The sequence below is a fragment of the Pseudomonas sp. G2-4 genome (assembly GCF_030064125.1).
Lineage (GTDB): Bacteria > Pseudomonadota > Gammaproteobacteria > Pseudomonadales > Pseudomonadaceae > Aquipseudomonas.
The window spans coordinates 858,968-974,310 of the sequence record NZ_CP125957.1; the positions used below are offsets into that span (position 1 = coordinate 858,968).

At 60.5% G+C, this 115,343-nt stretch carries 94 protein-coding genes and 3 tRNA genes (1 of these 97 cut by a window edge); 61 read left to right on the forward strand and 36 right to left on the reverse strand.

Going from position 1 to position 115,343, the window contains the following annotated elements; translation table 11 throughout:
- The first annotated feature begins 19 nt into the window (after positions 1–19).
- Positions 20–787: an FCD domain-containing protein gene (locus QNH97_RS03665; RefSeq protein ID WP_283555652.1), complete on the forward strand. Its 768-nt coding sequence runs from the start codon at positions 20–22 to the stop codon at positions 785–787.
- A 190-nt stretch (positions 788–977) separates the two neighbouring features.
- On the opposite strand, the gene smpB is transcribed toward QNH97_RS03665, so the two are convergent.
- Entirely contained in the window at positions 978–1,460 is a 483-nt protein-coding gene (gene smpB, locus QNH97_RS03670) for an SsrA-binding protein SmpB (protein ID WP_042730880.1), read from the reverse strand.
- A gap of 118 nt (positions 1,461–1,578) precedes the next feature.
- Here smpB and QNH97_RS03675 point away from each other — a divergent pair, with 118 nt between their 5' ends.
- From QNH97_RS03675 to QNH97_RS03685, 3 genes are read left to right on the forward strand one after another with little or no spacing between them, the layout of a single operon-like run.
- The gene (locus QNH97_RS03675) at positions 1,579–2,982 is read left to right on the forward strand and encodes a sodium-dependent transporter (RefSeq protein ID WP_283557420.1); all 1,404 of its coding nucleotides are present in this window, start codon (positions 1,579–1,581) and stop codon (positions 2,980–2,982) included.
- A 7-nt stretch (positions 2,983–2,989) separates the two neighbouring features.
- Complete coding sequence (locus QNH97_RS03680; RefSeq protein WP_283555653.1) at positions 2,990–3,433, forward strand: type II toxin-antitoxin system RatA family toxin; 444 nt, start codon at positions 2,990–2,992, stop codon at positions 3,431–3,433.
- Positions 3,430–3,732 carry an RnfH family protein gene (locus tag QNH97_RS03685; protein WP_283555654.1) on the forward strand — a complete coding sequence of 101 codons (303 nt, stop codon included), beginning with the start codon at positions 3,430–3,432 and terminating at the stop codon, positions 3,730–3,732. The genes QNH97_RS03680 and QNH97_RS03685 overlap by 4 nt, the downstream gene beginning before the upstream one ends.
- A 59-nt stretch (positions 3,733–3,791) precedes the next feature.
- On the opposite strand, the gene QNH97_RS03690 is transcribed toward QNH97_RS03685, so the two are convergent.
- Positions 3,792–4,319: an outer membrane protein assembly factor BamE gene (locus tag QNH97_RS03690; protein WP_283555655.1), complete on the reverse strand. Its 528-nt coding sequence runs from the start codon at positions 4,317–4,319 to the stop codon at positions 3,792–3,794.
- A 97-nt stretch (positions 4,320–4,416) separates the two neighbouring features.
- Between QNH97_RS03690 and fur the strand changes: the two genes are divergently transcribed.
- Positions 4,417–4,821 carry a ferric iron uptake transcriptional regulator gene (gene fur / locus QNH97_RS03695; RefSeq protein WP_283555656.1) on the forward strand — a complete coding sequence of 135 codons (405 nt, stop codon included), beginning with the start codon at positions 4,417–4,419 and terminating at the stop codon, positions 4,819–4,821.
- Between the two features lie 76 nt (positions 4,822–4,897).
- Here fur and recN read toward each other — a convergent pair whose 3' ends face one another.
- Complete coding sequence (recN, locus tag QNH97_RS03700) at positions 4,898–6,571, reverse strand: DNA repair protein RecN (RefSeq protein WP_283555657.1); 1,674 nt, start codon at positions 6,569–6,571, stop codon at positions 4,898–4,900.
- Between the two features lie 240 nt (positions 6,572–6,811).
- Between recN and grpE the strand changes: the two genes are divergently transcribed.
- The 8 genes from grpE (at position 6,812) to QNH97_RS03740 (ending at position 17,292) form a co-directional block, all read left to right on the forward strand.
- Complete coding sequence (gene grpE, locus QNH97_RS03705; protein ID WP_025211777.1) at positions 6,812–7,378, forward strand: nucleotide exchange factor GrpE; 567 nt, start codon at positions 6,812–6,814, stop codon at positions 7,376–7,378.
- A gap of 102 nt (positions 7,379–7,480) precedes the next feature.
- Entirely contained in the window at positions 7,481–9,397 is a 1,917-nt protein-coding gene (gene dnaK / locus QNH97_RS03710; protein ID WP_283555658.1) for a molecular chaperone DnaK, read from the forward strand.
- Between the two features lie 322 nt (positions 9,398–9,719).
- Complete coding sequence (gene dnaJ / locus QNH97_RS03715; RefSeq protein ID WP_283555659.1) at positions 9,720–10,844, forward strand: molecular chaperone DnaJ; 1,125 nt, start codon at positions 9,720–9,722, stop codon at positions 10,842–10,844.
- A gap of 9 nt (positions 10,845–10,853) precedes the next feature.
- Positions 10,854–11,660: a 4-hydroxy-tetrahydrodipicolinate reductase gene (gene dapB / locus QNH97_RS03720; RefSeq protein ID WP_283555660.1), complete on the forward strand. Its 807-nt coding sequence runs from the start codon at positions 10,854–10,856 to the stop codon at positions 11,658–11,660.
- A gap of 256 nt (positions 11,661–11,916) precedes the next feature.
- Positions 11,917–13,053, forward strand: a complete 1,137-nt coding sequence (carA, locus tag QNH97_RS03725; RefSeq protein ID WP_283555661.1) for a glutamine-hydrolyzing carbamoyl-phosphate synthase small subunit — start codon at positions 11,917–11,919, stop codon at positions 13,051–13,053.
- A 105-nt stretch (positions 13,054–13,158) separates the two neighbouring features.
- Entirely contained in the window at positions 13,159–16,380 is a 3,222-nt protein-coding gene (gene carB / locus QNH97_RS03730; protein WP_283555662.1) for a carbamoyl-phosphate synthase large subunit, read from the forward strand.
- A 2-nt stretch (positions 16,381–16,382) separates the two neighbouring features.
- Positions 16,383–16,859 (forward strand): transcription elongation factor GreA, encoded by a 477-nt coding sequence (gene greA, locus QNH97_RS03735; protein ID WP_025211783.1) that lies wholly within the window; start codon positions 16,383–16,385, stop codon positions 16,857–16,859.
- A gap of 28 nt (positions 16,860–16,887) precedes the next feature.
- Complete coding sequence (locus tag QNH97_RS03740) at positions 16,888–17,292, forward strand: MFS transporter (protein ID WP_283555663.1); 405 nt, start codon at positions 16,888–16,890, stop codon at positions 17,290–17,292.
- Between the two features lie 10 nt (positions 17,293–17,302).
- Here QNH97_RS03740 and QNH97_RS03745 read toward each other — a convergent pair whose 3' ends face one another.
- The gene (locus tag QNH97_RS03745; RefSeq protein WP_003177852.1) at positions 17,303–17,611 is read right to left on the reverse strand and encodes a YhbY family RNA-binding protein; all 309 of its coding nucleotides are present in this window, start codon (positions 17,609–17,611) and stop codon (positions 17,303–17,305) included.
- 105 nt (positions 17,612–17,716) lie between these two features.
- Between QNH97_RS03745 and rlmE the strand changes: the two genes are divergently transcribed.
- The 16 genes from rlmE (at position 17,717) to QNH97_RS03825 (ending at position 33,246) form a co-directional block, all read left to right on the forward strand.
- Positions 17,717–18,349: a 23S rRNA (uridine(2552)-2'-O)-methyltransferase RlmE gene (rlmE, locus tag QNH97_RS03750; RefSeq protein WP_003177853.1), complete on the forward strand. Its 633-nt coding sequence runs from the start codon at positions 17,717–17,719 to the stop codon at positions 18,347–18,349.
- A 200-nt stretch (positions 18,350–18,549) separates the two neighbouring features.
- Complete coding sequence (gene ftsH / locus QNH97_RS03755; protein ID WP_123342829.1) at positions 18,550–20,460, forward strand: ATP-dependent zinc metalloprotease FtsH; 1,911 nt, start codon at positions 18,550–18,552, stop codon at positions 20,458–20,460.
- Positions 20,461–20,468: 8 nt separating this feature from the next.
- On the forward strand, positions 20,469–21,320 hold the full coding sequence (folP, locus tag QNH97_RS03760) for a dihydropteroate synthase (protein WP_283555664.1): 852 nt from the start codon (positions 20,469–20,471) through the stop codon (positions 21,318–21,320).
- A gap of 16 nt (positions 21,321–21,336) precedes the next feature.
- Entirely contained in the window at positions 21,337–22,674 is a 1,338-nt protein-coding gene (gene glmM, locus QNH97_RS03765; RefSeq protein ID WP_283555665.1) for a phosphoglucosamine mutase, read from the forward strand.
- Between the two features lie 66 nt (positions 22,675–22,740).
- Complete coding sequence (gene tpiA, locus QNH97_RS03770) at positions 22,741–23,496, forward strand: triose-phosphate isomerase (RefSeq protein WP_283555666.1); 756 nt, start codon at positions 22,741–22,743, stop codon at positions 23,494–23,496.
- Between the two features lie 4 nt (positions 23,497–23,500).
- Positions 23,501–23,884, forward strand: a complete 384-nt coding sequence (secG, locus tag QNH97_RS03775; RefSeq protein ID WP_135847947.1) for a preprotein translocase subunit SecG — start codon at positions 23,501–23,503, stop codon at positions 23,882–23,884.
- A 21-nt stretch (positions 23,885–23,905) separates the two neighbouring features.
- Positions 23,906–23,991: transfer RNA gene (locus QNH97_RS03780), tRNA-Leu, on the forward strand.
- A gap of 97 nt (positions 23,992–24,088) precedes the next feature.
- Positions 24,089–24,165 (forward strand) — tRNA-Met (locus QNH97_RS03785).
- Between the two features lie 140 nt (positions 24,166–24,305).
- Entirely contained in the window at positions 24,306–24,764 is a 459-nt protein-coding gene (gene rimP, locus QNH97_RS03790) for a ribosome maturation factor RimP (RefSeq protein ID WP_025211790.1), read from the forward strand.
- 59 nt (positions 24,765–24,823) lie between these two features.
- Entirely contained in the window at positions 24,824–26,305 is a 1,482-nt protein-coding gene (nusA, locus tag QNH97_RS03795) for a transcription termination factor NusA (RefSeq protein ID WP_283555667.1), read from the forward strand.
- Between the two features lie 27 nt (positions 26,306–26,332).
- A complete protein-coding gene (gene infB, locus QNH97_RS03800) occupies positions 26,333–28,855 on the forward strand; it encodes a translation initiation factor IF-2 (protein WP_283555668.1) in 2,523 nt (840 codons plus the stop codon).
- Between the two features lie 159 nt (positions 28,856–29,014).
- Entirely contained in the window at positions 29,015–29,416 is a 402-nt protein-coding gene (gene rbfA, locus QNH97_RS03805; RefSeq protein WP_283555669.1) for a 30S ribosome-binding factor RbfA, read from the forward strand.
- Positions 29,417–29,419: 3 nt separating this feature from the next.
- Positions 29,420–30,337 (forward strand): tRNA pseudouridine(55) synthase TruB, encoded by a 918-nt coding sequence (truB, locus tag QNH97_RS03810; RefSeq protein ID WP_283555670.1) that lies wholly within the window; start codon positions 29,420–29,422, stop codon positions 30,335–30,337.
- A 139-nt stretch (positions 30,338–30,476) separates the two neighbouring features.
- Positions 30,477–30,746 (forward strand): 30S ribosomal protein S15, encoded by a 270-nt coding sequence (gene rpsO / locus QNH97_RS03815; protein WP_003176135.1) that lies wholly within the window; start codon positions 30,477–30,479, stop codon positions 30,744–30,746.
- A 193-nt stretch (positions 30,747–30,939) separates the two neighbouring features.
- A complete protein-coding gene (pnp, locus tag QNH97_RS03820) occupies positions 30,940–33,045 on the forward strand; it encodes a polyribonucleotide nucleotidyltransferase (RefSeq protein WP_283555671.1) in 2,106 nt (701 codons plus the stop codon).
- A 125-nt stretch (positions 33,046–33,170) separates the two neighbouring features.
- Positions 33,171–33,246 (forward strand) — tRNA-Thr (locus QNH97_RS03825).
- An 18-nt stretch (positions 33,247–33,264) separates the two neighbouring features.
- Here the strand turns inward: QNH97_RS03825 and QNH97_RS03830 are convergent.
- Entirely contained in the window at positions 33,265–33,606 is a 342-nt protein-coding gene (locus tag QNH97_RS03830) for a type II toxin-antitoxin system HicB family antitoxin (protein ID WP_283555672.1), read from the reverse strand.
- Positions 33,603–33,854 carry a type II toxin-antitoxin system HicA family toxin gene (locus QNH97_RS03835; RefSeq protein ID WP_283555673.1) on the reverse strand — a complete coding sequence of 84 codons (252 nt, stop codon included), beginning with the start codon at positions 33,852–33,854 and terminating at the stop codon, positions 33,603–33,605. Before QNH97_RS03835 ends, QNH97_RS03830 begins: the two co-directional genes overlap by 4 nt.
- A gap of 360 nt (positions 33,855–34,214) precedes the next feature.
- On the opposite strand from QNH97_RS03835, the gene QNH97_RS03840 reads away from it, so the two are divergent.
- The gene (locus QNH97_RS03840; RefSeq protein ID WP_283555674.1) at positions 34,215–34,520 is read left to right on the forward strand and encodes a DUF6388 family protein; all 306 of its coding nucleotides are present in this window, start codon (positions 34,215–34,217) and stop codon (positions 34,518–34,520) included.
- 39 nt (positions 34,521–34,559) lie between these two features.
- Here the strand turns inward: QNH97_RS03840 and nadC are convergent, their stop codons facing one another.
- Positions 34,560–35,408 carry a carboxylating nicotinate-nucleotide diphosphorylase gene (gene nadC, locus QNH97_RS03845; protein WP_283555675.1) on the reverse strand — a complete coding sequence of 283 codons (849 nt, stop codon included), beginning with the start codon at positions 35,406–35,408 and terminating at the stop codon, positions 34,560–34,562.
- Positions 35,409–35,676: 268 nt separating this feature from the next.
- Between nadC and QNH97_RS03850 the strand changes: the two genes are divergently transcribed.
- The 4 genes from QNH97_RS03850 to QNH97_RS29430 all read left to right on the forward strand — a co-directional run bounded on the left by QNH97_RS03850 (position 35,677) and on the right by QNH97_RS29430 (position 41,685).
- Positions 35,677–37,890, forward strand: coding sequence for a DUF1631 domain-containing protein (locus QNH97_RS03850; protein ID WP_283555676.1), 2,214 nt, complete (start codon positions 35,677–35,679; stop codon positions 37,888–37,890).
- A gap of 64 nt (positions 37,891–37,954) precedes the next feature.
- Positions 37,955–38,515, forward strand: a complete 561-nt coding sequence (ampD, locus tag QNH97_RS03855; protein WP_283555677.1) for a 1,6-anhydro-N-acetylmuramyl-L-alanine amidase AmpD — start codon at positions 37,955–37,957, stop codon at positions 38,513–38,515.
- The gene (ampE, locus tag QNH97_RS03860; protein ID WP_283555678.1) at positions 38,512–39,348 is read left to right on the forward strand and encodes a regulatory signaling modulator protein AmpE; all 837 of its coding nucleotides are present in this window, start codon (positions 38,512–38,514) and stop codon (positions 39,346–39,348) included. Before ampD ends, ampE begins: the two co-directional genes overlap by 4 nt.
- 1,632 nt (positions 39,349–40,980) lie before the next feature.
- Positions 40,981–41,685, forward strand: a complete 705-nt coding sequence (locus QNH97_RS29430) for a methyl-accepting chemotaxis protein (protein ID WP_502944528.1) — start codon at positions 40,981–40,983, stop codon at positions 41,683–41,685.
- Between the two features lie 121 nt (positions 41,686–41,806).
- Here the strand turns inward: QNH97_RS29430 and QNH97_RS03870 are convergent, their stop codons facing one another.
- Both QNH97_RS03870 and cra read right to left on the reverse strand, forming a co-directional pair.
- Positions 41,807–42,583, reverse strand: a complete 777-nt coding sequence (locus tag QNH97_RS03870) for a TatD family hydrolase (protein WP_283555680.1) — start codon at positions 42,581–42,583, stop codon at positions 41,807–41,809.
- A 3-nt stretch (positions 42,584–42,586) separates the two neighbouring features.
- Positions 42,587–43,582, reverse strand: coding sequence for a catabolite repressor/activator (gene cra, locus QNH97_RS03875; RefSeq protein WP_283555681.1), 996 nt, complete (start codon positions 43,580–43,582; stop codon positions 42,587–42,589).
- Between the two features lie 289 nt (positions 43,583–43,871).
- On the opposite strand from cra, the gene ptsP reads away from it, so the two are divergent.
- From ptsP to QNH97_RS03895, 4 genes are all read left to right on the forward strand, one after another.
- Positions 43,872–46,736, forward strand: coding sequence for a phosphoenolpyruvate--protein phosphotransferase (gene ptsP / locus QNH97_RS03880; RefSeq protein WP_283555682.1), 2,865 nt, complete (start codon positions 43,872–43,874; stop codon positions 46,734–46,736).
- Positions 46,736–47,677: a 1-phosphofructokinase gene (gene pfkB, locus QNH97_RS03885; protein ID WP_283555683.1), complete on the forward strand. Its 942-nt coding sequence runs from the start codon at positions 46,736–46,738 to the stop codon at positions 47,675–47,677. The genes ptsP and pfkB overlap by 1 nt, the downstream gene beginning before the upstream one ends.
- A gap of 13 nt (positions 47,678–47,690) precedes the next feature.
- Complete coding sequence (locus tag QNH97_RS03890) at positions 47,691–49,433, forward strand: PTS fructose-like transporter subunit IIB (RefSeq protein WP_283555684.1); 1,743 nt, start codon at positions 47,691–47,693, stop codon at positions 49,431–49,433.
- 317 nt (positions 49,434–49,750) lie between these two features.
- On the forward strand, positions 49,751–51,292 hold the full coding sequence (locus QNH97_RS03895; protein WP_283555685.1) for an alkaline phosphatase D family protein: 1,542 nt from the start codon (positions 49,751–49,753) through the stop codon (positions 51,290–51,292).
- 144 nt (positions 51,293–51,436) lie between these two features.
- Here QNH97_RS03895 and QNH97_RS03900 read toward each other — a convergent pair whose 3' ends face one another.
- The gene (locus tag QNH97_RS03900) at positions 51,437–53,962 is read right to left on the reverse strand and encodes a PepSY domain-containing protein (RefSeq protein ID WP_283555686.1); all 2,526 of its coding nucleotides are present in this window, start codon (positions 53,960–53,962) and stop codon (positions 51,437–51,439) included.
- Positions 53,963–54,406: 444 nt separating this feature from the next.
- Between QNH97_RS03900 and QNH97_RS03905 the strand changes: the two genes are divergently transcribed.
- Together QNH97_RS03905 and QNH97_RS03910 are read left to right on the forward strand one after the other, a co-directional pair.
- Complete coding sequence (locus QNH97_RS03905) at positions 54,407–56,683, forward strand: alpha-xenorhabdolysin family binary toxin subunit A (protein WP_283555687.1); 2,277 nt, start codon at positions 54,407–54,409, stop codon at positions 56,681–56,683.
- A gap of 75 nt (positions 56,684–56,758) precedes the next feature.
- Positions 56,759–57,658 carry a hypothetical protein gene (locus QNH97_RS03910; protein ID WP_283555688.1) on the forward strand — a complete coding sequence of 300 codons (900 nt, stop codon included), beginning with the start codon at positions 56,759–56,761 and terminating at the stop codon, positions 57,656–57,658.
- A 51-nt stretch (positions 57,659–57,709) separates the two neighbouring features.
- On the opposite strand, the gene QNH97_RS03915 is transcribed toward QNH97_RS03910, so the two are convergent.
- The 5 genes from QNH97_RS03915 to QNH97_RS03935 form a co-directional block, all read right to left on the reverse strand.
- Positions 57,710–58,873: a type III PLP-dependent enzyme gene (locus QNH97_RS03915; RefSeq protein WP_283555689.1), complete on the reverse strand. Its 1,164-nt coding sequence runs from the start codon at positions 58,871–58,873 to the stop codon at positions 57,710–57,712.
- Positions 58,874–59,374: 501 nt separating this feature from the next.
- Positions 59,375–60,532, reverse strand: a complete 1,158-nt coding sequence (locus QNH97_RS03920; RefSeq protein ID WP_283555690.1) for an osmoprotectant ABC transporter ATP-binding protein OsmV — start codon at positions 60,530–60,532, stop codon at positions 59,375–59,377.
- Positions 60,529–61,182: an ABC transporter permease gene (locus QNH97_RS03925; protein ID WP_283555691.1), complete on the reverse strand. Its 654-nt coding sequence runs from the start codon at positions 61,180–61,182 to the stop codon at positions 60,529–60,531. The genes QNH97_RS03920 and QNH97_RS03925 overlap by 4 nt, the downstream gene beginning before the upstream one ends.
- 15 nt (positions 61,183–61,197) lie before the next feature.
- Complete coding sequence (locus QNH97_RS03930) at positions 61,198–62,100, reverse strand: glycine betaine ABC transporter substrate-binding protein (RefSeq protein WP_283555692.1); 903 nt, start codon at positions 62,098–62,100, stop codon at positions 61,198–61,200.
- Positions 62,101–62,123: 23 nt separating this feature from the next.
- The gene (locus QNH97_RS03935; protein WP_283555693.1) at positions 62,124–62,840 is read right to left on the reverse strand and encodes an ABC transporter permease; all 717 of its coding nucleotides are present in this window, start codon (positions 62,838–62,840) and stop codon (positions 62,124–62,126) included.
- A 332-nt stretch (positions 62,841–63,172) separates the two neighbouring features.
- On the opposite strand from QNH97_RS03935, the gene QNH97_RS03940 reads away from it, so the two are divergent.
- Positions 63,173–64,756: a peptide chain release factor 3 gene (locus QNH97_RS03940; RefSeq protein ID WP_283555694.1), complete on the forward strand. Its 1,584-nt coding sequence runs from the start codon at positions 63,173–63,175 to the stop codon at positions 64,754–64,756.
- 2,104 nt (positions 64,757–66,860) lie between these two features.
- Positions 66,861–67,112, forward strand: coding sequence for a hypothetical protein (locus tag QNH97_RS03945; protein WP_053118408.1), 252 nt, complete (start codon positions 66,861–66,863; stop codon positions 67,110–67,112).
- 218 nt (positions 67,113–67,330) lie between these two features.
- Here QNH97_RS03945 and QNH97_RS03950 read toward each other — a convergent pair whose 3' ends face one another.
- The 12 genes from QNH97_RS03950 to QNH97_RS04005 all read right to left on the reverse strand — a co-directional run bounded on the left by QNH97_RS03950 (position 67,331) and on the right by QNH97_RS04005 (position 82,440).
- Positions 67,331–68,311, reverse strand: a complete 981-nt coding sequence (locus tag QNH97_RS03950; protein WP_283555695.1) for a peptide ABC transporter ATP-binding protein — start codon at positions 68,309–68,311, stop codon at positions 67,331–67,333.
- The gene (locus QNH97_RS03955) at positions 68,311–69,279 is read right to left on the reverse strand and encodes an ABC transporter ATP-binding protein (protein WP_283555696.1); all 969 of its coding nucleotides are present in this window, start codon (positions 69,277–69,279) and stop codon (positions 68,311–68,313) included. Before QNH97_RS03955 ends, QNH97_RS03950 begins: the two co-directional genes overlap by 1 nt.
- 10 nt (positions 69,280–69,289) lie before the next feature.
- Positions 69,290–70,201, reverse strand: coding sequence for an ABC transporter permease subunit (locus QNH97_RS03960; protein ID WP_283555697.1), 912 nt, complete (start codon positions 70,199–70,201; stop codon positions 69,290–69,292).
- Between the two features lie 10 nt (positions 70,202–70,211).
- Positions 70,212–71,222 carry an ABC transporter permease subunit gene (locus QNH97_RS03965; RefSeq protein WP_283555698.1) on the reverse strand — a complete coding sequence of 337 codons (1,011 nt, stop codon included), beginning with the start codon at positions 71,220–71,222 and terminating at the stop codon, positions 70,212–70,214.
- Positions 71,223–71,296: 74 nt separating this feature from the next.
- On the reverse strand, positions 71,297–72,892 hold the full coding sequence (locus QNH97_RS03970) for an ABC transporter substrate-binding protein (RefSeq protein WP_283555699.1): 1,596 nt from the start codon (positions 72,890–72,892) through the stop codon (positions 71,297–71,299).
- A 76-nt stretch (positions 72,893–72,968) separates the two neighbouring features.
- The gene (locus QNH97_RS03975; protein ID WP_283555700.1) at positions 72,969–74,348 is read right to left on the reverse strand and encodes an OprD family porin; all 1,380 of its coding nucleotides are present in this window, start codon (positions 74,346–74,348) and stop codon (positions 72,969–72,971) included.
- A gap of 168 nt (positions 74,349–74,516) precedes the next feature.
- The gene (locus QNH97_RS03980; protein ID WP_283555701.1) at positions 74,517–76,118 is read right to left on the reverse strand and encodes an ABC transporter substrate-binding protein; all 1,602 of its coding nucleotides are present in this window, start codon (positions 76,116–76,118) and stop codon (positions 74,517–74,519) included.
- 403 nt (positions 76,119–76,521) lie between these two features.
- Positions 76,522–78,147, reverse strand: a complete 1,626-nt coding sequence (locus QNH97_RS03985; protein ID WP_283555702.1) for an ABC transporter substrate-binding protein — start codon at positions 78,145–78,147, stop codon at positions 76,522–76,524.
- Between the two features lie 255 nt (positions 78,148–78,402).
- Entirely contained in the window at positions 78,403–80,004 is a 1,602-nt protein-coding gene (locus QNH97_RS03990) for an ABC transporter substrate-binding protein (RefSeq protein ID WP_283555703.1), read from the reverse strand.
- A gap of 275 nt (positions 80,005–80,279) precedes the next feature.
- Positions 80,280–80,960 (reverse strand): PP2C family protein-serine/threonine phosphatase, encoded by a 681-nt coding sequence (locus QNH97_RS03995; RefSeq protein WP_283555704.1) that lies wholly within the window; start codon positions 80,958–80,960, stop codon positions 80,280–80,282.
- The gene (locus tag QNH97_RS04000) at positions 80,957–81,661 is read right to left on the reverse strand and encodes a hypothetical protein (protein ID WP_283555705.1); all 705 of its coding nucleotides are present in this window, start codon (positions 81,659–81,661) and stop codon (positions 80,957–80,959) included. Before QNH97_RS04000 ends, QNH97_RS03995 begins: the two co-directional genes overlap by 4 nt.
- Positions 81,658–82,440 (reverse strand): MarR family transcriptional regulator, encoded by a 783-nt coding sequence (locus QNH97_RS04005; RefSeq protein ID WP_283557421.1) that lies wholly within the window; start codon positions 82,438–82,440, stop codon positions 81,658–81,660. Before QNH97_RS04005 ends, QNH97_RS04000 begins: the two co-directional genes overlap by 4 nt.
- 619 nt (positions 82,441–83,059) lie before the next feature.
- Here QNH97_RS04005 and QNH97_RS04010 point away from each other — a divergent pair.
- A complete protein-coding gene (locus QNH97_RS04010; protein ID WP_283555706.1) occupies positions 83,060–83,452 on the forward strand; it encodes a DUF6124 family protein in 393 nt (130 codons plus the stop codon).
- Positions 83,453–83,666: 214 nt separating this feature from the next.
- Here QNH97_RS04010 and QNH97_RS04015 read toward each other — a convergent pair whose 3' ends face one another.
- Positions 83,667–84,383, reverse strand: a complete 717-nt coding sequence (locus QNH97_RS04015) for an SIMPL domain-containing protein (RefSeq protein ID WP_283555707.1) — start codon at positions 84,381–84,383, stop codon at positions 83,667–83,669.
- A 353-nt stretch (positions 84,384–84,736) separates the two neighbouring features.
- Here QNH97_RS04015 and QNH97_RS04020 point away from each other — a divergent pair, with 353 nt between their 5' ends.
- From QNH97_RS04020 to QNH97_RS04035, 4 genes are all read left to right on the forward strand, one after another.
- Positions 84,737–85,996: an ATP-binding protein gene (locus QNH97_RS04020; protein WP_283555708.1), complete on the forward strand. Its 1,260-nt coding sequence runs from the start codon at positions 84,737–84,739 to the stop codon at positions 85,994–85,996.
- Positions 85,993–86,553: a response regulator transcription factor gene (locus tag QNH97_RS04025; RefSeq protein WP_003177957.1), complete on the forward strand. Its 561-nt coding sequence runs from the start codon at positions 85,993–85,995 to the stop codon at positions 86,551–86,553. The genes QNH97_RS04020 and QNH97_RS04025 overlap by 4 nt, the downstream gene beginning before the upstream one ends.
- Before the next feature lie 96 nt (positions 86,554–86,649).
- Positions 86,650–88,377, forward strand: a complete 1,728-nt coding sequence (locus tag QNH97_RS04030; RefSeq protein ID WP_283555709.1) for an ABC transporter ATP-binding protein/permease — start codon at positions 86,650–86,652, stop codon at positions 88,375–88,377.
- 276 nt (positions 88,378–88,653) lie between these two features.
- Positions 88,654–89,400: a FadR/GntR family transcriptional regulator gene (locus QNH97_RS04035; RefSeq protein ID WP_283555710.1), complete on the forward strand. Its 747-nt coding sequence runs from the start codon at positions 88,654–88,656 to the stop codon at positions 89,398–89,400.
- 190 nt (positions 89,401–89,590) lie between these two features.
- Here the strand turns inward: QNH97_RS04035 and QNH97_RS04040 are convergent, their stop codons facing one another.
- The gene (locus QNH97_RS04040) at positions 89,591–89,950 is read right to left on the reverse strand and encodes a hypothetical protein (protein ID WP_283555711.1); all 360 of its coding nucleotides are present in this window, start codon (positions 89,948–89,950) and stop codon (positions 89,591–89,593) included.
- Positions 89,951–90,301: 351 nt separating this feature from the next.
- Between QNH97_RS04040 and kdgD the strand changes: the two genes are divergently transcribed.
- From kdgD to QNH97_RS04065, 5 genes are all read left to right on the forward strand, one after another.
- The gene (gene kdgD / locus QNH97_RS04045) at positions 90,302–91,213 is read left to right on the forward strand and encodes a 5-dehydro-4-deoxyglucarate dehydratase (protein ID WP_283555712.1); all 912 of its coding nucleotides are present in this window, start codon (positions 90,302–90,304) and stop codon (positions 91,211–91,213) included.
- Between the two features lie 81 nt (positions 91,214–91,294).
- Complete coding sequence (locus QNH97_RS04050; RefSeq protein WP_283555713.1) at positions 91,295–92,740, forward strand: aldehyde dehydrogenase family protein; 1,446 nt, start codon at positions 91,295–91,297, stop codon at positions 92,738–92,740.
- Between the two features lie 87 nt (positions 92,741–92,827).
- Positions 92,828–94,192: an MFS transporter gene (locus QNH97_RS04055; protein WP_283555714.1), complete on the forward strand. Its 1,365-nt coding sequence runs from the start codon at positions 92,828–92,830 to the stop codon at positions 94,190–94,192.
- Between the two features lie 13 nt (positions 94,193–94,205).
- The gene (gene garD, locus QNH97_RS04060) at positions 94,206–95,759 is read left to right on the forward strand and encodes a galactarate dehydratase (RefSeq protein WP_283555715.1); all 1,554 of its coding nucleotides are present in this window, start codon (positions 94,206–94,208) and stop codon (positions 95,757–95,759) included.
- A 261-nt stretch (positions 95,760–96,020) separates the two neighbouring features.
- Positions 96,021–96,962 carry an AEC family transporter gene (locus QNH97_RS04065; RefSeq protein ID WP_283555716.1) on the forward strand — a complete coding sequence of 314 codons (942 nt, stop codon included), beginning with the start codon at positions 96,021–96,023 and terminating at the stop codon, positions 96,960–96,962.
- A gap of 127 nt (positions 96,963–97,089) precedes the next feature.
- Here QNH97_RS04065 and QNH97_RS04070 read toward each other — a convergent pair whose 3' ends face one another.
- From QNH97_RS04070 to gatC, 6 genes are all read right to left on the reverse strand, one after another.
- On the reverse strand, positions 97,090–97,470 hold the full coding sequence (locus QNH97_RS04070) for a carboxymuconolactone decarboxylase family protein (RefSeq protein WP_003177973.1): 381 nt from the start codon (positions 97,468–97,470) through the stop codon (positions 97,090–97,092).
- Positions 97,467–98,528: a calcium/sodium antiporter gene (locus QNH97_RS04075; protein ID WP_283557422.1), complete on the reverse strand. Its 1,062-nt coding sequence runs from the start codon at positions 98,526–98,528 to the stop codon at positions 97,467–97,469. The genes QNH97_RS04070 and QNH97_RS04075 overlap by 4 nt, the downstream gene beginning before the upstream one ends.
- Positions 98,529–98,577: 49 nt before the next feature.
- A complete protein-coding gene (locus QNH97_RS04080; RefSeq protein ID WP_283555717.1) occupies positions 98,578–98,955 on the reverse strand; it encodes a septal ring lytic transglycosylase RlpA family protein in 378 nt (125 codons plus the stop codon).
- Positions 98,956–99,140: 185 nt separating this feature from the next.
- Positions 99,141–100,586: an Asp-tRNA(Asn)/Glu-tRNA(Gln) amidotransferase subunit GatB gene (gene gatB / locus QNH97_RS04085; RefSeq protein WP_060739170.1), complete on the reverse strand. Its 1,446-nt coding sequence runs from the start codon at positions 100,584–100,586 to the stop codon at positions 99,141–99,143.
- A gap of 10 nt (positions 100,587–100,596) precedes the next feature.
- Positions 100,597–102,048, reverse strand: a complete 1,452-nt coding sequence (gene gatA, locus QNH97_RS04090; protein WP_283555718.1) for an Asp-tRNA(Asn)/Glu-tRNA(Gln) amidotransferase subunit GatA — start codon at positions 102,046–102,048, stop codon at positions 100,597–100,599.
- 16 nt (positions 102,049–102,064) lie between these two features.
- Entirely contained in the window at positions 102,065–102,352 is a 288-nt protein-coding gene (gene gatC / locus QNH97_RS04095; RefSeq protein WP_003197816.1) for an Asp-tRNA(Asn)/Glu-tRNA(Gln) amidotransferase subunit GatC, read from the reverse strand.
- A gap of 214 nt (positions 102,353–102,566) precedes the next feature.
- Between gatC and mreB the strand changes: the two genes are divergently transcribed.
- The 8 genes from mreB (at position 102,567) to tldD (ending at position 113,971) form a co-directional block, all read left to right on the forward strand.
- Positions 102,567–103,604 carry a rod shape-determining protein MreB gene (gene mreB, locus QNH97_RS04100; protein WP_002555108.1) on the forward strand — a complete coding sequence of 346 codons (1,038 nt, stop codon included), beginning with the start codon at positions 102,567–102,569 and terminating at the stop codon, positions 103,602–103,604.
- A gap of 189 nt (positions 103,605–103,793) precedes the next feature.
- Positions 103,794–104,879 carry a rod shape-determining protein MreC gene (gene mreC, locus QNH97_RS04105; protein ID WP_502944529.1) on the forward strand — a complete coding sequence of 362 codons (1,086 nt, stop codon included), beginning with the start codon at positions 103,794–103,796 and terminating at the stop codon, positions 104,877–104,879.
- Positions 104,876–105,364, forward strand: coding sequence for a rod shape-determining protein MreD (gene mreD / locus QNH97_RS04110; protein ID WP_003197820.1), 489 nt, complete (start codon positions 104,876–104,878; stop codon positions 105,362–105,364). The genes mreC and mreD overlap by 4 nt, the downstream gene beginning before the upstream one ends.
- Positions 105,365–105,547: 183 nt before the next feature.
- A complete protein-coding gene (locus tag QNH97_RS04115) occupies positions 105,548–106,144 on the forward strand; it encodes a Maf family protein (RefSeq protein WP_283555719.1) in 597 nt (198 codons plus the stop codon).
- A gap of 56 nt (positions 106,145–106,200) precedes the next feature.
- Positions 106,201–107,658: a ribonuclease G gene (gene rng, locus QNH97_RS04120; protein ID WP_283555720.1), complete on the forward strand. Its 1,458-nt coding sequence runs from the start codon at positions 106,201–106,203 to the stop codon at positions 107,656–107,658.
- Positions 107,659–107,718: 60 nt separating this feature from the next.
- The gene (locus QNH97_RS04125; RefSeq protein WP_283555721.1) at positions 107,719–111,522 is read left to right on the forward strand and encodes a YhdP family protein; all 3,804 of its coding nucleotides are present in this window, start codon (positions 107,719–107,721) and stop codon (positions 111,520–111,522) included.
- A gap of 137 nt (positions 111,523–111,659) precedes the next feature.
- Positions 111,660–112,523, forward strand: coding sequence for a carbon-nitrogen hydrolase family protein (locus QNH97_RS04130; protein WP_283555722.1), 864 nt, complete (start codon positions 111,660–111,662; stop codon positions 112,521–112,523).
- Between the two features lie 5 nt (positions 112,524–112,528).
- Positions 112,529–113,971: a metalloprotease TldD gene (gene tldD, locus QNH97_RS04135; protein ID WP_283555723.1), complete on the forward strand. Its 1,443-nt coding sequence runs from the start codon at positions 112,529–112,531 to the stop codon at positions 113,969–113,971.
- A gap of 147 nt (positions 113,972–114,118) precedes the next feature.
- On the opposite strand, the gene yjgA is transcribed toward tldD, so the two are convergent.
- Positions 114,119–114,643, reverse strand: coding sequence for a ribosome biogenesis factor YjgA (gene yjgA / locus QNH97_RS04140; RefSeq protein ID WP_283555724.1), 525 nt, complete (start codon positions 114,641–114,643; stop codon positions 114,119–114,121).
- A 152-nt stretch (positions 114,644–114,795) separates the two neighbouring features.
- Between yjgA and pmbA the strand changes: the two genes are divergently transcribed.
- Positions 114,796–115,343: the 5' end (the start) of a metalloprotease PmbA gene (gene pmbA / locus QNH97_RS04145; protein WP_283555725.1), read on the forward strand. 799 nt of this gene lie beyond the right edge of the window; 548 of the gene's 1,347 nt are visible here — the first part of the coding sequence; its start codon is at positions 114,796–114,798; its stop codon lies beyond the right edge, outside the window.

Genomic DNA, 115,343 nt, shown 5'->3' on the forward strand with positions numbered 1-115,343 from the left:
GATCGTGGAGAATCGAGTTATGGGGTTTGATCAGATTCGTCAGCGCCGTTTGTCTGACGATATTGTCGAGCGGCTTGAAGGAATGATCCTTGAGGGCACCTTGAAGTCTGGCGAACGGCTGCCGGCCGAGCGGACCCTGGCCGAACAGTTCGGCGTGTCACGCCCTTCGTTGCGCGAGGCGATCCAGAAACTGGCCGCCAAGGGCTTGCTCGTCAGTCGTCAGGGCGGCGGTAACTATGTCGTGGAGTCATTGGGCTCGACGTTCAGCGATCCGCTGCTGCAACTGCTGGAAAGCAACCCCGAAGCGCAACGTGACTTGCTGGAGTTCCGCCACACCCTGGAGGCTTCCTGCGCCTATTACGCGGCACAACGGGCCACGGATGTGGATCGCGAGCGGCTGACGGCGGCGTTCGAAGAGCTGCAGGATTGTTATTCGCGCCACGAAGAGGTGAGTCGGGCGGAGGAGGGCGCGGCGGATGCCCGGTTTCATCTGGCGATCGCCGAGGCCAGTCATAACGCGGTGCTGCTGCACACTATTCGTGGGTTGTTCGACCTGCTCAAGCGCAACGTGGTGACCAACATCGGCGGCATGTACAAGCAGCGCAGTGAAACCCGCGACATGCTGATCAGCCAGCATCGGGAGTTGTACCAGGCCATTATGGGCGGGCACGCCGAGCAGGCACGGGAAGTATCCAGCCGACATATTCTGTATGTGCAGGAAGTGTTGGAAGAGGTGCGTCAGGAAGTGCAGCGGGTGGCGCGGGCGGAGCGGCGCAAGGGGATGTAGTGCTCGGACCCTGTGGGAGCGAGCTTGCTCGCGAAAGCGGCCTGTCTGACACATCAATGCTGGATGTGTCGCCGTCATCGCGAGCAAGCTCGCTCCCACACTGGATCATTGTCGTGCACATATTCTGTGTTCGCAAAAGATCCAATGTGGGAGCGAGCTTGCTCGCGATAGCGCTCTCAAGGCGGAAGAATCAGTCTTCCTTGCCCTTGTTGCGCACCGCACGTTGCAGTTCGCGACCGGCATCGCGTTCGCGTTCGGTATCGCGCTTGTCGTATTCCTTCTTGCCTTTGCCCAGTGCAATCTCGCACTTGATCAAGTGCTTGCTCCAGTACAGCGATGTACAGACGCAGGTGTAGCCCTTCTGTTGCACGGAGGCGAAGAGCTTTTCCAGTTCGCGCTTGTTGAGCAGCAGCTTGCGCGAGCGCACCGGGTCGGCAATCACGTGGGTACTGGCGGTGGTCAGCGGCGTGATATGGCTGCCCAGCAACCAGGCTTCGCCGTCCTTGAGCAGCACATAGCTGTCGACCAGTTGCGCCTTGCCGGCACGCAAGCTTTTTACTTCCCAGCCGGCCAGGACCATGCCAGCCTCGAAACGTTGTTCGATGAAGTAGTCGTGTCGCGCCTTTTTATTTTGCGCGATGGTCCCTGTGGGGTGTTTCTTCTGTTTAGCCATAGGGGCGGCATTATAGGCAGTTGCGCGCGTGTCGGCTACGGTGAAGCTGCATGCTTGAGCGCGTTGAATGAATCCCGGACAATGCGGCCTCTTTTTCGAACGCTTGGGCGTGATCACGATGGCGACAGACAAGGTTTCTGTCCACGGCAGTTGGGCTAGCCGCTGGGTCTTTATATTTGCTGCAACCGGTTCAGCGGTGGGGTTGGGCAGTATTTGGAAGTTTCCGTACATGGTTGGCGTCTACGGTGGCGGCGCCTTCGTGCTGATGTTCCTGGCATGCATCGCGCTCATCGGCGCACCCGTGATGCTGGCCGAAACCCTGATCGGTCGTCGTGCCCGGCAGAGTCCGGCCAATGCCTTGAAAGTGCTGGCAGTGGCGGCGGGACACTCGCCCAAGTGGTCGTGGGGCGCGTTCGCCGGGATGATCACGGCGCTGCTGATCCTGTCTTTCTATAGCGTGGTCGGCGGCTGGTCGCTGGACTACATCATCGACATGGGGCGTGGGGATTTTCAGGGCGCTACGCCTGACCAGGTGGGCGCCTATTTCGGCGACGTGATCTCCGATCCCTGGAGACTGACCCTCTGGCACACGATTTTCATGGTGCTCTCCGCCGTGGTGATTGCCCGTGGCGTGGTTGCCGGGCTCGAGCGCAGCCTGCGGATCATGATGCCGTTGCTGTTCGTGATGATCCTGGTGCTGCTGGGGTACAGCATGACCACCGGGCATTTCATGGAGGGCGTGCATTTCATGTTCGACTTCAAACCGGAGAAAGTCCTCGACGGCTTGCTGCCGGCCATGGGGCATGCGTTTTTCTCCCTGAGCGTCGGGGTCGGCTCGATCATGATCTACGGCGCCTATATGCCCAAGAGCGCGTCCCTGACCCGGACCGTTGTGGGTGTTGCGTTGCTGGATACCTTCGTGTCGCTGTTGGCCGGTCTGGCATTGTTTCCGATTGTGTTTGCCGCCGGCCTGAATCCCAGCGAAGGGCCGGGGCTGATGTTTGTCAGCCTGCCCTTTGCCTTCAGCAGCATGGCGTTCGGCCAAGTGATGGGCGTGGTGTTTTTTGTCCTGGTGGCTATCGCGGCCTGGAGTTCGGCCATTTCCTTGTTGGAACCCATGGTGGCTTACCTGGTTGAGCGGAGCCGTCTCAGTCGCGCCTGGGTGACCTTTTGGCTGGCCTTTACGTGCTGGTTTGTCGGTCTGGGTACGGTGTTTTCTTTCAATATATGGAAGCAGGCGAAGTTTTTCGTGAACGAAGACGGGCTGTTCCGTCTCTACCAGTGGGGAGCAACCGGAGGGCTGGATTTCTTCGGCGTGATTGATTTCTTCACGTCACGGATCATGCTGCCGCTGGGTGGTTTGTGTTTCGTGGTGTTTGCGGGATGGATCATGGGGCGTGAAGCGGTGCGTGATGAATTGTCGCTGCGCAGCCCTGTATTGTTCGCCTTGAGCCTGTTCTTGATGCGCTATGTGGCGCCCATCGGCATTCTCGTAGTGTTTGCCACCCAGCTGTGGAAGTGACGCTTACATGACGACACATATTCAACGCTCGGCCTTGCTGCCCTACCCGGCGCAGGCGCTGTATGACCTGGTCAATGATGTGGCGAGTTATCCGCAATTCCTGCCTTGGTGCTCTTCTGCCGAGGTGCTTGAGAGTTCCGAGACCCACATGCGTGCCAGCCTTCACATCGCCAAGGGCGGGTTGAGCCAGCGCTTCGTCACTCGCAATACCCTGGTGCCGGGGCAGTCCATCGAAATGAACCTGGAAGAGGGGCCTTTCAACCAGCTCCATGGCGTCTGGGTATTCAAACCGCTGGGTGAGAAAGCCTGCAAGATCAGCCTGGATCTGTCATTCGACTACGCCGGCCCGCTGGTGCGAGCCACGCTGGGGCCGTTGTTCAATCAGGCGGCCAATACCCTGGTCGATGCGTTTTGCCAGCGCGCCAAGCAGAATGCCGAGCTCAAGCGTTGATTGATGTAGAAGTGGTGTATGCCTCTGTCGAACGCCAAGTCTTGCGCTCATTTAAAGTGCAGGAGGGCACGAGTGTTCGTGCGGCGCTGCTGGCATCGGGTATTGCTGATGCGTTTCCGGAGCTGGACCTGGCGACTTGCCCGGTCGGGATTTTTGGCAAGGTGGTTGCCGACCCGGATCGCCAGGTGGTGCAGGCGGCTGACCGGCTGGAGATTTATCGACCGTTACTGGCTGATCCGAAAGAAATTCGTCGCCTGCGTGCGGCCAAGGCCGCCCAAGCGCGTCAATCGGAACAATAACCCGATCTGGATCGCAGGCATTAAAAAACCCGGCATGCCGGGTTTTTTATTGTCGCCGTTTATTGCGGCGAGGTATCCAGAGGTTCTGGTGTCGGGACAGGTACGGTCTCGACTTTGTCCACATCCTTCTGGATCTGGTCCAGCAACGAACCTGGCTTGACCGGTTTTTCCGGTTTTGGCTGCTCGGTATTCTGGGCCGGGTCGGTGACGGTCGTGCCGCTGTCCTTGCCCATGATGGCTTCATCGCGGCTCACGCCAGGCATGAAATCGCCCGACAGGCTGACGAGTTGGTCATCGGGGCTAAAGATAACGCTGATGCGTTCCTGCTGGCGCTCACCGCCGCCTGGCTGCAAGCTGTACAGATAATCCCAGCGATCGGCATGGAACGTGTCGGTCAGCAGGGGGTTACCCATGATAAACCGTACTTGCCGACGGGTCATTCCCGGGCGTAACTGGTCTATCATGTCCTGCGTGACGACATTGCCCTGCTGGATGTCGATTTTGTAAACCCCGGGGAATGAACAACCGGCGAGTGCGAGCAGTCCCACAAAGGTGAAACTGGTTAGCAAGAGCTTGGTGTTTTGCATCGGTGGGCGACTTCCACTATCTTGGCTGGGACAACGTAAACGCCGATCATACCCGCATTAAGAGAAGCTGCGAAGCAGCATCGCGAGAAAGCTGACCATGGTTGAAAATAGCGAACTACGCAAAGCCGGCCTCAAAGTGACCCTTCCACGGGTCAAGATTCTACAAATGCTCGATTCTGCTGAGCAACGCCACATGAGTGCCGAAGATGTCTACAAGGCACTTATGGAAGCTGGCGAGGACGTTGGTCTGGCCACGGTTTACCGTGTCCTGACTCAATTCGAGGCAGCAGGTCTTGTGGCTCGTCACAATTTCGATGGCGGTCATGCAGTCTTTGAATTGGCTGACGGGGAACACCACGATCACATGGTGGACGTGGAAAGCCGTGAGGTCATCGAATTCATCAGTCCGGAAATCGAAGCGCTGCAAAAAGAAATTGCTGAAAAGAATGGCTTCGAGCTGATCGATCACCATCTCGTTTTGCATGTACGCAAGAAGAAGTAAGCACGTCGCGTGAGCCAAAAGCTCTCGAAACGAAAGAAGGCGACCCCAGGGTCGCCTTCTTGCTATGCGGCGTTTGTCAGGCTTTCGCTGCAACAACCATTTTTTTCGCGTGGGCCAGGGATTCCTTGGTGAGGTCGATCCCCCCCAGCATCCGCGCTACTTCCTCCACGCGCTCGTTTTTGTTGAGTTTGGACACCGTCGTGCGTGTAGCTTCCTGGTCGCGCACTTTGTGCACGAATAGATGCTGGTGTCCCTGCGCGGCGACCTGGGGCAGGTGAGTGACCGTCAGCACCTGGCCACGCTCCCCCAGCCGACGTAGTAACTGGCCGACAATTTCCGCCGTTGGTCCACCAATGCCCACGTCCACTTCGTCGAATACCAGCGTAGGTACGCGCGAGGTCTGCGCCGTAATGACCTGGATGGCCAGGCTGATCCGTGACAGTTCACCGCCGGACGCAACTTTTGCCAGTGCCTTGAGTGGTTGCCCGGGGTTGGCGCTGACCAGCAACTCCACCTGCTCCATGCCGTTGGGCTGAAGTTCGTCGCCGGCGTTGGGGCGCAATTCGATGGTGAAGCGACCGCCCGGCATGCCCAGCCGCTGGATTTCCTGTTCCACGGCGCTGGCCAGGCCAGTCGCGGCATGACGACGCAGTTCGCTGAGCTCGTTGGCTTTTTCCTGGTAGTGGCGGGCGTAGGAGGCCAGTTCGTCCCCCAGGCGCTCGATGGATTCATCGTTGGCGTTCAGGGTTTCCAGTTCTTCCAGCAAGCGTTGCTGGAGTTCGGCGACATCGGTTGGTTGGACACGGTGCTTGCGTGCCAGCGTATAGATAGTGTCCAGGCGCTCTTCCAGGTATTGCAGGCGTGCCGGGTCGGCGTCGAAATGATCAAGGAAGCGGTTCAGTTCCCCGACGGCTTCTTCGACCTGGATCTGTGCGCTCGTCAGCAGGTTGGTCGCTTCGCTGAGGGCACCCACCGAATTGTTGACGCTGGAGAGTCGGTTCAGGCTTGTCGTCAGTGCGTTGAGCACGTTGCCCGAATCGTTCTCGCTGCATTGCTCGACCACTTGTCGGCAGATGCCCAGCAGGGTTTCGGCATTGGTCAGGTTCTTGTGTTCCTGTTCCAGCTCTTCCAGTTCATTTTCACCCAGGGCCAGATTCTCCAGTTCTTCGAGCTGATAGCTCAGTAACTGATGGCGGGCTCGCTGCTCATCACCGGAATTGGAGAGTCGATCCAATTCCTGGCGGGTCTGGCGCCAGCGTTGGGCGGCTAGCTGAACCTGGCGGGCCAGATCGGTGGCGCCGGCGTATTCATCGAGCAGGCGGCGATGGGTATCGGTCTTGAGCAGGGACTGGTGTTCATGCTGACTGTGGATGTCGATCAGCAGTTCGCCAAGGGCCTTGAGGTCGCCCAAGGGGCAGGGCGTTCCGTTGATATAACCCCGGGAGCGGCCTTCGGCGGTGATGACGCGGCGCAGGATGCACAGGCCGTCGGTGTCCAGGTCGCGTTCGGCCAGCCAGATGCTGGCCTCGGGGATGTCGACCAGGTCGAAGGTCGCCAGGATGTCGGCCTTGTCCGCTCCGGGACGCACCACGCCACTGTCGGCGCGATCGCCGAGCGTCAGGCCCAGGGCGTCGAGCATGATGGATTTGCCGGCACCGGTTTCACCGGTGATCACGCTCATGCCTCGATCAAGTTCGAGGTCGAGGTGTTCGACGATGGCGTAGTTATGTACGGACAGGTGCACCAGCATAAGGCCGCTCCCAGGCTTTAGGTCTGGTTATTTATACAGTGTTTTGTTTCGGGCTGACAATGCCTTCGCTTAGCTCGATTTGCTTGAATGGATGAGTTTCTTAGCGCTGCCTGGAATGGAATGCAGCTGTTTTTTGTAAGGTTAATTCGTCGGACGGCCCTTGAAGCTTAAAAACCCGGCCCCATATACCGGGGCAGAAGCGCGAGTTGAGCTCGCGGACGAAGTTGAAAGGAGAAATCTATGGCTGACGAACAGACGCAGGATACGCAAAATCTAGACGCCAATCAGGCTCCCCAGGATTCGGGTGACGACCTGGCGGCACGTGTACAAGTGCTCGAGGAGCAGCTGGCCGGTGCGCAGGATCAGGCGTTGCGTGTAGCAGCCGACCTGCAGAATGTCCGCCGTCGCGCCGAGCAGGATGTAGAAAAGGCTCATAAATTCGCCCTGGAGCGTTTTGCCAGCGACCTGCTGCCGATCATCGACAGCCTGGAGCGCGGCCTGGAACTGTCCAATCCGGACGACGAAAACATTCGCCCGATGCGTGAAGGCATCGAGCTGACCCTGAAAATGTTCCAGGACACCCTCAAGCGCTATCAGCTCGAAGCCATTGATCCACATGGCGAGCCCTTCAATGCCGAGCACCATCAGGCCATGGCGATGCAGGAAAGCGCAGACGTCGAGCCCAACAGTGTCTTGAAGGTTTTCCAGAAGGGCTACCTGCTCAATGGTCGCCTGTTGCGCCCGGCCATGGTTGTGGTCAGCAAGACGCCGGCACCGGTATCGCCTTCTATTGATGAGCAGGCTTGAAATCGGTCGAAACGGCCCCCATTAAGAAGTCAAGCGTTTAAGTGCTACCGCAGTTAGCCACCACTGCTGCGGCAACAAAATCCAAGTTCCGGGAGAGTTAACATGGGCAAGATTATCGGTATCGACCTGGGGACCACCAACTCGTGCGTCTCCGTGCTGGAAAACGGCAAGGCCAAAGTGATTGAAAACGCCGAAGGCGCGCGCACCACGCCGTCGATCATTGCGTACGCCAACGATGGCGAAATCCTGGTCGGCCAGTCGGCCAAGCGTCAGGCAGTGACCAATCCGCATAACACCCTGTACGCGGTGAAGCGTCTGATCGGTCGCAAGTTCGACGAAGAAGTCGTTCAGAAAGACATCAAGATGGTGCCTTACAAAATCGCCAAGGCTGACAACGGCGACGCTTGGGTTGAAGTGAACGGCCAGAAAATGGCGCCACCACAGATCTCGGCTGAAATCCTGAAGAAAATGAAGAAAACCGCCGAAGACTATCTCGGCGAGGCGGTGACTGAAGCGGTCATCACCGTTCCTGCATACTTCAACGACAGCCAGCGCCAGGCAACCAAAGACGCCGGCCGCATCGCGGGCCTGGACGTAAAACGTATCATCAACGAACCGACCGCAGCCGCTCTGGCCTACGGTATGGACAAGGCCAAGGGCGATCACACCGTGATCGTTTATGACCTGGGTGGCGGTACCTTCGACGTCTCTGTGATCGAGATCGCTGAAGTCGATGGTGAGCACCAGTTCGAAGTGCTGGCGACCAACGGCGACACCTTCCTCGGTGGTGAAGACTTTGACATCCGCCTGATCGACTACCTCGTCGATGAGTTCAAGAAAGAAAGCGGCATGAACCTCAAGGGTGACCCGCTGGCCATGCAGCGCCTGAAAGAAGCCGCTGAAAAAGCCAAGATCGAGCTGTCCTCGAGCCAGTCGACCGACGTGAACCTGCCGTACATCACTGCAGACGCCACCGGTCCGAAGCACCTGAACGTGAAAATCTCCCGCGCCAAGCTTGAAGCGCTGGTGGAAGACCTGGTTCAGCGCACCATCGAGCCATGCCGCATCGCGATGAAAGATGCCGGTATCGACGTTGGCGCGATCAACGACGTGATCCTGGTCGGCGGTCAGACCCGTATGCCGCTGGTCCAGAAGCTGGTGACCGATTTCTTCGGTAAAGAAGCGCGTAAAGATGTGAACCCGGACGAAGCCGTTGCCATGGGTGCTGCCATCCAGGGCGCCGTTCTGGCCGGTGACGTGAAGGACGTTCTGCTGCTCGACGTCAGCCCGCTGACCCTGGGTATCGAAACCATGGGTGGCGTGATGACTGCGCTGATCGAGAAAAACACCACGATTCCTACCAAGAAATCCCAAGTGTTCTCGACCGCCGATGACAACCAGGGCGCCGTGACCATTCACGTGCTGCAAGGCGAGCGTAAGCAAGCGACCCAGAACAAATCCCTGGGCAAGTTCGACCTGGCCGAGATTCCACCAGCTCCACGTGGCGTGCCACAAATCGAAGTGACCTTCGACATCGACGCCAACGGCATCCTGCACGTCGGCGCGAAAGACAAGGCCACCGGCAAGACTCAGTCGATCGTGATCAAGGCCAACTCCGGTCTGTCCGAGGAAGAAATTCAGCAGATGGTTCGCGATGCTGAAGTCAACGCCGAAGAAGACCGCAAGTTCGAAGAGCTGGCCAGCGCCCGCAACCAAGGCGATGCCCTGGTGCACTCGACTCGCAAGATGATCGCTGATGCTGGCGAGAAAGTGACTGCGGAAGAGAAGACTGCCATCGAAGCGGCCGTAGTTGCCCTGGAAGCTGCCGTTAAAGGCGACGACAAGGCGGCCATCGAGGCCAAGATCGAAGAGCTGTCCAAGGTCTCCGCGCCAGTGGCTCAGAAGATGTATGCCGAACAGGCTCAGCCCGCTGAAGGCGCAGCTGCCCAAGGCGAATCGGCCGAAAAAGCCGACGATGTCGTGGATGCCGAGTTCGAAGAAGTGAAAGACCACAAGTAATCGCTTGTTGGTCGGCCGGTTGACTGCACTTGTGCGGTGGCTGGTAGGATGTCGCCGCGCGGGAGCTTGCTCCCGCGTTGGCGTGTCTGGAGCCAATGAATTTTTACAGCATGCGACAACGCTCGGATGCTGGCGGTGTGATCGGGAATGCTCCTGCTTTCCGAACGACGGACACTGCGTTTTGGCCGGGGCCCTGGCTGAAAAACTTAAGACCAGGATCGTTGAATTGACGTGAGTTGGGTCCGGGCCTGTATTGGGGCTCAACGAGTTTGGCAAGGTTCAGGAGAGGTTTGCCGGACGTCCTATAAGAGTGCAAAGACTAATGGCAAAGCGTGACTATTACGAAGTATTGGGTGTGGAGCGGGGGGCCAGCGAGGCGGACCTGAAAAAGGCCTATCGTCGCCTGGCGATGAAGCACCACCCGGACCGTAATCCCGACGATAAAGCGTCGGAAGAAATGTTCAAGGAGGCCAATGAGGCCTACGAAGTACTGTCCGATTCGAGCAAGCGCGCGGCGTACGACCAGTATGGTCATGCCGGTGTCGACCCAAGCATGGGCGGCGGCGGTGCCGGTTTTGGCGGTCAGAATTTCTCCGATATTTTCGGCGATGTGTTCAGCGATTTCTTCGGCGGTGGTCGCGGCGGTGCCCGTGGTGGTGCCCAGCGTGGCAGCGACTTGCGCTACACGCTGGAGTTGAACCTGGAAGAGGCGGTGCGCGGTACCACCGTCAATATCCGCGTTCCAACACTGGTCAATTGCAAGCCGTGCGATGGCTCGGGCGCCAAGAAGGGTTCCTCGCCTGTCACGTGCCCAACCTGCGGCGGTATCGGTCAGGTCCGCATGCAGCAGGGCTTCTTCTCGGTGCAGCAGACCTGCCCGCGTTGCCATGGCCAAGGCAAGATCATTTCCGATCCGTGCGACTCCTGCCACGGTGAAGGGCGTGTCGAAGAGTACAAGACGCTTTCGGTGAAGGTGCCGGCCGGTGTCGATACCGGTGACCGCATTCGCCTGTCCGGCGAAGGCGAGGCGGGTGCCCAGGGCGGCCCGACCGGCGACCTGTACGTCGTCATCAATGTGCGCGAGCACGCAATTTTCCAGCGCGACGGCAAGCACCTGTTCTGCGAAGTGCCAATCAGTTTTGTCGATGCAGCCTTGGGTGGCGAGCTTGAAATTCCGACCCTCGACGGTCGCGTCAAGCTGAAAATTCCTGAGGGTACGCAGACCGGCAAGCAGTTCCGGATTCGCGGCAAGGGTGTTGCGCCAGTGCGTGGCGGTGGTGCAGGCGACTTGATGTGTCGGGTGGCGGTGGAGACTCCGGTGAATCTAGGCCGACGCCAGCGTGAGTTGCTGGAAGAATTCCGCAGCTCGCTGGCGGATGACAACAGTCATTCCCCGAAAACCACCGGTTGGTTCGAAGGCGTGAAGCGCTTCTTCGGCGATCTGTAAGGAGCTCGCATGCGACGTATAGCTGTGATGGGCGCTGCGGGGCGCATGGGCAAGACGTTGGTCGAGGCGGTGCAGCAGCGCTCGCCGCTCTCCGGCCTGACGGCGGCCATTGTGCGGCCCGACAGTACTTTGGTCGGCGCTGACGCCGGCGAGCTGGCATCGTTGGGGCGTATCGGCGTGCCGATGTCCGGCGGCCTGGAAAAAGTGCTCGATGAGTTTGATGTCCTGATCGACTTCACGCTGCCGGAAGTGATGCTCAAGAACCTTGTCATTTGTCGCAAGCACGGCAAGGCCATGGTTATCGGCACCACAGGCCTGGACGCTGCGCAAAAGCAGTTGCTGGCCGAAGCTGGCAAAGACATTCCGATCGTGTTCGCGGCGAACTTCAGCGTGGGTGTCAATCTGTCACTGAAGCTGCTGGACATGGCGGCCCGGGTCCTGGGTGACGATGCGGATATCGAAATCATCGAGGCACATCACCGCCACAAGATCGACGCGCCTTCGGGAACGGCCTTGCGCATGGGTGAAGTGATTGCCGATGCGTTGGGTCGTGACCTGCAGGAAGTGGCCGTGTACGGACGCCAGGGGCATACCGGTGCCCGTGAGCGCGACACCATTGGTTTCGCCACGGTGCGCGGTGGTGACGTGGTGGGTGATCACACCGTGCTGTTCGCCACTGAAGGCGAGCGCCTGGAGATCACGCACAAGGCGTCCAGCCGGATGACTTTTGCCAAGGGTGCCGTACGTGCCGCGCTGTGGCTGGACGGCCGCGAGCCTGGTTTGTACGACATGCAGGACGTTCTCGACCTGCGCTGATGTCATTGGACGCGGGGTTCAGGTTATACTGAGCCCCCGTTTTACACCGCTTCGCGACGGCCTGTCGCATTCCCCTGCCTTTAAGGCTCATTAGCGGTGGACCAAAAAAGCCTTTTTCTGTAAGCTACAGCTTTAGTGTGTCCACTAAAAGCGCGCAGAATAATTCAGTGAAGAAGCGGGGTGACGTGTCCATACGTCACTCCGCTTTTTTACAACCTGCGATCGCCCTTTCAGGCTTTATTTACGGGAGGTCTTCTTGACTAAGCCAGCCATACTCGCCCTTGCTGATGGCAGCATTTTTCGCGGCGAAGCCATTGGAGCCGACGGTCAGACCGTTGGTGAGGTGGTGTTTAACACCGCAATGACCGGCTATCAGGAAATTCTTACCGATCCTTCCTACGCCCAGCAAATCGTTACCCTGACTTACCCGCACATCGGCAACACCGGCACCACGCCGGAAGATGCCGAGTCTGATCGTGTCTGGTCCGCCGGCCTGGTCATCCGTGACCTGCCGCTGGTAGCGAGCAACTGGCGTAACACGATGTCCCTGTCCGACTACCTGAAAGCCAACAATGTCGTGGCGATCGCAGGTATCGACACCCGTCGCCTGACCCGCATCCTGCGGGAAAAAGGCGCGCAGAACGGCTGCATCATGGCCGGCGACAACATTTCCGAAGAAGCCGCCATCGCCGCTGCCCAAGGCTTTCCTGGCCTCAAGGGCATGGACCTGGCGAAAGTCGTCAGCACCAAGAAGCCGTACGAGTGGCGCTCCACGGTCTGGGACCTGAAGACCGACAGTCACGCGACGATCGAAGCCTCCGAGCTGCCGTACCACGTGGTTGCGTATGACTACGGCGTCAAGCTGAATATCCTGCGCATGCTGGTGGCGCGTGGTTGCCGCGTGACCGTGGTGCCGGCGCAAACCCCGGCCGCCGATGTCCTGGCCCTCAAGCCCGACGGCGTGTTTCTGTCCAACGGCCCTGGCGACCCTGAGCCTTGCGACTACGCGATCCAGGCGATCAAGGACGTGCTGGAAACCGAGATCCCGGTGTTCGGCATCTGCCTCGGCCATCAGTTGCTGGCCCTCGCTTCGGGCGCCAAGACCCTGAAAATGGGCCACGGCCACCACGGTGCCAACCACCCGGTGCAGGACCTGGACACCGGCGTGGTGATGATCACTAGCCAGAACCACGGTTTTGCGGTGGATGAAGCAACCCTGCCGGCCAACGTGCGTGCGATCCATAAATCGTTGTTCGACGGCACGCTGCAAGGCATCGAGCGTACCGACAAGAGCGCGTTCAGCTTCCAGGGCCACCCTGAAGCGAGCCCGGGCCCGAACGACGTGGCGCCGCTGTTCGATCGCTTCATCAATGAGATGGCCAAGCGACGTTGACCGCGTGAAGCCCGAGGGCGGCCCCGAGCGTGGCGGCCCCCTTGGGCGCTTCAAAGATTGTTCGACGGCCTAGCCGACTGACCTGCGGATTTGAGTGACAAACCCATGCCAAAACGTACAGACATAAAAAGCATCCTGATTCTCGGCGCTGGCCCGATCGTGATCGGCCAGGCCTGCGAATTCGACTACTCCGGCGCCCAGGCCTGTAAAGCCCTGCGCGAAGAGGGTTACCGCGTCATCCTGGTGAACTCCAACCCGGCCACCATCATGACCGATCCGTCCATGGCCGACGCCACCTACATCGAGCCGATCAAGTGGCAGACCGTCGCCAAGATCATCGAGAAGGAGCGCCCGGACGCACTGCTGCCGACCATGGGTGGCCAGACCGCGCTGAACTGCGCATTGGACCTGGAGCGCGAAGGTGTCCTGGAGAAGTTCGGTGTGGAAATGATCGGCGCCAATGCCGACACCATCGACAAGGCCGAAGACCGCTCGCGCTTCGACAAGGCGATGAAGTCCATCGGCCTGGACTGCCCTCGCTCGGGCATCGCCCACAGCATGGAAGAGGCCAATGCGGTTCTGGAGCGCTTGGGCTTCCCGTGCATCATCCGTCCGTCCTTTACCATGGGCGGCACCGGTGGTGGCATCGCCTACAACCGTGAAGAGTTCGAAGAAATCTGCGCCCGTGGCCTGGACTTGTCGCCAACCAAGGAACTGCTGATCGACGAATCCCTGATCGGCTGGAAAGAATACGAAATGGAAGTTGTCCGCGACAAAAAGGACAACTGCATCATCGTCTGCTCCATTGAGAACTTCGACCCGATGGGCGTGCACACCGGTGACTCCATCACCGTTGCGCCGGCCCAGACCCTGACCGACAAGGAATACCAGATCCTGCGTAACGCCTCCCTGGCGGTACTGCGCGAGATCGGCGTGGAAACCGGCGGCTCCAACGTCCAGTTCGGCATCTGCCCGAACACCGGTCGCATGGTGGTCATCGAGATGAACCCGCGGGTATCCCGTTCCTCGGCCCTGGCCTCGAAAGCCACCGGTTTCCCGATTGCCAAGGTCGCGGCCAAGCTGGCCGTGGGCTACACCCTGGACGAACTGTCGAACGACATCACCGGCGGCAAGACCCCGGCGTCCTTCGAGCCGTCCATCGACTATGTCGTCACCAAGCTGCCACGTTTTGCCTTCGAGAAATTCGCCAAGGCCGACGCCCGCCTGACCACTCAGATGAAGTCGGTCGGTGAAGTAATGGCCATCGGCCGGACCTTCCAGGAATCCCTGCAGAAAGCCCTTCGCGGCCTGGAAGTGGGTGTCTGCGGTCTTGATCCGAAGCTGGACCTGAACGATCCGGAAAGCATGGGTGTGCTCAAGCGCGAGCTGACCGTGCCGGGTGCCGAGCGTATCTGGTACGTGGCTGATGCCTTCCGTGCCGGCATGACCGTCGAACAGATCTTCAGCATGAACATGATCGACCCTTGGTTCCTCGTACAGATCGAAGATCTGATCAAGGAAGAAGAGAAGGTCAAGACCCTGGGCATGTCCAGCATCGATCACGACGCGATGTTCCGCCTCAAGCGCAAGGGTTTCTCCGACATGCGCCTGGCCAAGTTGCTGGGTGTGACCGAGAAGAGCCTGCGGGCCCATCGCCACAAGCTGGAAGTGTTCCCGGTCTACAAGCGCGTCGACACCTGCGCGGCCGAGTTCGCCACCGACACCGCTTACCTGTACTCCACGTACGAAGAAGAATGCGAAGCCGCGCCATCGACCCGGGACAAGATCATGATCCTGGGCGGCGGTCCTAACCGCATCGGCCAGGGTATCGAGTTCGACTACTGCTGCGTGCACGCGGCATTGGCCCTGCGCGAAGACGGGTACGAGACCATCATGGTCAACTGCAACCCGGAAACCGTGTCCACCGACTACGACACCTCCGATCGCCTGTATTTCGAACCGGTGACCCTGGAAGACGTGCTGGAAATCGTCCGCGTCGAGAAGCCTAAAGGCGTGATCGTCCAGTACGGTGGCCAGACGCCTCTGAAGCTGGCTCGCGCCCTTGAAGCGGCTGGCGTGCCGATCATCGGTACCAGCCCGGATGCGATCGACCGTGCCGAAGACCGTGAGCGTTTCCAGCAGATGGTCGAGCGTCTGAATCTGCGTCAGCCACCCAACGCCACCGTGCGCAGCGAAGACGAAGCGATTCGTGCCGCGGCCAAGATCGGCTACCCGCTGGTGGTTCGTCCGTCCTATGTACTGGGCGGTCGTGCAATGGAAATCGTCTATCAAGAAGACGAGCTCAAGCGCTACCTGCGCGAAGCGGTCCAGGTGTCCAACGACAGTCCAGTGCTGCTGGATCATTTCCTCAACTGCGCCATCGAAATGGACGTGGATGCTGTCAGCGACGGCAAGGATGTTGTCATTGGCGCGATCATGCAGCACATCGAGCAGGCCGGCGTTCACTCTGGTGACTCCGCCTGTTCGCTGCCGCCTTACTCGTTGCCGGCCCACATCCAGGACGAGATGCGCGAGCAGGTCAAGAAAATGGCCCTGGAACTGGGCGTCATTGGCCTGATGAACGTGCAACTGGCCCTGCAGGGCGAGGACATCTACGTCATCGAAGTCAACCCGCGTGCGTCCCGGACTGTACCGTTCGTGTCCAAGTGCATCGGTGTTTCCCTGGCGATGATCGCTGCACGGGTCATGGCTGGCAAAACCCTGAAAGAGCTGAACTTCACCAAGGAAATCATTCCGAACTTCTACAGTGTGAAAGAGGCGGTGTTCCCGTTCGCCAAATTCCCTGGCGTGGACCCGATACTTGGTCCGGAAATGAAGTCCACCGGTGAGGTGATGGGTGTCGGCGATACCTTCGGCGAAGCCTTCGCCAAGGCCCAGATGGGCGCCAGCGAGGTCCTGCCGACAGGCGGTACGGCGTTCATCAGTGTCCGTGATGACGACAAGCCACTGGTTGCAGGCGTGGCCCGTGATCTGATCAACTTGGGCTTTGACGTGGTCGCCACGGCCGGTACCGCCAAGTTGATCGAAGCGGCAGGCCTGAAAGTGCGCCGCGTGAACAAGGTGACCGAGGGACGTCCGCACGTGGTCGACATGATCAAGAATGACGAAGTCACGCTGATCATCAACACCACCGAAGGTCGCCAGTCGATCGCCGATTCCTATTCCATTCGTCGCAATGCGCTGCAGCACAAAATCTACTGCACCACGACCATTGCTGCAGGCGAAGCGATCTGCGAAGCGCTCAAGTTCGGTCCCGAGAAGACCGTGCGTCGCTTGCAGGATCTACATGCAGGATTGAAGGCATGAGCATAACCAAATACCCGATGACTGTTCAGGGCGCGAAAGCCCTGGAAGAAGAACACGCTCACCTGACCAAGGTCGTTCGTCCAAAGCTCAGCCAGGACATCGGTACGGCCCGGGAGTTGGGTGATCTGAAGGAAAACGCCGAATATCACGCTGCTCGCGAGCAGCAGGGTATGGTCGAGGCGCGTATCCGTGACATCGAAGGCCGCATGCAGAATGCGGTCGTCATTGATGTCACGACGATTCCGCACACCGGCAAGGTGATCTTTGGCACTACCGTGGAAATCGCCAACGTCGAGACCGATGAAAGCGTCACTTACCAGATCGTTGGCGAGGACGAGGCAGACATCAAGCTCGGCAAGATCTCCGTTGGTTCGCCTATCGCTCGCGCCTTGATTGCCAAGGAAGAGGGTGATGTGGTGGTTGTGAAGACGCCGAGTGGCGTCATCGAGTATGAGATTGTCGAAGTCCGTCATATCTGAACGAAGGCGCCCGCTACGAGCCGGCGCCATGATTTGGCAGCTCACCCAGATGTTGTGGGTGGGCGGTCTTTGGTTGTTGCACTTCGGTCTGCTGCCGGTGCTGGGTCGAATCGGCCTGGCACCGCTGCTCATCGATGAAATCGTAGGCATGCTGACGGCGCTGCTGGTGGGTTTTTCCGCAGTGTGCGTAGTGTTTCAGGCTTTGGTGCTGGTTCAGGCCGAGGGCCTTGCCAGTCTATGGCGTGACATGCGTGGGCAGTTGCTGCTCATGTCGCTGTACGCGTGTGGGATGTTTTTTGCGGTGCGTCTCGGTTGGCCGGAAGCGAACCAGTGGCAGGTATTCAGTTACCTGGTGCTGGGTTTTTCCGGATTGGTGCTGGTGATGCAGCCGGTCCCCGGATGGGGTGGCAGGGTGCGCGAAGCACACCCTTGACCCTTTGGTGTCACTTGAAGCGGTGAACGTTCGACAGTTGCTTGTTGACGCTGAAATTCTTGCGATAAATCAGCGCCATCTTGCCGATGACCTGTACCAGGTCGGCCTTGCCGGTCTTGCACAGTTCAGCAACGGCAGCCAGGCGGGCTTCGCGGTCGAGGATGTTGAGCTTGATCTTGATCAGCTCGTGATCGCCCAATGCGCGTTCCAGTTCGGCGAGTACGCCTTCAGTCAAACCGTTGTCAGCCACAGTCAAAACCGGTTTCAGATGGTGGCCAATGGATTTGTATTGTTTCTTCTGCTCTTGAGTGAGCGGCATAATCTGACCCCTGCGTCTGATCTTGTAAAAAGCGGCGGCCAGTTTACCCGAGCGAGTCCGGGACCGCCCACTTAATCACGACCCGTTTTATTTTTGAGGTGGCCCGTGGCCCGTTCCAAGACAAGTCTTAAATGGCTGCAAGAGCATTTCAACGACCCATTCGTGAAAATGGCGCAAAAAGACGGGTATCGTTCCCGTGCCAGCTACAAGCTGCTGGAGATTCAGGAAAGAGACCGTTTGATCCGTCCAGGCATGAGCGTGATCGACTTGGGCGCCGCCCCGGGTGGCTGGTCCCAAGTGACCAGTCGTCTGATTGGTGGGCAAGGCACACTGATCGCTTCCGATATCCTGGAAATGGACAGCATTCCGGATGTGACCTTCATTCAGGGCGACTTTACCGAGGACGCCGTACTGGCGCAGATCCTTGAAGCGGTTGGAAAAAACGAGGTGGACCTTGTGATTTCCGATATGGCCCCCAATATGAGTGGATTGGCATCTGTTGATATGCCGCGATCGATGTTCCTGTGCGAGTTGGCACTGGATCTTGCGACTCGGGTGTTGAAGCCAGGTGGTGATTTTTTGATCAAGGTCTTCCAGGGTGAAGGCTTCGACGAATACCACAAGAGCGTGCGCAAGCAGTTCGAGAAGGTCACGACGCGCAAGCCGAAATCATCGCGTGATCGCTCCCGTGAGCAGTACCTGCTGGGCCGTGGTTTCCGTGGTCGCAGTGAGGAATAAGAGGTTTTTCGACCGGGGCGATAGGTTTTTCGTATTTCGTCCCGTGAGCATTAGCGAATAATGTGTAGAAAGTGTTTCACAAAGGGTTACAGACGGCGCCTGCCAGAGTCGTAGGTAATGTAGTAAGTTAGGCCGGTGAATATCATGCGAAGCGCGCGCCAGTAGCGGAGCTTGCTTCAGAGGGTAGTTAATTGAACGATATGGCAAAGAATCTGATCCTGTGGTTGATCATCGCTGCTGTCCTTGTGACCGTGATGAACAACTTCTCCAGCCCTAACGAGCCGCAGACCCTCAACTATTCCGACTTCATCCAGCAGGTCAAGGATGGCAAGGTCGAGCGCGTAGCCGTCGACGGCTATGTCATTACCGGCAAGCGCACCGATGGCGATAGCTTCAAGACCATTCGTCCGGCGATCCAGGACAACGGCCTGATCGGCGACCTGGTGGACAATCATGTCGTGGTCGAAGGCAAGCAGCCTGAGCAGCAAAGCATCTGGACCCAGCTCCTGGTCGCCAGCTTCCCGATCCTGGTGATCATCGCGGTGTTCATGTTCTTCATGCGCCAGATGCAGGGCGGCGCGGGCGGCAAGGGCGGACCGATGAGCTTCGGTAAAAGCAAGGCCCGGCTGCTTTCTGAAGACCAGGTAAAAACTACCCTGGCCGACGTCGCGGGTTGCGATGAAGCCAAGGAAGAAGTCGGTGAACTGGTCGAATTCCTGCGCGATCCGGGCAAGTTCCAGCGCCTGGGTGGCCGCATTCCTCGCGGCGTGTTGATGGTAGGCCCGCCGGGTACCGGTAAAACCTTGTTGGCCAAGGCGATTGCCGGCGAAGCGAAGGTACCGTTCTTCACGATTTCCGGTTCCGACTTCGTTGAAATGTTCGTCGGCGTGGGTGCCAGCCGTGTTCGTGACATGTTCGAACAGGCCAAGAAGCACGCGCCATGCATCATCTTCATCGACGAGATTGACGCCGTTGGTCGCCATCGTGGCGCGGGCATGGGTGGCGGTCACGACGAGCGCGAACAGACCCTCAACCAGTTGCTGGTCGAGATGGACGGTTTCGAAATGAATGACGGCATCATTGTGATCGCCGCCACCAACCGTCCGGACGTGCTCGACCCTGCCCTGTTGCGTCCTGGTCGTTTCGACCGCCAGGTTGTGGTTGGGCTCCCGGATATTCGTGGTCGTGAGCAGATCCTCAAGGTCCACATGCGCAAAGTGCCAATGGGTGACGACGTCGCTCCGGCCGTGATTGCCCGTGGTACGCCGGGTTTTTCCGGCGCCGACCTGGCAAACCTGGTCAACGAAGCGTCGCTGTTCGCCGCTCGTACCGGCAAGCGCGTCGTGGAAATGAAGGAATTCGAACTGGCCAAGGACAAGATCATGATGGGCGCGGAGCGCAAATCCATGGTCATGTCGGAGAAAGAAAAGCAGAACACGGCGTACCACGAGGCGGGTCATGCGATCGTCGGTCGCGTAGTGCCTGAGCATGATCCTGTCTACAAAGTCTCGATCATCCCGCGTGGTCGTGCCTTGGGTGTGACCATGTTCCTGCCGGAAGAGGATCGCTACAGCCTGTCCAAGCGTGCGTTGATCAGCCAGATCTGCTCGCTGTACGGCGGCCGTATTGCCGAAGAAATGACGCTGGGCTTCGACGGTGTAACCACCGGCGCATCCAACGACATCATGCGTGCCAGCCAGATTGCCCGGAACATGGTCACCAAGTGGGGCCTGTCCGAGAAGCTGGGTCCGCTGATGTACGCCGAAGAAGAGGGAGAGGTGTTCCTGGGTCGTGGCGGTGGTGGTCAGCATGCCAGTTTCTCTGGTGAGACGGCCAAGCTGATCGACTCTGAAGTGCGCAGCATCATCGACCAATGCTACGGCACTGCTCGGCAGATCCTCACGGACAACCGTGACAAGCTCGATGCCATGGCCGATGCCTTGATGAAGTACGAAACCATTGATGCCGAGCAGATCGACGACATCATGGCGGGCCGTGTGCCTCGCGAACCTCGCGACTGGTCTGGTGGCACCGGTACCTCGGGTACGCCTCCGGCAGTACAGGGCGAGCGCCCCGAAACACCGATCGGCGGTCCGGCTGCTGACGTTTAAGGCTTGAAATGACTTCTGTTCAGTCCTCAACCCGGTTGCCTTGCGGCAACCGGGTTCTTGATTTGGCCCATACGCATGTCATGGGCATTCTCAATGTCACTCCCGATTCTTTTTCCGATGGCGGTCGGTTCAGCCAGCTCGATGCTGCGCTGCGACATGCCGAAGCGATGGTGGCGGCCGGTGCGACGCTGATCGATGTGGGTGGCGAATCGACCCGTCCGGGCGCGCGAGCGGTCTCGCCTACCGAAGAGCTGGAACGAGTCGCGCCGATTGTCGAGCGCATACACCGCGAACTTGATGTCATTATCTCAGTCGATACGTCCACGCCGGCGGTCATGCGTGAGACTGCGCGACTGGGCGCCGGCTTGATCAACGATGTGCGATCCTTGCAGCGCGACGGTGCCCTGGATGCCGCGGCGGCCACTGGGTTGCCGGTTTGCCTGATGCATATGCTCGGCGAGCCCGGCACCATGCAGAACGAGCCGCGCTATCAAGATGTGACCAGGGAAGTCGGTGAGTTTCTGGCGGGGCGTTTAAATCAGTGCGTGGCCGCAGGTATTCCCGTCGAACGGATTATTCTTGATCCCGGGTTTGGCTTCGCCAAGACGCTGGCTCACAATCTGAGCCTGTTCAAGCACATGGACGCCTTGCACGCCCTGGGACGGCCCCTGTTGGTCGGGGTTTCGCGAAAGAGCATGATAGGCAATGCCTTGGGTCGTCCGGTGGGAGAGCGCCTGTATGGTGGTCTTGCCCTCGCTGCCTTGGCCATCGCAAAAGGTGCGCGCATATTGCGGGTACATGATGTGGCCGAAACAATGGATGTTGTGCGGATGATCGCAGCAGTGGATTCAGCCGAATAAGAATGATGGAGCACTTATGAGCAAGAAATATTTTGGTACCGACGGTATTCGTGGTCGGGTCGGTACATACCCCATTACCCCTGATTTCATGCTCAAGCTCGGCTGGGCGGCCGGGATGGCGTTCCGCAAGATGGGCGCCTGCAAGGTGCTGGTTGGCAAGGACACGCGGATTTCCGGTTATATGTTCGAGTCGGCTCTGGAGGCTGGCCTGACTTCGGCGGGGGCCGATGTGATGCTGCTGGGGCCGATGCCGACGCCTGCCATCGCGTACCTGACGCGTACGTTCCAGGCGCAGGCGGGTATCGTGATCAGTGCCTCGCACAACCCTCATGATGACAACGGCATCAAGTTCTTCTCCGGCCAGGGCACCAAGCTGCCGGATGAAATCGAGCTGATGATCGAAGAGCTGCTGGATGCGCCGATGACGGTGGTTGAGTCGAGCAAGATCGGTAAAGTGTCGCGGATCAACGATGCGTCGGGTCGCTACATCGAGTTCTGCAAAGGCAGCGTGCCGACGGGTACCAGTTTTTCGGGCCTGAAAATCGTCGTCGATTGTGCTCATGGTGCAACCTATAAAGTCGCGCCGAGCGTATTTCGCGAGTTGGGAGCCGAAGTGGTCGTGCTCTCCGCCCAGCCGAACGGGCTGAACATCAACCACAACTGTGGTTCCACCCATACCGAGGCGTTGCAGGCTGCGGTGCTGGCGGAACAGGCTGACCTGGGGATCGCTTTCGATGGTGACGGTGATCGGGTCCTGATGGTCGATCACACCGGTACCGTCGTCGATGGTGATGAGTTGCTGTTCATCATCGCTCGTGATCTGCGTGCTCGCGGCAAGCTGCAGGGTGGCGTGGTCGGTACGTTAATGAGCAATCTCGGCCTCGAGCTGGCCCTGGCTGACCTGGACATCCCGTTTGTGCGGGCCAATGTGGGCGACCGCTATGTGATCTCGGAGCTGCTGGAGCGCAATTGGGTGATCGGTGGCGAAAACTCGGGTCATATCGTGTGCTTCGACCATACCACCACCGGTGATGCAATTATCGCCGCCCTGCAAGTGTTGATGGCGCTCAAGGCGCGCAATGAAGGGCTTGCCCAGTCTCGCCAAGCATTGCGCAAATGCCCGCAGGTGTTGATCAATGTGCGTTTCGGTGGCGGTGCGAATCCTATCGAGCATGCGACGGTCCAGCAGGCCAGCGAGCGTGTGACACAGGCAATGGCGGGGCGAGGGCGCGTGCTATTGCGCAAGTCCGGCACTGAGCCTTTGGTGCGCGTCATGGTCGAAGGCGAGGATGAAGCGCAAGTTCGCGGTTATGCCGAAGAGCTGGCAAAACTGGTTACTGAAGTTTCTGCCTGAATTCGGCTTGCCAGTCATGAATCGGTTGGGTAACATCTGCGCCCACTTTGACCGACGAGGTACAGCATGCGTCGCCCTATGGTAGCTGGTAACTGGAAGATGCACGGTACCCGCGCCAGCGTCGCTGAGCTGATCAAGGGCCTTCGTCACCTGGCCTTGTCAAGCGGTGTTGATGTCGCGGTATTCCCGCCTTGCTTGTATATCAATCAAGTGGTTGATGGCTTGAAGGGCAAGTCGATTTCGGTCGGCGCGCAGAACTCTGCGGTGGAGTCCATGCAAGGTGCGTTGACCGGTGAGATTGCGCCGAGTCAGTTGGTGGATGCAGGTTGTTCCCTTGTCCTGGTTGGGCATTCCGAACGTCGCCTGATCATGGGTGAGCAGGACAAGGCGCTGATTCGCAAATTTGCTGCGGCTCAGGCCTGTGGTCTGATTCCGGTGCTGTGTGTAGGGGAAACCCAAGAGCAGCGCGAGGCTGGAAAGACCCTTGAAGTTGTCGGGCGTCAGCTCGGCAGCATCATCGAAGACTTGGGTGTCGGTGCTTTTGCAAAGGCAGTCATTGCTTACGAGCCGGTCTGGGCCATTGGCACCGGGCTGACTGCTTCGCCGCAACAAGCGCAGGATGTGCACGCCGCCATCCGCGCGCAGTTGGCGGCAGAGAATTCTGAAGTGGCACGAGGTGTGCGGCTTCTATACGGCGGCAGCGTGAAGGCGGCCAATGCGGTCGAACTGTTCGGCATGCCGGATATCGATGGGGGGCTCATTGGTGGAGCGTCCCTGAATGCAGATGAGTTCGGTGCGATCTGTCGCGCCGCGGGAAACTGAAAAAATGCTGGAAACAGTCGTAGTCGTTTTTCATCTGCTGGGCGCACTGGGTGTAGTTGCTCTCGTATTGCTGCAGCAGGGTAAAGGTGCGGATGCTGGTGCGTCTTTCGGTGCAGGTGCTTCAAATACTGTATTCGGAAGCCAAGGTTCCTCTACCTTTCTTAGTAAGTTTACTGCTATACTCGCCGCCGGTTTCTTCATAACCAGCTTGGGGTTAGGTTACTTTGCTAAAGAGAAAGCTCAAGAGCTGACTCAAGTAGGTTTGCCAAACCCAGCGGTGTTGGAAGCGCCAAAGCAACAACCGGCTTCTGATGATGTCCCGGTGCTTCAAGAGCAAAAGTCGGCCAATCCGGCGACTGACGTGCCTCCAGCTCAAGAGCAGAAGTAAGAAGGTTTCAAACGCTGTATTGCCGAGGTGGTGGAATTGGTAGACACGCAACCTTGAGGTGGTTGTGCCCATAGGGTGTAGGGGTTCGAGTCCCCTTCTCGGTACCAATTATCAGGAGAGCCCGCGATTGCGGGCTTTCTTGTAGGTGGAAGGGTTACATTGACCCTGTAAAGGATCGGTCGTATACTTCCGCCCCAGCTTTGTCGCGGGATGGAGCAGTCTGGTAGCTCGTCGGGCTCATAACCCGAAGGTCGTCGGTTCAAATCCGGCTCCCGCAACCAGTTTCAGGGGCCCCTTCCAAGGGGCTTTTTGTTAGCTGGACACTTTATAACGCCGCTGTTCGACGGCGTTTCAGGGATGGGCGATTCGCCCATTTTTTTTTATTTGCACAGCATGCACAAACATGCACGAGGGGGTTCAGGTGTCGAGCAAGCTAGAACAGTTGCAGGCCTTGTTGGCCCCGGTGGTCGTGGCCCTTGGCTATGAATGCTGGGGTATTGAGTTTTCGGCTCAAGGTCGCCACTCACTGTTGCGCGTTTATATCGATAAGGAAGGCGGCGTGTTGGTGGATGATTGCGCCATCGTCAGCCGTCAGATCAGCGGTGTACTGGATGTCGAAGATCCAATCACCTCCGAATACACCCTTGAAGTTTCCTCGCCTGGCATGGAACGCCCTCTGTTCACCCTTGAACAGTTCGCTTCGTTTGCCGGTGAACAAGTGAAAATCAAGCTGCGCTCGCCCTTCGAAGGCCGACGCAACTTTCAAGGCCTTCTGCGCGGTGTAGAAGAGCAGGACGTCGTGGTGCAGGTAGAAGACCATGAGTTCCTGTTGCCGATCGATATGATCGACAAGGCCAACATTATTCCCAGTTTTGACTGATACGTGCCAGATACTGCGGATCCCGCGGATCCAATGGCTTGCGAAAGGCGAGGCGTACGATGAGCAAAGAAGTACTGCTGGTTGTTGAGTCGGTATCCAATGAAAAGGGCGTACCGGCTAACGTTATTTTTGAAGCGCTGGAGTTGGCCCTGGCCACTGCCACTAAAAAGCGGTTTGAAGACGAAGTTGATTTGCGTGTGGAAATTAATCGCCACACCGGTGCCTATGAGACTTTCCGTCGCTGGACGGTGGTCGAGGAAGCCGACCTGGACGATCCGGCTATCGAAACCTGGCCGAGCAAGGTTGCAGAAACGCATCCTGGCGCCCAGGTCGGTGATGTAGTCGAAGAAAAGATCGAGTCCATCGAGTTCGGTCGCATCGCTGCACAGACTGCCAAGCAGGTCATTGTGCAAAAAGTTCGCGAAGCCGAGCGTGCACAAGTCGTTGACGCCTATCGCGAGCGCCTGGGGGAAATCATCTCCGGCACCGTGAAAAAAGTTACCCGCGACAACGTGATCGTCGACCTGGGCAACAACGCCGAAGCGTTGCTGGCCCGTGAAGACATCATTTCTCGCGAAACTTTCCGGGTTGGCGTGCGCCTGCGCGCGCTGCTCAAGGAAATCCGCACCGAGAACCGCGGCCCGCAGCTGATCCTGTCGCGTACTGCGCCGGAAATGCTGATCGAGTTGTTCCGCATCGAAGTGCCGGAAATTGCTGAAGGCCTGATCGAAGTAATGGCTGCCTCCCGTGATCCGGGTTCGCGTGCCAAGATCGCGGTCCGCTCCAAGGACAAACGCATCGACCCGCAAGGTGCCTGTATCGGCATGCGTGGTTCGCGTGTCCAGGCCGTATCCGGCGAGTTGGGCGGCGAGCGCGTGGACATCGTCCTGTGGGACGACAACCCGGCTCAGTTCGTGATCAATGCCATGTCGCCTGCTGAAGTGGCGGCAATTATCGTTGACGAAGATGCCCATGCCATGGACATCGCCGTTGGCGCAGACAATCTCGCTCAGGCCATCGGTCGCGGTGGTCAGAACGTGCGTCTGGCCAGCCAGTTGACCGGCTGGACCCTGAACGTGATGACCGAATCGGACATCCAGGCTAAGCAGCAAGCTGAAACCGGCGACATCCTGCGCAACTTCATCGACGAGCTTGAAGTCGATGAAGAGCTGGCACAGGTGCTGGTGGATGAAGGCTTTACCAGCCTGGAAGAGATTGCCTACGTACCGGTGGAAGAGATGCTCAACATCGACGGCTTTGACGAGGAAATCGTCAACGAGCTTCGCGCTCGGGCCAAGGATCGTTTGTTGACCAAAGCTATCGCTACTGAGGAAAAGCTGGCAGACGCCCATCCGGCCGAAGACCTGCTCTCGCTTGAGGGCATGGACAAGGATTTGGCGATGGAACTGGCGGTGCGCGGCGTAATTACCCGCGAAGACCTGGCCGAGCAGTCTATTGACGATCTGCTCGACATCGACGGCATTGACGATGATCGTGCCGGCAAGTTGATCATGGCCGCCCGAGCCCACTGGTTCGAGTAATTAGGCGCGGCCTGAGGAGAGAAGTGCATGACGCAAGTCACGGTGAAACAACTGGCCGATGAGGTCAAAACACCGGTAGAGCGCCTGTTGCAGCAGATGCGTGAGGCAGGTCTGCCGCACACCGCCGCCGAGGAACATGTGACCGACAGTGAGAAGCAGTCCCTGCTGACTCACTTGAAGAGCAGTCACAAGGCGAAAGTGGAAGAACCGCGCAAGATCACTCTGCAGCGTAAAACCACCAGCACCCTGCGTGTTGCCGGTAGCAAAAGCATCAGCGTTGAAGTACGCAAGAAAAAAGTCTTCGTACAGCGCAGCCCGGAAGAAATCGAAGCCGAGCGCAAACGCGAACTGGAAGAACGTCGCGCAGTAGAAAATGCTGCTCGTCAAAAGGCTGAAGAAGAAGCCAAGCGTCGCGCCGAAGAAGAAGCGCGTCGCCAGCCTGCTGCTGCGCAGTCCGCTCCGGCCGAAGCCGTTGCGGCGCCGGCTGCAGTTGCCGAGCCTGTGCGTGAAAGCGCGCCGGTCGTGGCGCCAGCGCCAGCACCAGCGGCTGATGCTCGCAAGCGCGATGAACAGCGTCGTCCGGACAAACCGCGTGCCGACGACAACCGTCGTGGCAGCGGCGATGGCGAGCGCAAAAACGCTCCTCATCGTGCCTCGGTCAAGGAAAAGGCGCCGGCACCACGCGTCGCGCCACGTACCACCGACGAAGAAAGCGATAGCTTCCGTCGCGGCGGTCGCGGCAAGGCCAAGCTGAAGAAACGCAACGCCCACGGTTTCCAGAGCCCGACCGGCCCTGTCGTGCGTGAAGTGAAGATCGGCGAGACCATCACTGTGGGCGATCTGGCCCAGCAGATGTCGGTCAAGGCTGCTGAAATCATCAAGTTCATGTTCAAGCTGGGTACGCCGGCCACCATCAACCAGGTACTGGATCAGGAAACTGCCCAACTGGTTGCTGAAGAGCTGGGCCACAAAGTGACCCTGGTCAGCGACACGGCCCTGGAAGATTCCCTGGCCGAGTCCCTGAAGTTTGAAGGTGAGGCGGTTTCCCGTGCGCCGGTCGTGACCGTAATGGGCCACGTTGACCACGGTAAAACCTCCCTGCTCGACTATATCCGTCGTGCGAAGGTTGCGGCAGGCGAGGCTGGCGGTATTACCCAGCACATCGGCGCCTACCATGTTGAAACCGAACGCGGCATGGTCACCTTCCTCGACACCCCTGGCCACGCCGCGTTTACCGCAATGCGTGCCCGTGGTGCCAAGGCGACCGACATCGTGATCCTGGTGGTTGCAGCGGACGACGGCGTAATGCCGCAGACCGTTGAAGCCGTTCAGCACGCCAAGGCTGCCGGTGTTCCGCTGGTTGTTGCAGTGAACAAAATCGACAAGCCCGGCGCCGATCTCGATCGTATCCGCAGCGAACTGTCGGTTCACGGCGTGACTTCGGAAGAGTGGGGCGGCGACACCCCGTTCGTATCGGTTTCGGCGAAAGTCGGTACCGGCGTGGACGAGTTGCTCGAAGCTGTTCTGCTGCAAGCTGAAGTTCTCGAGCTGAAAGCGACACCATCGGCTCCTGGTCGTGGCGTCGTGGTTGAATCGCGTCTCGACAAAGGTCGTGGCCCGGTTGCTACCGTTCTGGTTCAAGACGGTACCTTGCGTCAAGGCGACATGGTGCTGGTCGGTTCGAACTATGGCCGCGTTCGCGCCATGCTGGACGAGAACGGCAAGCCAATCAAAGAAGCCGGTCCTTCCATCCCTGTCGAGATCCTCGGCCTGGACGGCACTCCGGATGCTGGCGACGAGATGAGCGTTGTGGCTGACGAGAAGAAAGCCCGTGAAGTGGCTCTGTTCCGTCAAGGCAAGTTCCGCGAAGTCAAACTGGCTCGCGCTCACGCCGGCAAGCTGGAAAACATCTTCGAGAACATGGGTCAGGAAGAGAAGAAGACGCTCAACATCGTCCTCAAATCCGACGTCCGTGGTTCGTTGGAAGCGTTGAACGGCGCCTTGAACGGCCTGGGTAACGACGAAGTGCAAGTGCGTGTGGTCGGTGGCGGTGTCGGTGGTATCACCGAGTCCGACGCCAACCTGGCACTGGCCTCCAACGCTGTACTGTTCGGCTTCAACGTGCGTGCCGATGCTGGCGCTCGCAAGATCGTCGAGCAGGAAGGCCTGGATATGCGTTACTACAACGTGATCTACGACATCATCGAAGACGTCAAGAAAGCCCTGACCGGTATGCTGGGCAGCGATGTTCGCGAGAACATCCTGGGTACCGCCGAGGTGCGTGACGTGTTCCGTTCGCCGAAGTTTGGCGCGATCGCCGGTTGCATGGTGATCGAAGGTGTCGTTCACCGTAACCGTCCAATCCGTGTACTGCGTGAAGACATCGTTATCTTCGAAGGCGAGCTGGAATCCCTGCGCCGCTTCAAGGATGACGCTTCGGAAGTACGTGCCGGCATGGAATGCGGTATTGGCGTCAAGAGCTACAACGACGTCAAGGTCGGCGACAAGATCGAAGTCTTCGAGAAGGTCCAGGTTGCTCGCAGCCTCTGACTCGCGCACTTCAAGAGCCACACCGGGCAGCCGCATGAACATGCGCTGCCTCGCGGGTGGACTCTAAACGCAACGCCCGGTCTGGCTTTTGTCAGGCCGGGCGTTTGCCGCTTTCAGACCTCACGGGTTTGACCGTGGGGCAGTAACAGGTAACAAGACATGGCAAAAGAATACAGCCGTACCCAACGAATCGGTGATCAGATGCAGCGCGAGCTGGCCCAACTGATCCGCCGCGAAGTCAAAGACCCGCGCGTCGGCCTGGTCACCATTACCGCAGTGGAAGTCAGCCGTGACGTCGGTCATGCGAAGATTTTCATCACCGTGATGGGCCAGGACAGCGCCGAAGAAATCGCCCAAAGCATCAAGGTGCTCAACTCCGCTGCCGGGTTCCTGCGCATGCAGTTGGCCCGGGAAATGAAGTTGCGCAGCGTCCCACAGTTGCACTTCCACTACGACGAAAGCGTCGTGCGGGGTGCGCACCTGTCGGCGTTGATCGAGCGTGCCGTTGCTGAAGACAGTCAGCACCCGGTTGCTGCTGAACCTGAAGACGCCAAGGAGTAATCGGTGGCTCAGGTCAAACGTATCCGCCGTAACGTCAGCGGCATCATCCTGCTCGACAAGCCGTTGGGGTTCACCTCCAACGCGGCGTTGCAGAAGGTTCGCTGGCTGCTCAATGCTGAAAAGGCCGGCCACACGGGTAGCCTCGATCCGTTGGCCACCGGCGTATTGCCGTTGTGCTTCGGCGAAGCGACCAAGTTCTCTCAATACCTGCTCGATTCCGACAAGGGTTATGAAACCCTGGCGCAACTGGGCAAGACCACCACCACGGCGGACGCCGAAGGTGAGGTTCTGCTGGAGCGTCCAGTGACCGTTGGTCAGGCGGATGTCGAGGCCGTATTGCCGCATTTTCGGGGGAAAATCAGCCAGATACCGCCGATGTACTCCGCCCTCAAGCGTGATGGCCAGCCGTTGTACAAGCTGGCCCGTGCAGGCGAAGTAGTGGAGCGTGAACCGCGTTCTGTTACTATTGCGCGCTTGGAATTGCTGGCCTTTGACGGTAATACTGCACGGCTCGCCGTGGATTGCAGCAAAGGCACCTATATCCGCACCCTGGTGGAGGATATCGGTGAGCAACTCGGCTGTGGCGCGTACGTGGCTGAATTGCGACGGACCCAGGCCGGGCCTTTCACGTTGGCCCAGACGGTCACGCTGGAAGAGCTCGAAGCGGTACATGCCGAAGGCGGCAACGAAGCGGTCGACCGTTTCCTGATGCCATCGGACAGCGGGTTGCTGGATTGGCCGCTGTTGCAGTTCTCGGAACACAGCGCGTTCTACTGGCTCAACGGCCAGCCGGTACGCGCCCCGGATGCGCCGAAGTTCGGCATGGTACGGGTACAGGATCACAATGGTCGCTTCATCGGTATCGGTGAAGTGAGCGAAGACGGGCGGATCGCGCCGCGTCGACTGATTCGGTCAGAATGACCGGAACCGGCCTGTGTAATAGCGGGCTGGCGAGTGTGGCTGTTAACAGGCACGGTCACTACTCATTTATAGATACAGGGATTTGTCCCTGGCCTGTTGAAACCGCCCCTGGGTGGTTTCCTGATAAAAGGATTGCCTCATGGCTCTCGACGTTCAAGAAAAAGCACAAATCGTAGCTGACTACCAGCAAGCTGTTGGTGACACTGGTTCGCCAGAAGTGCAAGTTGCACTGCTGACCCACAACATCAACAAGTTGCAAGGTCACTTCAAGGCCAACGGTAAAGATCACCACTCCCGTCGTGGTCTGATCCGCATGGTAAACCAGCGCCGTAAGCTGCTGGACTACCTGAAAGGCAAGGATCTGGGTCGCTATCAGGCTCTGATCGGTCGCCTGGGTCTGCGTCGCTAATCAGCGATTGCGCTAGAGGTTGGTTGTTTGCCGTGTGCCGGTGGGATTCCCGCTGGCCATGGCAGGCTTCCAGCCTCAAGTTTTATCTGGATACACGTTTTACCCTGGACGAGGGTTGGGCCGACTCCCGACATTGCCCAAGAATTTCGCAAGAAAACAAGTTCCCCAAGAGCCACAAAGAAGGTAGGACACCGTGAACCCGGTAATCAAAAAATTCCAATTCGGTCAGTCGACCGTTACCCTCGAGACTGGCCGTATCGCCCGTCAGGCCTCCGGCGCAGTGCTGGTCACCGTTGACGACGACGTCAGCGTATTGGTGACCGTTGTCGGTGCCAAGCAAGCCGATCCAGGCAAGGGCTTCTTCCCTCTGTCTGTTCACTACCAGGAAAAGACTTACGCTGCCGGTAAGATCCCTGGCGGTTTCTTCAAGCGCGAAGGCCGTCCTTCCGAGAAAGAAACCCTGACTTCCCGACTGATCGACCGTCCGATCCGTCCGCTGTTCCCAGAAGGCTTCATGAACGAAGTGCAGGTTGTCTGCACCGTCGTCTCCACCAGCAAGAAAACCGATCCGGACATCGCTGCGATGATCGGTACCTCGGCTGCGCTGGCCATCTCCGGCATTCCTTTCGATGGCCCGATCGGCGCCGCCCGCGTCGCGTTCCACGAAAGCACCGGCTACCTGCTGAACCCGACTTACGAACAACAGAAAGCTTCGAGCCTGGACATGGTCGTTGCCGGCACTTCGGAAGCCGTGTTGATGGTTGAATCGGAAGCCAAAGAGCTCACCGAAGACCAGATGCTGGGCGCGGTACTGTTTGCTCACGACGAGTTCCAGGTTGTGATCAACGCTGTTAAAGAACTGGCCGCCGAAGCTGCCAAGCCGACCTGGACCTGGGCTCCACAGCCAGAAGCCACGGCGCTGCTGGGCGCTATCCGTGCCGAGTTCGGCGACGCGATCTCCCAGGCTTACACCATCACCATCAAGGCCGACCGTTACGCTCGTCTGGGCGAACTGAAAGACCAGGTGGTTGCCAAGCTGTCCGGCGAAGAAGGCCAACCGACTTCCGCTGAAGTCAAAGCTGCTTTCGGCGAAATCGAATACCGCACCGTTCGCGAAAACATCGTTAACGGCAAGCCACGTATCGACGGCCGCGACACCAAGACCGTACGTCCGCTGAACATCGAAGTTGGCGTTCTGCCGAAGACCCACGGTTCGGCTCTGTTCACGCGTGGCGAAACCCAGGCCCTGGTCGTTGCCACACTGGGCACCGCCCGTGACGCGCAGCTGCTGGACACCCTGGAAGGCGAAAAGAAAGACCCGTTCATGCTGCACTACAACTTCCCTCCGTTCTCGGTGGGCGAGTGTGGTCGCATGGGTGGCGCCGGTCGCCGCGAAATCGGTCACGGCCGTCTGGCCCGTCGTTCGGTCCAGGCCATGCTGCCAGCCGCTGACGTGTTCCCGTACACCATTCGTGTGGTATCGGAAATCACCGAGTCCAACGGCTCGAGCTCCATGGCTTCGGTCTGCGGCGCTTCCCTGGCCCTGATGGACGCCGGTGTGCCGATGAAGGCCCCGGTTGCCGGTATCGCCATGGGTCTGGTGAAAGAAGGCGAGAAATTCGCCGTCCTGACCGACATCCTGGGTGACGAAGACCACCTGGGCGACATGGACTTCAAAGTGGCCGGTACCGCCAAGGGCGTGACCGCACTGCAGATGGACATCAAGATCAAGGGCATCACCGAAGAGATCATGGAAATCGCCCTGGGCCAAGCCCTGGAAGCGCGCCTGAACATCCTCGGCCAGATGAACCAGATCATTGGTCAGTCCCGTACCGAGCTGTCGGAAAATGCTCCGACCATGATCGCGATGAAAATCGACACCGACAAAATCCGTGATGTCATCGGTAAAGGTGGCGCGACCATCCGTGCAATCTGTGAAGAAACCAAGGCTTCGATCGACATCGAAGACGACGGCTCGATCAAGATCTTCGGCGAAACCAAGGAAGCGGCAGAAGCAGCACGCCAGCGCGTCCTGGGCATCACTGCCGAAGCCGAGATCGGCAAGATCTACGTCGGCAAGGTTGAGCGCATCGTCGACTTCGGCGCCTTCGTCAACATCCTGCCAGGCAAGGACGGTCTGGTGCACATCTCCATGCTGAGCGATGCTCGCGTCGAGAAAGTGACTGACATCCTCAAAGAAGGCCAGGAAGTGGAAGTGCTGGTACTGGACGTGGACAACCGCGGCCGTATCAAGCTGTCCATCAAGGACGTAGCAGCAGCCAAGGCATCGGGCGTTTAATCACCCCCTCGCTTAGCCGCTGAACAAGCAAACGCCCCGACTGGTTCGGGGCGTTTTGCTGTGTGGCAAATATCCCTGGGTCACGGGTTGCCTGGCCCCAGGGGACGATGCTAGGTTTAGCCACCGCCCGTGTAGCTCAGTCGGTAGAGCAGCGCACTCGTAACGCGAAGGTCGCAGGTTCGATTCCTGTCTCGGGCACCAGAGTTCTACGTCTACCTTTTACGCGTGATGTTGTAAGTATTCGTTCAGTGCTTGGCGAGTCAGATCGTTTAACGACACATTTTGTCGAGTAGCAGCCAAAGCTGCCGCTAAATGCAGGTCGTGGCCGATACGCACATTGAATGATCCTTTGCAGGGAATTTCTGGCTTCTGTCCGAGTTGCTGGCAGGTCTGTAGATAATCATCTATTGCTTCTCGAAAAGCCTCTTCGAGCTCAGCCACTGTTTGCCCCTCATAGCTCACCAACGCCCGAATGAATAAGAGCTTTCCGAACAGGCATTTGTCCTCGGTGCTTGCTTCAATTGAACCGACATAGCCCTTGTATTGCAGTTGGGCGCTCATGGAATCAGGCCTCCTGTTTTCAATTGCTCAATGATCTGGCGTCTTATATACGCTTTGAGCTCATTACCCGGATGGGGCTTGTGCAAGTTGATCATTGCACTTGGGTTCCCATTGTCGAATTTGACCCGACTACCCGATCCCTCCAAGTGGGAGTAACCCAGGCGACAAAGCAGGGTGACAAGCTCCGACCAAGTGAAGGTGCTTTGTCCGTTGAGTAGCTTCGCCAGGAGCTTTTCATTTTTTGACATGAATGCCTTTAATTGCGACTGAATATAGTTGCATGCGTCTGGACGGTCAATGAGCGGGCCTCAACCCACTGAGTCTGAGTGCTGAGGTAATGGAATATTTATAAGGGGTGAATCCCCTCGCATGGAAACGAGAAACTGTAACCAGGCACATACCCCATTTCCCCCATTCGATTCCGGTTGTTGCACTGGCTTGCGTCTCTGTTAGGATTCCTTGGCCCAAGAAATGAACACCTTTGTTTTCAGATGATCCCCGAATGGTTCTGAAGGCCAGATAAACCGGGCTTTTAAACGGTTTTTTGCGTCAGAGAGATCCTTGATGATCCAGATCCATCTTCCATTCCCCAGATCAGCGAGAACGCCATGACCGTTAAAGAATTGACCCAGGAAGCCAGGCACGAAGAAGCGCTGAAAAAATACGTACTGGATGCGCCCCAGTTGCTGGAAGAGATCAAGGACTTGCCCGCCGACGATCAGAAAGACCAGATCCAGTGGGCGTTCGAGGACGAGGCCGAGGCCCAGGGGCTGCAGCCTTGGGAACTGACGCTCAAGTACACCAGCACGCCTGAAGAATTCGAGGAGCAGCGCCTGGCGTTGCACAAGGAAGCGGCCGAGGTGTTGGGTGTGGAGTGGGATGAGTACTGCGAGATGAATAATCTGGTGGTCTGAGAAAAACGCCAGCCTTCTTGAGGCTGGCGTTTTTTGTTGTCAGAGGCTCAACCGCATCGACAGATCCACCGCTTTCACATCCTTGGTCATCGCCCCGATCGAGATGTAGTCCACCCCGGTCTCGGCAATCGGACGCAACGTGCTTTCGTTGATCCCGCCGCTGGCCTCCAGCTTCGCCTTGCCGCCATTGAGGCGGACGGCTTCACGCATGTCGTCCAGGCTCAGTTCGTCGAGCATGATGATGTCGGCGTTGGCCGCTAGCGCTTCTTTCAACTCCTCCAGGCTTTCCACTTCGATTTCCACCGGCTTGCCCGGCGCGATTTTGTGGGCGGCAGCAATGGCCTGGGCGACGCCGCCGCAGGCAGCAATGTGGTTTTCCTTGATCAGGAACGCATCGTAGAGGCCGATGCGATGGTTATGGCACCCACCGCAGGTGACGGCGTACTTCTGGGCCAGGCGCAGCCCGGGCAGGGTCTTGCGGGTGTCCAGCAGCTTGACCTGGGTATCGACGACAAAGTCGGCCAGGTAGCGCGCGCGCGTGGCAACGCCCGAGAGCATTTGCAGGAAGTTCAGCGCGCTGCGTTCGCCGGTCAGCAGTGAGCGGGCCGGACCTTCTAGGTGGAACAACGCCTGATCGGGGTTCACCCGGTCACCGTCGCGCACTTGCCAATGCACCGCGACACGTGGGTCCAGTTGCCGGAACACGGCATCGACCCAGGCGGTGCCGCTGATGGTCGCGGCTTCGCGGGTAATGATGGTGGCCTTTGCCAGGCGTTCGGCGGGGATCAGTTGCGCGGTGATGTCGCCGCTGCCGATGTCTTCGAGCAACGCACGGCGCACGTTGGCTTCGATTTCGGCGGTCAGATCGGCGAGACGTAGGTTCGGCATAACGGGCTCCACAAACAAAGTGGCCCGATTATAGGGCCAGGCCGCGAGCGAACCCAAGGCGCCGGATGCCTGCCACGGGCATTGGAACCTGCATTTGGTCGCATCCTCGCAACATTTCCTCGATTAACCGGTCACTTAATGCGAAGTATTCGAGCTGGGTCACAGAGTACTGCTGGTACGACGGGATTCTTTACCAGATAATCCGCCTTTCGATTGACGTCATAGCTTTGACGTCGCGAGCCGAAGAATGCCGTTTCAGGAGGCCAGGATGCACAACGACGGGAATGTAGTGCCTTTGCACAAGGTTTCTACCGATCAGGCGAATCCTTCGCCGCTCGCCCGCCTGCCTGTGATTCTGCTGCAGGTTCGCGACAAGGCTGCGCAGCAGTTGCGCTTTGGCTTGCAAGGGCTGTTCGATAACGCCGACGACACCCTGTTCGAAATGGCTGACCGGGCGCGCAACGATGTCGAGCAGAACCTGTTCTTCGAAGCCATGCGGGATCTGCGCCTGAAACGCAAAAGTATTGAGCGTGGTTTTATCGAGCAGTTTTTCGAGGCGTTTTTCAGTCTCGCCCAATACGACCTGACGCAAGCGACCTTGACGCCCGTCCTGGCGCCGGGGGCCCAGGCTCAGCCGACGCATGACGACCTGGAGCGCCACTTGGCGGTTGAGGCCATGGTCACCCGGGTACTCGGTCGTGATGGCGTGTCCCTCGATCAACTGACGGCCCGCCTCGGCGCGTTGCTGGACCGGCCATTGGCGAATCAGCAGAACCCCCTGAGCCCCGCGCGGCTGTGTGAGAATTTTCTACAGGCCGGGCGCAACCTGGGGGTGGGGATCAAGGTCAAGCTGATCCTGCTCAAACTCTTCGAGCGCTATGTGCTCAGCGAGTGCGACCAGCTCTATACCGAGGCCAATCAGTTGCTGGCGGCCACGGGTATCTTGCCGGACCTCAAGGTCCAGCTTTCTCGACGTGCGTCAGATCGTATCGATGAAAGCCCGACGCCCACGGTCGAGCGCGCGACCAGACCGAAGGCTGCGGAGGTCGATGACAGCGTGCAGGAGGTGTTCGCTGCGCTGCAGAAGTTGTTGCTGCAGGTCCGTGGCAGTGTGGCGCCTACGCTGGAGGCCAGCGCTGCAGCCCAGCCGATCTCGACCCGTGACCTGCTGCGGTTGCTCTCCCACCTGCAACAATACGTTCCCGCGCCCACCGTCCATGACGAGTTCGACCTGCGTAGCCAGCTCGAGCAACTGCTGACCCGGGTCAGTGTCAGGAGCGGCAAGTCCCGGGTGGTCGAAGGCGCCGACGAAGATGTCATTAATCTGATCTCGATGATGTTCGAATTCATCCTCGACGACCATAACCTGCCGGACTCCCTCAAGGCCCTGATCGGCCGCCTGCAAATCCCGATGCTCAAGGTCGCGGTGCAGGACAAGAGCTTCTTCAGCCGCGGCAATCATCCGGCCCGACGGCTGCTCAATGAGATCGCTGCGGCGGCCATGGGCTGGGGCGATTGCGACGATTATCAGCGCGACAGCCTTTATTTGCGCATCGAACAAGTGGTGCAGCGCTTGTTGAATGACTTCGTCGATGACCCGGCGATTTTCGCCGAACTGCTCGCCGACTTCCTGGCCTTCACCAGTGACGAGCGGCGCCGCAGTGAATTGCTCGAACAGCGCATTCGTGACGCTGAAGAAGGACGGGCCAAGGCCGAGCTGGCGCGCCTGCGAGTCGAAGGCGCGTTGAACCAGGTCATGTTGGGCAAGGTGTTGCCGCAAGCCGTAGTGGAGTTCGTGCAACAGGCCTGGAGCCAGGTGTTGTTGTTGACCTGTTTCAAGCACGGCAAGTATTCAGCCGAGTGGCAGGCCGATGTATCAACCCTGGAACAACTGATCTGGAGCGTCCAGCATCATGACGAACCCGACGCGGGCCTACGATTATTGGAGATCGTGCCAGAGCTGCTGAAGGCCTTGCGCGAAGGCCTGAACCGTTCGGCGTTCGACCCGTTTGCCACCAGCGAGTTTTTCAGCGAGCTGGAAGCCTTGCATGTTCGAGCCCTTGAGCAGGTAGGTCAGGCAACGGACCCGGTTCAGTCGCTCCATTCGCCGGTCATGGTCCAGGTGCGGGAAAAAATTGTCCTGCGCACCGCCCAGCATGCCCAGGCTGATAACGCCGAGGTGCGCTTGCCGGCCGATGACGTGGGCCTGATGCAGGTCGACCAATTGCGCCTGGGCAGCTGGGTTGAGTTCCAGGAGGACGATGACAACAGCCTGCGTTGCAAACTCGCGGCGATCATCGAGGCCACCGGCAAGTACATCTTCGTCAACCGCACCGGCCTGAAAGTGCAGGAGCACAGCCGCACCAGCCTGGCCCTGGAGTTTCGCCGGGGCGCGGTGCGTCTGTTGGACGATACCCTGCTGTTCGACCGGGCACTGGAGTCGGTGCTGGGCAATCTGCGTCAGCTCAATCGCGCCAAGTGATCGCGCAGCCCGGCCCGATCACGGCATACTGGCGGCATTCACGGTCGTCTTCCAAGGAACCTGTATGCAGCTGGACTCCGCGAGTGGTTGGTGCGATGGCGTGCGTCATTGCCCATCGCCCAACTTCAATGCGCGCCCCGAGGGCGAGATTTCCCTGCTGGTGATCCACAACATCAGCCTGCCGCCGGCACAGTTCGCCACGGGCAAGGTGCAGGAGTTCTTCCAGAATCGTCTGGATGTCACGGAACATCCCTATTTTGCGGGTATCGCCGATTTGCGCGTCTCTGCGCATTTTCTGATCGAGCGTGACGGCGCCGTCACCCAGTTTGTCTCCTGTCTGGATCGCGCCTGGCATGCGGGCGTCTCGTGCTTCGAGGGACGGGAAACGTGTAACGATTTTTCCATAGGCATCGAGCTTGAGGGCACCGATGATCTGCCTTTCGCCGACGCACAATATACCGCGTTGGTGGAGCTGACCCGCCAGTTGCAGGCGGCGTTCAGGGCGATCACCGTGCAGCGTATCTGTGGGCACAGCGACATCGCTCCGGGGCGCAAGACCGATCCGGGACCGGCATTCGACTGGGCACGCTATCGCGCGGCCCTGATAGAAGGGGAAGGACAATGAGTTTTCTGGTGTTGCTGCTGGCGGTCTGGATCGAGAAGTTCTCGGCCTTGCGCCAGCGGGTCCAGCGCGACGGCGGATGGTTGCGCGAACTGAACAAGCTCGAGATGAACCCTCGTTGGGTCAAGCGGCCCTGGCTGGTACTGATTGTGATGGTCCTGCTGCCTGTGGCCCTGTTGGCGTTGCTGCTGTGGGTGCTGGAGCCGGTGGCCTATGGTTTGCTGGCGTTGCCGGTGCATCTGCTGGTGGTGATTTACAGCTTGGGACGTGGGGATCTGCTGGCGAACCTGGGTCCATTTCGCGATGCGTGGCGGCGGGAAGACCTGCAAGCGGCGGCCCATGTGGCCAAGCGTGATCTGGACATTGAAGCCGATGACGGCGAGAAGTTGCTGGAGCGGGTCCAGGGACATCTGCTGTGGCAGGCCTACCAGAGTTTTTTTGCGGTGATTTTCTGGTACTTCCTGCTGGGCCCGGTCGCGGCCCTGAGCTATCGCCTGCTGGCACTGGCCGCGGAGCACAGCCAGAACCCCGGCGTGGCCGAGCGCGCTGCGCAAATGCGCCATGCTTTCGACTGGGTGCCGGTGCGGCTACTGGCGGCGAGCTTCGCCCTGGTGGGCAATTTCGTCGCGGTCAGCCGGGTCATGTTGCATGAGCTATTGAACTGGAACATCAGCGCCGCCACTCTCATCGACAAGGTCGGCCTGGTGGCCGGCGAGATTCCCGCGCCTGTGGCCGGGCCGGATGGCATCAACAGCCTGGATCGGCTTTGGGAATTGCTGCTGCGTTCGGCGGTGCTGTGGTATGCCGGGTTTGCGTTGTGGACGGTGCTGGCCTGATAGGAACAACACAACTCTCCAGGTAAACGGTGCCTCCTGTGGCGAGGGAGCTTGCTCCCGCTCGGTTGCGCAGCAACCGCAAGCCTGGGCGAGGGATTTTCCTGAAGGCACTCGGGGGCCTGCTTCGCAGGCCAGCGGGAGCAAGCTCCCTCGCCACAGGGACCGAGTCATGAGCGGGCTCGTTAACCTTAAGTTACAAATCTCCCCGCCGATTTAGGCTATACAGGAACAGCGCGCCAATAGTGGCTTTCTGCTGTCTCTGTGCGCCTGTCTATAAAAATAAGAACACTACCGGGAGACTTCCTTGTGAAGAGTTTGCTCTGGCCCGCCGTCGCGCTGATGAACCGCCTGAGCTTCGGCATGAAGTTCAGCCTGATCAGCGTGTTGTTCCTGCTACCGATGCTAGTGACCAATTTCTTTCTGGTGCGCGAGTCCTATCGAGAGTTCCAAGGCACCCAGGTGGAGCTGCAAAGCCTCGACCTGCTGGGCAGCAGCCTGACCCTGCGTCGGGACCTGGAAACCTTGAACAACCTGGTGCAAATAAACGCCAGCCTCGGTCAGTCCGGCAAGGCCGGTGACGTGGAGGCGAAGATCGGCACCTTGGAACAGCAGGTGCTTGCGCGTTTGCAGGGCATGAGCGCCATGGCCGTCGAGGCCGAGCAGGTCAGCGCCTTCGATGCCAAGCGCGACGAAATGATTGCCGCGTTCAAGGCGCAGCAGGCGGAAAGCTCCCTACTAAGCAAGAGTGCCTTGATCGGCAAGCTGCTCAATAACGCGCAGATGTTCAGCCAGATTATCGCGAGCCAGGCGGGCCTGAGCCGCGACAACCAGGGTGACATCCGTCAGCTCAGCGAGTTGATCATCGGCATGACCCCCAAGGTCACCCAGATCCTCGGCGAAGGCCGCGCACTGGGCGCTTCGTCGTTGGGGCTGGGCTTTCTCAATTCGGCCTCGAGTACCCGGTTCGACGAATTGCTGGCGCAGATCGAAAAGCTTCAGGGTGAATATGACGTGAAATTGCAGGATGCCCTGGGCTCCAGCAAGGCGGCCGGGCAAGCCCTTGCCACTCAGGCCGACGGCAGCAAGGGCAGCCTCAAGAAGGCCTCGGATCTGATCGAGGAACAGGTGGTGATGGCTGACACCCTCGATGCGCCATGGCCGGCGTTCTATGACCAGGTCAGCGGCCTGATGGAACAGACTTACCGGCTGAATGAGTCGACCCAGGGCTTCTTGGGTGTCCAGCTGCAGCAGCGCTTGGAACAGAACCGCAGCCACATGGTGCTGCAAGCCGTGGCGCTGGCCGTAGTGTTCCTGCTGATTTTTTATCTGTACGCCGGCTTCTACGCGTCGACCCGCACCACGCTCCAGCACCTGGGCCAGATGATGGACAAGGTGGCCGCCGGCGATATGACGGTCAATTTCGTGGCCCGCAGCAAGGACGAGCTGGGCGAGTTGGGTGAAGTGTTCAACGGCACCGTAAAGAAGATCCATGACCTGATCGAACAGGTCGGCCGAACGGTTGCCGAAGTCGAACGCCAGGCCGGGCAGGTGGAAACGGTCTCGGCCCAGAGTAACCAGGCTGTCGCCGGGCAGCGCAGCCAGATCGAACTGGTGGCCACGGCGATGAACCAAATGTCGGCGACGGCCCAGGAAGTCGCCCGCAGTGCCGCTGCCGCCGTCAGTAGCGCTCACAGCGTCAATGACGAAACCCTCAGCGGGCGTGGGCTGGTGGAGTCCCAGCAGGGCAGCATCGCCCGGTTGGCGAGCGAGATCGATCAGTCGGTGCAGGTGATCAATCAATTGGCAATCGACAGCCAGGCCATCAGCCGTGTGCTGGATGTGATCAAAAGCATCGCCGAGCAGACTAACTTGCTGGCCCTCAACGCCGCCATCGAAGCGGCCCGGGCCGGCGAGCAGGGGCGCGGTTTTGCGGTGGTGGCCGACGAAGTGCGGACCCTGGCCAAGCGGACCCAACAATCGACCGAAGAGATCGAGGCGATGATCACCCACCTGCACAGTGGTGTGGGCGCCGCCGTCAAGGCCATGGGCACCAGCCATGAGATGGCCAGCGGCACCGTCGGTCAGTCGGAAAAAGTCCAGCAGGCGCTGGAAAATATCCTCGGCGCCGTCGGCATGATCGTCGACCAGAACCAGCAGATCGCCGCCGCTGTGGAGCAGCAGACCGCCGTGGCCCACGACATCGACCAGAACATCGTCGAGATCAACCGTGCCGGCGAACGCACCGCCGAAGGTGCGTACCAGACCGAAAACGCCAGCCGCGAACTGTCTGCCCAGGTGGTGCAGCTCAAGCAGTTGATCAATGCGTTTCGGGTGTGATCGTTATGTCCGTCACGAATCTAATGTGGGAGCGAGCCTGCTCGCGATAGCGGTGTATCAGTCGACAAATGGGTGGTCTGACACACTGCAATCGCGAGCAAGCTCGCTCCCACAGGTTTCTTTACCAGCCGAATAATCCGCGGGCGTTGGCTGTGCTGGCCTCGGCCAGTTTGTGCGGGCTGATACCCATGATTTCGGCTAATGCATCACAGATCGCCGGTAGATGCGCCGGACTGTTGCGCTGCCCCGGAAACATCGCCGGGGCCATGTCCGGTGAGTCGGTTTCCAGCACCACCGCTTCCAGTGGCAGCTTCGCCAGCACCCTGTGCATCCGCAGGGCCTGGGGCCAGGTCGCGGCGCCGCCGAGGCCGAGCTTGAAACCGAGCTTGATGTATTCGCGGGCCTCTTCAAGGCTGCCGGCGAACGCATGGATGATCCCCGTGCGTTTCAGGCCGAAGCGCTTGAGGGTCGCGATCACGGCAGCATGGCTGCGGCGCACGTGGATCAGTGCCGGCAGTTCGAACTCCGCCGCCAGCTGCAGTTGCGCCTCGAACAGCGCTTGCTGGCGCTCACGGTCGAGGGTTTCGATGTAGTAGTCGAGACCGATTTCCCCCACTGCACACAGTTGCCGATGTCCGGCCAGGCGGGCCAGCCATTCGCGTAGTTGCGCCAGGTCTTCGGGGCAATGCTGATCGAGATACACCGGATGCAGGCCCAGGGCAGCGTGCAGGTCCGGGTCGCTTTGCACCAGATCCCAGACCCGCTGCCAGTTGTCCCGATACACCCCCAGCACCACCATCTGCCGGACGCCCAAGGCGCGACTGTCGGCCAGTAGGGCCGGACGGTCCGTGTCGAAGTCCGGGAAGTCCAAGTGGGTGTGGGTGTCGATCAACTCCATGGGTCAGCCTTGGTGAATGCGCTGCTTGAACGTTCGTGCGATGGCCTGCACGCCAGGTTGGTAGTCATCGTTTTCGATGGCCGCCAGCGCCAGTTCCAGTGCTTTGTCGGCGATCAGCTGATGCTGCTGGGACATGGCGTTGACCGGAAGCGGCAGGAAATCCAGCAACTGCGTGTCACCGAACGTGCCCAGGCGCAGCGGGCGCGATTTGAGCGGGAAATCGTGCAGGGCATCGAACACCCCTTGCAGCAGGACATAGGAGGTCGTGATCAGCGCATCGGGTAGGTGCCCCAGGCGTGCGAGCATTTCATCCATCAATTGGCGGCCACATTCACGGCTGAACGATTCGCCGTGCTCGATCAGCACCTGGCCTTCGAAGCCGGCCAGCGCTTCGTTGAAACCGGCGGTCCGTTCCTGGCTGATGCTCAACTCGGGGCGGGCGCTGATCAGTGCGATTTGCCGAGGATGGGTTTCCAGCAGGCTGCGGGTCAGCTGCAGGCTGGCCTGACGGTCGTCGCTGATCACCGAGCAGAAATGCGCAGGCTCCATCACCCGGTCGATGGCGATGATCGGAATGCCCTTGGCCTGCAACTCGCGGTAACTGTTGTCCCCGGTCGGCAGGCAACTGGCAACGATCAGCGCATCGCAGCGGCGGGCGCGGAACAGCTGCAGCAGTTGCCGCTCGCTGTCGGGCGCATCGTCGGAACTGGCGATCAGCAACTGATAGCCCCGCGCTCGGGCACCTTGTTCCAGCAGCTTGGCGATGCGCGCGTAACTGGGGTTTTCCAGGTCCGGCAGGATGAACCCCAAGGTACGCGTGTGCCGGCTGCGCAGCCCGGCGGCCTGGGGGTTGGGCGTGAAGCCATGTTCCTTGACCACCGCTCGCACCCGTTCGACGGTGGCGCTGCTGATGCGTTGCTGTTCGGCCTTGCCATTGATGACGTAGCTGGCGGTGGTCACGGACACACCGGCCAACTGGGCAATATCACTGAGTTTCAACCCGGTTTTCCTTGTTTTTTCGAGTTAGCCCCGACAATAAGGGCCATCCTACCCGATTCAAGCTGACGGTCACCGTCCAAGCGCTTACGACAAGTTGCACTTCAAGGATGAGAGATTATCGAGTAACGTGCCAATCTTTCTAGATTAAACGTTTCAGCAAGCGTATTTTCAAGGTTAGCAGGATTTTTTGGCCCGTCTGCCGCGATAGCGCCAAAAGCCGTCCTGTCACGCTAGGCTGATTCATTCAAAACAATACCTGGCGCCAACCGGACGCCAAAAAGGAGAAAGCATGCTCGAGCTCACTCTAGAGCAGATATCCATGGCTCAAACCGCTGTGGATAAAGACGCTGCGCTGCAACTGCTCGCTGACAAACTGGTGGCCGATGGCTTGGTAGCTGACGGCTACTTGGCTGGCTTGCAGGCCCGCGAAGCCCAGGGCTCGACCTTTCTTGGCCAAGGTATTGCCATCCCCCACGGCACGCCGCAAACCCGCGACCTGGTTTACTCCACCGGCGTGCGCTTGCTGCAATTCCCGGAAGGTGTGGACTGGGGCGACGGACAGATCGTTTACCTGGCCATCGGCATCGCGGCCAAGTCCGACGAACACCTGCGCCTGCTGCAACTGCTGACCCGCGCCCTCGGCGAGACTGACCTGGGCCAGGCTCTGCGCCGTGCCGGCTCTGCCGAAGCCTTATTGAAGCTGCTGCAAGGCGCGCCGCAGGAACTGGCCCTGGATGCGCAGATGATCGGCCTCGGCGTGTCGGCTGACGACTTTGAAGAATTGGTGTGGCGCGGTGCCCGGCTGCTGCGCCAGGCTGATTGTGTGAGTAACGGCTTTGCTGGCGTTCTGCAGCAAGTCGAGGCGCTGCCCTTGGGCGATGGCCTGTGGTGGCTGCACAGCGAACAGACCGTCAAGCGCCCGGGCCTGGCCTTCGTCACCCCGGACAAGCCCATCCGCTACCTTGGCCAGCCCTTGAGCGGTCTGTTCTGCCTCGCCAGCCTTGGCGAGGCCCACCAGAGTTTGCTGGAAAGGCTCTGCGCGCTGCTGATCGAGGGCCGCGGCCATGAACTGGGTCGCGCCACCAGCAGCCGCAAGGTTCTGGAAGTGCTCGGCGGCGAACTGCCTGCCGACTGGCCCAGCGCGCGCATCGGCCTGGCCAACGCCCATGGCTTGCATGCGCGGCCGGCGAAGATCCTCGCGCAGTTGGCGAAAAGTTTCGAAGGCGAGATCCGCGTGCGCATCGTCGACGGCCAGGACAGCGCCGTGTCGGTCAAGAGCCTGAGCAAGTTGCTGAGCCTGGGCGCCCGGCGTGGACAGGTCCTGGAGTTCATTGCCGAGCCGAGCATTGCCAACGACGCGTTGCCGGCGCTGCTGGCGGCCATCGAAGAAGGCCTTGGCGAAGAAGTCGAACCGTTGCCACCACCGAGTACGCCGCGAGAACCGGCGATGGCTGAAGTCGCCACCGTCATGCTGGCGCCTGAATCCGGCAGCCTGATCCAGGCCGTCGCCGCAGCGCCGGGCATTGCCATCGGCCCGGCGCACATTCAGGTGCAGCAGGCCATCGACTATCCGCTGCGCGGCGAGTCGGCGGCCATCGAGCGCGAGCGCCTGCAAAACGCCTTGAACCAGGTGCGCCGCGATATCGAAGGGCTGGTGGAACGCGCCAAGGCCAAGGCCATCCGCGAAATCTTCATCACCCACCAGGAAATGCTCGACGACCCGGAGCTGACTGACGAAGTCGACACCCGTTTGAAGCTGGGGGAGAGTGCGCAAGCGGCGTGGATGGGCGTGATCGAAGCCGCGGCGAAAGAACAGGAAGCCTTGCAGGATGCACTGCTCGCCGAACGTGCGGCCGACCTGCGGGACGTCGGCCGGCGGGTGCTGGCGCAGCTGTGCGGCGTCGAGACCCTGAGCGAACCCGATCAACCCTACATCCTGGTGATGGACGAAGTCGGTCCGTCCGACGTGGCCCGCCTGGACCCAGCCAGGGTGGCGGGGATTCTGACCGCGCGCGGCGGTGCCACCGCCCACAGCGCCATCGTCGCCCGGGCCTTGGGCATCCCGGCGCTGGTGGGCGCCGGTGCGGCGGTATTGCTGCTGGCGCCGGGCACATCCTTGCTGCTGGACGGCCAGCGCGGTCGCCTGCACGTGGACCCCGATGCCGCCACTCTGCAACGGGCCACTGAAGAACGCGACACTCGCGAGCAGCGCCTCAAGGTCGCCGCCGAACAGCGCCATCAACCGGCCTTGACCCGTGACGGTCACGCTGTGGAAGTGTTTGCCAACATCGGCGAAAGCGCTGGTGTCACCAGCGCGGTGGAGCAGGGCGCCGAAGGCATCGGCCTGTTGCGCACCGAATTGATTTTCATGGCCCACACCCAAGCGCCGGACGAAGCGACCCAGGAAGCCGAATACCGCAAGGTGCTCGATGGCCTGGGCGGTCGGCCGCTGGTGGTGCGCACTTTGGATGTCGGCGGCGACAAACCGCTACCGTATTGGCCGATCGCGAAAGAAGAAAACCCATTCCTCGGCGTGCGGGGCATTCGCCTGACGTTGCAACGTCCGCAGATCATGGAAGCGCAGTTGCGTGCCCTGTTGCGTTCGGCCGACAACCGGCCGTTGCGGATCATGTTCCCGATGGTCGGCAGCGTCGATGAGTGGCGCCAGGCCCGGGCCATGACCGAGCGCCTGCGCCTGGAAATCCCGGTGGCGGACCTGCAACTGGGGATCATGATCGAAGTGCCGTCCGCCGCGTTGCTCGCGCCTGTGCTGGCCAAGGAAGTCGATTTCTTCAGCGTCGGCACCAACGACCTGACGCAATACACCCTGGCCATCGACCGTGGTCACCCGACCCTTTCGGCCCAGGCCGATGGCTTGCACCCGGCCGTGTTGCAACTGATCGATATCACCGTGCGTGCCGCCCATGCCCATGGCAAGTGGGTCGGCGTGTGCGGTGAGCTGGCGGCCGACCCGCTGGCGGTGCCGGTGCTGGTGGGCTTGGGTGTAGACGAGCTGAGCGTCTCGGCCCGCAGCATTGCCGAGGTCAAGGCGCGGGTCCGCGAACTGAGCCTTGCACAGGTACAAACCCTGGCCCAAGAGGCTTTGGCCGTGGGCAGCGCCGATGACGTGCGCGCATTAGTGGAGGCGCTGTAATGGCGAAGATTCTTACCCTGACCCTCAACCCGGCGCTCGACCTCACGGTGGAACTGGCGCGCCTGGAACCGGGGCAGGTCAACCGCAGTGACGACATGCACACCCATGCCGCCGGCAAAGGCGTGAACGTGGCCCAGGTGCTGGCTGACCTCGGCCACACGCTGACGGTCAGTGGCTTTCTTGGCGAAGACAACGCCCAGGTGTTTGAGACGCTGTTCACCCAGCGCGGCTTTGTCGATGCCTTTATCCGCGTGCCCGGGGAAACCCGCAGCAACATCAAGCTGGCCGAGCAGGACGGACGTATCACCGACCTCAACGGTCCGGGTCCAGTGGTCGACGCAGCCGCGCAGCAGGCATTACTGGAGCGACTGGAGCAAGTCGCCCCCGGTCACGACGTCGTGGTGGTGGCAGGCAGCTTGCCCCGAGGCGTCAGCCCACAGTGGTTGCAGGGGTTGATCACGCGCTTGAAAAAGCTCGGCCTGAATGTCGCCCTCGACACCAGCGGTGAAGCCTTGCGCGTCGCGTTGGCGGCGGGGCCGTGGCTGATCAAGCCGAACACCGAAGAGCTGGCCGATGCGCTGGGCTGTGAGGTGGTGGGTGAGTTGGCCGAGGCGCAAGCCGCGCAGCGCTTGCATGCCCAGGGCATCGAACATGTGGTGATCTCCCACGGTGCCGACGGCGTGAACTGGTTCAGCGTCGGCACGGCGCTGCATGCCTCGCCGCCCAAGGTCAGCGTCGCCAGCACCGTGGGTGCCGGTGATTCGCTGCTGGCCGGCATGCTTCACGGCCTGCTTGGCGCCGACACGCCGGAGCAGACCCTGCGCACCGCCACGGCCATTGCGGCCATGGCGGTCACGCAGATCGGTTTTGGCATCCACGACACCGCGTTGCTGGCGTCGCTTGAACAGGGCGTGCGCGTGCGCCCCCTGACAGAACAATAAGAGGGTTCGCAAGATGAAATTAGCCATTGTGACGGCCTGCCCGAACGGCATGGTCACCAGTGTGTTGTGCGCCCGCCTGCTGGACGCGGCGGCGCAGCGCCAAGGTTGGAGCACCAGTGTCGAAGTCCATGACGCGGCCCATCCAGAACGCCAGTTGTCGGCGGCGACCCTGGAAGCGGCCGAGTGGGTCTTGCTGGTTGCCAGCGGCCCGGTGGATATGTCGCGGTTCGTCGGCAAGCGTCTGTTCCGCAGCACCCCGGCCCAGGCCCTGCAAGACGTCGATTCGGTGCTGCGTCGCGGTGCCGAAGAGGCCAAGGTGTTTGCCGAGTCGGATGTGCTGGAAGAGGCGCCAGCGGTATCGGCTGAGCGCGCCCCGCGCCTGGTCGCCATCACCGCTTGCCCGACCGGCGTTGCCCATACCTTCATGGCCGCCGAGGCGTTGCAGCAAGCGGCGAAGAAGCTCGGTTACGACCTGCAAGTGGAAACCCAGGGCTCGGTGGGCGCACGCAATCCGTTGAGCCCCGAGGCCATCGCCGAGGCGGACGTGGTGCTGCTGGCGACCGACATCGAAGTCGCCACCGAGCGTTTCGCCGGCAAGAAAATCTACCGTTGCGGCACGGGCATCGCCTTGAAGCAGGCTGAAGCGACGCTGAACAAGGCCTTGGTCGAAGGCCGCCAGGAAAGCGCGTCGAGCGGCGCCAGTGCCTCGGCCAAGTCGGAGAAGACCGGCGCCTACAAGCACCTGCTGACGGGCGTGTCGTTCATGTTGCCGATGGTGGTGGCCGGTGGTTTGATGATCGCCTTGTCGTTCGTGTTTGGTATCGAGGCCTTCAAGGAGCCTGGAACCCTGGCGGCCGCGCTGATGCAGATCGGCGGCGAGACCGCGTTCAAATTGATGGTGCCGTTGCTGGCCGGTTACATCGCCTATTCCATCGCCGACCGTCCGGGCCTGGCGCCGGGGATGATTGGCGGGATGCTCGCGAGCACCTTGGGCGCCGGCTTCATTGGCGGGATCATCGCCGGTTTCCTGGCCGGTTACGCGGCCAAGGCGATCAACCGCTACGCGCGCTTGCCCCAGAGCCTGGAAGCGCTCAAGCCGATCCTGATCATCCCGCTGTTGGCGAGCCTGTTCACCGGCCTGGTGATGATCTATATCGTCGGCAAACCGGTGGCGGGCATGCTCGAAGCCTTGACCCACTTCCTCGACAGCATGGGCACCACCAACGCGATTCTGCTGGGCGTGCTGCTGGGGGCGATGATGTGCGTCGACCTCGGCGGACCGATCAACAAGGCCGCCTATGCATTTTCGGTGGGGCTGCTGGCCTCGCAGAGTTATGCACCGATGGCCGCGGCCATGGCCGCCGGCATGGTGCCGCCGATTGGCTTGGGCATCGCCACCTTCATCGCCCGCCGCAAATTCGCCCAGACCGAACGTGAGGCCGGTAAAGCCGCGCTGGTGCTGGGGCTGTGCTTCATCTCCGAAGGCGCGATTCCGTTCGCCGCCAAGGACCCGCTGCGGGTGATCCCGGCCAGCATCGCTGGCGGCGCACTGACCGGTGCACTGTCGATGTACTTCGGCTGCAAACTCATGGCCCCCCACGGTGGGTTGTTCGTGATGCTGATCCCCAACGCCATCAACCATGCGCTGTTGTACTTGCTGGCGATCGTGGCGGGGAGCCTGCTGACGGCGGTGGCGTATGCGTTGCTCAAGCGGCCGGAGGTGGTGGAGATGGCGTTGGAGCCGGCGAAGGCCTGATGACTTCTTTGAAGCAGTGAAATCCCCCTGTGGGAGTAATGCTGTTCACTTAAGAAAAATGATGGACCTGTGGCGAGGGAGCTTGCTCCCGCTCGGCTGCGAAGCAGTCGTAAACCGGCGGGTGCGGTGTGTCTGACGCTCCGCATTTGGCAGCTTTTAGGGCCGCTTCGCGGCCCAGCGGGAGCAAGCTCCCTCGCCACGGGGTTGTCGATGGCCTTAAGTGAGCATCATTACCTGTGGGAGCGGGGGTGTTCATAAGACCTGTCACACCCACTTCACACCGCCATGCTTAAGTTTCCCCATTTGGAGGAAACACCATGAGCGAATTCGACCTGGGCCGTCGCCGTGTGATGCAAGCCGTGGGCGCAGGGTTGTTGTTGCCGGGGCTGGCGCCGGCGGTGATGGCGTCGGTCAAGGATCGCCCGGTGCTCACCGACGGCGTGCAGTCGGGCGACTTGCAGGGCGACCGGGCGATGATCTGGAGCCGCAGCGACCGTCCGGCGCGGATGGTGGTGGAGTGGGACACCCGCAGCAAATTCACCAATCCCCGACGTTTCGTCTCGCCCATGGCCGACGCTCGCAGCGATTTCACCGCCCGGGTCGAACTCACCGGCCTGCCGCCCGACCAGGCGATTTTCTACCGCGTGTTTTTCGAAGATGCCCGCAGTGGTGTCGCCAGTGAACCCTGGTTCGGCCATCTGCGCAGCGTGCCGCAGCTCAAGCGCAACATTCGTTTTGTCTGGAGCGGCGACACCGTCGGCCAAGGCTTTGGCATCAACCCGGACATCGGCGGCATGCGCATCTATGAAGCCATGCGCTTGCGCCTGCCGGATTTTTTCATTCACAGCGGTGACACCATTTATGCCGACGGCCCGGTGCCGGCGCAAATCACCACCGAAGGTGGACGCGTCTGGCGCAACCTCACCACCGAAGCCAAGAGCAAGGTCGCCGAGACCCTGGACGAGTATCGCGGCAACTACCGCTATAACCTGATGGATGAAAACGTGCGTCGCTTCAACGCCGAAGTGCCGCAGATCTGGCAATGGGACGACCATGAGGTGGTCAATAACTGGTCACCGGGCAAGCAACTGGACGAGCGTTACCAGAGCAAGGACATCCACAGCCTGATGGGGCGTGCGCGGCAGGCCTGGCTGGAATACGCGCCGATGCGCTTGCAGAAGGCCGACGACGGCGGGCGGATCTATCGCAAACTCAGTTACGGGCCGATGCTGGACGTGTTCGTGCTCGACATGCGCAGCTACCGTGAAGCCAACGATGCCAACCTGGGCGGGGCCAAACCCTTTCTTGGTCGCGCGCAGTTGGATTGGCTCAAGGGCGAATTGAAGCAGTCCCGGGCCCAGTGGAAAGTCATTGCCGCCGACATGCCCATCGGCCTGGGCGTGCCCGACGGCGAGGTCAGCCCCGGCGTGCCGCGCTGGGAAGCGGTCGCCAACGGTGAGCCCGGCCCGGCCCAGGGACGTGAACTGGAAATCGCCGAATTGCTCGGCTACCTGCGCACGCATCAGGTGCGCAACTACGTCTGGCTCACCGCCGATGTCCACTACTGCGCCGCCCATCACTATCATCCGGAGCAGGCCGCGTTCCAGGATTTCGAACCGTTCTGGGAGTTTGTCGCCGGGCCGCTGAACGCCGGCAGCTTCGGCCCCAATCCACTGGACAAGACCTTCGGCCCTGAGGTGGTGTTCCAGAAAGCGCCGCCGGCCCAGAACACCTCGCCGTTTGCCGGGTATCAGTTCTTTGGCGAGGTGAACATCGACGGGCAGAACGGGGAGATGAGCGTGGTGTTGCGGGATCTGGAAGGTGTGGCGGTGTTTGAGAAGAGGTTGCAGCCGGTTTGAAGCTAAGCCGCGCGACGACCCCCTGTGGGAGCGAGCTTGCTCGCGATGGCGGTGTATCAGTCAACACATGGCTGACTGGAAAACCGTCATCGCGAGCAAGCTCGCTCCCACAGGAGATGGCGTGTTACTTGGGGGTAGGGCCCCTCAGTAAACATCCCGCCGATACCGCCCCAGCTCGATCAGCCGTTCCACTTCCTCGCGGCCCAGCACCAGGTTGAGCACGTGATCCACCCCTGATGCCATACCCTGCAAGCTGCCGCAGACATAGATCACCGCGCCATCGGCCATCCATTGCTTGAGCAGCGCGGCCGACTCCAGCAGGCGGTCCTGGACGTAGATTTTCTTTTCCTGATCCCGGGAGAACGCCAGGTCCAGGCGTTCCAGATCGCCGGAGGTCACCCATTCCTGCAACTCGTCGCGGCAGTGGAAATCGTGTTCACGGTTGCGTTCGCCAAACAGCAGCCAGTTGCGTTGCATGCCCTCGACAACACGTGCCTTGAGCAGGCTGCGCAGGCCGGCCAGGCCGGTGCCGTTGCCCAGCAGAATCATCGGCACGCCCTGGGGCGGCAGATGGAAACCGCTGTTGCGGCGTACCCGCAGGCTGATGGCGCCGCCCAGGGGGGCGTGTGCGGTGAGCCAGCCGGAACCGATGCCCAGGTTGCCGTCGGCGTGGCGTTCCTGGCGCACGATCAGTTCCAGCACGCCGTCGGCCGGGATCGAGGCAATGGAATATTCGCGCATCGCCAGTGGCGCCAGCGCATCCACCAATGCCTGGGCGTGCAGGCCGACCAGATGGGCGCGGTTTTCCGGCAGGTGCCGGGTGGCCAGGGCCTGGTTGAGGCTTTGGGACAAGCCGTCGACGTGCACGCGAGCGTTGCCGGAGAGGCCGAGGCCATCGAGAAAATGTTCAATGGCCCATAGGTCATTGCGTGGCAGGACCTCCACCAGGTCACCGGCCAGCCAACTGCTTGGGCCGGGCGCTGTGAGGCCCAGCAAGTACACACCCGAACCGCTGCTGTCGGGGTTGAGCAGGGTGCGCTGGCTGAGTGTCCAGTGCTCGAAGCTCGGCGCTTGCCAGATATCCACTGGCGCCTGTCCGGTCAGCTCGGCCAGTTGTTGTTGCCAGTGACGCAAGGCATAGGGGTCGCCACTGTCGACTTCCACCGGGGCGAACAGGGTCTTGCCGCCGTGCTCCGCCAGCCAGGCATGCAGGCGCCGGGCGAAGCCGCAGAAATTTTCATACTGGCGGTCACCCAGGCCCAACACCGCATATTGCAGGCGCTCCAGGCTGAGGGCGCGGCCCAGCACTTTGCGCTCGAATCCCCGGGCGCTGTCCGGCCCTTCGCCGTCGCCAAAGGTGCTGACGACAAACAACGCGTGGGTGGAGTTGCTCAGGTCCTGCTCGCTGACCCCGGCCAGTGGCTGGACCTTCACCGGCAAGCCAGCGGCCTGGAGCTGGCCGGCGGTCTGCCAGGCCAGTTGCTCGGCGAAACCACTCTGGCTGGCGAAACCGATCAGCCAGGCCGGTGCATCGTTCGGGTTGTCGGCGAGGTGCTGGCGTGCCTGCTTGACCTGGCGCTTCTTGCGGCGCCGGTCCAGGTACAGCAACCAGCCGGTGATGAAGAACAGAGGCATGGCCAGCGCGGCGACCGTGACCAGGATCCGCCCGACCAGACCGAAGTAACTGCCGACATGCAGGGCATAGATGCTGGTCAGCAATTGCGCCTTGAGACTCTTGTCGCTGTAACGGCTGTGCTGGCTGACGACCCCGGTGACCGGGTCGAGAAGGAGCTGGTTCAGCGCCCGGTCGTGAGGCGAGTCCTTGAGCATGTAAAACACCGTGGCGGGCTGCCCCGCCACCGGCGGCATGCGCACGTTATAGGAGATCAGCCCCGGACCGGCGGCGCTGTAGATGCTGCTCCACATCGCCCGGTAATCAGCCCCGGGCGGTGGGCCGCTCGGCGCCGGGCCGCGATTGCGCACTCGTTCATCCTTGGGCGAATCGGAGAGCAGGCGGGTGACGCCTTTGTTGTACCACTCGTAGGACCAGGTCAACCCGGTCAGCGCCGCCAGCAGATAGAACACCAGGCACCAGGTGCCCGCCACCGAGTGCAGGTCCCAATTGAAACTGCGGCCTTTTTTCGCCCAATCGAGGGTCAGCCAGGCGCGCCAGTTTTTCCATTGGCGCGGCCAGCGCAGATACAGCCCGGACAGGCAGAAAAACACCAGGATCAACGTGCAGGCACCGGTGATCTGCCGGCCTACCTCGTCCAGCGCCAGGATGCGGTGCAACTTGAGCGTCAGGCCGAAGACGTCCTGGCCCACCACCTCGCCCATGAACTGAGCGTTGTAGGGATTGAAATAGCGCATGGCCCCGCGTTTTTCCCCAGGTGGGGCGGCGAAGATTACCCGCGCGGCGTTGCCGCTGTCGGTCTCGACCCAGAGCATAGCGACGGTTTTACCCGAGGCGGCCTCGATCTGTTCCACCAGCTCGGCAGGCGGCAGGACCCCGGCCGGTTGTTTTTCGACCATCAGCACCTGCGGGTTCAAGGCCCGGAGGATCTCGTCCTGGAACGACACCGCAGCACCGGTAATGCCCATAAACGCCAGGACCAGCCCGGCACTGATGCCGAAAAACCAGTGCAACTGGAACAGGGTTTTCTTCAACACGTCACTCGCCTTCACTCATTACAGTTCATCAAGGCGTGCATTATGCCGTGTGTTATCGAGAAGCATTCATAAACACGCGTAAAAGCCGATCATTTGCATGCGAGGGCTGAGCAGGGCGTTGCTGAGAAGGCTTGTCGTGGTGCGTTGGGTGCCGGAGGTTTCTTTGGTTCGCAGCGTGAGCATGTCTCGAGCCCCAGCGGTTCTTGAAATGGACAATAGGCTTCACGCTTGGGCCTCCTGTTTCATTTCTATTTATTGATAAAAGTCTGTCTTTGGTCCCAAGAATAAGCCCGGCGTTGAGTTCGTATCATCCTCTAATGTTTGCTTTGTTTTCGACCTTTGACTTCGTTTAAGTCGATGGCCTAGTGTTCGGACGGCTGTACTTCCATAGTTGGCGAGTCCCTAGCACTCGCTGTCGGCAGACATATAATTAAAGGATTAATTATGAACACTCATGCAGTCTGGAATGAGGCACTTGAAGACGCCTCGACTGAAGATATCATTCGCTTTGCACAACTGGCGCCCAAGACATTGTCCAATGCTTCGACGCCAGCGCAGGAAGGCGAGTCTCGTGGCACAGGATTATTGCTGACCAAGAAACAGATCATTGACCTGAGGAAATATGAAGCGGCCGCGCTGGCCCTGCCCTATACCCCGGGGGATGTTAGGGATTACCTGAGTTTCGGTGACGATGCCGGCGGTGGCGCGGGCCTGCGGCATGAAGATTTCCTGAGGACATTCCGTGCCACCCGCCAACATGCGCAACGCTGGTCGCCCCTGCGCGAATCGATCATGTTGACCGGCAGCCAACTGAAACTTTTTGCAGCGAGCATGACCCTATACGGCAGGGCCATGGATGAGATCTATCAGGAAGTCCAGCCTACCCGGGAACTCGACAAGTATAATATCCAGACACTGGAGCAGTTAAGGAAGCTGGAGCTGGAACTGGGGAAGAAGTTTCCCGGTATTGAGCTGGCGCCGGACATTGTCAGTGATGTTGGTTATTACCTGGACCAGATTCTCCAAAGGGTCGAGGATAACTACAAACGCGTAAAATCCATCAAGGATGAGCTGGATCTGTTTGGTTATGACCTTCGTCAATACATTCTTCCCGATATAAAACTGCGCCTGAGTTTGATTGGCGGTACGGCGCTGCCCATCGAAATCGAGATGCTCAAGCTCGAGGTCGATGATCGTGCGTTACGCATTAAGGAGAAAAACGACGAGTACGCCAAGGCGGTGGAAAAATCGTTGGGCGCTGCGGCCGGGATGAACCTGATCGGCCTGGCATTGGCGATTTACCTGGGGGTGGAAGCCGAGGGTATCCGGGCCGAAAGGTACCGCCTGTACCAGGAGCAGGAAGCGGCGATTGAAGCCCTCAGGAGCAAAAACCAGACCCTCGGTTCCTTGAGTCGCGTCCAGCACGATCTGCAAGGGCTTGAGCTGGTGGCGATCGATGCCGATATCGCGACGCAGAACCTGATGCACGTGTGGAACGTCATGCACCTCTACATCACGACCTCCCAGGAAGCGATTGCCAACATTCATGACGCCCTGACCCTGAGGCGATTCATCCTGATATTCAGGCAAGTGGCCCATCCCTGGACGCAGATCGCACACGATGCCGACGCATTGATTGCTGTCTTCAAGGAAGCGGACCGGGACTACGAGCGTATTTATGGCATCCGGACTCGCGCTGCGCTCACCCTCGCTCCCTTCGCATTGCGCAACGATTACCCGAAGGTCGATCTCAAGGTCATGGCCGACAGCAACAGGCGGATGAGAGACGGTGCGGTCCAGGCTCGCGCGTTGTTCATCCAATGGAATTACCTGCCGCAATTGCAGGCGCGCTTCGATGACCTGGTGCTCAGCGTGGGCAAGAGCAGCGACGTGCTGAGCGAGTCTGCGTTAAGCACGAAGATGGCTCTCGAGGGGCGGATCCGGAGCCTGCAGGAACTGGAGAAAGAACTGGCGAACGCGTTCGATGAACGGGGTATCGAGGAGATCAAGTCTGATCGTGCTGAAGTCCTGGCAGGCATGAGCCGATGGGCGGAGCAGGCCACCCGGCGGCTCAGCGATCAGTTGTCGGGCATTCACGATGTTTTCGATCGACGCCTGAGCCTGGGTTTCATCGACGACTTCGAAAAGCAGCAGCAAGCCGTCGAGGCAACCCTCGGGCAATTGCAGAGCGAGCGGGTCGACCGCCAAAACGAACGCGCCCAGGTCAGCGAGGCCATCGGGTTGCTCAGCAAGGGCGGTATCGAAGCGATCGGCAGCGATCTGGTACTGACCCTGGAGCAGGTGACGAAGCTCGGTATCGCTCCGCCTGAAGTCCAGTTGGTCATGCAGGCCATCGAGCAGCTCAAGAAGACCCTGGTACAGGTCGGCGAAGGGCTTCGGTTCCTGGATCTGGTGCGCGAGCGAGACAAGCGGGTCGAGAAAATCCAGGCGCTGAGTCGCGACATCGATGCGCAAAGCCACGAACTCATGGCACTCAAGGGCAAGGCCCGGTTCATCCGGGTCATTCACGGCATTGACGATGAGCGCCGCCGCTATGTGGGTGAGTATCAGGGCGCGGTGTCGGGTTACCGAGCGTTCGCCAGGTTGATGGACGCTAACGCGTACGTCGAAGAAAACGAGCGTAGCGCCGATTTCATCAAGCATGCCCGGCAGTTCATTGCATTTCTGACGCCGCTGTCCTTGCGTCTGGCGATTGCCTGAGTTGCACGGGCTGTGACCCATGGAGAAGCGGCTGCCGGGCTTTGACCGACAGTCGCCCGCTAGGAGCGATTGAGCATGTTCGACTTCCTGCTGGATGAGAAGAATTTTGCTTCCTTGAAAGAGTACATCGATTTTTTGAACGGTCTGCCGGACGCCCTGACGGAGATCGAGCAGTTTTCGGATATTTTTCGGCGTTCGGGGCACTTACTGCTGACGCCACCGGATGGACAGGCACTGACCCGGGCGGCAACTGCCAATAAAAACAATTGGACGGCGATTGTCGGGGTTGTGCCGTCCCTGGGCGCGATGGGCCGTCAGTTGGTGGGGCAAACGTCCATCTTTGTCCGGGAGTTCGAGCAGGTGGCCCGGGAGGCGCCGAATCGCCAGTTGCTCGGCAACCTTGACCCGTCGCGTTTCACACCGGTCAATTTCGGTCCGATGGGGAGCAATCGTACGACCGACCTGATGCAGTTGCTGGGCAACCTCGTGCTGCGGCTGGACGAATGTGCGAGGGCGGTGGCGCGGCTCAAGGCCTTGGTCGTGGAGGTTTCCCAGACCATCCACAGCATTTTTGTGCGCTTCATCGATTCACTGACGCTGCGGCTGTGTGCCTGTCACGGACCGGATCCGAAGATCGAGATCTATTACGCCCTGGGACGGATCCGCTTGCCGACTATGCAATTCGATCCAAACGCCTATTACTCCCAGAAGCAACGCAGGGCAAAGGCCCGAGAGCACCTGGAAGTTTTGCGGGGGCTTTATGCCAGGTCAATTTCGGCGGGAAACAACATCGCCGACCTGTGTCATCGAATGGGCTATTTCCTGGAGCAGGTGAAGGCCGAACTCCAAGCCAATGATCGACAGCAAAGCCTGCGGCGGGCGCAAAGTTCGTTCGCGCAGTTGGCGTATCCACTGCAGGAACTGGAGGGTATGGCTCGCGCCCTGGTGGCCCTGTCTTATCGCCTGGAACCATGAAAAAAGCCCGTGACATCCGTCACGGGCTTTTCGGTTCACGCTATTGGCGAATCACACGTAGAACGACTTCAGGGGCGGGAAGCCGTTGAATTCCACGGCGCTGTAGCTGGTGGTGTAGGCACCGGTCGACAGCCAGTACAGGCGGTCACCGATGGCCAGGTTCAGCGGCAAGCCGTACTTGTAGTTCTCGTACATGATGTCGGCGCTGTCGCAGGTAGGGCCGGCGATGACCACTTCTTCCATCTCGCCTTTCTTCTCGGTCCAGATCGGGAACTTGATGGCTTCGTCCATGGTTTCGATCAGGCCGGAGAACTTGCCCACGTCCGTGTACACCCAACGCTCGACGGCGGTACGCGATTTACGCGCCACCAGCACCACTTCGCTGACCAGGATGCCGGCGTTGGCGATCAACGAACGGCCCGGCTCCAGGATGATTTCCGGCAGGTCGTCGCCGAAGTCTTCCTTGAGGAAACGGATGATTTCCTCAGCGTAGGTTTCCAGGCTGTTGGTGCGGGTGATGTAGTTGGCCGGGAAGCCGCCGCCCATGTTGATCAGCTTCAGGACGATGCCGTCTTCTTCTTTCAGGCGCTCGAAGATCACCTTGACCTTGGCAATGGCCGCGTCCCAGACGCTGATGTCGCGCTGTTGCGAACCGACGTGGAACGAAATGCCGTACGGCACCAGGCCCAGGTCGCGGGCCAGGATCAGCAGGTCCATGGCCATGTCGGTCTGGCAGCCGAACTTGCGCGACAACGGCCAGTCAGCGGTGGTCGAGCCTTCGGTGAGGATCCGTACATAGACTTTCGAGCCCGGGGCGGCCTTGGCAATGTTGCGCAGGTCGGCTTCGGAGTCGGTGGCATACAGGCGCACGCCCTTCTCGTAGAAGTAGCGGATGTCGCGGGATTTCTTGATGGTGTTGCCGTAGCTGATCTGTTCCGGGCCGACGCCACGGCTCATGACTTTATCCAGCTCGTAGATCGAGGCGATGTCGAAGTTCGAGCCTTTGTCCTTGAGCAGGTCGATGATTTCCACCGCCGGGTTGGCCTTGACGGCGTAGTAGACCTTGGCGAAGTCGAAACCGGCGCGCAGGTCGTCATAGGCCTTGGAGATCATCGCGGTGTCGATCACCACGAACGGGGTTTCCTGCTTGTCGGCGAACGCTTTCATTTTCTGGAAGGTTTCGCGCGCGAAATAATCTTCGACCTGGATCGACATACTTGGGACTCCTACTGGCAAACATCAGGATCAATGGGTGTGAGGGCAAGCAGCCCTCGTGAACGTCCTCCGTATCCCCACTTTGGTTCGCCTACTTCCCAAGGCATGTCGCCGAAAGCAAAAAGGCCATGGGATGCGTAATGCCCTTGGCCTTGCTGTCTCGTCGTCAGTACTTGAGCCGGATGGATCGTTTCCAGCATGGACGTTCGGCGCGAACTTTAGGGCGTGAGGGGCCTGAGATCAACTAAAAATGTCGCGTTTTTGCACACATCCGTCGTGCGGCCCGCGACAGCTCATGATGTAACCGACCTGCGTGACAGATTGATGTTCAATTGGATCGGTTATTGAGGCTGCAGAATGTGCCTTTGTGGCGAGGGAGCTTGCTCCCGCTTGAGTGCGAAGCGCTCATCGCTTTTTTGGGGCCGCTTCGCGACCCAGCGGGAGCAAGCTCCCTCGCCACAGGTCCCAGGCCACCTTCCAGAGTGTGGGAGCTATCAGAAGTCAGGCCAACGCGGTCTCGGCCGGCGAGACAATGCTGGTCTTGCCGCCGCGCGAGCGCCCGGAGCTCAGGTACTCGGCAATCGATTCCTGGGTCACCTCGCCGAGGAACACCCGCTCGGCGTCCATCACCGGCAGCCACGAACGATTGAACTCGTACATGCGCGACAGCAGGATCCGCAGGTGTTCGTCGTAGGCCGCGGTGGCGTTGAACTCACGCAGGTACTGCGCGCAAGTGCCGGTCTGACGGTGCAGGTCGCGACGGCGCACATAGCCCAGGGCCTTGTTCTCGGCGCAGGTGACCACCACGTAGCGACGGTCATGTTCGTCCATCAGCTCCAGCGCATCGGACACCGGTGTTTCCGGGCTGACCGACGGGGCGTTGTCCGCCGCGTCCTCAGCCTTGACCAGCAGCAGACGCTTGAGCGTGCTGTCCTGGCCGACGAAGCTGCTGACGAACTCGTCGGCCGGGTGCGCCAGCAGGGTATCCGGGTGATCGAACTGGATCAGCTTGCCGGCGCGGAAGATCGCAATCTTGTCCCCCAGCTTGATGGCTTCGTCGATGTCGTGGCTGACCATGATCACGGTCTTGTTCAGCGCCCGTTGCATCTCGAAGAACTCGTTCTGGATCATCTCGCGGTTGATCGGGTCCACCGCGCCGAACGGTTCGTCCATCAGCAACAGCGGTGCATCGGCCGCCAAGGCGCGGATAACGCCGATCCGTTGCTGCTGGCCGCCCGACAATTCGCGGGGGTAGCGATGCAGGTACTGCTTGGGTTCGAGCTTGATCATGCTCATCAGTTCGCGGGCGCGGTCGTGGCATTTCTGCTTGTCCCAGCCCAGCAGGCGCGGGACCACGGTGATGTTTTCCTCGATGGTCATGTTCGGGAACAGGCCGATCTGCTGGATCACGTAGCCGATGTTGCGGCGCAGGGTCACTGCGTCCAGGCCGGTGGTGTCTTCGCCGTTGATCAACACCTTGCCCGAAGTGGGCGGAATCAGGCGATTGATCATTTTCAGCGTGGTGCTTTTGCCACAGCCCGACGGCCCGAGGAATACGCAAATCTCGCCTTCGTTGACGGTCAGGTTCACCGAGTCCACGGCCTTGACGTCCTTGCCATTGCTCTTGAAGGTTTTGCTGAGGTTTTGAAGTTCGATCATTTCAGTAATCCTTTTGGGGTCAGCGAGCGTTGCAGCCATTGCAGAAGCAGGTCGGCGAAGATGGCCAGGAGACTGACCAGCAGGGCGCCGACGATCAGCATCGACATGTCGCTGCGGCTGATGGAAGCGAGGATGAGCACGCCCAGGCCACCGGCGCCGATGGTGGCGGCGATGGTCATGACGCCGATGTTCATGACCACGGCGGTGCGCACACCGGCCAGGATCACTGGCACGGCGATGGGCAGTTCGACCATGCGCAGGCGCTGGCCGAAGGTCATGCCGATGCCGCGGGCGGCTTCACGGATGCCGGGTTCCACGCCGGTCAGGGCCAGGTAGGTGTTGCGCATGATCGGCAACAGCGAATAGAGGAACACCGCGGTGATCGCCGGCATCGGTCCCAGGCCCTGGCCGAACGTGGAATAGAACGGCAGCAACAGGCCGAACAGCGCAATCGACGGAATGGTCAGCAGCACGGTGGCGCTGGCCTGCAGCGGGCCCGCGAGCGCCGGGAAGCGGGTCATGACGATGCCCAGCGGCACGCCGACCACGATTGCCAGGGTCACGGCGATGCCCACCAGGGTGATGTGCTGCCAGGTCAATTGCAGCACCAGCGGCCAGTCCAGATGGGAAAAGGCGTCAAGAAAATCCATGGCTTTTCCTCCAGGTCATTGGGTTGAGAGCAGGGAATGCTGGCGCAGGAAGTCGGCGGCAACGGTGGAAGGGCTTTCATGATTGACGTCCACGCGGGCGTTGAGCTGGCGCATGGTTGCGTCATCGAACAGCTCGGCCAAGGGCTTTAGCTGCTCGGCCAATTGCGGATGCGCGTCGAGGAACGCCTGGCGCACCACGGGCGCCGCGGTGTAGTCGGGGAAGTAATGTTTGTCGTCTTCCAGCAACTTCAGCTTGAACGCGTTCAGCCGGCCGTCGGTGGTGTACACCAGGCCCGCGAACACCTGGCCGTTGCGCAGGGCGGTGTAGACCAGGCCGGCATCCATCTGCCGGATGTTCTGGCGGGTCAAGTTCATGCCGTACTGCTCGACCATGCCCGCCAGGCCGTCGGAGCGGTTGGCGAACTCGGTGTCCAGGGCCACCAGGTGATTGGTATTGGCTTCGGCCTGGAGCACCGTGTTCAGCTGGCTGATGGTCTTGATCTGCGGGTATTTCTTCGCGACTTTTTCCGGTAGCGCCAAGGCGTAAGTGTTGCTGAATTTCGACGGCGTCAGCCAGACCAGGCCTTTTTTCGCGTCGAGCTCTTTCACCCGGGCGTAGGACTGGGCGCTGTCGAGTTTCTCCGTGACATGGTTGTAGGCCACCAGCGACACCCCGGTGTATTCCCACAGCAGGTCCAATTGTCCGGTTTCATGGGCGCTACGGGCCAGGTTGCTGCCCAGGCCACCGGTGATCTGCGCGTCGTAGCCCTTGCTGCGCAGGTATTGGGCGGTGATTTCCGCCAGCAGTGTCTGCTCGGTGAACACCCGGGCGCCAAGACGGATCAGCGGTTGTTCAGCGGCTTGGGTGAATCCTGCGAATAGCAGGACGCAGCCCAGTATCAAGCTCAACTTCTTCATAACGATTCCTTTATCCAGCCGGCTTATGACGGTCGCAGACCGCGTTCCAGCCAGAGGCGGCTGGCCAGTGTCACCAAACCGTCGAGCAGCAATGCCAGCAGCGCGGTGCAGGCCGCACCAAGCAATAGCTGCGGCTGGTTGTTCAGGGCAATGCCGGGGAAGATCAAGCTGCCGAGGCTATTGGCACCGATCAGGAACGCCAGGGGAGCGGTGCCGACGTTGATCGCCAGCGCCACCCGCACACCACCGATGATGATGGGCACGGCGTTGGGCAACTCGACTTTCCACAGCACCTGGCGCGGCGTCATGCCAATGCCAACGGCGGCTTCCTTGAGGGAACCCTGGACGTTTTTCAGACCTTCGTAAGTGTTGCGCACGATAGGCAGCAGCGAGGCGAGGAACAGGGCGAAGATGGCCGGCCCGCTGCCAATGCCCAGGATACCCAGGGCGATGGCCAGTACGGCCAGGGGCGGCACGGTATTGCCGATGTTGAACACTTGCATGAAGCGTTCGGCGCGCCCGACCATGCCGGGACGGCTGAGGGCGATGCCTGCCGGGATACCCACGAGCAGGGCCGCGAGCATGGAGGCCAATACAAGCATCAGGTGCGCTTGCAGGTAAAACAGTAAATCGTCACGGTAACGCTGGATGGTATCGATGCCGATCCAGTGGACCAACAGGGCCAGGAGGGCGACGACGACCGCACCTCCGATAAGCCCTTTGCCATAGCGGATAGCCACAGGCGGACTCCTTTGTCTTTTTTAGTCGGCGCACGCTTTTCCGGGCGGCAAATCATCACGGTTTGCCGGGAAAATGTTCGCGAGAAGCAGCTCTTTCTAGGCCGGTAAACGGTCTGTCACGGAAGCCATGAGCGCAGCCTCGTCAGGCTAACTTGCTGATTTTTCAGGCCCTGACGAACAGCCGTATCAGGGTGGTGGACGCCTCCACGCGGCAAAAGGTTCCCATGTAAGGGAAGATCTGGCCACCCTGGATGTGCTCAACGGTTCGGTTCCTGGCACAAGTTGAGCTATAATCGCCGCCCTTTTTTGAATCACCTGCCAGGCGATTTCCCATGACCAAACAGGCCGCCGAAGTCGCGAAACGCCGCACTTTCGCCATTATTTCCCACCCCGATGCCGGTAAGACCACCATCACCGAAAAGCTCTTGCTGATGGGCAAGGCGATCGCGATTGCCGGCACGGTGAAATCTCGCAAGTCCGACCGCCATGCCACCTCCGACTGGATGGAAATGGAAAAACAACGGGGTATCTCCATTACCACGTCGGTCATGCAGTTCCCGTATCGCGATCACATGATCAACCTGCTCGACACCCCGGGCCACGAAGACTTCTCCGAAGACACCTACCGCACCCTGACGGCGGTGGATTCGGCACTGATGGTTCTCGACGGCGGTAAAGGCGTCGAGCCACGGACCATCGCGCTGATGGACGTCTGCCGTCTGCGGGACACGCCGATTGTCAGTTTCATCAACAAACTCGACCGTGACATCCGTGACCCGATCGAACTGCTCGACGAGATCGAAGCGGTCCTGAAGATCAAGGCGGCGCCGATCACCTGGCCGATTGGCTGCTACCGCGACTTCAAAGGCGTGTACCACCTGGCCGACGACTACATCATCGTCTACACCGCCGGTCACGGGCATGAGCGTACCGAAGTCAAAATCATCGAGAAGCTCGACTCCGATGAGGCTCGCGCGCACTTGGGCGACGAGTACGACCGTTTCGTCGAGCAGCTGGAGCTGGTGCAGGGCGCCTGCCACGAGTTCAACCAGCAGGAGTTCCTCGATGGTCAACTGACCCCGGTGTTCTTCGGTACCGCGTTGGGCAACTTTGGCGTGGACCACGTGCTCGACGCCGTGGTCAATTGGGCCCCGCGCCCGCTGGCCCGCGTCGCCAACGAGCGCACCGTGGAACCGGTCGAAGAGAAATTCGCCGGCTTCGTGTTCAAGATCCAAGCGAACATGGACCCCAAGCACCGCGACCGCATCGCCTTCATGCGCATCTGCTCCGGCAAATACGAAAAAGGCATGAAGATGCGCCACGTGCGCACCGGCAAGGACGTGCGCATCGGCGACGCCCTGACCTTCTTCTCCTCGGAACGCGAGCAACTGGAAGAGGCCTTCGCCGGTGACATCATCGGCCTGCACAACCACGGCACGATCCAGATCGGCGACACCTTCACCGAAGGCGAAGCCCTGAGTTTCACCGGCATCCCGCACTTCGCCCCGGAACTGTTCCGCCGCGTACGCCTGAAGGACCCGCTCAAGTCCAAGCAACTGCGCCAGGGTCTCCAGCAACTGGCCGAAGAAGGCGCCACCCAGGTGTTCTTCCCCACCCGCAGCAACGACATCATCCTCGGTGCGGTCGGTGTGCTGCAGTTCGACGTCGTCGCCAGCCGCTTGAAAGAGGAATACAAGGTCGAGTGCTCCTACGAGCCGATCACCGTGTACTCCGCCCGTTGGGTTGAATGCGGCGACAAGAAGAAACTCGAGGAATTCTCCAACAAGGCCGTGGAAAACCTCGCCTTGGACGGCGGCGGCCACCTGACTTATCTGGCCCCGACCCGGGTCAACCTGGCGCTGATGGAAGAGCGCTGGCCGGATGTGAAATTCCGCGCGACGCGTGAGCATCATTAAGCGTTGAGCTTTACACCCAGAACCCCGCACCGAAAGCTGCGGGGTTTTTTATTTCCACTTAATGACTGGGCACCCCCCCCTGTGGGAGCGAGCCTGCTCGCGAAAGCGGTGGGCCAGCTTGCATTGATGTTGAATGTTCCTCCGCCATCGCGAGCAGGCTCGCTCCCACACTGGATCTTCAGTGGGCAAAAAACTTGTGTTTGGCCCAGATCCCCTTGTGGGAGTGAGCCTGCTCGCGAAAGCGGTGGGCCAGCTTGCATTGATGTTGAATGTACCTCCGTCATCGCGAGCAAGCTCGCTCCCACACTGGATCTTCAGTGGGCAAAAAACTGGTGTTTGGCCCAGATCCCCTTGTGGGAGTGAGCCTGCTCGCGAAAGCGGTGGGTCAGCTTGCATTGATGTTGAATGTACCTCCGTCATCGCGAGCAGGCTCGCTCCCACACTGGATCTTCAGTGGGCAAAAAACTGGTGTTTGGCCCAGATCCCCTTGTGGGAGTGAGCCTGCTCGCGAAAGCGGTGGGTCAGCTTGCATTGATGTTGAATGTACCTCCGCCATCGCGAGCAGGCTCGCTCCCACACTGGATCTTCAGTGGGCAAAAAACTTGTGTTTGGCCCAGATCCCCTTGTGGGAGCGAGCTTGCTCGCGATAGCGGTGGGCCAGCTTGGATTGATGTTGAATGTACCTCCGCCATCGCGAGCAGGCTCGCTCCCACACTGGATCTTCAGTGGGCAAAAAACTTGTGTTTGGCACAGATCCCCTGTGGGAGCGAGCTTGCTCGCGATAGCGGTGGGCCAGCTTGCATTGATGTTGAATGTACCTCCGCCATCGCGAGCAGGCTCGCTCCCACACTGGATCTTCAGTGGGCAAAAAACTTGTGTTTGGCCCAGATTCCCTGTGGGAGCGAGCCTGCTCGCGAAAGCGGTGGGTCAGCTTGCATTGATGTTGAATGTACCTCCGTCATCGCGAGCAAGCTCGCTCCCACACTGGATCTTCAGTGGGCAAAAAGCTTGTGTTTGGCCCAGATCCCCTTGTGGGAGCGAGCTTGCTCGCGATAGCGGTGGGCCAGCTTGCATTGATGTTGAATGTACCTCCGCCATCGCGAGCAGGCTCGCTCCCACACTGGATCTTCAGTGGGCAAAAAACTTGTGTTTGGCCCAGATCCCCTTGTGGGAGCGAGCTTGCTCGCGATAGCGGTGGGCCAGCTTGCATTGATGTTGAATGTACCTCCGCCATCGCGAGCAGGCTCGCTCCCACACTGGATCTTCAGTGGGCAAAAAACTTGTGTTTGGCACAGATCCCCTGTGGGAGCGAGCTTGCTCGCGATAGCGGTGGGCCAGCTTGCATTGATGTTGAATGTACCTCCGTCATCGCGAGCAAGCTCGCTCCCACACTGGATCTTCAGTGGGCAAAAAACTGGTGTTTGGCCCAGATCCCCTTGTGGGAGCGAGCCTGCTCGCGAAAGCGGTGGGTCAGCTTGCATTGATGTTGAATGTACCTCCGCCATCGCGAGCAGGCTCGCTCCCACACTGGATCTTCAGTGGGCAAAAAACTTGTGTTTGGCACAGATCCCCTGTGGGAGCGAGCTTGCTCGCGATAGCGGTGGGCCAGCTTGCATTGATGTTGAATGTACCTCCGCCATCGCGAGCAGGCTCGCTCCCACACTGGATCTTCAGTGGGCAAAAAACTGGTGTTTGGCCCAGATTCCCTGTGGGAGCGAGCCTGCTCGCGAAAGCGGTGGGTCAGCTTGCATTGATGTTGAATGTACCTCCGCCATCGCGAGCAGGCTCGCTCCCACACTGGATCTTCAGTGGGCAAAAAACTGGTGTTTGGCCCAGATTCCCTGTGGGAGCGAGCCTGCTCGCGAAAGCGGTGGGCCAGCTGCCTGGATGTTGGATGTGTCGGCCTCTTCGCGAGCAAGCCCGCTCCCCCACTGAATGTTGGGTGTTAGTTGGTTTGGAGATAACCCTTATTCGAAACCAATCTGTCGCGTTGCGGCATTTCTAGCGGTTATCGAGCGTCCTATCTGGTGAACCGGCCTGTTCAGAACTAGATTTTCTTGAGCGCCGTCAGCCCCTGCTTTATCCGGAAGAGAAGGAATTGGCTATGAACAAGCTGCTACGCATGATGTTTTTGCTGAAGGTCTTGGTGATGCTCTCCCTCGGCTCCACGGCTGCGTGGGCCGAATGCGATGAGCACGAGAAGCACGCGTCGAGTGGCTCGGTGGTTCAGGGTGAGTTGATGCTTGCCGCGACCGATGCGGACGCCGGTGATCCGGACGATGGTGAGGATGATGATGGTTCGCCGGTCGATCCGCCGGACGGTGATGAAGATGAAGAGGGTGATAGCCAGACGTAAATTTCTGACTTAAAGAAAACCCCTCCAGCCCCCACTGATACTCAGTCGGGGCTGGAGGGGTTTTTCATGCAGGGTGCATAACCCAAAGCGAAGACTTACCCCTGTGGCGAGGGAGCTTGCTCCCGCTGGACTGCGCAGCAGGCCCAAAAAAGAGGGTCCGCTTCGCGGCCCAGCGGGAGCAAGCTCCCTCGCCACAAGTGTTCTATCGGCCTTTTGCGTTACGCCGCGCCGTCGAGGAACCGCTCGGCGTAGTGACACGCCACCTGACGGTTATCCAGCAACCGCAGGGCCGGTTCTTCCGTTGTGCAGCGCTCGGTGGCGTACGGGCAGCGCTTGTGGAAGGCGCAGCCGGACGGTGGGTTGAGCGGGTTGGGCAGTTCGCCGACGATCTTGATTTTCGGCTTGTTCGGGTCCGGGTGGATGGTCGGGGTGGCCGACAGCAGCGCCTGGGTGTACGGGTGCAGCGGGCGGCTGTAGATGTTCTCGTTGGGGCCCATTTCCACCGGGCGACCGAGGTACATCACCATCACGTCGTCGGCCACGTGCTGCACCACCGCCAGGTTGTGGGAAATGAACACGTAGGCGGTGTTGAACTCCTGCTGCAAGTCCATGAACAGGTTCAGCACCTGGGCCTGGATCGACACGTCCAGCGCCGAGGTCGGTTCGTCCGCCACCAGCACTTTGGGTTGCAGCATCATGGCGCGGGCCAGGGCGATGCGCTGGCGCTGGCCGCCGGAGAACATGTGCGGGTAGCGCTGGTAATGCTCGGGGCGCAAGCCCACTTGCTTCATCATCGCCTGGACTTTTTCCCGCCGCTCGGTGGCCGACAGGTTGGTATTGATCAACAACGGCTCGGCCAGTTGATCACCGACTTTCTGCCGTGGGTTGAGGGACGCGTACGGGCTCTGGAACACCATCTGCACATCTTTGCGCAATTGCTTGCGTTCGGCCTTGTTGGCGCCGGTCACTTCCTGGCCGGCGATTTTCAAGGAGCCGGAGGACGGCTCTTCGATCAGCGTCAGGGCCCGGGCGAGGGTGGATTTTCCGCAGCCGGATTCACCCACCACGGCCAGGGTCTTGCCGGCTTCCAGTTCGAACGACACGCCATTGAGCGCGCGCACGTTCGCATGGCCCTTGAACATGCCACGGGACACTTCGTAGTGACGGGTCAGGTCACGGGCGGTAAGTACGACGGCCATCACGCCACCTCCTGGTTCAACGGGTAGAAGCAGCGGGCGAGGCTGGCGGCTTTCGGGTCAAGGGCGGGGCGTTGCTGGCGGCAGTTATCCTGCACGTACGGGCAGCGCGGCGACAGCAGGCAGCCCTGCGGACGGTCGTAGCGGCCGGGAACGATGCCCGGCAGCGTCGCCAGGCGCTCGGCGCCCATGCTGTGTTCCGGAATCGCCGCCAGCAGTGCTTCGCTGTAGGGGTGGGCCGGGATGTCGAACAGCTCAGGCACCTTGCCCACTTCCACCGCTTGGCCGGCGTACATCACGCACACGCGCTGGGCGGTTTCGGCCACCACGGCCAGGTCGTGGGTGATCAGCACCAGGCCCATGTTCTGCTCTTTTTGCAGGGCCAGCAGCAGGTCCATGATCTGGGCCTGGATGGTCACGTCCAGGGCGGTGGTCGGTTCGTCGGCAATCAATAGTTTCGGCTCGCCGGCAATGGCCATGGCAATTGCCACCCGCTGGCTCATACCGCCGGACAGCTGATGAGGGTAGGCGTCCATGCGGCTGGCGGCGCCGGGGATCTCGACTTTTTCCAGCAGTTCGATGGCGCGCTTGCGGGCTGCCTTGCTGGACATTTTCAGATGCAGGCGCAGCACTTCTTCGATCTGGAAACCCACGGTGTAGCTGGGGTTGAGTGCGGTCATCGGGTCCTGGAACACCATCGCCAGGTCCTTGCCGACGATCTGCCGGCGCTGGCGGTTGCTCAGCTTGAGCATGTTCTTGCCGTCGAAGTTCAGCGCGTCGGCGGTGACGATGCCGGGGTGCTCGATCAGACCCATCAGCGCCATCATGGTCACGGATTTACCCGAGCCCGATTCGCCAACGATGGCCAGGACTTCGCCTTTGTCCACGGTCAGGTCCAGACCGTCGACCACCGGAACGGCGGTGGCGTCGCCGAAGCGAACGTTGAGATTCTTGATTTCTAGCAGTGACATGGGAATCTCCTCAGGCGGCGTTCTTGAGTTTCGGGTCCAGCGCATCGCGCAGACCGTCGCCCATCAGGTTGATTGCCAGCACGCTGAGCAAAATGGTCAAACCGGGCAGGCTCACCACCCACCAGGCGCGTTCGATGTAGTCGCGGGCCGAGGCCAGCATGGTGCCCCACTCCGGGGTTGGCGGCTGTACGCCGAGGCCGAGGAAGCCCAGGGCGGCAGCGTCGAGGATCGCCGAGGAAAAGCTCAGGGTGGCCTGTACGATCAGCGGCGCCATGCAGTTGGGCAGCACGGTGATGAACATCAGGCGCGGCAGGCCGGCACCGGCCAGGCGGGCGGCGGTCACGTAGTCGCGGTTCAGTTCGCCCATCACGGCGGCGCGGGTCAGGCGCACGTAGGACGGCAGCGAGACGATGGCGATGGCGATCACGGTGTTGATCAGGCCAGGGCCGAGGATGGCGACGATCGCCACGGCCAGCAGCAGCGAGGGCAGGGCCAGCATGATGTCCATCAGGCGCATGATGGTCGGCCCGAGGATGCGCGGGAAGAACCCGGCGAACAGCCCCAGCAGGATGCCCGGGATCAGCGACATCACCACCGACGACAAACCGATCAGCAGCGACAGGCGCGAACCCTGGATCAGGCGCGAGAGCAAATCACGACCCAGCTCATCGGTGCCCAGCAGGAACTGGATCTGCCCGCCTTCGAGCCAGGCCGGCGGCGTCAGCAGGAAGTCGCGGTACTGCTCGCTCGGGTCATGGGGCGCGACCCAGGGCGCGAAGAGGGCGCAGAACACCACCACAATCATGAACAGCAGCCCGGCCACGGCGCCCTTGTTGCGGGAAAACGCGTGCCAGAATTCTTTGTACGGGGACGGGTACAGCAGGCTTTGATCGACTGCTACCGCGGTAGTTGGAGTACTCATGGTTTTGATCTCAGCGCTGGTGACGGATGCGTGGGTTGGCAAAGCCGTAGAGCACGTCCACGACGAAGTTGACCAGAATCACCAGGCAGGCGATTAACAGGATGCCGTTCTGCACCACGGGATAGTCCCGGGCGCCAATGGCTTCGATCAGCCACTTGCCGATGCCCGGCCAGGAGAAGATAGTTTCGGTCAGGACCGCACCGGCCAGCAGGGTGCCGACTTGCAGGCCGACCACGGTCAGCACCGGGATCAGCGCGTTGCGCAGGCCATGCACGAACACCACGCGCGACGGCGACAGGCCTTTGGCGCGGGCGGTGCGGATGTAGTCTTCACGCAACACTTCCAGCATCGAAGAACGGGTCATGCGGGCGATCACCGCCAGTGGAATGGTGCCCAGCACGATGGCCGGCAGGATCAGGTGGTGCAGGGCATCGAGGAAGGCGCCTGGCTCATCGGCCAGCAGGGTGTCGATCAGCATGAAGCCGGTCCGCGGCTCGATGTCGTAGAGCAGGTCGATCCGCCCGGATACCGGGGTCCAGCCCAGGGACACCGAGAAGAACATGATCAGGATCAGGCCCCACCAGAAGATCGGCATCGAGTAACCCGCCAGGGAGATGCCCATTACCCCATGGTCGAACAGGGACCCTCGCTTGAGTGCCGCGATCACCCCGGCCAGCAGGCCCAGGATACCGGCGAACAACAGGGCGGCCATGGACAACTCCAGGGTCGCGGGAAACAGAGAGCTGAACTCGGTCCATACGCTTTCACGGGTGCGCAGCGATTCGCCGAGATCGCCCTGGGCCAGTTTGCCGATGTAGTCCAGGTACTGGGCATACAGCGGTTTATTGAGGCCAAGGCGTTCCATTGCCTGAGCATGCATTTCGGGATCGACCCGACGTTCGCCCATCATCACTTCCACGGGGTCGCCGGGGATCATGCGAATCAACGCGAAGGTCAGCAAGGTGATGCCGAAGAACGTGGGGATCAATAATCCCAGTCGGCGGGCAATAAAACTAAACATCTTCAGGTGTACCTCATCAGCCGGTTAGGCGTGCCCGGCAGCCCCTTGGTCAGGGGTGCCGGGCGTTTTCTTATCTACTTCACCTGGGTGGTGGCGAAGTTGTTTGTGGTGAGCGGGCTAATCACATAACCCTCTACGTTGTTGCGCATTGCCGTGAACATGCGGGTGTGGGCCATGCTGATCCACGGTTGGTCCTGGTTGAAAATCACCTGGGCTTGCTCATAGAGCTTGATACGCTCCTCAGGGTTCACTGTGGCGCGGGCCTGGTCGATCAGCGCCTGGAATTTCTCGTTGCACCAGCGCGCGTAGTTTTCGCCGTTCTTGGCCGCTTCGCAACTGAGCATAGGCGTCAGGAAGTTATCCGGGTCGCCGTTGTCGCCCGCCCATCCGGCGGAGACCATGTCGTGCTCGCCGTTTTTCGCGCGCTTGAGCATTTCGCCCCATTCCATCACGCGGATGTCGACCTTGATCCCGACCTTCGCCAGGTCCGCCTGCATCATCTGCGCGCCGAGCATCGGATTAGGGTTGGTCGGGCCGCCGCCGTTGCGGGTGAACAGGGTGAACACGGTGCCTTCCGGTACACCTGCGTCCTTGAGCAGCTCGCGGGCCTTGTCCAGGTTACGGGGTGGGTTCTTCAGCTCGTGGTTGAAGCCCAGCAGGGTCGGCGGGTACGGGTTGACCGCCACGGTGGCGTTGCCTTTACCGAACAGCGCGTTGACATAGGCCTCCTTGTCGAAGGCCAGGTCGATGGCTTTGCGCACCCGCACGTCGCTCATGTATTTGTGGCTGGTGTTCAGGGCGGTGTAGGAGACGGTCATCGCGTCCAGTTCAGCGACTTTCAGGTTCGGGTCTTTCTTGATGCTCGGAATGTCGTCGGGCTTGGGGTACAGCGCGATCTGGCACTCGTTGGTCTTGAGCTTCTGCATGCGCACGTTGTTGTCGGTGGCGATGGCGAGAATCAGCGCCTCGGCCGGCGGCTTGCCACGGAAGTAGTCCGGGTTGGCCTTGAAGCGAACCTGGGCGTCCTTGTTGTAGCGCTGGAAGACAAACGGCCCGGTGCCGACCGGCTTGCTGTTGAGGTCGCCGGCTTTGTTGGCCTTGAGCAACTGGTCGGCGTATTCGGCCGGGTAGATCGAGGAGAAGGCCATGGCGATGTCGGCCAGGAACGGCGCTTCGCGGCGGGTCAGGCTGAACTTGACCGTGTGTTCGTCGACTTTCTCGACGCTTTTGAGCAGCTCTTTGAAGCCCATGCTTTCAAAGTAGGGGAAGCCCACGCTCGACAGTTTGTGCCACGGGTGGTTCGGGTCCAACTGGCGCTGGAAACTCCAGACCACGTCGTCGGCATTCATGTCGCGGGTCGGCTTGAAGTATTCGGTGGTGTGGAACTTGACGCCTTTGCGCAGGTGGAAGGTGTACGTCAGGCCATCGTCACTGATGTCCCAGGATTCGGCCAGGGCCGGAATCACTTCGGTGGTGCCGGGCTTGAAGTCGGCCAGGCGGTTGAAAATGGTTTCTGCCACGGCGTCGGCGGTGACTGCAGTCGTGTACTGGACCATGTCGAAGCCTTCCGGGCTGGCTTCTGTGCAAACCACCAGGGGTTTGGCGGTGGCGCCAACGGCGACACTCAGCAGCGCAGCGGCGATGGCGGCGCGTAGGGGATTCATGTTCATCGTCAATCCTCTGCAATCGGTTAAATGGCAAAAAACCGAACGGCCGACCTCGTGAGTCGACCGTTCGGTGGAGCGTTTAGAGAATGTTGAACGGGATGGTGGTGACCAGGCGGAACTCGTTGAGATTGCCATCAGCCTGGTTTTCGCTGGCGCGGTGCGTGGTGTAGGTCGCGCGTACCGCGGTGGCTTTCAGCGGGCCGCTTTGTACGGCGTAAGAGGCACCGATGCCGTATTCGTAGTGATGTTCACCGTCCATGGCTCTCACATCGGTATAGCCGGTGCTGTTGTAATGCGTACCGTCGATGCCCCAGCCGCGAGCCTGATAGATGTTGAATTTCAGGCCTGGCACGCCGTATTCAGCCATATTCAGGCCATAGGCGATCTGGAAGGATTTCTCGTTCGGGCCGTTGAAGTCCGACAGCAGGGAGTTGGCCAGGTAGATGCCGTTGGTTTCGTGCAGGTAGTCGAAGTACTCGTTACCGTCCACTTCCTGGTACGAGAACGTCAGGCTGTGGGCCTGGTGAGTCAGACCAAACGACAGGGAGTAGGTGTTGTTGTCGATATCACCCAGCTTGCTTTTGCCCGAATCCACAGTCCTGTAGTAATTCAGGCCGGTGGTCAGGCTCAGCACCGAGCTGTCGCCCAATACGTGGCTGGCGCCGAAGTAGTATTGGTTCCACAGGTCTTCGGCCTGGGTGCCCCACAGACTGGTGGTGAGGCTGGCGAACGGCTGGTAGGTGATACCGGCGGTGTTCACATGATCAGCTTCGGCCGAGGAGCTGCCGTATTCGGAGCGGAACTTGGTGAGGCTTTGCTCGGTACGGGGAGAGTTGCGGTCGAAGGTCGCGACGTCGAATGCCAGGTTTTCGAGTTCTTCACTGTGCAGGCTCACGCCCTGGAAGCTCGAAGGCAGGGCGCGGTTACCGATGACGTCGACCATCGGGCTGCTGAAGTTTTGACGACCGGCGGTCAGGGTGGTGTTGGAAACGCGCGCCTTGACGTTCGCCAGGCCCAGTTTGCTCCACTGGTCGACAGCGTCGCCGTCAGAGTGCGCCAGGGTACGGTTGGAACCGCCCATGATGTCATCGTGATCACCGAGCAACGCGATCGCGTTATAGGCCGCGACTTCGGTGCTGAAGCCAACGGTGCCTTGGGTGAAGCCGGAGGTGTAGTTCAGGATGGTGCCCTGAACCCAGTTGGTCCGGCGCGAATCGCTATGCGTAACGCCGTCGCGCGTGTAGCTGAAGGCGCTGCCGCGGCGTCGCAACTCGTTGGAATACCAGTTGCGAGTGCTGCCACTGACCGATTGGCCTTCTACGAAACCGGTGGCTTCGGATTGAGCGCTGGTGGTCTTGACGGTCACTGGATTGAACGCCTGGCTCTGCGATTCTGCATACGCCGTTGCGGTAACGCTGCTGATGGCCAAGGCCAGTATTGCGGTGCTGCTCAGTTTCATCCGTAACGCTCCTTTTCTTTCTTTTTTATGCCGATCTTTTTGGGTGATTCGGCTATCGGTTTACAACTCATTCACAACTTGCAAACGTTTGCTTGGCGCCAAATCGGCGAATTACGGCAAGACGTCTGCGTGAGGGCTCCAAGGAGCCCTCGCTGTGCGGCTAAGCGGTTATGGGTTCAGGCTGACGCCTGAGAACACGTTGCGACCGAAGGGGCTGACTTTGAACCCTTCGACTTTGGTACTCAGCGGCTGGTTGACCGTCGAGTGGGCAACAGGGGTGATCGGCACTTGCTGCTTGAGCAACTGCTGGGCCTGTTTGTAGAGCACGGTGCGCTGGTCGCGATCAGTGACGACTTTGGCCTGCTTGATCAGCTTGTCGTAATCCTGGTCGCACCACATGGAGTAGTTGTTGCCGCCAATGGCGTCGCAGCTGTACAGCGTGCCCAGCCAGTTGTCCGGGTCACCGTTGTCGCCGGTCCAGCCGATCAGGCTGACGTCGTGCTCGCCGTTCTTGGTGCGCTTGATGTACTCGCCCCATTCGTAGCTGACGATCTTCACCTTCAGGCCGATCTTCGCCCAGTCGGCCTGGAGCATCTCGGCCATCAGCTTGGCGTTGGGGTTGTACGGGCGCTGCACGGGCATGGCCCAGAGGGTGATTTCGGTGCCGTCCTTGACCCCGGCGGCCTTGAGCAGCTCCTTGGCTTTTTCCGGGTTGTAGGCGGTGTCCTTGATCGTGTCGTCGTAGGACCACTGCGTCGGCGGCATGGCGTTGACCGCCAGTTGCCCCGCGCCCTGGTACACGGCGTTAAGGATGCTTTGCTTGTTCACCGCCATGTCCAGCGCCCGGCGCACTTCGACCTGGTCGAAGGGCTTGTGGCGGGTGTTGTAGGCGATGTAGCCGAGGTTGAAGCCGGGCTTTTCGATCAGTTGCAGCTTCGGATCATTCTTCAAGGCGGGCACGTCGGCCGGGCGCGGATGCAAGGTGATCTGGCATTCATTGGCCTTGAGCTTCTGCACCCGTACCGAGGCATCGGTGTTGATGGAGAAAATCAGGTTGTCCAGCTTGACCCGTTCCGGCGCCCAATACTGCTTGTTGGCGACGTAGCGGATGTTGGAGTCTTTCTGGTAGCTCTTGAACTCGAACGGCCCGGTGCCGATCGGCTTCTGGTTGATGTCGCTCGGCTTGCCGCTCTTGAGCAATTGATCGGCGTATTCGGCCGACAGGATCGCGGCAAAACTCATGGCGATGTTCTGGATGAACGCGGCGTCCACGCTGTTGAGGGTCATGACCACGGTCAACGGCCCGGTCGCCTCCACCTTGGCGATGTTCTTGTTCAGGCTCATGCCGTTGAAGTACGGAAACTCGGTGGGGTATGCCTTGCGAAACGGATGCTGCGGGTCAAGCATGCGATTGAAGGTGAACAGCACGTCGTCGGCATTGAAGTCCCGGGACGGGGTGAAGTAATTGGTCGTATGAAACTTTACGCCTTCACGTAGGTGAAACGTGTACTTCAAGCCGTCTTCGGAAATGTCCCAGCGGGTTGCGAGGCCCGGTACGACATTGGTCGCGCCTTTTTCAAACTCGGCCAGGCGGTTGTACAGCGGTTCAGCGGCGTCGTTGTCGGTGGCGGTGGTGTATTGCGCGGTGTCGAAACCGGCCGGGCTGCCTTCGGAACAGAACACCAGGCTGCCACCGGCGGCTTGGGCCATGGACGCAGCGGCCAGCATGCCGGTGCCCAGCAATGTGGATAAAACCAAGGTATGGCGCATGACGCTCCCTCTCTCGTTCGGGGTGTTTTAACAGTGAACCGGTGTCCTTCCGGGGACGTGTCCGGGGCACTGAATTCAATCCATTGCGCAGCGATGCCGCAAGGCCAGCAAATTGACCAGCCCCCGACGGTATGAGCCGGGGACCAGGCAGTAAATGCGTAATGCCTGAAAGACTTGTGGGAAAAGGCGCTACGTCCTAAACCAACTGCTGTGGTCCGCAGGGCTTTTGGATGTAGGCGATTTCCTGGGTCTTGGCATAGAGCAACGGTATGTCGTGGGAGCGAGCCTTGCTCGCGATGGCGTTGCGGGTACACCGCTTCGTCATCGCGCTCAAAAAAGGGGCTGCTGCGCCCGAAGCGTCGGACCGGCCCAGCGGGAGCAAGCTCCCTCGCCACGGGTCACCTTATTTGCTGACGCTGACGCCGTAGAAGGAGTTCAAGCCAAAGGGGCTGATCTTGAAGTCCTGCACGGTGGTGCGCATAGGCTGGAACACCGTCGAGTGAGCGATGGGTGTCATCGGGACAGCATCTTTGAGGATGTGTTGCGCCTGTTTATACAGCTCGGTGCGCTTGGACTGGTCCGAAGTGCGCTTGGCTTGCTTGACGATGTCGTCAAACTTCTTGTCGCACCATTTCGAGAAGTTGTTGCCTTGCAGCGAGTCGCAGCCAAACAACACGTTGAGCCAGTTGTCCGGGTCACCGTTGTCGCCGCTCCAGCCGATCAGCATGGCGCCGTTTTCGCCACCCTTGGAACGCTTGATGTACTCGCCCCACTCATAAGTGACGATCTTGGCCTTGATCCCGATCTTGGCCCAGTCCGATTGCAGCATTTCGGCCATCAGCTTGGCGTTCGGGTTGTAGGGGCGCTGGACCGGCATTGCCCACAGGGTGATCTCGGTGCCTTCCTTGATGCCGGCTTCCTTGAGCAGCTCCTTGGCTTTCTCCGGGTTGTACGCCGCGTCCTTGATGGTGGTGTCGTAGGACCATTGGGTCGGTGGCATGGCATTGACGGCCAGTTGGCCAGCGCCTTGGTACACCGAATCGATGATCTGCTGCTTGTTGACGGCCATGTCCAGTGCCTGGCGCACTTTCAGTTGGGCCATCGGGTTGGGCTGGTCGCTGCCCTTGATCTTGTCCATGACGTTGTAGGCGATGTAGCCCAGGTTGAAGCCCGGCTGGTCCGGCATCTTCAGGTTTTTGTCTTCTTTGATCGCCTTGAGGTCGGCCGGGCGTGGGAAGAGGGTGACCTGGCATTCATTCTTTTTCAGCTTCTGGATGCGCACCGATGGGTCGGTGGTGATGGCGAAGATCAGGTTGTCGATCTTCACGTCTTCCGGAATCCAGTATTCCTTGTTACCGGTGAAGCGGATGTTCGAGTCTTTCTGGTAGCTCTTGAAGACGAACGGGCCGGTGCCGATAGGCTTCTGATTGATATCGGCGGGCTTGCCTGCCTTGAGCAGCTGATCGGCGTACTCGGCGGACTGGATGGAGGCAAAGTGCATGGCCATGTTCTGGATGAACGCGGCGTCTACGGCGTTGAGGGTGAACCTGACGGTCTTGCCGTCGACTTTCTCGACCTTGGCGATGTTGGTGTCCATGCCCATGTCGGTGAAGTAGGGGAATTCGGTCGGATACGCCTTACGGAACGGGTCATCCTTGTTGATCATGCGATTGAAGGTGAACAGCACGTCGTCGGCGTTGAACTCGCGGGTCGGCTTGAAATACGGGGTGGTGTGGAACTTGACGCCTTCACGCAGGTGGAAGGTGTAGGTCAGGCCGTCTTCGGAAATGTCCCACTTGGTCGCCAGGCCAGGAATCACAGCGGTACCGCCGCGCTCGAACTGGGTCAGACGATTGAATATGGTTTCTGCAGAGGCGTCGAAGTCGGTTCCGGTGGTGTACTGACCAGGGTCAAAACCGGCCGGGCTCCCTTCGGAGCAGAACACCAGGTTAGTCGCGGCTTGGGCGAAAGATGCGCTGGCTAATAAGCTCGCGCCGACTAAAAACGGAATGACCGCTTGTTTAAGCATGTTGGCCTCATGATTTGTTGTCATTTTTGGATTTGAGGGCGACCTCGTGAGTCGTCCTGCGGATACTTATGCAGGCCCCATACCCAATGCAAGATCCAGAGCGGTCTCAAGGCTGATTCAGTGGCACGTACGTACCTTAATGTCGCATCTGTATAACTTCTGACGCAGTTGACCGTTTGCGCGGTGTTTTTCAGCCTGAATTGCGCTCCGTGCCGGTGCGTCGCGAGGGGCGCGGCGCACCGGATTGGGGCGGTGTTACCTCTTCAAACCCACGCCGTAGAAGGGTGTGAGGCCGAATGGGCTGAGTTTGAAATCCACCACTTGCCTGTTTATCGGTTGGAAGACCGTGGAGTTGGCGATGGGCGTGATGGGCACCTGTTGCTTGAGGATTTTCTGCGCTTGTCGATACAAATCGATCCGCTGCTGGCGGTCGGTGGAGACTTTGGCTTGCTGGATCAGCCGGTCATACGCCGGGTCGCACCACTTGGCGTAGTTGCTGCCCTTGACCGCCGCGCAGCTGTACAGCACGCCCAGCCAGTTGTCCGGATCGCCGTTGTCGCCGGTCCAGCCGTAAATCATTGCGTCGTGTTCGCCATTTTTTGCGCGCTTGATGTACTCGCCCCATTCATAGCTGACGATGTTGGCTTTGATCCCGATTTTGGCCCAGTCCTGCTGGATCATCTGCGCAGACATTCGCGCATTGGGGTTGGAAGCGCGCTGCACCGTCATCGCCCATAAATCGATGGTTGTACCGGGCGCAACTCCGGCCTCCTTGAGTAGCGCCTTGGCCTTGGTGACGTCATGGGGCGCGTCCTGGATGGTGGGGTCGAACGACCACTGGGCCGGTGGCAAGGCGTTTTGCGCCAGTTGCCCGGCACTTTGGTAAACAGCCTTGATGATTGCCGGTTTATCGATGGCCATGTCCAGCGCCTGGCGGACCTTGAGCTGGTCCAGGGGCGGGTGCGTGACGTTGTAGGCCAGGAAACCCAGGTTGAACCCCGGTTGCTTGAGCACTTGCAGGTTCGGGTCTTGCTCCATCACTTCGATGTCGGCCGGGCGTGGGTAGCCGCTGACCTGGCATTCGTTTTTCTTGAGTTTCTGCAGGCGCACGGCGGCGTCGGGGGTGATGGAGAAGATCAGGTTGTCGAGTTTCACGTCCTCAGGTTTCCAGTACGCGGTGTTGCCGGCGTAGCGGATCTGCGTGTCCTTTTGATAGCGCTTGAATACGAACGGACCGGTGCCAATGGGCTTCTGATTGAGGTCGCCGGCCTTGCCTTCCTTCAACAACTGCGCCGCGTATTCGGCGGACTGTACCGACGCAAAACTCATCGCCAGGTTCTGCACGAAGGCCGCGTCGACGTTGTTCAGGTTAAAGCGCACGGTGTGCTCGTCGACTTTTTCGACGCTTTTGATCGTGGTGTTCAGGCCCATGTCGGTGAAGTACGGCGACTCGGTGGGGTAGGCCTGGCGGAACGGGTGTTGTGGGTCGAGCAGGCGCTGGAAGGTGAACAGCACGTCGTCGGCGTTGAAGTCGCGGCTGGGGGTGAAGTAGTCGGTGGTGTGGAATTTCACCCCTTCACGCAGATGGAAGGTGTAGGCCAGGCCGTCGGAGGATACGTCCCAGTTCGTGGCCAAGCCGGGTTCGACCTCGGTACCGCCGCGCTTGAATTGGGTGAGACGGTTGAAGACGGTTTCGGCCGAGGCATCGAAGTCGGTGCCGCTGGTGTATTGGCTGGGGTCGAACCCGGCGGGGCTGGCTTCGGAGCAGTAGACCAGGGTGGTGGCGGCTTGGGCCATTGGGGCGCTGCTGATCAGGGCGATGGTGAGTAGAAGAGGTTTGAAGGTGATCCGGTCCATGAAATCCCTTGGGGTGGTGAGGTTTTCAGGAGAGTAGCGTTGCGGGTGGGGGTGTTGGAAATATCGAAAAGTGAGGGGGGCTGTTGGGTTTGGGTATAGCGCTTTGGACGAGGCGGCCTGACAGCCGGCCTGGTTCTCCCGGGTGTACTTCGATCAAGCTGTGGGAGCGAGCTTGCTCGCGATGGCGGCTTGACAGCCGGCCTGGTTCGCCTGGTCGTACGCCGATCCATTGTGGGAGCGGGCTGCCCGCGAAGGCGGTCTAAATGAGATGCTTTTTAAGCCGGGATCTGCACGACTATCCAGGAGACGTCATCATCGACATGAATGGGATCAAGCCTCTCGACTTCCAGTAGCTTGGCCTGTGTTGCATCACTCAAGTCAGCCCAAAAGCCATCGGTTGCAAAAACCAGTTGTTCACCTTCAATGGTCGTTCTTGTGACTATTTCGGGGTCTGGTTTATTCCGTGCTTTGAAACACCGGCTTATCCGATGCCGGCCTGGGTCTGCTGCCAGTTGTCGGTGGTCACGATCGCGCCTCCAGTTGGCGAGACAGTGCGGTGCCGTGAACCAAGTGATCGGGCTGTTTGAAAAAGCCGCGCCAGCGCAGCAGTCGCCTTCGTAAGCGACGGTGAGAAGTCCCGCGGCGGCTACACCGACTAGATAACTCGCCGACCCTGTGAAGGCTGTCGAGAAGAGCCGGTCGTGTACGTCATTCAACACCTCCTTGAGTAATGCGGCCGCTTCTTCATGGCTGTTATCCGAACAACCCTCCGCTATTTTCTCGCAATACAGCGTGAGTATTTGGTCAGCCAACGCCTGTGCGAGTTGGCCGCTGCCTGGTCTTGACGTGCCGTCTACGACGACAAACAGCCCTCGTGTTCCGTCGAACCTTGCTCCTACACCATCTCGGTTCTCATCTCTTGCCCGCCCTTTGACAGACTTGGCTGAGTGAATCATTTGATGTCACCCAGTTGTTTCAGGCGCTGATAAATCAGTCTGTCTCGGCCTGGGTTTGCGCGGACGGAATGGAAGCTTTGTATTACATAATCCAGTGAGTCGAGTGCCAGCAGCCCGGTGATGCCGGCCGCAATATACGTTCGTAGCGTCTGATCTGCTTGGCTAATCTCCTCTAGCAAGCTCTCTCGGCCCTCTACGATGAGAACGATATCCTCGACATCCTTGTGATAGGCATCGCCGTTGCCGCGGCCTTTGAATGCTTCGAGCTTTGTCGCGACAAAGTAGGCGGGTTTGAAAATTTTGATCGCAACCCCGCTGGGCAGATTGAGCGTGTCTGCGTTCGCAAGGCCATCCACAAACCAGCGGTTTTCATAGCCGAGCACCTCTTTCACGGACGGCATGACGTCGACAATCACATCGTTGAACTTGAACCGGCACGTTACGTCGCTGTACTCGGCAGTAATCTTGAAACCCTTATCGGCCAAGCGCTCTGTCAATCTTTGCCAGTCAGCGATGCCGCCTAGCTCAATGACCAAGTCGACATCGTCAGTGCTGCGGATATCGTCCAGCACAATCTCGTCAGTGCACAGAAGCCAGGTGGTAGAGCCGCCAACGAAGGCGACCTCTTTTAAAAGCTCGTCACCCAATCCCTGTGCGACGGCACCCAGCATCTCGTAATTGTGATCTGAAGCGATGCTCAAAGGCCCATACCTTTTTTAAGCAGCTGGATGGCGACGCTGGTTTCGCGAGGGCCGCCCAACCGTATCGAGTCCACCAAGGCTAAGTAGTGATAGAGGGTTCGGTCCTTCTTCACGGCCTCAGGTACTGTTTTGTAAATCGGTTCTACGGTCTGGCCGCGCTCGGTGCCGTGCGGGTCGGGCCAGACATGGATGTTTCCTCCGGCGCTTTTAAGGTGTTTGGAAAGCACCGGCGATGCAAACCCAGTTGGAATTCCTCGCGCCAGGGCACCGGGCTTGACGGGGAAAAAGTACTTCAGCGCGTGCTCGGTGATCTTTAAAAGTGCCAGGCGATTCACTTTGGGCAAAGAGGTTTCATAGTCGTTTGTTACCAGTCCGGCCTCCCGGCACCGGGCGATCGAGTTCGATATTTCGCTTTTGCTCAAGCCCAAGGACTCAGCCAAGGCTCTGAGGGTGTAGCGGTCTTCCCATTTGGCAGCGGCTCTTTTCTGGGAGGTATCATCGTCGGCGTCCCAGCCTTCCCACTGGAACGAGTCTGCGTCGATGATGCGTTTTATGGCGACCTCTAAGTTGTCCCAGGATTTTTCAGGCGGTGGGGAGGTGATCAATTTTGGTTCAGGGCTGTAGTCGTCCGGCAGCAAGTCAATCTGGGATAGGCCGCCCCATGCCACTGTTTGGCTGCCGGTCGGAGACACTTCTTCCTGCGCGTGAAGGCTGGCCATTTTGTACATGAGCAAAATATCTTGACTTTTCACGCGGGTTAAATCTCTGCCTGTCCACATTCCATAAATCGTGGACAAGTGTTACGCGCTGTTTTTTATGATGTCAAATCTTATTTTTAGAGTCCGTTCTGTAGAAATTCCTGCGGAGGTCAAGCACCCGTCGCCGAACATCCACCGTGGCGAGGGGCTTGCTCCCGCTGGGGCGCGAAGCGGCCCCAAAATCAGCGACTGCGTTTATCTGACACGACGCAGTGCCTGGGTTGGGTCTGCTGCGCAGCCCAGCGGGAGCAAGCTCCCTCGCCACGGGGTTTGCGGTGGTGCGGACGGCTGCATAAATCATTCAGGTGCGTCGGAAGGATCCGCTCTCCAGAACGAAATATCCGACAAGCTTTTAAGGTTGTCCCTCGGAAGTGGGCTCTCTAATCTTTTTCCTGTCGCTGCCATTCAGCGACCGGGCGTGAGAAACCCGAATAATAGGCATCCAGCCTCTGTACCTGCATAATTGCCGCCAGCTTATCCGCTGCCTGTAGTAGATGCATTATGGCGGCTGTGTGCGGGCAGGCCTCGGTCTGGCCGAGTACCTATTTCTCGGATTTCTCACCCCTGCACACAGCTGCCACCACTTTGCCGAGTGAGAAACGGCAAGTGATGGTCCTCATCACTAAATAGGTACAAATCAATGGATAAGTCAGTCCCCGATCCACCCTTCAATAACACCAATCCCCTTTCCGGCTTCGACGCCATCGAAGACCTACTCAAAGACCGCGCCGCTGCCGAGCGGGCGCTTGATCATTACCTGAATCCAAAAAAACCAGAGCCAAGCACCGATCCACGCATCGACAGCCTGTTTTCAGTCACCGCCAAGGCCGACACCGATACGCTGCTCACCAGCACTTCCGAAACCCTGGCCTCGATAAAAGCCATGGCCGAGGATCTGGCTTTTGAAGTGGAGGGCACGCGCCGGAGTGTGGCGTTGGGGATTCATCAGCTGGTGGAGTTGTGCCAGTTGCTGGTGGACAAGGCGTTGGATCAGGTCGAGGCGCCGGCCAGTTCGGCCTGCCCGCCGACCTAAGCTCGGGCACCGTCCCCGTGGCGAGGGAGCTTGCTCCCGCTGGGCTGCGAAGCGGCCCCAAAAGCAGCGGCTGCATCTATCTGACACACCGCGGTGCCAGGGTTTGGGTCTGCTGCGCAGCCCAGCGGGAGCAAGCTCCCTCGCCACGGGGGAGCACCGTGGCCGGACAACAGGGTTCAGCCAGAAAGAAACTGGCTGAACCCACTGCCCATCATCACTGCAACAACACCTCAACCACCCCATCCGCCGTCATCGTCACTTTGCTGGTACCCGCTTCCACTTCCGGCGTCACGGACTCCGCATCCATGGACGCGCCTTTCATCATCATTTGCGGGCGCATGAAGGGTTGTGGATAACCGTTGGTGTTGAGGTTCAGGTTGACGATTTTGTAACCCTTGCCGCCCAGGGCCTCGGTGGCCAGTTGAGCGCGGGCCTTGAAGGCGTTGACCGCATCTTTGAGCAGGGCGTCTTCGCTGCCCTGGCGGGTGGCGGTGGAGATGGCGAAGTCCATGCCGGCCATTTTCATATCGGTGAGCAACTCGCCGGTGAGTTTGGACAGGGCGGCGAAGTCGGCGCTTTCCAGGCGCAGTTCGGCGCGCTCGCGCCAGCCGGTGATTTTCTGGCCCTTGTTGTCGTAGATCGGGTAGCTGTTGCGGCTGCCCTGGCGCAGGGTGATGTCCTTGACCTCTTTGGTCTGGCCGATGGCTTTGTTCACCGTGGTACTGACAGCAGCGGCGAGTTTGGCCGGGTCGGTGTTTTGCTCTTCGGTGTAGAGGGTGACGATCATCAGGTCGCGCGCCACTTCCTGGCTGGTTTCGGCGCGCAGGGAAATCTGGTTGTAGTGCAGCTCATCGGCGGCCAGGGCCGGCAGACTGGCGAGGGTGCCGAGGCTGAGGGCGAGCAGGGCGGCGGGGCGACTGAACGTGTGCATGAAAGCTCCTTGGGATGAGGCGCAGGGGTGAGGTCCGGGCCTGCGTGAAGGATAAGACTCTAGCTTTTATGGCTCGGTTCGCACAGTTACAACTTCTATACAGATATCTGAAGCCAACGAAGAACCCTGTGGCGAGGGAGCTTGCTCCCGCTCGACTGCGCAGCAGTCGCAAATCCGGCATCGCTCGGTCGATTGATGGGGCCTGCTGCGCAGGCCAGCGGGAGCAAGCTCCCTCGCCACAGGGGGTATATGTAGTATTGAGAGCTGTGGCGCTTTGCCGCATAGCTGCCTCTGCAACCCGCGCCTTGGTTATACTCCGTGCGATCCGCCTGGAGCGCTCATCAGGAGAGCTCATGCTCGCCCCTTTGCAAATGACTTCCGCCTCCCGCCAGAACCTCTGGCGCCTGACGTTTATCCGTATTCTGGTCCTGGCGGCCCAGGCCGGCTCCGTGGGGCTTGCCTATTGGTTCGACCTGCTGCCGTTGCCCTGGCTGCAACTGGCGATCACGCTGGTCTGTTCCAGCGTGCTCTGCGCGCTGACGGCCATCCGCCTGCGTACCTCGTGGCCGGTGACTGAGCTGGAATACGCCGTACAACTGGCCTGCGACCTGTTTATCCACAGCGCGCTGCTGTATTTTTCCGGCGGTTCCACCAACCCCTTCGTCTCCTATTACCTGGTGCCGCTGACCATCGCCGCGGTGACCTTGCCGTGGCGGTTTTCGCTGATTCTTTCCGGCATCGCCCTGGCGCTGTACACCTTGCTGCTGGCGCGGTTCTATCCACTGGAAACCTTTCCCATCGCCCGGGAGAACCTGCAGATCTACGGCATGTGGCTGAGTTTCGCCTTGGCGGCGGCGGTCATCACGTTTTTTGCCGCGCGCATGGCCGAGGAGTTGCGTCGCCAGGAAGAACTGCGGGCCATCCGCCGGGAGGAGGGCCTGCGGGACGAGCAATTGCTGGCCGTGGCAACCCAGGCCGCCGGTGCCGCCCATGAATTGGGCACGCCATTGGCGACCATGAGCGTGCTGCTCAAGGAGATGCGCCAGGATCACCACGATCCGGCGCTGCAGGACGATCTCAGCGTGTTGCAGGATCAGGTCAAGCTCTGCAAGGAGACCCTGCAGTACCTGGTGCGTGCGGCCGAGGCTAACCGCCGGCTGGACATCGACATGCAGGCGGTCACCTTCTGGCTTGACGATGCCCTGAACCGCTGGCACCTGATGCGCCCGGAAGCCAGTTACCGCTTCCAGTGCTTGGGCCAGGGCACGGTGCCACGCATGGCGCCCCCGCCAGACCTGACCCAGGCGCTGCTGAATTTGCTGAACAACGCCGCCGACGCCTGCCCCGAAGGCCTGGAAGTGGCGCTGGACTGGAACGCCTATGAGCTGACCATCAGTATCCGCGACCACGGCGCCGGCGTTCCGCTGGCGATTGCCGAGCAGATCGGCAAGCCGTTCTACACCACCAAGGGCAAAGGTTTCGGCCTCGGCCTGTTTTTGAGCAAAGCCAGCGTGACACGCGCCGGCGGCTCGGTGAAACTCTACCCCCATGAGGAAGGCGGCACGCTCACCGAGCTGCGCTTGCCTCATGCCGACCGAGGAGACGAAGCATGAGTGACGAGATCCAAGTCGACGGCGAAGAACTGCCGCATCTGTTGCTGGTAGATGACGACGCCACGTTTACCCGTGTCATGGCCCGGGCGATGTCCCGTCGCGGTTTTCGCGTCAGCACTGCCGGTTCTGCCGAGGAAGGCTTGACCATCGCCCAGGCCGACCTGCCGGATTACGCCGCCCTGGACCTGAAAATGGACGGCGATTCCGGCCTGGTGCTGCTGCCCAAGCTGCTGGAGCTGGACCCGGAAATGCGCGTGGTGATTCTCACCGGTTATTCGAGCATCGCCACGGCAGTCGAAGCCATCAAGCGCGGCGCCTGCAATTACCTGTGCAAGCCGGCGGATGCCGATGACGTACTCGCGGCGCTGTTGTCCGAGCACGCCGACCTCGACACCCTGGTGCCGGAAAATCCCATGTCGGTGGATCGCCTGCAATGGGAACACATCCAGCGGGTGCTGACCGAACACGAAGGCAATATCTCCGCCACCGCTCGTGCCTTGGGCATGCATCGGCGGACTTTGCAGCGCAAATTGCAAAAGCGTCCCGTGCGTCGCTGAACCTGTGCTGAACAGATGTTGTCCACCCCCGCGACACATCGGGCCGTTGCTTTATGATCGGCCCGAGTCTGTTCTTTTCTTTATAGAGCCTTAACCATGAATCAGAACGCTGAATATTCCGCGGTCAATGACGCGGTGCGCGGGCAGTTTTTCCGCCGTGTCTGGCAAATGACCACGCCGTACTGGCGCAGTGAGGAGAAGGGCAAGGCCTGGACGCTGTTGATCGCTGTCATCGCGCTGTCGCTGTTCAGCGTGGCGATCTCGGTGTGGATCAACAGTTGGTACAAGGATTTCTACAACGCCCTGCAAGAGAAGGACAGCGCGGCGTTCTGGCGATTGATCCTGTATTTCTGCGGTATTGCCGCGGTGGCGATCCTGGGCGCGGTGTACCGCTTGTACCTCACCCAGATGCTCACCATCCGCTGGCGGGCCTGGCTCACCGAGCAGCATTTCACTCGCTGGCTCAGCGACAAGAATTACTACCGGCTGGAGCAGGGCGGCTACACCGATAACCCGGACCAGCGGATTTCCGAAGACCTCAACAGCTTCACCACCAATACCCTGGGCCTGGGCTTGGGCCTGCTGCGCACCGTCGTCAGCCTCGTGTCGTTCTCGATCATCCTGTGGGGTGTGTCGGGCAGCATCGAAGTGTTTGGCTATACGATCCCGGGCTACATGTTCTGGTGCGCACTGGTGTATGCGGCGGTGGGCAGTTGGCTGACGCATCTGATCGGCCGTCGCTTGATCGGCCTGAACAACAACCAGCAACGCTTCGAAGCCGACCTGCGTTTTTCCATGGTACGGGTACGTGAGAACGCCGAGAGTATTGCGCTGTACAACGGCGAGCCCAACGAGAACCGCCGCCTGAGCGGGCGTTTCGGCCTGGTCTGGCATAACTTCTGGGACATCATGCGGGTGTCCAAGCGCCTGACGTTCTTCACCTCCGGTTATGGTCAGATCGCGATTATTTTTCCGTTCATCGTTGCCGCGCCGCGCTACTTCGCCGGCAAGATCCAGCTGGGCGAGCTCATGCAGATCAACTCGGCGTTCGGCAATGTGCAGGAGAACTTCAGCTGGTTCATCAGCGCTTACTCCGACCTCGCCGCGTGGCGCGCCACCTGTGATCGTCTGCTGAGTTTCCGCCAGGCCATGAGCGACAACGAAGGTCGTGTGCCGGCCATCGATGTGCAAAACCAGGGCGCTGCCTTGGAGGTGCACAACCTGGGGCTGGATCTGGCTGACGGGCGCCATTTGCTCAGCAACGCCGACATGACCGTTGAATCCGGCGAGCGGGTAATGCTCAGCGGCCGTTCAGGCAGTGGCAAATCCACGCTGTTTCGGGCGATGGGGCATTTGTGGCCTGCGGGGCACGGCGCAATCCGGTTGCCGGCTGCGCGCTATCTGTTCCTGCCGCAGAAACCTTATCTGCCGATTGGCAGCCTGCGTGAAGTGCTGAGTTATCCACAGCCCGGCGATGTCTACCCCAACGAACGTTATGTACAGGTCCTGGAAACCTGTCGCCTGCCGCACCTGATTGCGCGGCTGGATGAAAGCAACCACTGGCAGCGCATGCTCTCGCCCGGCGAGCAACAACGCCTGGCCTTTGCCCGCGCATTGCTTTATGCACCGCAATGGTTGTACATGGATGAAGCCACGTCGGCGATGGATGAAGAAGACGAGGCAACGCTGTATCAGGCGCTGATCGATCAGTTGCCGGGCCTGAGCATCGTCAGCGTTGGCCACCGGAGCAGTTTGAAACGGTTCCATCCGCGACATGTACGTATCGAAAATGGCCAACTGGTGGAGCGCACCGTGATCGCATAAACACTCAAAACCTGTGGAAGCGAGCTTGCTCGCGATAGCGATGTATCAGTTGATATTGATGTGGCTGACCCTCCGCCATCGCGAGCAAGCTCGCTCCCACAAGGGGGTGTGGTGAATCGGATGTTCCTGTCTACAAACGATCCAGTGTGGGAGCGAGCTTGCTCGCGACGAAGGCGACTCGGTGTCAGCACCCGACTTGCCACTGCACCCACGGTGATCGTACAACCATGTTGCGCTATGATGATGCCATTCAGCCGCTTGCCGAGACACTGACACATGGAAAACCCGATCGACGTACCACGCCTTCCCCGCAAGCGCCGCAGTCTGGCGCAGGAGCTGGTGACGGTGTTGACCGAGCAGATTCGCGACGGTCTGCTCAAGCGCGGTGATAAGTTGCCCACCGAGTCGGCGATCATGGAGGCCCATGGCGTCAGCCGCACCGTGGTGCGCGAGGCGATTTCCCGTCTGCAGGCGGCCGGCCAGGTGGAAACCCGCCACGGCATCGGCACCTTCGTACTGGACCCGCCCAGCCCGAGCGGCTTTCGCATTGACCCGGCTACCGTGGTCACATTGCGTGACGTGCTGGCGATCCTGGAATTGCGTATCAGCCTGGAAGTGGAATCCGCCGGGCTGGCGGCCCAGCGCCGTAGCGCCGAGCAACTGGCTGCGATGCGCGCCGCCCTCGACGCATTGAATGAGAGCGCGGCCCATGCCTCCGATGCGGTGGCCTCGGACTTTGCCTTTCATTTGGAGATTGCCCTGTCCACCGGCAATCGCTACTTCACTGACATCATGACCCACCTGGGCACCAGCATCATCCCGCGTACCCGGGTGAACTCGGCGCGCCTGGCCCATGACGATCAGCAGCACTACCTCAATCGCTTGAGCCGTGAGCACGAGGAAATCTTCGAGGCCATCGCCCGACAGGACTCCGACGCCGCCCGTGCCGCCATGCGCCTGCACTTGACCAACAGCCGTGAAAGGCTGCGCCAGGCTCATGAAGAGGCGCAGGCGCAGGGCTGAAGCGGCTTCGCTGCTCGGGTGACAAGGATGCTTTGTGGCGAGGGAGCTTGCTCCCGCTGGGCTGGGAAGCGGCCCCGTTTTTTTGAGTGAGTGCTTCGCACTCAAGCGGGAGCAAGCTCCCTCGCCACATGGCAGTGGTGTCCGGTTTTCTATCGGCGCGCCTGTCTGACCCAATAGCAGGCACGCAGTCCTACGCGCTGATCCGCAACATCTGCGGCTCGGATATATCGTTGTCCCAGCCGCTCTCGTAACTAACCTCGTAACGAAGCTCGACCAATTGGCCGACGTAAGCTGTCAAGTCGGCATTGGTTAGCGTCACTGTCACACCCTTGCGTGGCGTACCTTCCTCGCCGTCGGTCAGAGATGTAAACGCGCCTACCGAAGTTGGATGCGTCGAGCCGACGCCCACAGTCAGTTGGGCGTTCGAGTACGGGTGGAAAGCTGCATCCGGAATTTTCACGGTTAACGTCTTTGTCTTTGACAAGCTGACCGTGACTTCGCCGGTGGCCGGAAAATCCTTGAGCGTCGGTTTCGCATACGTCTTCACCATGATGTCACTCCTTGTGAGGCGGCCCTGATCGTTGCGTACGGACGACTCACTTAAAGGTTAAGAAAAGAACTACGGCCGGGCATGGGACGGCCATACGTGGGTTATGCCCCCACGCCGTAACGGCGCCTACTGGTAGAGTTGACAGTGGCGACGAGCGGTCCTGGTGCCCGGACTAACCCCGCTCGAAGCCCCCGATTTAAAAGGTTTCGCGCCAAACACCTCTGCCCGACACCCCGACAAAAGACGAAATGCAGTTGACGTGCGTATTTTAAGTTGTACGATGACCTACAACTTCACTAGAAGCTGAACCGTTTCCTACAACACATCAATTGCGTCCAGGGTGTTCGAATAATGAATCCACAAGAACTGAAGTCCATCCTCTCGTCTGGCCTGCTGTCGTTCCCGGTCACCGATTTCACTGCCCAAGGCGATTTCAATCGCGACAGCTACATCAAGCGCCTCGAGTGGCTGGCCCCGTATGGCGCCTCGGCACTGTTTGCAGCGGGCGGCACTGGTGAATTTTTCTCCCTGGCGGCCAGCGAGTATTCGCAAGTCATCAAGACCGCCGTCGATACCTGCGCCACCAGCGTGCCAATCCTTGCCGGCGTCGGCGGTGCAACCCGCCAGGCCATCGAATACGCTCAAGAAGCCGAGCGCCTGGGGGCCAAGGGCCTGTTGCTGCTGCCGCACTACCTGACCGAAGCCAGCCAGGACGGCGTTGCCGCCCACGTTGAAGCCGTGTGCAAATCGGTGAAGATCGGCGTGGTGGTGTACAACCGCAACGTCTGCCGCCTGAACGCCACGCATCTGGAACGCCTGGCTGAGCGCTGCCCTAACCTGATCGGTTACAAGGACGGCCTGGGCGACATCGAACTGATGGTGTCGATCCGTCGTCGCCTCGGCGATCGCTTCAGCTACCTGGGCGGCCTGCCGACCGCTGAAGTCTACGCCGCGGCTTACAAGGCCCTGGGCGTGCCGGTCTACTCCTCGGCGGTGTTCAACTTCATTCCGAAAACCGCGATGGACTTCTACTACGCCATTGCCCGCGACGATCACGAGACCGTCGGCAAGATCATCGACGACTTCTTCCTGCCGTACCTGGACATCCGCAACCGCAAGGCCGGCTACGCCGTGAGCATCGTCAAGGCGGGCGCGAAGATCGTTGGCTATGACGCCGGTCCCGTGCGCACGCCGCTGACCGATCTGCTGCCAGAAGAATACGAAGCACTGGCCGCGCTGATCGACAAGCAAGGCAAGCAGTAACAGACCCGGCAAGGCCGCTGAGCGATCAGCGGCTTTTTGCGTAAGGCTGTTTGTAGCGACTTTTTTTGAGGAGAAGCATCCGTGGCAGATGCAAAGCGTTTCGATAACTACATCAACGGTCAGTGGGTGGCCGGTGCCGACTATTGCACCAACATCAACCCGTCCGACCTGTCCGATGTCATCGGTGAATACGCCAAGGCTGACGCAGCGCAAGTCAATGCTGCCATCGAAGCCGCCCGCGCCGCGTTCCCGGCCTGGTCGACCTCGGGCATTCAGGCCCGTCACGATTCGCTGGACAAAGTGGGCAGCGAGATCCTTGCCCGCCGTGAAGAACTCGGCCAATTGCTGGCCCGGGAAGAGGGCAAGACCCTGCCCGAAGCCATCGGCGAAGTGACCCGTGCCGGCAACATTTTCAAGTTCTTCGCCGGTGAATGCCTGCGCCTGTCCGGCGATTACGTGCCGTCGGTGCGTCCGGGTGTCAACGTTGAAGTCACCCGCGAAGCCCTGGGCGTGGTCGGCCTGATCACCCCGTGGAACTTCCCGATCGCTATCCCCGCCTGGAAGATTGCCCCGGCCTTGGCCTACGGCAACTGCGTGGTGATCAAGCCCGCTGAGCTGGTACCCGGTTGCGCCTGGGCCCTGGCGGAAATCATTTCCCGTGCCGGCTTCCCGGCCGGTGCGTTCAACCTGGTGATGGGCAGCGGCCGTGTGGTCGGTGAAGTCTTGGTCAACAGCCCGAAAGTCGACGGCATCAGTTTCACCGGTTCCGTGGGCGTGGGGCGGCAGATCGCCGTCAACTGCGTTTCGCGCCAGGCCAAGGTGCAACTGGAAATGGGCGGCAAGAACCCGCAGGTCATCCTCGACGACGCCGACCTCAAGCAGGCCGTCGAACTGGCGGTGCAGAGCGCGTTCTACTCCACCGGCCAGCGTTGCACGGCCTCGAGCCGCCTGATCGTCACCGCTGGCATTCACGACAAGTTTGTCGACGCCATGGCCGAACGCATGCAGTCGATCAAGGTCGGTCATGCATTGAGGTCCGGCACCGATATTGGCCCGGTGGTTTCCGAAGCCCAGCTCAACCAGGACTTGAAGTACATCGACATCGGCCAGAGCGAAGGTGCGCGGCTGGTCAGTGGTGGCGGCCTGGTGACCTGCGACACTGAAGGCTACTTCCTGGCGCCGACCCTGTTTGCCGACAGCGAAGCCTCGATGCGCATCAGCCGCGAAGAGATCTTCGGCCCGGTGGCCAATGTCGTGCGCGTGGCGGATTACGAAGCGGCGCTGGCGATGGCCAACGACACTGAGTTCGGTCTGTCCGCCGGTATCGCCACCACATCGCTGAAGTATGCCAACCACTTCAAGCGCCATTCCCAGGCGGGCATGGTGATGGTAAACCTACCGACCGCCGGCGTGGATTACCACGTGCCGTTTGGCGGGCGCAAAGGTTCGTCCTATGGTTCGCGCGAGCAGGGGCGCTATGCGCAAGAGTTCTACACCGTGGTGAAGACTTCCTACATCGGATCGTAAGCGCAATACCGGTCGGCTCCGGGCATCCGGCGCCGATCGCATACAACCTGATTTCCCGTATAAAAATAAATAGTGGAAGTAGATGACATGCAAGAAACCAAGCCGACCCGCGTCCGCTATTTGATCCTGCTCATGCTGTTTTTGGTGACCACGATCAACTATGCCGACCGCGCAACGATCGCCATCGCGGGCTCCAGCCTACAAAAAGACCTCGGCATCGACGCCGTCACCCTCGGTTATATCTTCTCCGCTTTCGGCTGGGCCTACGTGGCCGGGCAGATTCCTGGCGGCTGGCTGCTCGACCGTTTCGGGTCGAAAAAAATCTATGCCTTGAGCATTTTCACCTGGTCGCTGTTCACCGTGCTGCAGGGCTATGTCGGTGAGTTCGGCCTGTCCACGGCCGTGGTTGCACTGTTCATGTTGCGCTTTCTGGTGGGGTTGGCCGAAGCGCCGTCCTTCCCGGGCAACGCACGCATCGTCGCCGCCTGGTTCCCCACCGCTGAACGCGGCACCGCCTCGGCGATCTTCAACTCGGCGCAGTACTTCGCCACGGTGCTGTTCGCGCCGCTGATGGGCTGGATCGTCTACCGTTTCGGCTGGCAGCACGTGTTCATCGTGATGGGCGTGATCGGCATCGTGTTCTCGCTGATCTGGTTGAAAGTGATCCACAGCCCGCGCCAGCACCCGATGATCAACGAAGCCGAGTTCAATCACATCGCCGCCAACGGCGCGCTGGTCGACATGGACCAGGACAAGGGCAAGGATAAGAAAAGCGACGGTCCGAAGTGGGATTACATCCGCCAACTGCTGACCAACCGCATGATGCTGGGCGTGTACCTGGGCCAATACTGCATCAATGGCATCACCTACTTCTTCCTGACTTGGTTCCCGGTGTACTTGGTGCAGGAACGCGGCATGACCATTCTCAAGGCCGGTTTCATTGCGTCCTTGCCGGCGATCTGCGGTTTTATCGGCGGCGTGTTGGGCGGGGTGATTTCCGACTACCTGCTGCGCAAGGGCCACTCGCTGACCTTCGCCCGCAAGGCGCCGATCATCGCTGGCCTGCTGGTGTCCAGCAGCATCGTGGCCTGCAACTACGTGGACATCGAGTGGATGGTGGTGGGCTTCATGGCCCTGGCCTTCTTCGGTAAAGGCGTGGGCGCACTGGGCTGGGCCGTGGTGTCCGATACCTCGCCAAAACAGATCGCCGGTTTGAGCGGCGGCCTGTTCAACACCTTCGGCAACCTGGCATCGATCACCACCCCGATTGTCATCGGCTACATCATCAGCGCCACCGGTTCGTTCAAGTGGGCGTTGGTGTTCGTGGGTTGCAACGCGCTGGTGGCGGTGTTCAGCTACCTGGTCATCGTAGGACCGATCAAGCGTGTGGTGCTCAAGGAACCCACGGCCAAGGATGTTGACATCTCGAGCCTGTCTGAAGCGAAATCCTGAAGGAGCGGTGTCAATGCAACTGATTGAACATGCTGATTCGCCGCGTTACATCCGCCTGCACGAGCGGGACAACGTGGTGATCGTCGTCAATGACCAGGGCGTACCGGCCGGGACCGAGTTCCCGGACGGCTTGGTTACCGTGGACTTTGTACCCCAGAGCCACAAGGTCACCTTGGAAGATATTCCCGAGGGCGGCGAGGTGATTCGCTACGGCCAGGTGATTGGCTATGCGTTGCAACCGATCCCCCGTGGCAGTTGGGTCAAGGAAGACCAGCTGCGCATGCCCACCGCGCCGCCGCTGGACAGCCTGCCGCTGTCCACCGATGTGCCGATGGCCGATGCGCCGCTGGAGGGCTACACCTTCGAAGGCTACCGCAACGCCGATGGCACTGTCGGCACGCGCAATATCCTCGGCATCACCACCACGGTGCAGTGTGTGACCGGGGTGCTGGACCATGCGGTCAAGCGCATCAAGGACGAATTGCTGCCCCAGTACCCGAACGTCGATGACGTGGTGGCGCTGACCCACAGCTACGGCTGCGGCGTGGCAATCACCGCCACTGACGCGTACATCCCGATTCGCACCGTGCGCAACCTGGCACGCAACCCGAACCTGGGCGGCGAAGCGCTGGTGATCAGCCTGGGCTGCGAGAAATTGCAGGCCGGGCAGGTGATGCATGAAAACGACAGTTCGGTGGACCTCAGCGAGCCGTGGTTGTATCGCTTGCAGGATTCCAGCCACGGTTTCACCGAAATGATCGAGCAGATCATGGCGTTGGCCGAGACCCGCCTGAAGAAACTCGACCAGCGCCGTCGCGAAACCGTGCCGGCGTCGGAGTTGATCCTGGGCATGCAGTGCGGCGGCAGCGATGCGTTCTCTGGCATCACCGCCAACCCGGCGCTGGGCTACGCCTCGGACCTGTTGCTGCGGGCGGGGGCGACGGTGATGTTTTCCGAAGTCACCGAAGTGCGTGATGCGATTTACCTGCTGACCTCCCGGGCGCAAACTCGGGAAGTCGCCCAGGAACTGGTGCGCGAAATGGACTGGTACGACCGTTACCTGGCCAAGGGCGAGGCAGATCGCAGCGCCAACACCACGCCGGGCAACAAGAAGGGCGGGCTGTCGAACATCGTCGAAAAATCCCTGGGCTCGATCGTCAAGTCCGGCAGCAGCGCGATCAATGGCGTGCTCGGCCCGGGCGAGCGGTTCAAGCAAAAGGGCCTGATTTTCTGCGCCACACCGGCCAGTGATTTTGTCTGCGGCACGTTGCAACTGGCGGCGGGGATGAACCTGCACGTCTTCACCACCGGCCGTGGCACGCCGTACGGCTTGGCCATGGCCCCAGTGGTGAAGGTTTCGACCCGCACCGAACTGGCCCAGCGCTGGCCGGACCTGATCGACATCGACGCCGGCCGGATCGCCACCGGACGGGCAACCATCGAGGAGCTGGGTTGGGAGCTGTTCCACTACTACCTGGACGTGGCCAGTGGCAAGAAGCAAACCTGGGCCGAGCGGCACAAGTTGTACAACGACATCACGTTGTTCAACCCGGCGCCGATTACCTGATGATCTTGTGATCGTTGGAGATCCAGTGTGGGAGCAAGCTTGCTCGCGAATGTGGTGGATCAGCTTGCATTGATGTTGGATGAGCCGACGTCTTCGCGAGCAGGCTCGCTCCCACAGGGGGGCTGCGGTGAGTGTGGATTCTGTGTTCACCAAGGAACCAGTGTGGGAGCGAGCCTGCTCGCGATAGCGGCCTACCAGACGCCTGTGGCATTAGTGGCTTATTATTAGCCACCTAACGACACCCTCTGAAGGTTCCCCGGCATGCTGGCAATTTTTCTCGAAACCCTGAACATCACCGCGCCGGTGTTTGCCATGCTGTTTCTGGGGGCGTTGCTCAAGCGCATCTATTGGATCAACGACAACTTCATCCACATCGCCTCGTCCCTGGTGTTCAACGTCACCATGCCGGCCCTGCTGTTCCTCGGCGTCCTCCATGCCGACCTGCACGCGGCGTTGCAGGCGGACCTATTGATCTACTTCTCCGTGGCCACCCTGGTCAGCTTTGCGATGGCCTGGGGTTGGGCGATCTGGCGTTGCCCGCGGGAGGATCGCGGCATCTATACCCAAGGTGCGTTTCGCGGCAACAACGGGGTCATTGGTCTGGCGCTGGCGGCGAGCATGTACGGCGACTACGGGATTTCCCTGGGGGCGATTCTCGCGGCGCTGGTGATCCTGTTCTACAACACGTTGTCGACTATCGTGCTGGCGGTTTATAGCCCGGTGATCAAATCCGATCCGTGGAGCATCTGCAAAAGTGTGATCAGCAACCCGCTGATCATCAGCGTGATCGTTGCCGCGCCGTTCGCCTATTGGCAGATCGGCCTGCCGAACTGGTTCGAGACCTCGGCCAGGTACCTCTCACAAATGACCTTGCCCCTGGCGCTGATCTGCATCGGCGGCACGCTGTCGCTGGCGGCATTGCGCAAGAGCGGCAAGATGGCCCTGAGTTCGAGCCTGGTGAAGATGGTCGGCCTGCCGCTGCTGGCGACCCTGGGTGCCTGGCTCTGGGGGTTTCGCGGGGCGGAGCTGGGGATCCTGTTCCTGTACTTCGGCAGCCCCACTGCCGCCGCCAGCTACGTCATGGCCCGGGCGGCCGATGGCAACCATGAACTGGCAGCGGCGATCATCGTCATCACCACGTTGATGGCGGCGATTACCACCAACCTGGGGATTTTTGTGTTGCAGTGGGGTGGGTGGATCTAGGCTTGGGCTTGCGGTGTTCTTGAGGTCCAATCGCGAGCAAGCTCGCTCCCACGGTGGTTTGTAGGTGTATTCAAATTTCCCATACACCCCTGTGGGAGCGAGCTTGCTCGCGATAGCGATCTAACGGTCACTCCGGTTTCTGATAACTATCGATCACTTCCTGCGCCGCCCGAAACGCATCGATCGCCGCCGGCACGCCGGCATACACCGCGCAATGCAGCAACGCTTCGCGAATCTCTTCCACCGTACAACCATTGTTCAGCGCGCCACGCACGTGGCCTTTCAATTCCTGCGGGCATTTGAGGGCGGTGAGGGCGGCGAGGGTGATCAGGCTGCGGGTTTTCAGTGGCAGCCCTTCGCGGCTCCAGACGCTGCCCCAGGCATGTTCGTTGACGAAGTCCTGTAGCGGTTGGGTAAATTCCGTCGCGTTGCCCAGGGCGCGGTCGACGAAGGCATCGCCCATGACTTGGCGACGCATGTCCAGGCCGGTCTTTGGAGTGTCGGTCATGGCAAATCCCTCTTGTGGTGTTGGCGGCGCCAGGCGCGCAGGGAGGTGAACAGTAAAAACCCGAGCAAGGCCGGCAGCACATAGAACAGCATCAGCCGTTCCAACTGGCCAGCCAAGGGCATGCCGGTGGTGAACGACACCACGTGCAGGCCGTAGGCCAGGTACAAGCCCAGAAACAGCAGGCCTTCGGCGCGAGTGACGCGGTAGCCGGAATAGAACACCGGCAGGCACAGCACCGCCACGCCGAGCATCACCGGCAGGTCGAAGTCCAGGGCGTTGGGCGAGACCGAAAGTGGCGTCGGCGCGGCGAGGGCCGTCACCCCCAGCACACCCAGCAAATTGAACAGGTTGCTGCCGATGACGTTGCCCACTGCGATGTCCCGTTGGCCCCGCAGGGCGGCGATCAGTGAGGTGGCGAGTTCCGGCAGGGAGGTGCTGACGGCGACGATGGTCAGGCCGATGACGCGTTCGGAAAGCCCGAGGTCCGTCGCCACTTCCACCGCCGCCCCCAGCAGCAGGTGCCCGGCAAAAATCAGCATCGCCAGGCCCAGCACGATCATCGACAGGCTCTTGAACCAGGACATCTGGGCCACGTCGACGCCCACCGGGTGCGGTCGTCCTGAGTGTCGCGATTGGCGCAGCAACAGGCCCAGGTACACCGCCAGGGCCATGAGCAGCAGCATACCGTCCAGTCGAGTCAGTTCCTCGTTCCAGGCCAGCACGAACACCAGCAGGGCCGCGCCGATCATCAGCGGGATGTCCAGGCGCACCAACTGGCGCGAGACGCGCAGCGGAATGATCAGCGCCGACAACCCGAGGGTGACGAGGATATTGAAGATGCTGCTGCCGATCACGCTGCCCACGGCGATGTCAGCGTTCTGCGCCAGGGTCGCCTGCAGGCTGACGGCCATTTGCGGCGCGCTGCTGCCGAAGGCGACAACGCTCAGGCCGATGATCAGCGGCCGCACTTGCAAGCGTGCCGACAGGCCCACGGCGGCGCGCACCAGCAGCTCGGCGCCGGCGATCAGCAACAGCAGGCCGCCGAGCAATTCCATCAGGCTGAGCAGCGGTAGGGCGGTGAGTAGGGAAATGGCCGGGCTCCGTCTGTCAATCGTCGAGGGCTTGCACGCGTACCCGCGCGGTGCCGGTGCGCAGCATGCCCAGTTGCTCGGCTGCTGCGCGGGATACATCGATCAAACGGCCACGGGAGTATGGGCCACGGTCGTTGATGCGCACCACGACACTGTCGTTGTTTTTCAGGTTGGTGACTTTCACCCGTGTGCCGAACGGCAACTGGCGATGGGCGGCGGTCAGGCCGTTCTGGTTGAAACGCTCGCCGCTGGCGGTGCGTTTGCCATGGTGCCTGGCACCATAATAAGAGGCGACGCCGGTCTGGTCGTAGCCGTGTGGATCGACCGTCCCGCTCTGGCTGGCGCAACCGGCCAGCAGGGACAGCAGGGCGCAGGCGCCAAGGAGACGCTTCATCAAAGGGTTTCCCACATCAGTGTGGTTGTGAGGATCATTGTGGCGAGGGAGCTTGCTCCCGCTGGGCCGCGAAGCGGCCCCCAACAATCTGCTGCCAGATACAGGGGGCTGCTGCGCAACCCAGCGGGAGCAAGCTCCCTCGCCACAGGTGTCCGAGCCAGACTGCAAGACTGGCTCCATGTCCATCAGCCTTCGAGCTTGCTTTTGAGCAGTTCGTTGACCTGTTGCGGGTTGGCCTTGCCTTTGGAGGCTTTCATGGCCTGGCCGACGAAGAAGCCGAACATTTTGCCGCGCTTGGCTTCGTCTGCCGCACGGTACTGTTCGACCTGCTCGGCGTTGGCCGCGAGCATTTCATCGAGCACGGCGCTGATCGCACCGGTGTCGGTGACTTGCTTCAAGCCGCGCTTCTCGATGATCTCGTCGGCGCTGCCTTCACCATTGGCCATGGCTTCGAACACCATCTTGGCGATCTTGCCGGAAATGGTGTTGTCCTTGATCCGCAGCAGCATGCCGCCCAGTTGTTCGGCCGATACCGGCGACTCGTCGATTTCCAGGCCTTGCTTGTTCAGCAGGCTGCCCAGCTCGACCATCACCCAGTTGGCCGCCAGCTTGGCATCGCCGCCGATGCTCACGACTTTCTCGAAGTAATCGGCCTGCTCGCGGCTGGTGGCCAGGACGTTGGCGTCATAGCTCGACAGCCCGAACTGCGCCTGGAAGCGCTCGCGTTTTTGCGGTGGCAGTTCCGGCAGGGTGGCGCGCACGTCGTTGAGGAACGAATCCTCGATGACCACCGGCAGCAGGTCCGGGTCGGGGAAGTAACGGTAGTCGTTGGCTTCTTCCTTGCTGCGCATCGGACGGGTCTCGTCCTTGTTCGGGTCGTACAGGCGGGTCTGCTGGATGACCTTGCCACCGTCCTCGATCAGTTCGATCTGGCGCTGGATCTCACTGTTGATCGCCTTCTCGATGAAGCGGAACGAGTTGACGTTCTTGATCTCGCAACGAGTGCCGAACTCAACCTGGCCCTTGGGCCGGATCGACACGTTGCAGTCGCAGCGCAGCGAGCCTTCGGCCATGTTGCCGTCGCAAATGCCCAGGTAGCGCACCAGCGCATGGATTGCCTTGACGTAGGCCACGGCTTCCTTGGCGCTGCGCATGTCCGGTTCGGAGACGATTTCCAGCAGCGGCGTGCCAGCACGGTTCAGGTCGATGCCGGTGGCACCGTTGAATTCTTCGTGCAGGCTCTTGCCGGCGTCTTCTTCCAGGTGCGCGCGGGTGATGCCGACGCGCTTGACCGTGCCGTCTTCCAGGGCGATGTCCAGGTGGCCCTTGCCGACAATCGGCAGTTCCATCTGACTGATCTGGTAGCCCTTGGGCAGGTCCGGATAGAAGTAGTTCTTGCGGGCGAACACGTTGTGCTGGCCGATCTCGGCATCGATCGCCAGGCCGAACATCACCGCCATGCGCACCGCTTCGGCATTGAGCACCGGCAGCACGCCGGGCATGCCCAGGTCGACCAGGCTGGCCTGGGTGTTGGGCTCGGAGCCGAATGTGGTGGAGCTACCGGAAAAGATTTTCGACCGGGTGGTGAGCTGGGTATGAATCTCCAGCCCGATCACGACTTCCCATTGCATGTGTTTCTCCTCAGAAGCCGGTTGGGGTGCGGGTGTGCCAGTCAGTGTTCAACTGATACTGGTGGGCAACGTTCAACAGGCGGCCTTCCTGGAAATACGGCGCGAGCAACTGTACACCTACCGGCAGGCCATCGACGAAGCCGGCCGGCATGGACAGGCCCGGCAAGCCGGCGAGGTTGGCGGTGATGGTGTAGACGTCTTCCAGGTACGCAGCGATCGGGTCGCTGTTCTTGGCGCCGAGTTTCCAGGCCGGGTTCGGCGTGGTCGGGCCGAGGATGATGTCGACCTCGTTGAAGGCGGCCATGAAATCGTTCTTCACCAGGCGCCGGATTTTCTGCGCCTTGAGGTAGTAGGCATCGTAGTAGCCGGCGGACAACGCGTAGGCACCAACCATGATCCGGCGCTGCACTTCGGCACCGAAGCCTTCGCCACGGGAGCGCTTGTACAGGTCGATCAGGTTTTCCGGGTTCTCGCAGCGATGGCCGAAGCGCACGCCGTCGAAACGCGACAGGTTCGAGGACGCCTCCGCTGGAGCGATCACGTAGTACGCGGGAATCGCGTGCTGCATGTTCGGCAGGCTGATTTCCTTGACCACCGCGCCGAGCTTTTCCAGTTCCTTGATGCTGTTGTGGATCAGGTCGGCGATGCGCGGGTCGAGACCGGCGCCGAAGTATTCCTTCGGCACGCCGATGCGCAGGCCTTGCAGCGAGCCGTTGAGGCTGGCGCTGTAGTCCGGCACCGGCTCATCGATGCTGGTGGAATCGTTCGGGTCGAAGCCGGCCATGCCTTGCAGCAGGATCGCGCAGTCTTCGGCGGTGCGGGCCAGCGGGCCGCCCTGGTCGAGGCTGGAGGCGTAGGCGATCATGCCCCAGCGCGAGACTCGGCCGTAGGTGGGCTTGAGGCCGGTGAGGTTGGTGAACGCCGCCGGCTGGCGAATCGAACCGCCGGTGTCGGTGGCGGTGGCGGCTGGCAACAGGCGCGCGGCCACGGCGGCGGCGGAACCGCCGGACGAACCGCCTGGCACGTGTTCCAGGTTCCATGGGTTTTTAACGGCGCCGTAGTAGCTCGACTCGTTGGCCGAACCCATGGCGAATTCGTCCATGTTGGTCTTGCCCAGGGTCACGGCGCCGGCGGCGGCCAGTTTGGCGACCACGGTGGCGTCGTACGGGGCCTTGAAGTTGTCGAGCATCTTCGAGCCGCAGCTGGTGCGGATGCCCTGGGTGCAGAACAGATCCTTGTGGGCAATCGGCGCGCCGAGCAGGGCGCCGTTCTCACCGTTGGCGCGACGGGCGTCGGCGGCCTTGGCCTGGCTCAGGGCCAGCTCCGGGGTGAGGCTGATGAAACTGTTGAGCTGTGGGTCGAGCTGGGCGATGCGCGCCAGCAGGACCTGGGTCAGCTCTTCGGAAGAAAACTTTTTATCGGCGAGTCCGCGGGCGATCTCGGCCAGGGTCATGTGATGCATGAGAGGCTCTTTCCCTTTAGTCGATGACTTTCGGAACCAGGTACAGGCCGTTTTCGACCGCTGGTGCGATGGACTGGTAGGCCTCGCGGTGATTGGACTCGGTCACGACGTCGGCGCGCAGGCGCTGGCTGGCTTCCAGTGGGTGAGCCAGTGGTTCGATACCGTCGGTATTGACCGCCTGCATCTCGTCGACCAGCCCCAGAATGCTGTTCAGGGCAGAAGTAATGTGTGGAAGATCGGCTTCATTGAGGCCCAGACAGGCCAGATGAGCGATTTTTTCCACGTCGGAGCGTTCAAGCGCCATGGGATTCTCCAGTGGAAAACAAAACGGACGCAGTCTGTCCGTGTGTTAGATTGTCGGAACACTACCGCATTTCTACGGCTTTACGGCCGCGATTGTGGGGTTTGGTGCACAGAAAAGCGGCTAATTTAACATATTGGCGCCTTGCCCAAAATCCCTGTCGTTGTTAGAGTTTGCCGCACTTTTTTACCCACGCGTTGCCTAGGGTCCCTTTCCCATGTTCAAGAAACTGCGTGGCATGTTTTCCAGCGATCTCTCCATTGACCTGGGCACTGCCAACACCCTTATTTACGTGCGCGAGCGCGGTATCGTCCTGAATGAACCCTCGGTCGTGGCCATCCGCACCCATGGTAACCAGAAGAGCGTCGTGGCTGTCGGTACGGAAGCCAAGCGCATGCTGGGCCGTACACCGGGCAACATTGCGGCCATTCGGCCGATGAAGGACGGCGTCATCGCCGACTTCAGCGTCTGCGAAAAGATGCTGCAGTACTTCATCAACAAGGTTCACGAAAACAGCTTCCTGCAGCCCAGCCCTCGTGTGCTGATCTGCGTTCCATGCAAGTCCACCCAGGTGGAGCGTCGCGCCATCCGTGAATCGGCCCTTGGAGCCGGTGCCCGTGAAGTGTTCCTGATCGAAGAGCCGATGGCCGCTGCCATCGGTGCCGGCCTGCCGGTCGAAGAAGCACGCGGTTCGATGGTCGTCGACATCGGTGGCGGTACCACTGAAATCGCCCTGATCTCCCTGAACGGTGTGGTCTACGCCGAATCCGTACGTGTGGGCGGCGATCGTTTCGACGAAGCGATCATCACCTATGTGCGTCGCAACTACGGCAGCCTGATCGGCGAATCCACCGCTGAGCGCATCAAGCAGGAAATCGGCACGGCCTACCCGGGCGGCGAAGTGCGTGAAGTCGACGTTCGCGGCCGCAACCTGGCCGAAGGCGTTCCACGGGCCTTCACCCTCAACTCCAACGAAGTGCTCGAAGCGCTGCAAGAGTCGCTGGCGACCATCGTCCAGGCGGTCAAGAGCGCCCTGGAGCAATCGCCGCCGGAACTGGCGTCGGACATCGCCGAGCGTGGCCTGGTGCTGACCGGTGGTGGCGCGCTGTTGCGTGACCTCGACAAGTTGCTGGCCCAGGAAACCGGTCTGCCGGTGATCGTGGCTGAAGACCCGCTGACCTGCGTTGCCCGCGGTGGCGGCCGTGCATTGGAAATGATGGACAAGCACACCATGGACTTGCTCTCCAGCGAATAAATTCTCCTGGATGGTCTATGTTATTCGCTCCCGGGCAGCCCTTTGCAGTGCTGCCCGTTGGCGTTTATCTTCTGTCATTCGTATCCAGGCCGGTTTGATGCCGTATGAATAAAGAAAACATTTGCCTGGGAGGAGCGGCCTATTAAACCGCTTTTCGCCAAAGGCCCCTCATTGGGTGTGCGCCTGTTGGTGCTGACCGTGCTATCGGTTGCGCTGATGGTGGTCGATGCCCGTTTCACGCTGCTCAAGCCCGTGCGCAGCCAGATGTCGCTGGTGTTGATGGAGTCCTACTGGATCACCGACCTGCCGCAGCGGTTGTGGCAAGGTGTGGCCAGCCAGTTTGGCAGCAGGACCGAACTGGTCGCCGAAAACGAAAAACTCAAGACCGAAAACCTGCTGTTGCAGGGACGCATGCAGAAGCTCGCGGCCCTCACCGAGCAGAACGTTCGGCTGCGTGAGTTGCTCAACTCTTCTGCGCTGGTCAACGAGAAGGTCGAAGTGGCCGAGTTGATCGGCATGGACCCGAACCCCTTCACCCACCGCATCATCATCAACAAGGGTGAGCGCGACGGTGTGGTTCTCGGCCAGCCGGTGCTCGACGCCCGGGGCCTGATGGGCCAGGTGGTGGAGCTGATGCCCTACACCTCCCGGGTGCTATTGCTGACCGACACCACCCACAGCATTCCCGTGCAGGTCAACCGCAATGGCTTGCGAGCGATTGCCAGCGGCACCGGCAACCCGGAGCGCCTGGAATTGCGGCACGTGGCCGACACCGCCGACATCAAGGAAGGCGACCTGCTGGTCAGCTCCGGCCTCGGTCAGCGCTTCCCGGCCGGTTATCCGGTGGCGACGGTCAAGGAAGTCATCCATGACTCCGGCCAGCCATTCGCCATCGTACGTGCAGTGCCGACGGCCGCATTGAACCGCAGTCGTTACCTGCTGCTGGTGTTCAGCGACACCCGGACGCCCGAGGAGCGCGCCAACGAAGCCGCCGCGGCCCAGGAAGCCCAGGACCGCCAGGGTGGGGAGCCGGGCGCCCCGGTTACCCCGGCGCCAGTCCCTGTAATCGTGCCGAAACCGCCAGTGGCTCCAACGACTCCGGCCGCTCCGGCCACGACGCCAGCGACCGCGCCCGCTACACCGGCCGCACCTGCTGCTAAGCTGCCCAGGTCGGCGACCCACGCGCCGGCGTCTCAGCCAGCCCGGCCCGCCGCCAAGCCGCCTGTCTCCACACCGGGCACCGCGCCAGCCACCAGGGGAGCACGAGAAGAATGAGCAGTACTCAATCCGGCAACGGTTGGATGGTCTGGCTGACCTTCGCCATCGGCCTGTTGCTCAGCGTTTCGCCGCTGCCGCAGTTCATGGAAATCCTGCGGCCACTGTGGTTGGCGTTATTGCTGGCCTTCTGGGCGCTGGCGCTGCCGCATAAGGTCGGCATGGTCACCGCCTGGTGCCTGGGCCTGGCCGAGGACGTGCTCTATGGCACATTGCTGGGGCAAAACGCGCTGATCCTGACGCTGATCACGTTCCTGGTGCTGTCGCTGCAACAACGCTTGCGGATGTTCCCCATGTGGCAGCAATGCCTGGTGATCCTGGTGATTTTCGGCCTGGCGCAACTGGTGCAATTGTGGCTCAGCGCGCTCACTGGCAATCGTCAACCGACCCTGGCGCTGGTGCTGCCGGCCCTGGTCAGTGCCTTGCTCTGGCCTTGGGTCAGCTTCGGTTTGCGGGGCCTGCGCCTGCGTTTCAAAATCAACTGATTCGGCCGGGGTATCTATACTTTTTCTGATGCTTACATCGCCCGTGGCGAGGGAGCTTGCTCCCGCTGGGCTGCGCAGCGGCCCCAACTTTTACAGTCGCTGCGCAACCGAGCGGGAGCAAGCTCCCTCGCCACAAAAGCTGTTTGCATTTGGAAGGCTGTGCTTTGAGAGGAAGATGTCTTGATGAAGCCGCTTTACCTCGCCTCCGGCTCACCGCGTCGGCGTGAACTGCTCACGCAGATCGGCGTGCCTTTTACCGCCATCGGCGCGGACATCGATGAAACGCCCCTGGATCACGAAACCCCTTCGGCCTATGTCGAGCGTTTGGCGCGTGGCAAGGCCGAGGCCGGGCGAAGCGTCACACCGGCCGACCTGGATGGTTGTGTACTGGGCGCCGACACGGCCGTGGTGCTGGACGGAAAGATTCTCGGCAAACCACTGGACCAGGCTGATTCCCTGGCCATGCTCTTGAGCCTGTCGGGCCGCGACCATGAAGTGTTGACCGCCATTGCGGTACTGGACGGGCAACGTTGCGAATCCCGCGTCGTGCGCAGCCGGGTGCGTTTTCGTTCCATCACTGAACAGGAAGCGGTTGCCTACTGGGCCAGCGGTGAACCTCGGGACAAGGCCGGTGGCTATGGCATCCAGGGGCTGGGCGCGGTGTTCGTCGCCGGTCTGGAGGGCAGCTATTCGGCCGTGGTTGGCCTGCCATTGTGCGAAACCGCAGAACTACTGGGCCATTTCGGCATACCCTGTTGGCAAACCTTGAACGCGCGCTGAGCGCCGTCTGACTTGATGCGGCCATAATCGTGAACATGCCTGAACGAGACCCTGCCATGAGTGAAGAGATCCTGATCAACATCACGCCGATGGAATCGCGCGTGGCGGTGGTTGAAAACGGTGTTCTGCAAGAGGTCCACGTTGAGCGCACGCAAAAGCGTGGCATCGTCGGCAATATCTACAAGGGCAAGGTGGTGCGGGTGTTGCCGGGGATGCAGGCGGCGTTCGTCGACATCGGCCTGGACCGCGCGGCGTTCATCCATGCCTCGGAAATTTCCATGCGCGAAGGGCCGGCCGTAGAGAGCATCAGCGCGCTGGTTCATGAAGGCCAGAGCCTGGTGGTGCAGGTCACCAAGGACCCCATCGGCTCCAAGGGCGCGCGCCTGACCACGCAGCTGTCGATACCGTCGCGCTACCTGGTGTACATGCCGCGTACCGCCCACGTCGGTATTTCCCTGAAGATCGAAGACGAAGCCGAGCGCGAGCGCCTCAAACAGGTGGTCAGCGATTGCGTGGAAAAAGAAGGCATCAAGGAAGCCGGTGGTTTCATCCTGCGCACCGCGGCCGAAGGGGCCGGGGCCGATGAAATCCTTATGGACATCCGTTACCTGCGCCGGCTCTGGGACCAGATAGCCGAGCAAATCAAGACCATCGCCACCCCCAGTGTGATCTACGAGGACCTGGGCCTGGCGCTGCGCACGCTGCGGGACCTGGTCAGCCCCAAGATCGAGAAAATCCGTATCGATTCCCGGGAAACCTTCCAGAAGACCACCCAGTTCGTCGCCGAACTGATGCCGGAAATCGCCGATCGCCTTGAGCATTACCCGGGCGAGCGGCCGATTTTCGACCTGTATGGCGTCGAGGACGAAATCCAGAAAGCCCTTGAACGCAAGGTGCCGCTCAAGTCCGGCGGTTACCTGGTGGTGGATCCGGCCGAAGCCATGAGCACCATCGACGTCAACACCGGGGCGTTCGTCGGCCATCGCAATCTCGAAGAAACCATCTTCAAGACCAATCTGGAAGCGGCCACGGCCATCGCCCGCCAACTGCGCCTGCGCAACCTGGGCGGGATCATCATCATCGACTTCATCGACATGGAGCATGAAGAGCACCAGCGCCAGGTATTGCGGACCCTGGAAAAACAACTCGAGCGCGATCACGCCAAGACCAACATCATTGGCATCACCGAACTGGGCCTGGTGCAGATGACCCGCAAGCGCACCCGCGAAAGCCTTGAGCAAGTGCTGTGCGAGCCATGCAGCAGTTGCCAGGGCCGGGGCAAGCTCAAGACCCCCGAAACCGTGTGTTACGAAATCTTCCGGGAAATTCTCCGGGAGGCGCGCGCCTACCAGGCGACCGGCTATAGAGTGTTGGCGAACCAGAAAGTGGTGGATCGCCTGCTCGATGAAGAGTCGGGCAATGTTGCCGAGCTGGAAGCCTTTATCGGCCGCACGATTCGCTTCCAGGTGGAAACCATGTATTCCCAGGAACAATACGACGTGGTGTTGCTCTGAAGGGCTTGGGAAGCGGCGGGCCCGCGGATTTGATTTTCTTTGCCAGGGGAGTCCACTGACATGGAGCGCCTGACACGCATTTTGGCCGCGCTGACCCGCTGGGGACTGGGCCTGTGCGCGCTCCTCCTGGTGCTGCTGGCCTTATACGTCAGCCTCGGCCGGGAGTTGGTCCCGCTGGTGGCTGAATATCGCGCCGAGGTCCAGACCCGGGTCGGCGAAGCCTTGGGCATGCCGGTGCACATCGGCAGCCTGGAGGGCAGCTGGAGCGCTTTGGCACCGATCCTGGCGGCGCACGACGTCGTGGTGGGCGAGGGGCCCAATGCCTTGCACCTGGATCAGGTGCGAGCCGTGCCAGACCTGTGGGCCAGCCTGCTGGCGCGCCAGGTGCGCATTGCTCACCTGGAACTCAGCGGCCTGAAGATCAGCCTCAAGGAGGGCACTGACGGTAAGTGGGCCTTGGAAGGCCTGCCGGTGCAGGACGATCAACCCCTCGATCCGCAGCAACTGCTCGATCACATGCAGGTGGTTGCCAAGCTGTCGGTGCTCGACAGCCAAGTGACCCTGCAACCCCTTGAACAATCCCCCCTGACCCTGACCTATGTGGGCCTGAGCCTGCGCACTGGCGCCACTCGCCAGCGCCTGGACGCACGCCTGACCCTGCCCGACGGCCAGCCTGTGGCGATCAACTTGCGCACCCGCATCCGCGCCAGCGACTGGAAGAACGGCCAGGCCGATGCCTACCTGAGCCTGCCGCAAAGCGACTGGGCCAAATGGCTGCCGAAACGCCTGACCCGGCAATGGAATTTTTCCCAGATCAATGCCGGTGGCGAGTTCTGGCTGAGCTGGGGTGAAGGCACGGTGCAAAGCGCGGCCATGCGATTGAACGCGCCGCAACTCCAGGGCGCCTATGCCGAGCGCAAGCCGGTGCAGATCCACAACCTGGCCCTCAACGCTTATTTCCAGCGCGGTAGCCAAGGGTTCACCGCGACGTTCGACTCCCTGGCGATGAGCCTGGGCGAGACGCGCTGGGAATCGCGCCTGCAACTGCAACAAAGTGATGCCACCGAGAACGCTGAAGAACGTTGGCACTTGCAGGCCGATCGCCTCGACCTTACTCCGCTGACCCCATTGCTCAATGCCCTGGCGCCGCTGCCCGAAGGCGTCGCGAAGACTATCGACCACCTCAAGGTAACGGGCGGCCTGCGCAACGTGCTGGTGGACTACCGACCGCAGAACAGCGGTGATCAAAAAATCAGTTTCGCCACGAATCTGGACACGGTGGGTTTCGATGCCTATCGCGGCGCCCCGGCTGCGCGCAACGTATCGGGGAGCCTGAGCGGCGACTTGGGTGGCGGCGAGCTGCGCATGGACAGCAAGGATTTTTCCTTGCACCTGGACCCGATCTTCGCCAAGCCCTGGCAATACCTGCAGGCCAATGCCCGGTTGACCTGGAAGCTGGACAAGCAAGGCTTCACCTTGATCGCGCCGTACCTGAAGGTGCTGGGGGAGGAGGGCCGGATTGCTGGCGATTTCCTGATCCGCCTGCATTTCGACCACAGCCAGGAAGACTATATGGACTTGCGGGTCGGCCTGGTGGACGGTGATGGGCGCTACACCGCCAAGTATCTGCCTGCGGTCCTGAGCCCGGCGCTGGATGAGTGGCTGCGTACGGCCATCGTCAAGGGCGCGGTGGACGAGGGCTTTTTCCAGTACCAAGGTTCGCTGAACCACGGTGCCGAGGATGCGGCCCGCAGCATCAGCCTGTTTTTCAAGGTGCACGACGCCGAACTGGCGTTCCAGCCGGGTTGGCCTTCGGTCAGCAAAGTCAGCGGTGATGTCTTCGTCGAAGACAGCGGCGTGCGCATCTTTGCCAGCCAGGGGCAATTGCTGGACACCCAGGTCAAGGACGTTGTGGTGAATATTCCCCATGTACCGAGCGGTCAGAATTCCCATCTGCTGTTGGACGGCGGGTTCGTCGGAGGGCTGGGCGACGGCCTGAAAATTCTCCAGACCGCGCCGATTGGCACCGCCGAGACGTTTGCCGGCTGGGAGGGCGAGGGCAAGCTGCAAGGCAGCGTGAAGCTCGATATCCCATTGGTCAAAGGCGAGCAGCCGAAGATTCTGGTGGATTTCACCACCGACCAGGCCCGGCTCAAACTCAGCGAACCGGCGCTGGAGTTGACCCAGCTCAAAGGCGACTTCCGTTTTGACAGCAACAAGGGGCTGAGTGGCAAGGGCATCACGGCCCGGGCCTTCGATCGTCCCGTCACGGCGCAGATTTTTGCCGAAGGCCGCGCCGGTGCGCTCAATACCCGGGTCGCCGCGTCCGGGCAGGTGGAGATCAAGAAACTCACCAGTTGGCTGAACGTCACCCAGCCGCTGCCCGTGTCCGGGGTGGTCCCCTATCAGTTGCAAGTGATTCTCGACGGCGTCGACAGCCAGTTGTCGGTCAACTCCAGCCTCAAGGGCGTTGCGGTGGATTTGCCTGCTCCCTTCGGCATGGCCGCCGATGTCGGGCGCGACACGGTATTTCGCATGACGCTGCAAGGGCCGGAGCGACGTTACTGGGTCGATTATGGCGACTTGGCCAGCTTCACGTACGCAGCGTCGGGCGGGAACTTCGCCGACGGTCGCGGCGAGTTGCTGCTGGGGACTGGCGAAGCTGTCTTGCCGGGCGGCAAGGGCCTGCGATTGCGCGGGACGCTGTCGGAGCTGGACGTCAGCCCGTGGCAAGCACTGGTGAGCAAGTACGCCGGCCAGGACCCGGGCGGCAGCGCCAAGCAGTTGCTCAGCAGTGCCGATCTGAAGATCGGCAAGCTCACGGCCATGGGCACGACCCTGGACCAGGCTGCCATACAGCTTGATCGCAAGGCAGACGCCTGGGGCTTGCGACTCGACAGCCAGCAGGCCAAGGGCAGCGTCAGCTTGCCAGACGCCAAAGCCGCCCCGATCGGTATCAAGCTTGACTATGTACGCCTGCCGGCCGTGGACCCGACGGTCCAGACCGACGAAAACGCACCGGACCCGCTGGCATCGGTCGATCCCACAGCGATTGCAGCGATGGATATCGCCATCGACCAGTTGTTCCAGGGCCCGGATCTGATCGGCGCCTGGTCGTTGAAGGTGCGTCCGACAGGCAAGGGCATCGCGCTGAACAATCTGGACCTGGGCCTCAAGGGCATGGTGTTGAAGGGCAACGGCGCCTGGGAGGGCGCGCCTGGTTCCACCAGCAGTTGGTACAAGGGCCGCATCGGTGGCAAGAACCTGGCTGACGTGCTCAAGGGCTGGGGCTATGCACCGAGCGTGACCAGCCAGACATTCCACATGGATGTCGATGGCCGTTGGCCGGGTTCGCCAGCGTGGGTCGCGACCAAACGTTTTTCCGGCAGTCTCGATGCGTCGCTGAGCAAGGGCCAGTTCGTCGAGGTTGAAGGCAGCGCCCAGGCATTGCGGGTGTTCGGTCTGCTGAATTTCAACTCCATCGGCCGGCGCCTGCGGCTGGACTTCTCCGACCTGTTCGGCAAGGGCCTGAGCTACGATCGGGTCAAGGGCCTGCTGGTGGCGAGCGATGGCATCTACGTCACCCGAGAACCCATCACCCTGACGGGGCCGTCGAGCAACCTGGAACTCAACGGAACGCTGGACATGGTGGCCGACCGGGTCGACGCCAAGTTGCTGGTTACGCTGCCGGTGACCAACAACCTGCCGATTGCCGCGCTGCTTGTCGGTGCGCCGGCAGTGGGTGGCGCGCTGTTTTTGATCGACAAGTTGATCGGCGACCGCGTGGCGCGTTTCGCCAGCGTAAGATACGACGTCAAGGGCCCGTGGAAAGAACCGAAGATCACCTTTGACAAGCCGTTCTGACAGACGATGACAATCCCCTGTGGGAGCGAGCTTGCTCGCGATGAGGCCGGTACATCCAACATTTTTGTTGACTGATCCAGCGCAATCGCGAGCAAGCTCGCTCCCACAGGGGCACTACCAAGCTACGGGGAACTGCCATGCCAGTCGCAGTGATTCAAATGGTCAGCCAGAGCGATGTGCTCGCCAACCTGGCACGTGCCCGCGTGCTGCTGGAACAGGCGGCCGCCGGCGGCGCCAGGCTGGTGGTGCTGCCTGAGAACTTCGCGGCCATGGGTCGACGGGACATGGGTGACATCGGTCGTGCCGAAGCCTTTGGTCAGGGCCCGATCCTGCCCTGGTTGAAACAGGCCGCCCGTGACCTCAAGTTATGGATTGTGGCCGGCACCTTGCCGTTGCCGCCGGTGGACCGGCCCGAGGCCAAGGTCCATGCCTGTTCGTTGTTGATCGACGACCAGGGCCAGATCGTGGCGCGCTATGACAAGCTGCACCTGTTCGATGTGGACGTGGCGGACAATCGTGGGCGCTATCGCGAGTCTGATGACTATGCTTATGGCAGTCAGGTGGTGGTCGCCGATACACCCGTAGGCAGGGTTGGCCTGACGGTTTGTTATGACGTGCGGTTCCCGGAGCTGTACAGCGAATTGCGTGCGGCCGGGGCCGAGCTGATCACGGCGCCCTCGGCGTTCACCGCAGTGACTGGCGCCGCCCATTGGGAGGTGCTGATTCGCGCCCGGGCCATCGAGACCCAGTGCTATGTGCTGGCGGCCGCCCAGGGCGGGACGCATCCGGGGCCACGGGATACCTTTGGCCATGCCGCGATTGTCGACCCGTGGGGCCGTGTGCTGGCGCAACAGGATCAAGGCGAGGCGGTGCTGCTGGCCGAGCGCGACAGCAGCGAACAGGCGTCCATCCGGGCGCGCATGCCGGTGGCCAGCCATCGGCGCTTTTTCTCGCAGGGCGCTCGACAGCGGCCTGTCCAAGACGACGAATTCAAGGCGTAAAACATATGAGCGGGTTGTTATCCTCAGTCAGTGAACATCTTTTAGCCCCTGGCGGCGTCACCCTGGAGAGCCTGCAAGGCGTGCTGGGCGACCTGGCTGGCCCGGGCATCGATGCGGCCGACCTGTATTTCCAAGGGCAGATATCCGAGTCCTGGTCGCTGGAAGACGGCATCGTCAAGGAAGGCAGTTTCAACCTTGACCAGGGCGTGGGTGTGCGGGCCCAGTCCGGGGAAAAAACCGGCTTCGCCTACAGCAACGCCATTACCTTGGAGGCCCTGGGCGCTGCCGCCCGCGCGGCTCGCTCGATCTCCCGCGCCGGGCAGAATGGCACAGTCCAGGCCTTCAGCAGCCAGGACGTGGCGCAGCTGTATGCGCCGGACAATCCACTGGAAGTCATGAGCCGCGCCGAAAAGGTCGAACTGCTCAAGCGCATCGACGTCGCCACCCGCGCCCTCGACCCGCGTATCCAGCAAGTGACGGTGAGCATGGCCGGTGTCTGGGAACGGATCCTGGTGGCGTCCACCGACGGCGGCCTGGCGGCGGACGTTCGGCCGCTGGTGCGTTTCAATGTCAGCGTGATTGTGGAGCAGAACGGTCGTCGCGAGCGTGGCGGCCATGGCGGCGGCGGACGTACCGATTACCGCTATTTCCTCAGCGAAGACCGCGCCATGGGCTATGCCCGCGAGGCGCTGCGCCAGGCGCTGGTCAACCTTGAGGCGATCCCGGCGCCGGCAGGTACGTTGCCCGTGGTGCTGGGTTCCGGTTGGTCCGGCGTGCTGCTGCACGAGGCGGTGGGGCACGGCCTGGAAGGCGATTTCAACCGCAAGGGCAGCTCAGCCTACAGCGGGCGCATGGGTGAAATGGTTGCCTCGAAACTCTGCACCATTGTCGATGACGGCACCCTGGCCGGACGTCGCGGCTCCCTGAGCGTCGACGACGAAGGCACGCCGACCGAGTGCACCACGCTGATCGAGAACGGCGTGCTCAAGGGCTACATGCAAGACAAACTCAACGCCCGGCTGATGGGCGTGGCCCGTACCGGCAACGGTCGCCGCGAATCCTATGCGCACCTGCCCATGCCGCGCATGACCAATACCTACATGCTGGGTGGCCAGAGCGATCCAGCGGAAATCATCGCCTCGGTGAAAAAGGGCATTTATTGCGCCAACCTCGGCGGCGGCCAAGTGGACATTACCAGCGGCAAGTTCGTGTTCTCCACCAGCGAGGCCTACCTGATCGAAGACGGCAAGATCACCACGCCGGTCAAAGGTGCGACGCTGATCGGCAACGGGCCGGAGGCGATGAGCAAGGTGTCGATGGTCGGCAATGACCTGGCGCTGGACAGCGGTGTGGGGACGTGCGGCAAGGACGGGCAATCGGTGCCGGTAGGTGTCGGTCAACCGACCCTGAAGATCGATGCGATTACCGTGGGTGGCACGGGCGCATGAACATATTCAGGGGCACCGTGGCGAGGGAGCTTGCTCCCGCTGGGCTACGCAGTAGCCCCAATGCGGTGGCTGCGCAACCGAGCGGGAGCAAGCTCCCTCGCCACGGTAATTGCTACCCCGGCAAGGGATTGGTGAGCCAGTGAACGATCAGCGCAAGCCGCGTTGGGTTTCGTCCAGCTCACGGATGTACTTGAAGATTTTTCGGCTCGAGGCCGGTGGCTTGTTCTGCGCCAACTCGTGCTGGGCCTGACGAATCAGGGAGCGCAATTGTTGGCGATCGGCCTCCGGGTAGTCGATGACGAATTTTTCCAGCACGCCGTCATCGCCTGCGATCAAGCGATCACGCCAGCGTTCCAGACCATGGAAGCGTTCGTTGTACTGTCGGGTGGAGGCATCGAGTTGATCGAGCAGAACCAGAATGGCGGCCGTGTCCTGGTCGCGCATCAGTTTGCCGATGAATTGCAGGTGCCGTTTACGCGCGATATTCGCGGTGTGCTTGGGCGCATCGGCCAGGGCCCGGCGCATGGCGTCGGTCAAGGGCAGTTTGGCCAGCAAGTCAGGCTTGAGTGTTGTCAGGCGCTCGCCGAGGTCAACCAGAGCATGCAGCTCGCGTTTGACCTGGGATTTGCTTTTTTCACCCTCGTAGAGGGAGTCGTCGTAAGAATCAACCATGGTGGCAGTCCGCAAAGAAACGCCGCCATGATAACCAGTCGGGGGCCGCTTGTCCGGCCCGGTCGCTCGATGGCCTCGGGTTTGTACGCAAAGTTGCGCAGGCACTGTTCGTACACGCCCTGACCGAAAACAGAATTTGAGTGGAGAACACCATGAGTGCAGTTCAGAGCGTCGGCCCGCAAGCATTGCCGGCACTGCAGGAACAAGTCGAGCAGATCCTCGCCGAAGCCAAGCGCCAGGGCGCCAGTGCCTGCGAGGTGGCGGTGTCCCTGGAGCAGGGCCTGTCGACGTCGGTACGCCAGCGCGAGGTGGAAACCGTCGAATTCAACCGCGACCAGGGGTTCGGCATCACCTTGTACGCCGGCCAGCGCAAGGGTTCGGCCAGCACGTCGGCCAGCGGCCCTGACGCCATTCGCGAAACCGTCGCTGCGGCACTGGCAATTGCCAAGCACACCTCCGAAGACGAAGCCTCAGGCCTGGCCGATGCCGCGCTGATGTGCAAGGAATTGCGCGACTTCGACCTGTTCCACGCCTGGGATATCACCCCTGAACAGGCCATCGAGCAGGCACTGCGCTGCGAAGCGGCGGCGTTCGAGGCTGACAGTCGGATCAAGAACGCCGACGGCACCACCCTCAATACTCACCAGGGCTGCCGCGTCTACGGCAACAGCCACGGCTTTATCGGCGGTTATGCTTCGAC

Bases quoted from the DNA above. Each gene is read 5' to 3' on its own strand.
- QNH97_RS03690 (WP_283555655.1), bottom strand. From the start codon at position 4,319: ATGCAAAACACCAAGCTCTTGCTAACCAGTTTCACCTTTGTGGGACTG.
- glmM (WP_283555665.1), top strand. From the start codon at position 21,337: ATGAGCAAGAAATATTTTGGTACCGACGGTATTCGTGGTCGGGTCGGT.
- QNH97_RS03895 (WP_283555685.1), top strand. From the start codon at position 49,751: ATGAGCGAATTCGACCTGGGCCGTCGCCGTGTGATGCAAGCCGTGGGC.
- QNH97_RS04130 (WP_283555722.1), top strand. From the start codon at position 111,660: ATGCCAGTCGCAGTGATTCAAATGGTCAGCCAGAGCGATGTGCTCGCC.
- QNH97_RS04070 (WP_003177973.1), bottom strand. From the start codon at position 97,470: ATGACCGACACTCCAAAGACCGGCCTGGACATGCGTCGCCAAGTCATG.
- QNH97_RS03745 (WP_003177852.1), bottom strand. From the start codon at position 17,611: ATGCCGCTCACTCAAGAGCAGAAGAAACAATACAAATCCATTGGCCAC.
- folP (WP_283555664.1), top strand. From the start codon at position 20,469: ATGACTTCTGTTCAGTCCTCAACCCGGTTGCCTTGCGGCAACCGGGTT.
- QNH97_RS04035 (WP_283555710.1), top strand. From the start codon at position 88,654: ATGGAAAACCCGATCGACGTACCACGCCTTCCCCGCAAGCGCCGCAGT.
- secG (WP_135847947.1), top strand. From the start codon at position 23,501: ATGCTGGAAACAGTCGTAGTCGTTTTTCATCTGCTGGGCGCACTGGGT.
- QNH97_RS03990 (WP_283555703.1), bottom strand. From the start codon at position 80,004: ATGGACCGGATCACCTTCAAACCTCTTCTACTCACCATCGCCCTGATC.
- garD (WP_283555715.1), top strand. From the start codon at position 94,206: ATGCAACTGATTGAACATGCTGATTCGCCGCGTTACATCCGCCTGCAC.
- QNH97_RS03965 (WP_283555698.1), bottom strand. From the start codon at position 71,222: ATGTTTAGTTTTATTGCCCGCCGACTGGGATTATTGATCCCCACGTTC.
- QNH97_RS03930 (WP_283555692.1), bottom strand. From the start codon at position 62,100: ATGAAGAAGTTGAGCTTGATACTGGGCTGCGTCCTGCTATTCGCAGGA.
- QNH97_RS03960 (WP_283555697.1), bottom strand. From the start codon at position 70,201: ATGAGTACTCCAACTACCGCGGTAGCAGTCGATCAAAGCCTGCTGTAC.
- smpB (WP_042730880.1), bottom strand. From the start codon at position 1,460: ATGGCTAAACAGAAGAAACACCCCACAGGGACCATCGCGCAAAATAAA.
- ampD (WP_283555677.1), top strand. From the start codon at position 37,955: ATGCAGCTGGACTCCGCGAGTGGTTGGTGCGATGGCGTGCGTCATTGC.
- fur (WP_283555656.1), top strand. From the start codon at position 4,417: ATGGTTGAAAATAGCGAACTACGCAAAGCCGGCCTCAAAGTGACCCTT.
- QNH97_RS03740 (WP_283555663.1), top strand. From the start codon at position 16,888: ATGATTTGGCAGCTCACCCAGATGTTGTGGGTGGGCGGTCTTTGGTTG.
- gatC (WP_003197816.1), bottom strand. From the start codon at position 102,352: ATGGCGCTTGAACGCTCCGACGTGGAAAAAATCGCTCATCTGGCCTGT.
- QNH97_RS03850 (WP_283555676.1), top strand. From the start codon at position 35,677: ATGCACAACGACGGGAATGTAGTGCCTTTGCACAAGGTTTCTACCGAT.
- QNH97_RS03920 (WP_283555690.1), bottom strand. From the start codon at position 60,532: ATGATCGAACTTCAAAACCTCAGCAAAACCTTCAAGAGCAATGGCAAG.
- rng (WP_283555720.1), top strand. From the start codon at position 106,201: ATGAGTGAAGAGATCCTGATCAACATCACGCCGATGGAATCGCGCGTG.
- recN (WP_283555657.1), bottom strand. From the start codon at position 6,571: ATGCTGGTGCACCTGTCCGTACATAACTACGCCATCGTCGAACACCTC.
- QNH97_RS03970 (WP_283555699.1), bottom strand. From the start codon at position 72,892: ATGAACATGAATCCCCTACGCGCCGCCATCGCCGCTGCGCTGCTGAGT.
- QNH97_RS03945 (WP_053118408.1), top strand. From the start codon at position 66,861: ATGAACAAGCTGCTACGCATGATGTTTTTGCTGAAGGTCTTGGTGATG.
- grpE (WP_025211777.1), top strand. From the start codon at position 6,812: ATGGCTGACGAACAGACGCAGGATACGCAAAATCTAGACGCCAATCAG.
- QNH97_RS04080 (WP_283555717.1), bottom strand. From the start codon at position 98,955: ATGAAGCGTCTCCTTGGCGCCTGCGCCCTGCTGTCCCTGCTGGCCGGT.
- yjgA (WP_283555724.1), bottom strand. From the start codon at position 114,643: ATGGTTGATTCTTACGACGACTCCCTCTACGAGGGTGAAAAAAGCAAA.
- nusA (WP_283555667.1), top strand. From the start codon at position 24,824: ATGAGCAAAGAAGTACTGCTGGTTGTTGAGTCGGTATCCAATGAAAAG.
- QNH97_RS03955 (WP_283555696.1), bottom strand. From the start codon at position 69,279: ATGTCACTGCTAGAAATCAAGAATCTCAACGTTCGCTTCGGCGACGCC.
- infB (WP_283555668.1), top strand. From the start codon at position 26,333: ATGACGCAAGTCACGGTGAAACAACTGGCCGATGAGGTCAAAACACCG.
- QNH97_RS04115 (WP_283555719.1), top strand. From the start codon at position 105,548: ATGAAGCCGCTTTACCTCGCCTCCGGCTCACCGCGTCGGCGTGAACTG.
- dapB (WP_283555660.1), top strand. From the start codon at position 10,854: ATGCGACGTATAGCTGTGATGGGCGCTGCGGGGCGCATGGGCAAGACG.
- ftsH (WP_123342829.1), top strand. From the start codon at position 18,550: ATGGCAAAGAATCTGATCCTGTGGTTGATCATCGCTGCTGTCCTTGTG.
- ptsP (WP_283555682.1), top strand. From the start codon at position 43,872: ATGCTCGAGCTCACTCTAGAGCAGATATCCATGGCTCAAACCGCTGTG.
- QNH97_RS03910 (WP_283555688.1), top strand. From the start codon at position 56,759: ATGTTCGACTTCCTGCTGGATGAGAAGAATTTTGCTTCCTTGAAAGAG.
- pfkB (WP_283555683.1), top strand. From the start codon at position 46,736: ATGGCGAAGATTCTTACCCTGACCCTCAACCCGGCGCTCGACCTCACG.
- QNH97_RS03925 (WP_283555691.1), bottom strand. From the start codon at position 61,182: ATGGATTTTCTTGACGCCTTTTCCCATCTGGACTGGCCGCTGGTGCTG.
- QNH97_RS03870 (WP_283555680.1), bottom strand. From the start codon at position 42,583: ATGGAGTTGATCGACACCCACACCCACTTGGACTTCCCGGACTTCGAC.
- QNH97_RS04025 (WP_003177957.1), top strand. From the start codon at position 85,993: ATGAGTGACGAGATCCAAGTCGACGGCGAAGAACTGCCGCATCTGTTG.
- QNH97_RS03830 (WP_283555672.1), bottom strand. From the start codon at position 33,606: ATGAGCGCCCAACTGCAATACAAGGGCTATGTCGGTTCAATTGAAGCA.
- QNH97_RS03840 (WP_283555674.1), top strand. From the start codon at position 34,215: ATGACCGTTAAAGAATTGACCCAGGAAGCCAGGCACGAAGAAGCGCTG.
- QNH97_RS04065 (WP_283555716.1), top strand. From the start codon at position 96,021: ATGCTGGCAATTTTTCTCGAAACCCTGAACATCACCGCGCCGGTGTTT.
- QNH97_RS04010 (WP_283555706.1), top strand. From the start codon at position 83,060: ATGGATAAGTCAGTCCCCGATCCACCCTTCAATAACACCAATCCCCTT.
- dnaJ (WP_283555659.1), top strand. From the start codon at position 9,720: ATGGCAAAGCGTGACTATTACGAAGTATTGGGTGTGGAGCGGGGGGCC.
- nadC (WP_283555675.1), bottom strand. From the start codon at position 35,408: ATGCCGAACCTACGTCTCGCCGATCTGACCGCCGAAATCGAAGCCAAC.
- mreD (WP_003197820.1), top strand. From the start codon at position 104,876: ATGAGCAGTACTCAATCCGGCAACGGTTGGATGGTCTGGCTGACCTTC.
- QNH97_RS03905 (WP_283555687.1), top strand. From the start codon at position 54,407: ATGAACACTCATGCAGTCTGGAATGAGGCACTTGAAGACGCCTCGACT.
- tldD (WP_283555723.1), top strand. From the start codon at position 112,529: ATGAGCGGGTTGTTATCCTCAGTCAGTGAACATCTTTTAGCCCCTGGC.
- QNH97_RS03915 (WP_283555689.1), bottom strand. From the start codon at position 58,873: ATGTCGATCCAGGTCGAAGATTATTTCGCGCGCGAAACCTTCCAGAAA.
- QNH97_RS03665 (WP_283555652.1), top strand. From the start codon at position 20: ATGGGGTTTGATCAGATTCGTCAGCGCCGTTTGTCTGACGATATTGTC.
- dnaK (WP_283555658.1), top strand. From the start codon at position 7,481: ATGGGCAAGATTATCGGTATCGACCTGGGGACCACCAACTCGTGCGTC.
- QNH97_RS04055 (WP_283555714.1), top strand. From the start codon at position 92,828: ATGCAAGAAACCAAGCCGACCCGCGTCCGCTATTTGATCCTGCTCATG.
- QNH97_RS03985 (WP_283555702.1), bottom strand. From the start codon at position 78,147: ATGCTTAAACAAGCGGTCATTCCGTTTTTAGTCGGCGCGAGCTTATTA.
- tpiA (WP_283555666.1), top strand. From the start codon at position 22,741: ATGCGTCGCCCTATGGTAGCTGGTAACTGGAAGATGCACGGTACCCGC.
- QNH97_RS03890 (WP_283555684.1), top strand. From the start codon at position 47,691: ATGAAATTAGCCATTGTGACGGCCTGCCCGAACGGCATGGTCACCAGT.
- rpsO (WP_003176135.1), top strand. From the start codon at position 30,477: ATGGCTCTCGACGTTCAAGAAAAAGCACAAATCGTAGCTGACTACCAG.
- QNH97_RS03835 (WP_283555673.1), bottom strand. From the start codon at position 33,854: ATGTCAAAAAATGAAAAGCTCCTGGCGAAGCTACTCAACGGACAAAGC.
- QNH97_RS03995 (WP_283555704.1), bottom strand. From the start codon at position 80,960: ATGATTCACTCAGCCAAGTCTGTCAAAGGGCGGGCAAGAGATGAGAAC.
- QNH97_RS04030 (WP_283555709.1), top strand. From the start codon at position 86,650: ATGAATCAGAACGCTGAATATTCCGCGGTCAATGACGCGGTGCGCGGG.
- QNH97_RS03950 (WP_283555695.1), bottom strand. From the start codon at position 68,311: ATGGCCGTCGTACTTACCGCCCGTGACCTGACCCGTCACTACGAAGTG.
- QNH97_RS04040 (WP_283555711.1), bottom strand. From the start codon at position 89,950: ATGGTGAAGACGTATGCGAAACCGACGCTCAAGGATTTTCCGGCCACC.
- QNH97_RS04125 (WP_283555721.1), top strand. From the start codon at position 107,719: ATGGAGCGCCTGACACGCATTTTGGCCGCGCTGACCCGCTGGGGACTG.
- QNH97_RS03680 (WP_283555653.1), top strand. From the start codon at position 2,990: ATGACGACACATATTCAACGCTCGGCCTTGCTGCCCTACCCGGCGCAG.
- kdgD (WP_283555712.1), top strand. From the start codon at position 90,302: ATGAATCCACAAGAACTGAAGTCCATCCTCTCGTCTGGCCTGCTGTCG.
- QNH97_RS04015 (WP_283555707.1), bottom strand. From the start codon at position 84,383: ATGCACACGTTCAGTCGCCCCGCCGCCCTGCTCGCCCTCAGCCTCGGC.
- gatA (WP_283555718.1), bottom strand. From the start codon at position 102,048: ATGCATCACATGACCCTGGCCGAGATCGCCCGCGGACTCGCCGATAAA.
- QNH97_RS04005 (WP_283557421.1), bottom strand. From the start codon at position 82,440: ATGTGGACAGGCAGAGATTTAACCCGCGTGAAAAGTCAAGATATTTTG.
- QNH97_RS29430 (WP_502944528.1), top strand. From the start codon at position 40,981: ATGTCGGCGACGGCCCAGGAAGTCGCCCGCAGTGCCGCTGCCGCCGTC.
- QNH97_RS03675 (WP_283557420.1), top strand. From the start codon at position 1,579: ATGGCGACAGACAAGGTTTCTGTCCACGGCAGTTGGGCTAGCCGCTGG.
- QNH97_RS04020 (WP_283555708.1), top strand. From the start codon at position 84,737: ATGCTCGCCCCTTTGCAAATGACTTCCGCCTCCCGCCAGAACCTCTGG.
- carB (WP_283555662.1), top strand. From the start codon at position 13,159: ATGCCAAAACGTACAGACATAAAAAGCATCCTGATTCTCGGCGCTGGC.
- QNH97_RS03940 (WP_283555694.1), top strand. From the start codon at position 63,173: ATGACCAAACAGGCCGCCGAAGTCGCGAAACGCCGCACTTTCGCCATT.
- ampE (WP_283555678.1), top strand. From the start codon at position 38,512: ATGAGTTTTCTGGTGTTGCTGCTGGCGGTCTGGATCGAGAAGTTCTCG.
- QNH97_RS03975 (WP_283555700.1), bottom strand. From the start codon at position 74,348: ATGAAACTGAGCAGCACCGCAATACTGGCCTTGGCCATCAGCAGCGTT.
- gatB (WP_060739170.1), bottom strand. From the start codon at position 100,586: ATGCAATGGGAAGTCGTGATCGGGCTGGAGATTCATACCCAGCTCACC.
- mreB (WP_002555108.1), top strand. From the start codon at position 102,567: ATGTTCAAGAAACTGCGTGGCATGTTTTCCAGCGATCTCTCCATTGAC.
- QNH97_RS03980 (WP_283555701.1), bottom strand. From the start codon at position 76,118: ATGCGCCATACCTTGGTTTTATCCACATTGCTGGGCACCGGCATGCTG.
- rbfA (WP_283555669.1), top strand. From the start codon at position 29,015: ATGGCAAAAGAATACAGCCGTACCCAACGAATCGGTGATCAGATGCAG.